This is a genomic window from Lederbergia lenta NBRC 16444, assembly GCF_001591545.1.
Classification (GTDB): domain Bacteria; phylum Bacillota; class Bacilli; order Bacillales; family Bacillaceae_C; genus Lederbergia; species Lederbergia lenta.
On record NZ_BCVC01000003.1, the window covers coordinates 57,672 to 173,014 of the forward strand.

Here is a 115,343-nt window from a genome sequence, read left to right on the forward strand (position 1 = left end):
TATACTTATTTCGCTCATAAAATTGCAGCGTTATTTCTTTAGCTATTTTTATAATGAAACTTTCCATTTGTTGAATTGTTTCCATTTCCAAAAGTTGTGATATGTAAACTAGGTATATCTTCATTTGTTCAGCGCTACAGATTCGGATCATTGCATTGAATAGCTGGATTACATATGACTTTGTTGTATAAATTTCCATCCTTAATTCAACTAATTGTTTGAAAAATTCCATCAATTCTTTGTTTGCATCATCCCAACGACCAGACTTTACAAGTAGACAAAATCTTTGCTCATCATAGTTTAGAACGATTTGATTATCATCGGCTGAGTAGGTTATATCTGCTTTTCTAATAATCGTGCCTTCTCCTAAATAAAATCGATGCTGTAAACATTCAAGTGCTTCTTTATATAATTTTTTGATATGGATCCACTTTCCAGATTCACTGATCGCAATCGTTGTATCGAGTTGGTAATATTTAAAGAATGTCTCCCGAATAGTCTCAATTTGTAAATGAATATTTTCTTCATTACTATCTTCGATAACAATCAAAACATAATCTTCGACCGTGCAACTAAGAATAATATGTTCAAATAGCTGTTCCGATATATTTTTAATCGCAAACATATGCTCAAAATCGAAGTTTCCTTCTAGCTGAATAAGGAGAAGTTTAACCCTAGAGTCTTTCATTTCCAATCGAAAAATCTTTTCATAATACTCTAGATCATAGCTTCCATACATATCACGTGTGACAAACTCTTTCAGAAGTTGCTCTTTTGCATAAGGCAGCACGTGATCAAGTCTATCTTTCATCTCTGAAATAAATTGTCTATTATTCTTTTTAAGTGCAATTTCTTCCATCATCTCTTTCAAAGCGTTTATGATCATTTGCTCATTACAAGGCTTAAGTAGATAATGCTTCACGCCGTACTGCATTGCCTGTTTTGCATAATCAAACTCACCAAATCCTGATAGCATGATAAACTGAATATCAGGATATATTGCGTATGTCTTTTCAACTAGTTCAAGACCATTCATGCCAGGCATTTTTATATCAGAAATGACAATGTCAGGCTGTTGCTCTTCAATGATTCGAAACGCTTCGAGGCCATTTTTTGCAGTTCCAATCAAACTCGCACCTATTTTTTCCCACTGAATAAAACTTGAAATACCATCCAAAATAATTCGCTCATCATCAACTAGCAACACGCTGTACATGTCATCCCTCCCTATAAGGCAGTGTAATGAATATTTTTGTTCCTTGATCAAGTTCACTTTCAATGTGGATGCCATATTGATCACCAAAAGAAAGCTTAACCCGTTCGTCAATGTTAGTTAACCCGATTCCTTGACCACGTGTTTTGACTACTCCTTTTTTCACCTTTTCAAGCAAATCAAGATCCATTCCTGGTCCATTATCTTCCACGACAAGCATAAAATAGTTTGACTTTTTGATTGAACGAATATGAATGCTACACGGCTCCATCATCATTTCTAACCCATAATGGATCGCATTTTCAACGAGTGGCTGCAACGTCAATTTGGGGATTTGGGCATGATAAAGACTTTGATCCACATCATTCTGGAATTCCAGTCTTTCTTCAAAGCGGTATGATTGAATCGTAATATAATTTGCAATGATTTGAAGCTCCTCATTAACCGTTATTAATGGTTGCTTAAGATTAATCGAATTCCGGAGCAAAAAGCCGAGTGACTCGACCATCTTAGATATCTGTTGTTGACCACTGCTTTTGGCAAGCCAATTAATGGACTCAAGTGTATTGTATAAAAAGTGTGGATTAATTTGAGCTTGTAGCGCCTTGAACTCTGTCTCCTTGATCGTAATTTGCTTTGCGTAATTTTCATAAATCAACTCATCAATTTGATCGATCATCATGATAAAACTTTTATGCAATTTTCCTACCTCATCATTATGAACATTTGACATTTGCATGGACTCTTTTTTTGCTTCCTTAAAATTTCCCTTTTGTACATGTTGCATGCTTGCGGCCAAGCTTTCCAGAGGTAAAGTGATATTACGGGCAAACCGAATACCGAAAAAGGAAACAACCAGAAACATGAGGATAAAAAACATCCATAAAAATGTTTTGAGCATATTTGTTTTTTCAAAGATTTGATTAAATGGAATGGCATTTAAATAGGTCCAATTCGAATAATTAGATTGCATATGAACGATAAAATATTTTCTCTTATCTATCGTTTCAATACGGTAACCCGATTTTGAATGAACAGGCATGGTTAATCGTCGAAATGTATCATTTAATTCCCTCGGATACATTATGTCGTTTTCACCATTCGTAATAACGAAGTGCCCATCAAGTGCCTTTGAACCTTCCATTAACCCCCTAACAAGCTTATCTAAGTTCACTCTAATTATTACTGTCCCTAATGAATCGAAACTTAAATCCTCATACCTTCTAATTTCTCGCGCAGAAACAAGAGACAGGTGATCTCCTAACTGATTTAACCAAATATTACTTCCTGCTGCTTCTTTTGATTGGTTAATAATCATTGCCTGAACTTTTTCTGGTATGTTTACTGGGTTCGTCCCTACACTGTATTGCTCACCATTTGTTGCAACTACGTGTACAGATAGAATAAACCCTTGCGTTTTGATATAATCTAACATTTTATCAATCATTTCTGTTCGAATGCGATATTTTTCATATTCTGTACTTTCCTGTTCAATCGTAGTTAAAAAATGTTGAATAAGTGGGTCGGAGGAAATTGCGAATGACATATCCTCAATATTCTTCAACTCATTCTCAATACTATTAGATGATGTACTCAACACTTGCGAAGATTTACTATAAATTTGCTCATCATAGATACGAAGGACATATTGCAAACCAGCTAGTGCAAATGTAAATGAAATTACCATAATGATTGAAACCAAAATAAATAACTTTTTTTTGATTGTTTGATTATTATACGAGTCTTTTAATCTAGCAAGAGCACTTCTCATGCGCACAAAACTCCAATAAAATTAATTGTTATCGCTTACATCCAATTTAAATAATAAAGTTCTATCTACCTTTTTATCAGAATAAAGAAAAGCGGCTTGGCCAGTGCAATCTCCCAAATCCGCTAACTAACTTTGCTTTCTTCCTCCATATTTCAACAGAAGACATTTAAACTAATCCAAAGCGACCATATCAAGAGGCTGATGGAAGTAAAATTCGAACTATTGTTCCTTCTCCTACTTTGCTGGAAAACTTGATAGTGCCATTATAGTCTTCGATTATTTTATAGCTGATCATTAATCCAAGACCAGTACCGGTCTCTTTATCCGAATAAAAAGGCTCTCTGACATGTTCTAATTTTTCATTAGCAATGCCAATTCCTTCATCTTTTACTTCAATCACTATTAGACCATCTGACATTGCTTTTGTGTTAACATGAATATTTCCACCACTCGGCATTGCTTCAATTGCATTTTTAATCAGGTTAATCACTACTTGTTTCATTTGTTTCCGCTCACAGTTCACAAACTGTAACTCCTCAGTGAACTGTGTAATAATATCTACATTATGTAATAGCGCCTCAGGTCGCATAAATGAGATAATTTCTTTAATCACATCGTTTATATTTTCTTTAACTAGTTTTACTTCCTTTGATGGTTTAGCAAGCACTAAAAATTCATTCATAATGGACTCTATTCTATCAATTTCGGACATGATGATATCATTGTATTTATGCTCTGTTTCTTCTGAAAGTAGTTGAACAAATCCTTTCACAGAAGTAATTGGGTTTCTAATTTCATGTGCAATACCGGCCGCCAATTGCCCTATTAGCCCTAAATTATCCAGCTGTCTAACTTGCTTTTTTTGTTCCTTCAGCTCTGTAATATCTCTAGATATACTGACATGTCTAGTAACGCTTCCGTCCTCATTCACAATCGGTCTAACCTCTGATTCAACCCACCGTGGCTCCCCTGTCACAATATCTTTTATTTCAAATTCCACTTTTTTTGGTATCCTGCTATGACTATAGAAAAAGTTAAGAAGCTTTTTTTTATCCCTAACTTGTAATTTCTCAAGTATACTATAGGGCTCCTTATAATATGAATCTAAACTAATTCCCAGTTGTTGCTCGATAGATGGACTTATATATAGTACATCTCCATTCTCGATATCGTAAAGGCAAATCACTTCGTTAATATTATTAGTAATATCAAGAAATAATTTGTCCCCTTCTTCTAATAGTTTGTTTTGCATTTCAACTAACATTCTTTCTTCCTGGAGTTCCTTCATACTTCTTGTAATAACTGAAAAATAAATAACTCCTGAATCATCGTAAATTGGGGACACTGTAAGAACTATAGGGATAACAATACCATCCTTCTTAATTTGATGATGGACTGTTCTTTCTCCTTGCAACACTCTATTTTTAAAATGAATAAATGCACTTTCCGTTTGATATATAATAGAATAAATTTTATTTCTTTTCCCCTTCGCATTCCATCCGAAGGTCTTCTCAAAAGCTTTATTAGTCAATATTATATTTCCGTCTATGTCAATAATAAGCGCGGGATCATCCGTGTGATCAAAAAAAGCACTTCGCCACGCATTGGCAGAGTCCCTATCAATTTTACTTTCATTATCTTTTTCTATTAGCAGAGCAATTCCCCGAATCTCTCCTTGCTCAGACCGCTCAGCTGATTGCCAATATAGCGTACAGTATGTCCCATCTCCACACATAAAACGACTAGTAAACGGGGTAAAAGATTCGTACTGTTGTAAGTGAAATAAACTTGCCGTTATTTTATGTTTGTCCTCATCATGAACGATATCTAGAATCGAGTTGTCTACTATATTAAAATAGGTAGATTGTAGAATAGTCAGTAACGATGGATTTATATATTTTATTATTCCCTCTTCATCCAATATGATAAATGCATTATTTGTCTTACTGACAAACCACTCCATTGATTCGTCCGTTAATACAGGCTCTGTTTCTAGGTGACTCACCGAACAATCCTCCTTCTTATATTAAAAGATAATAGAAAATAGGTTCACTCACACTTTAACTTTTGACTTATAATTGTAATCTTAGTAATCGTTATGATATATGATAGCAGAATTTAACAGTTTTACATACATATTTTTAGAAAAATTATTATTTTCTATTTATATATTTTATAGTGAACCTATTTAGATTTATATGCGATATATAGCATATTATGTCTATTACATTATTCTACATAACATAATTTTTTACTCTCCTCGATACAAAAATAAATAGGAGGCCATATTTTTCGTCGAATTGGATTTCTCGATTTAAAACACGGCTTCCTTTACTTGTAATAAACAATAAGTTTAATTGAATACTTCTATACCTGTTCTTTGTAAAAGCTCCGACACCGTTACAAATGTATATCCTTCCTTTTTCAGTGCTGGTAAAATATCTTGCAGTGCTTCTACGGTTTGAGAACGATCTCCACCTGCATCATGGAATAATACAATATCTCCAGGCCTGGCTCCTGATAGTACCTTTGAAACAATTTTATTTACCCCTGGTCTTTTCCAGTCTTGTGTATCTTGATGCCATGACCACATAATGACTCTAAATCCCTGTTGAACTGCAGTGTTAACAATTCTTTCATTATATTCACCTCCAATTGGTCGGTAAAATAAGGGATATGCACCAGTGATATTGTAGATTACTTCATCTGTTTTCCTTAACTCCTCTTCCAATTTATCCTGATTTGAATAAGAGTGTGTATATGTATGATTGGCTATTTCATGTCCTTCAATTTTTTCTCTGCTAATAAGGTGAGGAAATTTTTTCGCATGCTCACCAATGACGAAAAATGTTGCTTTCGCATTATATTTTGCAAGCACATCTAAAATTTGTGGAGTATAAACTGAATGTGGCCCATCATCAAAAGTAAGAGCAATCACTTTCTCCTCCGCTTTAATATCCCAAATAACATCCCCTGTTTTTTCAAAGTAAGCTCGACCATGTTCCTCCGCACCGGAATAACTTCCAGTGACAAAAAATAGAATGAAGATTATACCTATATTACATACTAACAGTTTCATCCTTCATTCCTCCTTCCCTATCCTCCTAATTATTGTGTGTTGATGCCCCTTGGATTATACCGAACGAGCATGAAGAATATGACGCTCAATAATCTCCAGAAAAATGGCAACATTCTTTTAATAGGAATGCCGCCCACTCGTTTTTTATTTTATTCTTTCTTTTCTTTTTGCTTTTCGTTTGCCATAAATAGAGCGAAAGGTTGATTAGCACCTGTCATTAATTTATACACATAAGAAGATGTTAAGCGATAGCCATTTTCTACTTTTTCAGCAAGATAGGTCATTCTTTCAAAAAGGATAGAACGAATATGATCGATTTGTCTTACTACTTTTTCCATCAATGCCTCGTTTACAGGTTTATTACTAGTTAATCTATTTTACTGGGGAACAGCGCAACATATTATGCAGCGGGCCATAGCAGCAAAGAACTTAAAAGAAGGGCAAAAAGGCTTATTAATTGCTGCATTTTTAAAACTACTTGGTCCTGTTTTTCTAATATTACCTGGAATTATTGCTTTCAACCTATTAGGCGATAAGCTAAACCCAATTAACGCTTATTCAGCATTCGTTAATCATGTGTTACCAACACCATTGGTAGGTTTCTTGGCAGCAGTATTATTTGGTGCTATATTATCTTCCTTTAACTCAGGATTAAACTCAACGGTTACATTATTAATGTTGAATGTTTATAAACCTTATATGAAACCGAATATGAAAGATCCTATATTAATTCGTCACGGAAAAGTATTTGGTACGATCATTGCTTTATTCTCTATGTTAATGGCATCTTTAATCGATTTAATGCCACAAGGTTTTTTTCAATATCTTCAAATGGTAAATGGTTTTTATAATGTACCGATCTTTACTATTTTGATAGTCGGTTATTCAACAAAACGTGTTCAAGCTATCGCAGCAAAAGTTTCTTTAGGTGTATTCATTACAGTGTATGCGATTACTCAATTATTCTGGGATACCGGCCTCCATTACTTACATATTTTAGCGATATTATTTGTAGTATGCATTATTCTTATATTAGTAATTGGTAAGATTAAACCATGTGATACCGACTTTGTTCTTGAAGATAAGAAAGCGGTTGAATTAACACCTTGGAAACTACTTTATCCAGTTGGTTTCGCGGCAATCGCTCTAATGATTATCGTTTATAGCATTTTCTCAAGCGCTGGAATTGCCAATTAATCTTCATACATACTAGGAATTTGTCCATCTATTGGGCGAATTTCTTGTTTTTATTCATTCCTTTTCCAACCATCCGCAAATGTCCCAAACATAAACAAATGTCCTGCATAAAATGTCTATAGTTCAAAAAACATTTAATGTAAGGGTGTGTTCATGTTGCGGGCTACCGATCAAAAAATAGGAAAGGTTGATCCTTCTAAACCTGATACTATTCCAAAATTTGTCGATGAATTACCTATTCCTATTACTGCAAAACCGAAAACATTTAGAAAAAATGAACCTTACTATGAGATTGACATGAGGCAAGCGATGCATCAGTTTCATAAGTTTTTCCCACCAACAAAAATATGGGGTTATAATGGCGTGTATCCCGGGCCAACGCTTGATATGCAAAAGGACCAAACAATTCATGTGAAATGGATAAATAATCTTCCAAAGCAAAATCTTTTGCCAATAGATCGAACCCTTCACGGTTCGGCGGATTCTCCAGACTCGCGAACTGTCGTCCATGTCCATGGGGCGCATGTCGCTTCTGATAGTGACGGTTATCCAGAGTCATGGTTTACGAAAAACTTTGCCCAAACGGGTCCCACTTTTACTCGGAAAGTGTATGAATATACAAACCATCAAATGGGAGCAACACTTTGGTATCATGACCACGCGATGGGAATTACAAGATTGAATGTATACACAGGGCTCGCTGGCTTTTACCTTATTCGCGATCCTATAGAAAAGAAATTAAAACTACCAAGCGGAAAATACGAAATCCCTTTAATGATACAAGATAAATCCTTTCAAGCTGATGGATCTCTCTTCTACCCAGAAAATACAGCCCCGCCGAATGAAGAAGTCAATCCTTCTGTTGTCCCTGCTTTCAACGGAAATACGATTCTTGTAAACGGAAAAATATGGCCACATCTAAAAGTAGAGCCAAGGAAATATCGCTTTAGAATATTAAATGCATCTAACACAAATGCATATACATTAAAACTTGGGAATAACCAAAGCTTTTATCTCATCGGAACAGATGGTGGACTTGTACCTGAACCAGTTGAACTCGAATCACTACCTTTAGAACCCGCGGAAAGAGCAGATATCATCATTGATTTTTCTAAATGGAATGGCAAACAATTTGTACTGCAAAATACGAATGAGGAAGGCAACTTAGGTGTCATCATGCAATTTAAAGTAATGTTACCTCTTTCGCAAAGAGATACAAGTCAAATTCCAGAATTATTAATTCCAAGTCAACCTTTAGATGAACATATGGCTGAAAAAACAAGGCTATTAACTTTAGGTGCTATTACCGATGAATACGATCGACCGATGCTCCTTTTGGATAACCGAATGTGGCATGATCCAGTAACGGAAAAACCAATGCTCAATAGTATTGAAATATGGAAATTTATCAATTTAACGCCATTTCCCCACCCCATTCATATACATCTGATCGAGTTCAAAATTCTCCATCGAAGACCATTTGACCTCGATATTTTCCTAGAAACAGGGGCAATTGAGTACACTGGTCCCGCGATAGAACCTGAGAAGCATGAACGGGGTTGGAAGGATACGGTAAAGGTGGACACAGGCACAGTTACAAGCGTGATCATGCAATTTACAAATCATGTAGGAGACTATGTGTGGCACTGCCATATTTTAGAGCATGAAGATTATGATATGATGAGACCGTTTCAAGTTGTAAAGGATCCCGAGTAATACAAAACCCCGCCTGGAGATAGATTTCGGCGGGGTGTATGATAGTTAGTTGACACTAATGTGCTAAAATTCACTTTATACTAAAATAAGATCCAGCTATGCGAGAGTCAAATCACTCTATACGAGAATGGATCCAGCTATGCGAGAATCAAATCACTCTATATGAGAATAGGATTGCTCATAGAAGAACTGAGTTAATTTAACCAACCCACTTCCCGAATAGTTCATTTCTTCTTTATTTCGTCCATTAAGTAATTTACAAACACTTCATCCCTTACAAGCCAGGCTGTATCATTTCTTTTTAAGTGACCTTCTGCCTCATCAAAGCTTGTAAAGGTCAGATCCATTTTTGTTTTATTTTTATCAATTGCCCACTCATACTCGTTTACGGGATAAATCAGGAAAATTGATTCCTTTTTATTTTTATAGAGCGAACCGAACGAGGAACGTTTCACATTATAATGATTTCGTTTGGCATCCTCACGCAATGGTTCTACATGAAAGGTCTCTACTACAAACTTTTTATATGCCTCCTCATTCATTGAACACCCTGAAGCTTTTGCATGTCCTCCTCCACCGAAATGCCCTGCAACTTCAGACACATCCACATGATCATGGATCGTTCGAAAACCTACACGTTTACCCCCTATATTTAAAATTGCAATATAATCTAGATGAGGATATTCTTTACCAAGCTCATTTCCTAGCTCTGAGTGATATGATTCTGCATAAACGACACCGGCTAAGTATTCACCTACTTGCGTCTGAACAACTTCCCGCCTTTTACGCCGGATATAACGTTCTTTTTTATTTTCTTCCATATCTAAAATCTTCATTTCAAACTCATCAAATCCAAAATGTTCGCTTGTTTGCAGTCGATTTATCATTTTCTCTTCAAATTCTTCGATTGAAATTAAGAAAAAGAGTGCATTAAGTCGTTGTGCTTGCTGATTGTCATTTTTCTCCCATTCCCAAGTATCATACTGTCTAACAAGTTCAACAAATTCTGCTATGGCTTCTGAATCTTCCATTAGTTGATGCGAAACAAGATACTCATACAACAAAGAAGTAGCGGAAGTGAACTTTCCTTCGTCATCTGTAACTACGACATGCCCCCACGCATAATCATTAAAAGATAATGCTGTTTTATGGTGATCAAGTAGCTGTACCTTTCCACCAGCTTTATAAAATGCGTCAAGTTTCTTTTCATTTTCCTCATTTACAGATAAATCTGTAATAAATAAAAATGTATCTTGATTCTCATTTTCAAAAAACCACTCGACTTCACGGTCAAGACTAGAAACAGAATTATAGCGGACCTTTACGTGCTTACCGAAAGCAAGCTTAGCTAAAATCCCGCAACCAACACCATCCAAATCATTATGCGATAACAGTTTATACATGTGCTTCACCTCAAGATATAGTATTGTTTTACAGAAAAATAATATTAGGCGTAATTTTAGTTAACTATGTTTTAATCGCATAAGGGATTTCTCCCTATATCCACTCTATATCCAACTTGATTGAAATTTAGATATTCTTATTTTCCCCATTAAGTTTAACAATGATCCTCTTACTGAAAAAGAGCGAAAAACCCCATCTACTAAAAAGATAGGGTTTTCGCTCAAGCATCGAAAGAAGATCTACTTTGCGCTATCCATTTTTAAAAGATTTTGTTTTATTTTCCTTTAAGCGCTTGATCGTTTACAAAAAAACGAATTTCATCATTACTTTCTACATTATTATAGGAATAATTATCCCTCTGACTAGGAAAAGGTGTGTAATCAAATTGAAAATATTCTTCTACTCCATCTTCAGTCGTTTTTTTCTGCTTGTAAATATTCATGAAAAGTTCTTTTTTCTTTTCTTGTTTTAATCTTCCATATGGGAAGTTGGAGTCATAGGCATATAACCGAATTAGATTCGGATCAAATTCATCATACTCCATTTTATAAATATTTACTGCGTGCCCGCCTGATTCTTTGTGCAATGACGCATAAACAGTTTGCCCATTTGCTAATGATTCCTCTACTTGATCTAGTATCGACAACTTTGAAGATTGATACGGCTTCGTCTTATAATTTATAAATTCATTCGCATAGATCCATTGTGTTTCTAACATTTTAATAAGAGTACTGTCTGGATCTGAAAGAGAACTAGGATCAATTACTATATCATCTATATATTTGTCTGCCCCAATGTGAGCAATTTTTTCATCAGTGAAACGATAGGCATACAAGTTTCCATTTTTCAAAAAAGGATATTGTTCCAATTGGGGCTCTAAATCATATGATAAAGATTTATAGCCCGACTGTAATATGAGTTCTCGTAGCCAAGATTTTAATGTTTCTGGCTTATAAGATAACTCTCGTTCAATATCTTCGTGATTAAAGACCCGCTCGATTACCCGAACAATTCCAGCACAAATTCCACCATCACCAAGTGGTGTCAACATATTTCCGAACTTAAAAGCATGTTGATTGGCAAGGAAACCTGTATCAATCACTTTAGCAGAATATACCTCTTCCTGGTTAAATTCATCATCGAATATCCAAGGAATCGAATATTTCTTCACATATTCCGGTGTCCCCATAACTGTTCCGTAGTCAAGGAGTGCACGAGCAAGCAAATTCCCATCTGTATTTTTTAGTGGCTGGAATATTTTATCCAACAAGGCATAAACTCCATCTAAAAAAGCGGCTGAAATCGGACCGATTTTCCCAATTGATAGCTCAGTAATGCCATAATCTTCATCCTCATAAGTATCCTCAACAAACTGATCACTATCACGCCAAGCACGTTTAAAGATAAACACCTTATGGTCAAACCCAGCAAATGCACGGCTAAATTGAAATCCTGAAACGCGAAAATAATAATATTTCTCAATTCGTTCATACGTATCCGGATCAAGTATATAAACAGGAAAAGAGTCATTAATGGTGGCAAAAATAGCATCATCTTTCATATGTTGTTTTTTGATCTCGACAAAGTCTTCTTTGTTAAAATCAAAATAAAAGGCTTTTAACCTTTCCTTGTTTTTCACCCCTTCGGCTAAGGTCAATTCGACTTCTCCTTTGTAATTAAAGAATTGTACAGCATCCCGGACAGGCTGATAGATGGAATTAAGGTCCGGATGCTCATAGGGTTCAATAAATGTATGATACTTTGCATTTAAATCATTCGTATGAATCTCAACATTTAATTCATCATTTTCGATGCTGAATTCATCTATCGTCTTTTTATCCAATGGCTTTGTTGGATCTAAACCTTCTTTAATTTTGGCTAAGTCACTAATTCCATCTCCGGCTGTTGAAAATTTCTTCGGGTCTGTCTTGTATGTATGAATCGCGTCCCAATCGGAAATTCCATTACCTGATGTATCTCTGACATATGGATTTAACCCAGCTTCCACCTTTTCTCGGATCAGCATTTTATCATTACCAATTTGTTCGTCACCGTGTAATTCAACTGTTGTATTGGTTGAAATTGTCGGATCTGTTGGCAAAGCTTTTAAATATTTTCCGAGTTTATAATCTTGATATTGTTGATATCCCCAAATTCCCGAGATAATTAGTAAGGTACAAGTAGCAAATATAGCGAATAATACAATAATAAATTTACCAAGCTTTCGTAGAAACTTCTTCATCTAAACCCCTCCCATACGACAAAAAACTAGAAAGGCAAATGAATACCTTTCCTTCAATTAATCATCGTACAGTATACGCTATCAATAATCGTATTTGGACAATTTCAAATAAATTAGTCTGAAAGAATGATATATTCTAAGCCCACGCTAGTTAATTAATAGGCACAAAGTTATATTAGAATCTGCCACATTTCGTTGGTACCACGATAAAGCACATCATTCTCCCAAGCTAACCGTGTTACCTTTAACTTAAATGTCCTCGACTAAAATCATTGCGTTCTGTGGCGCAATTTGGACCTCGTTAAACGGGCAATGCTACTTTTTCATACAAAGAAACCCCATAAGATGACGTATCATCTTATGGGGTAAATTAATTAGTCTTCTTCTATTTCTTTACGATTTTTCTTAAATAGTTTTGAGAGTATCTCGTAAACAATTGGTACAACAATTAGTGTTAATAATGTTGAACTGATTAAACCACCAATTACTGTAATACCAAGACCTTTGGAGATTAAGCCGCCACCACCGCCTGATCCAATTGCTAACGGAACTAATGCACCAATCGTTGCGATAGCCGTCATTAAGATTGGACGTAAACGTGTTACACCTGCTTCAAGAACTGCTTCACGCATACCTAAACCTTCACGCTCCATACGGATAATACGATCTACGAGTACAATGGCGTTTGTCACAACGATACCGATTAACATTAATAGACCCATCATGACAGATACAGAGATCGTTTCACCGGCAATTAATAAACCAACAAATGAACCAATCACCGCAAATGGTAACGAGAATAGGATCGCAAATGGCGCGACACCTTCACGGAATGTGACAACAAGGATGAAATACACAATTGCGATTGCTGCAAGCATCGCCACACCCAGTTGTGTAAATGTTTCCGTCATATCTGCAGCTACTCCAGCAACGCCGATTGTAACACCTTTAGGTAAATCTAATTTATCAATAGCTTTATCTACTTCAGATGTTGCTTTGGAAATATCATCACCAATGATTGTTCCAGAAACTGTTGCGTAGTATTCACCTTGACTACGAGCAAGCGTATTTAGCGTTGTACCTTTCTCAACTGCAACAAGCTCTGATAGTTTCATTGTTGCACCAGTTGCTGTCGGTACTTCTGTGGCTAATATATCATCAATTGATTTTGGTTGTGTAGCTTGTTCTTGCTGAACGATTACCTCTATTGAGTTACCGTCTTTTTCAACTGTAGTTAAAACGTCTTTTGTTGTTGTTGGGCTTAACATCATGACGATTTGCCCTGTTGTTAATCCATACTGTAGTAATTCATCTTGTTCTACTTTGAACGTGTACTCAACATAAGCATCCTCTGCGCTTGAAGAAACCTTTTCTAAACCGTCATTTTCTTTCATCACATCTTCTACCATTTTTACAGTTTCATTTAGTTTATCTAAATCTTCACTGTAGAATGAGTAGCTGATTTCATTTGTAGACATTGACATAGAAGTGAAGTCCTGGCTCTTCCATTCACCTGATTGATCAATATTAAACACATAATCTTCAATTTCCTCACGAGCTTCTGGGAAATCATCCATTTCTGGGTCAAAGATTAGGTACATTAAAGCACCGCCTGCTCCGCCACCCATCATTGCTGACATCTCATCGCCATTCTCCGTTACGGATAATTGAACGATATCAATATCATTACGCTTTAATAATTTTTCTTCTACTACTTCAATATTTGCTAATGTATCTTCCTTTAGCTCGCCTGCTTCAGGCGTGTAGGTCAAGTACATTACTTTTTCTTCTTCACTGCCCATAAAGCTGAAACCAATTAATGGTGTTAACGCCACACTTCCCGCTAATAACACAATGGAAATGATGGAAGTAATCCATTTATGATTCAGTGACCATTTAAGAATCCCTTTATACCAGTTAGCTAGTTTACCAGCCTCTTTATGATTACTTTCTGTCTTTTCACTATATAACTTTTTCCTAAATAAGAAGTGAGATAATGCTGGAACAATTGTAATTGCAACAATTAACGAAGCACCAAGCGCAAACGTCATTGTTAATGCGAACGGCATGAACAGCTCGCCGACCATTCCTCCCACGAAAATAAGTGGTGCAAATACCGCAACTGTTACTAATGTAGATGACATGATTGGTTTGAACATTTCAATCGTCGCTTCACGTACAAGTGCACGACCTGTTAATTTCTCTTCTTTCAAATGTAAACGCCGATATATGTTTTCCACTACTACGATGGAGTCATCGATTACACGACCGATTGCAACTGTAATCGCACCAAGCGTCATAATATTTAACGTAATATCCAACCAGTTTAGTAGCAATAATGCCATGAATATTGAAACTGGAATAGATATAATCGATATAATTGTAGATTTGAAATCACGTAAGAATAGTAGAATGATTAGTACTGCAATTAAACCACCAAATAACGCTTTTTCAATCATTGTGGAAATCGAATCTTCAATAGGTTCACCTTGGTCAAGTGATACATCAATTACAAGACCATCTATCTTTTTCTCTTCATCTTTAATTAAATCTTTCACTTTGTTTACAACATCAACCGTATTCGCTTGTTGCCCCTTAATAATTTGAATAGCAATCGCATCTTTACCATTTGTACGTGAAACCGATTCTACTTTACCAACTACTTTAATTGTAGCGATATCACTAAGCTTCACAAATGGTGATGGATTTTCTGCAGATGGTGTGACAGGTATAAGCATTTCCTTTAATTCATTTGCTGTCATGAATTTACCATCTACTGATACAGCTTCTTCCCCTTCTTCAAACTCGTAAAGACCTAATGAAACAGCTAGATCACTTGCTTGAATCATTTCTTTTACTGTATCTTCCGTTATGTCTAGTTCAGCCATTTTTTCTTTGTTATAAGTAAGCTGCACTTCTTCAATATGCTGACCTGCTATCGTTGCAGATGCAACGCCATCGATTTTCTCAATTTTTGGAAGTAATATTTCCTCTACTGTTGAGGTTAGTTCAACAATATCTTCTTTTTGACTACTTACACTTAATGCAACAACTGGCATCATATTCATGCTAATCGCTGTAATTGACGGCTTTTGCGCTTCTTCTGGTAAATTTACCGCATCTAACGCAGATTGCAATGCGCGCTTCGCCTCGTCCATATCTATACCGTAGTCGTATTCCACTTGAATACTCGCCATGTTAGAATAGGAATTTGAATAAACGGATTTCACGTCTTCAAGGTTTTCCGCAGCTTTCTCTAATGGCATGGACACATCTTCCATCACTTGCTCAGGAGTTGCTCCTGGATATACTCCCGTTACCATTAAGAAAGGGATTGAAATATCTGGGATCGTCTCCGTTTTCATTCGTGTACCTGAGTAAATACCAGATACAACAATAATAACTGTAAGCAGCCATACTGCTAATTTATTCTTCAGAACAAAGTTGACTAAACCTTTCACTTACTACACCTGCCTCTATTTGACTTTTTAAGCTCATTTCCTCATAATAATGACTAATTAGTCAATTGTCAATGAAAGAACATAGGAGCGATAAAATAAAATGATAAAAAAACAATTAATTATGGATAAAGCACTAGAACTTTTTGCACAGCGAGGCTTTGAATCGACCTCAGTTCAACAGATAACAGAGCATTGCGGAATTTCTAAAGGTGCTTTTTACTTATCATTTAAATCAAAGGATGAATTGATTTTAGCATTGATTGATCATTTTATGATGCAATTCACCACCAATATTGACTACAAGGTCAAAAATACAAAAGATAATGAAAAACTTCTGTATGAATTTTTTTATACGATATTTCATTCTTTTCATCAGCATTCTGATTTTGCCAAAATACTTATTAAAGAGCAAGCACAATCATTTAACGAAGAATTCATTTTAAAAATGCGTTATTATGACAGATTAATGGAAAAAGTAATTTTATCGATGATTGAAAGATTATATGGTGAAGAGATCAAACAGATAAAATATGATCTAATCTATTGCATCAAAGGCTTTATGAAGACTTATTCAGAGTTATTTCTTTTCTATAACTTACCGCTAGATGTGGATTTATTATCACAATCGCTCGTGGAAAAAACCAATTTACTAGCAAAACACATTACTATTCCCTTTATTTCAAGCGAGCTTGTTGAACTGTTTCAGCAACCGATAAATGAAGATTTAAAAAAAGAACAAATCATCGAAACAATGGAACAAAAAATAAAAGAAATGGAAGAGCCAATTGAAAAAGAGTCGCTAATTTTGCTAAAGCAAGAGCTACTTGAACCGACTTTAAATCCCGCTATTATAAAAGGATTACTTGAAAATATTAGCAGTCATCCTCATTGTAAGTGGATCTCTTATTCACTTCGTAACTATTTTGAGTTTTAAAAGTGACTTGAACATTTTAGCAATGCCAGATGTATTCAAAATTACATTCTTTTTTAGCTTAACGCGATAACAAAGAAAACTAAACCGGCTAGGGTTTGATGTTGTACTACGTCTTAAGGTGTACTCATTTTTCACTTTCTAATAAATGGAATGTAAATGTCTAAATATAAAATAATGAAAAGGGACTGGCTAAAACGTCTAAGTTTTCGCCCAGTCCCTTTTCATTTAAGTGTTTTATCGCTTGTTCATTGCACATCGTTTGGTAGCATCTCTCCATTTTTCATTTGAATATTTATTGTAGTTATTAGACATTCTAAAATTAACTGGAGGGAGGAAATATGAGCACTTACGCAAAATCCGAATTATCATTATTAAGTGAGTTATTTTTGGCCATTTTATTAACAGCTTGCTACGGGATTTTTTGTTTTAAATCATTTCAACCATTTCCGTGGCTTTCCTTTATTGGCGCTCCAATTGGTCTTGCCATCATTATTGCTTGTTGGAAAATGAAAAGTCCTCAATGGACCTTTTTTATCGTAGGCTTATTATTAAACACTGTTATTTGGTCTATTGTTTTTAATTGGTCTTCCATTTTTTAAATAACTTTATCTCAACTAATATAAACTAGCCTGCAATCATAACTTCTGTTGATTACAAGCTGGTTTATGTGTTTATCGTTTATTTACACTAAATAAATATAAGTTCATTATCTTTAATACTTCCCTTGGAAATATATACATTTACCTCTTCTGAGATAGCCATTCAGCAACAACTTTAGCTTCTTCCGGTGAGATAACCCCTGCTGGCATACTATTTTTCCCATTATTAATAATATCTTCGATTTCAGTTTGTGAATACTTTGAACCCACTTTATTTAGGGCAGGTCCCGCCCCGCCTTCTAAATTCTCCCCGTGACAAGTAATACAGCTAGTATTTATGATCTCTTCAGCATTGCTAGCAGTCGTTACCTCTCCACCTTCACCCTCTGGTTCAGAAGACTGCGTTCCTTCATAAAAAAACAGTAAAAAAACTAAACATCCTGCAAGGGCAATATTAACCAAAGTAGTGATCCATACTTTTCTCATCCCGTAACCTCCAAAAAAACCTTTCATTTTAATCGATTTACATATTTTTTTATTATGTCGTTTCTATACTTTGTGAGTGGACCGTCAACATTTGATTAGATTAGCTAATAGAAATATTTGGTATGTTATATTTGTTTTTTCTCTTTGCGTTCAGTTTGTTTTTCTTCTAATTCAAATTCTCCTGTTACATCATCTACTACCTCTTTGGTAGAATTTTTGAATTCCTTTAACGTTTGGCCGACAGCCCTTCCTAATTGAGGAAGCTTAGCAGGACCGAAAATAATTAAAGCAATGATTAGGATTAATATTAATCCAGGCACACCTACATTTGGCATCTTTTTCCCTCCTATTGGAACGTATATAAATGTTAGTTTTAACAAATAATCCTCGTTTTAGTAATAATTCTTTTATTCCAACTGAAATTACAGATTAGCCACTTTATTTCCGGTTAAAGGACCAACTGGAAATTAAAATACTAATTTCAAATAAAGTGATTAAAGGGATAATAATTAAGAAATCAGAAATAAAATCTGGCGGCGTAATTAATACCCCTATTACTACTAAAATAAAATATGAAATTTTCCTCATTTTCCTTAATGATTTTGGTGTTACTATTCCGAGCTTTGTTAGAAATAAGATGACAACTGGCATTTCAAATATAAGACCAACTGGGATGATTAGATTAAACATAAATGTAAAGTACTGGTTCATCCCATATGTTTCCGTGGCATTAATCGATTGATTGATTTTGGACATAAAATCTAACATTAATGGAAATAAGATAAAATAGCTGAAAGCTACTCCAGCAAGAAATAAGAAAAAAGAAATAGGTATATATCTAAAAGTTCCTTTCGCTTCTGTCTCCGACAACCCTGGTTTTACAAATAACCACACTTGATGCAACGCTATGGGTAATGTCAATAGTATGGCAATGACCATAGCACACTTAACATATATTAATAATCCATCTGTAAAACCAAACACATTCCAATCTACATTAACAGCGGTCGGTTGTAATTTTATTAAGTTTAATAATTTGGATGCAACACCAAACCCTATACATAGAGATAAAATAAATGTCATTACTATAATAATTAGCCGTTTCCTTAACTCAGTTAAATGCTCGACAAGCGTGTATTCTTCCATGTTTCTAGCCCACCCATTTATCGCGTGTTTTCAGTGTTACTAGAATTGCCAGAGTTAAGAGTTATTAATCAAGAATCGCTCATTTATCCTTATTTTGTTCCCAGTTAATCACTATATGGAATTGGCGCAAGTAATCACCCAATAAAGTCCTTAAGAAAACATACCAATATATACCTTCAACTATAGCGAAAACGTTTATTTTAATAGAAATCAGGACAGGCTTAAGGTATTAGTTGTTAATCTTCTTATTCTTAACTTACATTAGGAGGTTTTTTCGTGTCAGATAAAGAGAGCAGAGAAGTCGGTACTAAAAGTACTAGACGAAACTTTTTAAAAAACTCTGGATTAACAGTCGGGGGCCTTGTGCTTGGTGGAGCAGTTGGGAGCCTGTTTAGGCAGAACCCTGAAAGTGGAAAGAAAACAGAACAAACCACCCAAGCTCCAACTGCTAACCCCAATTTAGCGTTGATGTTTTTTTATCCTGGAGAATATCAAACAGCCATGGCGGCTGTTGAACGTATTTTTCCAAAGGACGAGCTTGGTCCAGGCGCACAGGAACTTAATGCAGCTATTTATATTGATCATCAACTTGCTAGCCAATGGGGCGTAAATGCAAAAGATTATATGTTAGGTCCCTTTCATGAGCCGGAGCCAACACAAGGTGAGCAGATCCGTATTTTACGTAAAGATTTGTTCAGATTAGGTTTAAAAGGATTAGATGATTATAGTAATAAACATTATAAAAAAACCTTCATTGACTTAGAAGGATCAGAACAAGACGAAGTATTAGTTGCGTTTGAGAAAGGTGAAGCAGATTCGCTTTCTGGAGTATCTACAGCCGACTTTTTCAGATTGCTAAGAAACTTAACCATTGAAGGGGTTTATGCAGATCCAATGTACGGTGGAAATAAGGAGATGCAAGGATGGAAAATGCGAAGTTTCCCTGGTAATAAAATGAGTTTTACAAAAGAAATTCAAAGCAAAGAATTTATACAATTAGAACCAAGCAGCCTTCACGATCATATGGGGCATTCATAATAAAAGTAAGGAGTGTCAATCATGGCTAAAAAACTTCCTAAAGTACCCGTGGTTATCGTCGGAATGGGTTGGGCTGGGGGAATCATTGCCTCAGAATTAACAAAAGCGGGGATCAAAGTACTTGGACTGGAACGCGGGAAAGAGAGAAAAATGAGCGATTATTTAATGGTACATGATGAACTTCGTTTCCAACAGCGAACAGAGTTAATGCAAGACCTTTCCAAAGAAACCATTACATCACGTAATAATGGAAAAATAAGAGCTCTCCCTATGCGCCATTACGGAACATTTATCGTAGGCGATGGTTTAGGTGGCGCTGGGAGTCACTGGAATGGACAAACTTATCGTTTCCTTCCTTATGATTTTGAAATCAAATCAAAGACCATTGACAGATATGGTGCAAAAAAAATAAAAGCTGGCTATACACTGCAAGATTGGGGCATTACATATGACGAGCTCGAACCATATTATGACACTTTTGAAAAGATGGCTGGAATTTCCGGTGAAACAGTTGAGTTATATGGTCCTCGCTCAAACCCATATCCAACAGGACCAATGGTAAAAACGCCCGTTCTCGAAGAATTTGAAAAGGCAACGAAAAAACTTGGCTATAAACCATATATACTGCCTTCTGCGAATCTCTCTGAGAATTACACAAATCCAGATGGTATTTCACGTTCGGCATGTCAATACTGTGCCTACTGTGAAAACTTCGGCTGTGAATATGGAGCAAAAGCTGACCCAGTTGTAACCGTTCTTCCTGTTGCACAACAAACAGGTAACCTTGAGCTTCGTACACACGCAAATGTGACACGTATTTTAAATGATGGAAATAAAGCAACGGGAGTCATGTATGTAAATACATTTTCCGGCGAGGAGTTTGAACAGCCTGCTGACGTGGTGGTCATAGCGAGTTATGTATTTAATAATGTAAGGCTTTTACTTAACTCAAAACTTGGACAACCTTATGATCCCAAAACAGGGACAGGAGTAATCGGAAAGAATTATTGTTATCAAGTAAGCTCAGGTTATTCCACGTTATTTTATAATGATCGAGAGTTTAACATATATGGTGGTGCAGGAGCATTAGGGATTGAGATTCCTGAATTCGCAGGTGATAATTTTGATCATACAAATGAAAACTTTCTTCACGGGGCAGGTATTCGTACGACCCAATATGGAGCGCGACCTATTGCTACTAACAATGCGCCAATTGGAACACCTACATGGGGACCAGAATTTAAGAAACAAACAATAAAATATGCAAATAGTGTACTTCAAGTAAAATCACAAGGCGCAAGTTTGCCTCATGAACAAAACTATCTTGATCTAGATCCTACCTATAAAGATGTATATGGGATGCCTTTATTACGTATGACATATGATTATACTGAACAAGATCGCGAATTAGTAAAATTCATGTCTAATGTAACAAAGTCAATAGCAAAAGAAATGAATCCAGATCATATTGATACAGTCGGTGAACAAGGACCTTTTAACGTGAACACGGATACGAACACACATAACACGGGTGGCGTCATGATGGGCATTGATCCGCAGACATCCGCAGTCAATTCTTATATGCAAATGTGGGATGCTGAAAATGTATTTGTCGCTGGTGCTTCGGCATTTCCTCATAATAGCTCTTTTAACCCAACTGGTACATTAGGTGCCCTTTCATATAGAGCTTCTGAAGGAATTGTAAAATACCTTAAGCAAGGCGGTTCTCTTGTTTAAATTAGCTTTTCACTTTGCTCGTAAAGTGTGAAATACCTGCTTCCAGAATATGGACAGGTATTTTTTATTGTTCCAAGAAATTTCTTTGGGGGTAACAAAAAATTCCAGAGCCGTTTAAGAGTAAGTAATCATTTATGGTGCATATTAACATTAATAAGCTAATGGGGGGATATTATGAGAGCAAAAGGGAAAATCCTTATCTTGTCCGCTTTACTTTCAGTCAGCTTTTTATCTGCATGTAACACAGATAATAACAAATTTAATGAGCAAGAAGAAATAGATTATCGTCCGGTTCGATATGATAATAATACAGACCTAAATGATGATAACCAAGTGAAGAAACCTTATATCCATGATGAGAATCCTGACGAAACAAATGAGGGGATGCAAAAGGGATATGATCTTGAATTTAATAAAAACAGAGGGGCAGAGTGAATACCCCTTAAACCGTTATCCCTGTTAACCGATGAGCAGCAAAATTTTGAAATTAGATGACAGCCTAGAATTACCGTATTGGAAACAAAAAGCGAGACTCTCGGCTTGTGAAAGTCTCGCTTTTACTTACTTGAATCCAATGTGCAATGCCCGCTAACCCTGCTTTTATGTAATTTTAGCTTCCGCAAGTTCAATCAATCTTTTTATGCTTTAAAATAAATATCTAACGGTAGCCATACAAACTATTCCAACAATAACAGTTACTGATAAACTTTTTGTCCACAAAGCTATCATAAGTGTTGGGATAATAGCGGCTAACACCTTCCAATCAATGGAAAATAATGATTCACCATCCATGATAATACTGTCAACAATAAGTGCTGTAAAAATACAGATAGGTATAAATAAAAGCCATTTAGTTACTATTACTGGAAGTTTCAAGTTTCTTACAACTATAAATGGAATAATTCTTGGAATAAACGTAACAACAGCACATCCTAAAATAATAATTAAAATGGTTAAATCAATACTCATTTATCTTTCATCACCCCAATCGTTGCAACAATGATCGTTGATATAATAATTGCTATATATGACGGAACAAATATACACAGGATGAGCATCGCTATCACTACGTATAAAATTAATGATAAATATAACTTCAGTTTACTTTTTTCAATATTTTCTAATTGCAACACAAGTAATGCCAAAAACATAGCCGTTAAAGCAAAATCCAATCCCAATACCTCTGGATTAGAAATCCACTTCCCAAATATAGCCCCAATACTACAGGATAAAATCCAAAATAGATAAGCTGTTAAATTTAACCCATTCATCCATGCAGCATTCATTTTTTCTCCTTTTATCATTTTAGTAACGGCAACACCAAAGGATTCATCAGTAACAAGCGTTCCAATACCAATATTTTTTATTAGAGAATACTTTGTAAAGTAAGGAGCTAATGTCATACTTAATAAAAAGTGCCGTACATTCACAATAAAAGTTGTGAATATAATGACCGAAATAGGACTCCCTGCCACGATCAACGCACAAATAATAAACTGTGAAGCGCCAGCGTACACTAATACTGATAATAATGTAACTTCTAATATACTCAAATTAGAAGAAGCTCCAACAATCCCTGCAGCTATTCCAATACTTATGTAACCTATTAAGGTTGGAATACAGTCTCTTACACCTTGAGAAAAGGTAGGAAGATTTTCATCATTATTCATTTCCTTCGAAAATTCATTCATCGTTCTCCCACCTAATTATATGTTATATTGGATATTTGTATGTTATAGTGGTTTTAATAAAGAGTCAAGGAGATTATTTATGGAATCTATTCAAGAGGTTATATCCAGTAATCTTGTCAAAATAAGAAAAAAACGAGGATTGAGTTTAGATAAAGTAGCGAGATTAAGTGGAGTAAGTAAAGCAATGTTAGCTCAAATTGAAAATGGAAAGTCAAATCCGACTGTTACAACTCTCTGGAAAATTGCAAACGGGCTGCAAGTATCCTTTTCTACATTTTTGAAGGAGTCTGAAAAAACACCCATTGAAAAAATAAACATTAATTTGTTAACACCAGTTATTGATGATGATAGAAATTATCTTGTATATTCTCTCTATCCATATCACCCAGATAAGAAATTTGAAATTTTCACCGTAGACCTAAAGCCTGGATTTAGTCATACATCCGAAAAGCATTTAGGGGAAGAGTATGTGCTCATGCAACGTGGAAAACTTACAATCGATATACAGGGTGAAAAATTTTCATTAACTACTAATGATACGATTAAATTTACTTCTAATATAGAACATAGTTATATAAACCACTCAGAGGAAATGGTTAGATTCTATATACTTATCTTTTATCCCGAATAATTCCTTTAGTTCTAGTACTAGAGCTAATGCGTTCATTATCACAACCACTCTTTATTACTGTTTAGATTAGCTCGCTGCGCCAACAAACTTATTTTAGACTACATACAGCGAGACCCTCAACTATAGGAGAGTCTCGCTCTGTTTGCTTACTCGTATTCCAATCCCCATTGCTTACGCAGTGTATCCAATGTTTCCATGATATCTTGAGTCTCATCTAATGGCATAATCCGACTCTCTTTATCTTCTGCCCTTAAACAGCTCATCGCTTCTTCGGCCTCAAAAATATATCCATTCATTGTACGGTCGTCCTTAAACTCTATCGCCTCCGAGCCGGAACGATACAATTTGGTAGACTCTCCAAACAGGAAATTCGGCAAATGAATATAGCCTTCTGTTCCATATATGAACGCATCATTAGATAGATTTAAACGCACGCTTGCATTCAACATAGCCGTTCTCCCATTCTCGTATTCAAAAAGTGCCGAGAATTGCTCATCCACACCAGTTTGTCCGATATGTGCGCTACTTTTGATACTGGTAGGTTGTTGTCCGAAAATCATGGACGCAAAGGAAACTGGGTAAATGCCTGCATCCAGCAATGCCCCACCGCCAAGTTTCTTATCAAGCAAGCGACTTTCCGGCGCCCATCCAATATCAAAACCGAAATTAGCAGTCAGCATTTTTATTTCTCCGATTTTCCCTTCCGCAATCCACTTTCTCGTTTGAACAATCGCAGGCAAATATCGTGTCCACATCGCTTCCATCAGAAAAGTATCGTTTTCTCTGGCGACTTGAATAAGTTCTTCCGCCTCCTGTGCATTCATTGTAAACGGCTTTTCACATAATACTGCCTTGCCTGCCTTTAAGCATTGTAGTACACCTTCTTTATGCATTGGATGTAGTGTCCCAATGTAAACGATCTCAATTTCATCGTCTTTAACAAACTCCTCATAGCTATTATAAGTACGCGGAATATTGAATTCGCTTGCAAATTTCTCTGCCTTTCCTTGTGTTCTTGACGCAACTGCCACAAGTTCTGCCTGATCAGACTGTACTAAATCAGATGCAAACTTGCTTGATATATTACCTGGCCCCATAATTCCCCATTTAATCTTTTCCATGTCACATTCCCCCTCTAAATTTCATTACCCATTCTAATTATAACGAACTATCTAAATATATGTTCGTATTAAACACTTTTTTGCAAAGTATAATTGCAGTATCTAAATATCTCGGTTTACTTAAGATAAGAATAAAGCTCCTTTACCTAGCATATCTATCCGTTTAAATTATTAGATCGTTATTTTCCTAGACCCCAAAAGTAACTTTGCTAATGACCGAAATTCCGCTAAACTTAAATCACTTAAACTAGTACATGGATACGCTTGATCTCTATACGGGAGGGGACCTTTAGGTGAAAATCCACATAATTGGCGGCTCAGGCACTGGCAAAAGTACCTTAGCCAAATATATCAGTGAAAAGGAAAATATAAAATGGATTGATACAGATAATTATCTTTGGAAAGATGATTCGTTCACGGTAAATAATCCAATTGAAATACGCGAAAAACTATATCAAAGTGACATGGCATCTTGCAGTAGTTATGTCGCTTCTGGGTCCATTTTTTCATGGTGTCCTAAAGGTTTTAGCGACCGTGACCTTTTAGTGTTTCTTTCTCTTGATGAAGAAATTCGCATGAACAGATTACGCAACAGAGAAACTGAACGGAATGGCTTTAATGAAATGTGGGGGGATGAAAACGGAAGGTATACCAATGACTTTTTAGAATGGTGTAAAACCTATTTAACAGAAAAAAATGCAAGCATGGCCGGTACTTATGCGGAACAGACTTATCAAATCACATTATCAAAAAGTCCTGTTTTAAAGCTTGACAGCTCTCGGCCTACCGAAGAACTCTATGCTGAAATATTAAGTTGGTTCGTTCAATAATTCAATTGCAAAATATCGTAATGAAAGGGCCTATTAACTAGTAGCCTTAAAAGTCCTGACAGCCAGTATTTTGGCTACAACGGCCAGTAATTTGCTCGCGACAGACAGTAAGTTTACTTCCATGGACAGTAGCCCTTTCATGACGGCCAGTAAATAGCTATTAACCGCTAGTAAATGCTAGTAAATAAAAAAAAGACATCCTGACGTTATCTTAGGGTCATAATGCTTTAGTATATAAAAGTAAAAGGACTACACATATAAAAAAAGGCTCTGTTAAACAATAATGTTGATATTTGAAACATAAAAATAGACCATCATTTTTGATGGTCTTCTTCAACGAAAGCACCCGTTATTTGAAAATAAGTGGCACAGCTTTATGATTTTCGAGCTGTTACAATTGGTTGATGAAAACCTGTTTTTTCTGGCATATGCCACTCCACTTCAGTAAATCCACCAAACTTAAGGAGTGAATCCACTTCGGCACGAAGCAATGCTCTGTAGGTCGTAGAGAAGCTCTTCATTTCCCACTTCCCATTCATATCTTGTAGGATGAATTGGAGAAGCTGGTACATTTTTAAATCATCGATCCAATTCCAAACTTGAAACGTTATTCTCTTTCCCTCATCAAAAACATTTGGTTGGGTAACACGCGGTTTTACGGTGATGAGTTTGTCATAATCCCGCAGTGTTAAAATCAATACCCCATTTTGTCTTAATTTAGAGGACAAGTTCTGAAATGCCAATGATAGATCTTCATCAGTCAACAGATGCGGTAGTGCATTATCCGCTGATAACACCACATCGAACACACCACCTACGTCTTTTTGTAAAGACCGCAAGTCAGCAACATTGAAGTTAATTGAGACGTTTCGTAAATTAGCTTCACGGCTAGCTCGTAATATAGATGAGTTACTAATATCTGTCCCTGTAACAACATACCCACGCTTTGCTAAGCCAATGGCTTGCGTACCTATGCCGCAGGAGCAGTCCAAAACAGCGATTTTTGTTTCTGTTACATTCCCCAAAATGCCGCTAATGATGTGATCAAGAATTGAACCCTGTTGATCAATAGCATAATCCCAGTTCGAATAAATAAGATGATATTCTTCTGCAAGGTCGTTATAGAAATTCGCCATCGAATCTGTCATATCTCACCCTCCTATTTATTATATCTGGTTGTATTTAAATAATACTCTTATTAAACTATACTGCAACGTTAGTTTAATAAGAAAATCAACATTCATCTTTAACGAAGCCTATCAAAAAAACCTGCTAATTTTATATTTTCTCCTTCGCGTAATCGTTTGTTTTCTTTGGTTTTTCGTTTACGCTCTTCATATAAGTGTCTCATTTGCTCTTCTCGGTTAAAATTAGCCATTCCTGACCCTTTCTTTTGCTTACGTTCTAGTTGTCTCTGTATACGCTCAAAGCGCTCAAAGATGGCGTTTCTACCCTTAATGGTATTATATATTTCTTGGAATCTTTTCAAGTTCTGTTCATTGGCTTCCATCATATCTTCTCTGCCATATTCTTTAGCTCTTCAATCATTTTAGTTGTTGATTCTATAAGAAGCTCATATTTTTTTATATCAAAAGTTGTCATACCTTCTCGATGTGTTCTTTTGTAAGACTATTTAAATCATTGCAAGTAGGTTGTAGTTCGTTAATTAAAATTTAAAGGATCTGGATATATTTAGAATAATCTTGAGCACTTCCCTCCGAAAATTTCCTCCCACCAAGTAATTTTAGTTTTACGATATTTTTTTAGGCTTTGTTTAAATTCTATGTTCCCAATTTTCGTGAAGTTTATAACAAAGGGATTTGTCGAACGACTATAATTCAATACCATACTTCGCGTTTAATACTCTAACACCCCACCTATCTTTTTCCCATTCTTCACGGGTATCCGTTTGATTGAACTATCTTAATAACCTTTATTTTTTTAAATAATTATGTAAATAAAAAAGGATAATCAGTCCCGATAAGAGACTAACTATCCTCAATAATTTAACCTGAAGAAAACGAACATAAATATTCTCCTGCTTTCATTCACAAGAAGGCGTTATACAAATAAAAATGACTATCGGCTAGAACACTTTTGGATACAATTTTACCATGGCATCAGAAATTGTATCCGCCATTTCCCTTGCTTCCTTCTCAATTTTATCGTATGTTTCAATATCCTTCTGATAATCCATATTAATCATAAAAACAGCTTCTTGCTTCGTTAAATCCAGGTGTTTGTAAAACATATCTCTAACAACATTTTCAGGTAAAAATGGATTCACACTACTCAAAAACTCAGCAATCTGATCAGCATTGGTATACCACTTTTGTTCTGCAGTCATCGCCGCTTGCTTATCACCTGCTAAAGTTGCTTTTACAAGATCTGCCGCAAGTAATAGATGTTCCTTAATCAAATTAGCATAAGTTTTAGCAGCAAAGTCACCATATAATTTGCGAATCATATTTCCCATGTCTGTAGCATTTTGCAGAAGACGAGTAATAACAAAGTCTACGTCCGGTAAGTTAAAAGTCAAACTAATGATTGCCATCCTCGTCCATGCAACATGTTCTTCCCAAAGACTTCGCATATCATTTCTATAATCAACCTCTTCTTGACTAATACAATGATTTGGTTGTCTTTGTTGATATATTGTCTGCGGAACCGGTATGGCAATACGCTGCCCGATACTTAGATAGTATGGATTTACTCCATAATTCTCTGCAAAAATTGCCTCAACCGTTGTATTGTATTTATATGCTAAGAGCCAGTAATTATCCCCTGGTTGGATCGTGTGAGCATAAAAACGTTTCAATTTTCTCTCACTCCTAATTAACTTACGGTTATTAAAATTGCTGAATTTAATTGATATTATCTTTATAAGGTATTAATTATGGATGAGGTGTGTGAATGTCTATAAGAATTATTGAGGGAATAACTACTTTAATTATCTGTGGTTCTTTAATAACGCAAGAATAGTGGGCTCTTTAAAGCAAATTGATTCCGGAAGTAAGTATTTGTACAGCCAAACTCAAGCTATCCTGCCATCATTTCAGAGAAACTTCCCAGCCTAACTATTCAAAATAGGCCAGGGAAGCATTTTTCCATTATACTTCTTATTTTATGTCTTTATTTCTCCTCTATAGCCATGTGCAATTTTCCATATAATTTAACATACAACAGAGGAGAGTTGCGTTTTCACTCATTTATTTAGTGATTCAATAATATCCTGTAAACTCATATCCGCCATAGAGCTCAACTTTAAATGATAATTTTCAAATGGCAGCGATTCTGTGACTGGGTTTGGTATAACAACAGTAGGAATCTTTGCTTCTAGTGCTGCAATTAACCCATTTAGGGAATCTTCGAAAACGACTGCCTCATGTGGCTCTATCCCCAGCACTTCAATGGTTTTCAAGAAAAGATCCGGTGCTGGTTTGACGCGATCCACGTCATCCTTTGTAATTAAATGGTCAAAATAAGAAATCAAATTTAAATTGGTCAAATGAGTTGTCACCCATTCTCTAGTTGAACTCGTTGCCAAGGCAATTGTTAGTCCTGCCTCACGTGCATCTGCAAGATATTCAACCACCCCTTCACGAGCTTTTGCTTCTTTTACAAATTCGGTATGTAATATGCCTGCACTACTGCGGATATTATCCGCATCTAGATGTTCCGCAATTTCCTTTTCTAAGTATTCAAACAGCCAAGTATCATTAGAGCCGACACATTTTACAAACTCTTCAAGTGGTAGGTCAAATTCAAACTGTTTTTTTAAAACTTCTTTATATGAATCATACCACGCCGTCTCAGTGTCCAAGATTAACCCATCAAAATCAAAAATAACTGCTTTAATCATTTTTACCTCCCGGAAAGAATTTGTCTATTTAAAGTTTTCTCTATCAATTCCCAAGCTTCATAACAGCTTGGCCCTGTAATGAAAGGTTCGAATCCGTAGTTCAAATACATATTGATCGCTTGATAACTCGTCGTTTGCGATGTAAGATAGGCTTTTGAATGATGTTGAGCCAAAATATTCATAGCTGCGCTAAGTAATGGCTTTGAAAGTTTCTTGCCTTGATATTCAGGAACGACACCTACCCAATGTATTCTACCTGATATTTCGCCATCACCATTTAAGTCACCATACCATGCTGTTGTTGTAGCGATCGCTTCTCCATGTTCGTTTTCAATGAATAGACAACGTATGGACATCTCATCAATATATGCTCCAAATTCTTTGTTAAAGCGTTCTAATGCAGCTTTTTCATTTTCAAATTCATCTACTTTTGTTTCAATTCTAGCCCAATTATGCTCGTCACCTTTTTCAAACAACCTAATTCGAAAACCAGTTGGAAGCGAATATTGAGGAATATTCAATAGATCTTTTCTAATCATTTTTAACGGAATTCTTTTCATTAAATCAGCTCCTGATAATTATCTTCCGTGATGGTAGTGTTTCATTCAATAGTTTCACTATACCAAAGAACGGAGCGTTTTCCTTTTATATTAAATTATATCAAGTATATTATTGAAGGGAAATTGAATGAGTGCTAATATAAAAAATTTTGATCCTTTTTTTATTTTCACCTTATAATTGGTAGGCTTAAGTTTAAACTTAACCACTATTCGTAATCTGTAACAACAGCATATTTTTGAAAGTATGCTCCAAACTAATAGGTTTCACACGCTGGATTCCATTTCGTAACTGGAGGTTCTTTTATGAATGTTATCATAAATAAAATAAAAAAAATAACTCACAAACAAATGTTATTTTATATTATATTAACGCTTTGTTTTGCCATCTCCATTGTATTTGTTCATCACAATTACTCATTTTATGATCGTCCCATAGCTGAAGTGATCAAAACGAATGTGGAAGATACAAATCAAGTAACTGATATGTATCGTAATAAAGATCGTCTATCCACTCAGCATATAGTAGCCAAATTGAAAAATGGTGAAGAAAAAGGACAGCTTATTCATTTAACTAATGAGTATTCCTCGTCCGGAGCGTATGATCATGAATTTGTAGTTGGAAATGAATTATTTGTTTCGATAGATAAAAACTCAGACAAAAAGACAATGTTAACTGGAGACATACACGATGTAAAACGAGATAAATATCTATTAATGATTGCTTGGATTTTTATTTTCACCCTACTTATCGTGGGGAAAAGGCAAGGTCTGTTTTCCATTATAAGTCTGGCAGTCAATGCCGCTTTGTTATCATATGCATTGGACGTGTATATAAATAACGCTGGCATGAGTTTATTATGGATCTGTAGTATAAGTGCAATTTTATTTACTGTCATTTCTTTGTTACTCATTAACGGTTTTAATGAAAAGACTTATGCAGCTATTGGTGCGACCTTATTAGGAACTTTTATTTCTCTATTGATTGCTTATCTAGTTATATGGGGAACTTCCGGAAATGGACTCCGATATGAAGAACTACAATTTATAACCCGTCCCTATCGAGATGTATTTATAGCAGGATTATTCCTTGGGTCTTTGGGAGGCGTAATGGATGTTGCCATCACCATGTCTTCTTCCATCTTTGCGCTGTACGAGAAGGACAACAATATATCAATAAAAGCACTTAAAACATCAGGTATGGATATTGGAAAAGATATTATGGGTACCATGACGAATATTTTATTTTTTGTATACATAAGCGGAACTATTCCAATGCTTGTTTTATATTTAAAAAACGCTTCTGCTTTGTCGTTTACCCTTTCCATGAACCTTTCACTAGAATTAGCTCGAGCCTTAGCTGGTGGTATTGGAATTGTGTTAACTATTCCGATAGGCTTATATGTTTCTATTTTTTTTATTAATCGAAAGAGGGCAAGATAATGAATGTTTCAGTGTGTCTGGCAGCCATTTTATTTATATTAATGGTACTTATTGGCGGTAAAAAAGGAGCACGGTCTTTTTTTGCTTTATTTCTAAACTTTGGTGTACTACTTATTACCATCATTATAATGACCATTCCTAATACTAATCCGATTATCTTAACCTTGATTGCATGTACAGTAATTAGTTGTATTAACTTGTTTTATATTAATGATATAAACAGTAAAACAAAAACAGCATTTATTTCTACTATGATAACCATTGTCATCCTTCTCTTTTTTATTGTTATCACGACAAACAAAGCAATGATCCAGGGATTCGGCGAAGAAGAAGTCGAGGAAATCGGCATGTTTTCTCTTTATATCGGAGTAGACTTTGTTAAAATTGGTGCCGCTGTAATTATTATGAGTGCAATTGGCTCAATTGCAGATGTAGCTATTTCAATCTCTTCTTCCATGCGCGAAGTATTTAATCATCATCCACTTATTAGTAGAAAGGATTTATTCTCATTCGGATTAAGTATTGGCAGAGATATACTAGGAACGGATACCAATACGTTATTCTTTGCCTTCTTTGGAGGCTATTTGGGATTGCTTATATGGTTTAAAGATTTATCCTATTCATTTGGAGAAATTATAAATTCTAAAGTATTTAGCGCAGAAATGATCAATATACTCTGTGCTGGTATTGGAGTAGCCTTAATTATTCCAATTACCGCTTGGATTAACGCTTATTTTTTAGTAAAAATAAGAGATAAATAACAGCATGAGTTGTGTCAAAAGTCACCCTATGCAGAGGGTAGATTGAGACTTACAGTAAAGACCCTTTGTAAAAGCCACAGTTAAGTTGTTTTACAAAGGGCCATTTTGTTCAGTTACAACAGGCGTTTATCTGTTTGAAATACTCGTTCTTAGAAAAAATTAATACGAAACATCCTTATGATGTGAAAAAAGTGGCTATTGGCGACATAGAAGGTGTTCAGAGACATACATCTAGGCGTAAAAAACGCCGGAGAATGAGGAAATAATTGCTAAGCAGGCGGGCAAGAATAACATAATAAATGTATTTATTATGGGTTCCATATCAGTTACATCGGTATAAGGATTATGTACAAGAGTTTCTTCCTTAGTTATAAAATGGGCAGGCATTGACACTAAACTGCACTCTACATTCAGCCAATATACCTTGCTCCTCTCATTTTAACTCACTTTTACACAACGTGGAATATTTATCCATTATATCTATACATGCACATGTTATATGTTTTATTCCGTTTTCATCAAATCCCTGTGAGTTTACACATTCAATTAATCTCTGATAGCTTATTCGCAGTTTTGGCGATATGTTCATAGGCATTCTTGAGTTCTTCAATGGACGCCGAATTTTCACCCATTTTAGCTGTAACTTGTTCTACCTTTTCTACCATTACCGTGACTGAATTTAGAATTTGATTTAATTGATTTGAGATATCTTCTGCGGCATTTTTACTTGTATCTGCCATCTTGCGAATTTCGTCGGCAACGACTGAGAAACCACGTCCATGATCTCCTGCTCTCGCTGCTTCAATACTGGCATTTAAACCTAGCAAGTTTGATTGGGTTGCTATTGCTTTTACGATAGAAGCCATTGATTGAATTTGTTCTACATTTTCTTTGACAGTCGTGGATTCTTCTTTTAGTTGTTCTATATCTTTAACAGCCATTTGTGATCCATTATGTACTTCATTTGTACTTGCTGTCATTTCTTCCACTAAAGCGATAAATTCAGACGTACTATTTTGTAAAACATGTTCTCGATTCGTTATATCATTGGCAATTTTAACGACAGCCTTCACACGCCCATCACTGCCAACTACTGGCGTGTACATTGCATCAAGCCACAGGACAGTACCATCTTTCGTAACTCTTTCTACTTTTTCATGAAAAGCTTTGTTATTACGTAAATTTCTCCAAAAGGCCACATACTCCTGACTTTGTGAGAATGTAGGCAAGCATAATTGTTGATGATGCATCGATGTTAATTCTTCTAACTCGTATCCAATAACCTTGGAAAAATTACTATTCACCCATAAAATTTTCCCGTCAGTGTCAAATGTAATCATTGCTAATGATTGTTCAATGGCACTAAACATGATTGTCGAATCTAAAACTTCTCGCCCAATAGTCATAATTTGTTTCCTACTCCTTTTTAGATCTTTAAATAAGACTTTGTTGCCAGGAATATATACCTGATCATGTGCGATTATATTACACATGAACGGTAGATCTAAAGTATGGAGCCTCGCCTAGTACCTACACGTTATTATAGAGTTTCCTTTTTCCAGTTATTACTCCTTACTTTGCTCTGTATTGATTGGAAGAATAATTCGAATCGTAGTACCCTTGCCCAGAGTACTTTTCACTTGAATGGAGCCATTATGAAGCTGCACCAATTGTTTGGTAATGGCCATTCCTAGGCCGGTTCCGCTCCCTGTCTCGCTCGTGTTGGTGCCGCGATAATAACGTTGAAACAGCTTATCAAGCGTTTCACTACTCATTCCCATCCCATTATCTTCAATCTTAATGATGGCTAGATGTTGTTCGATTAAAGAAATGGATACCGTGATCACGGTACCAGATGGATTATACTTAATCGCATTTGCCACCAGATTATCGATAATCCGTTGAAACCATTTTGGATCAATGAATGCGAATATAGTTTCACGAAAAGGTTGGAAGATAAATTCCATCTCATTATTGGCGGGGTCATTAATAAAATGGATAATCGTCCGACGTATAAATTCATTGAGATCCATTTTTTCTATTGCAATAGGCAATGCTTGATTTCTTAAACGATATGTTAAAGTCAAGTCCTCAAGTAATTCCATCATATAGGAAGATTTTTCGGAAATAACTTTTGCAAACTCTCTTGTTTCCTTTTCATTCCATGAATAGTTTTCAGACTCCAGCATTTGTGAATATCCTGCAACAGAAGAAAGCGGCGTTTTTAAATCATGAGAAATTCCACTAATCCACTCTTCCCTTGTTTGAGTCATTTTCACCCGCTCAGATTCGTTTTTCTTTAGAGTTTCTGTCAATTGAATAAGGGTTCTAATGAAATCCTTGTATAATCGGTATTTCTTTTTCAACTTCCCCTTTTTATTTAGCAAGACGCTATGTTGATGGAGATCGGTTGGCTGTTCATATACACCTTTCCCTAGATTGTTAATCCACTTCATCATCATAATCAATGGCACTCCGAATTTACGGGCATACCAAAACGTCCCTAATAAGAGTAAAAGGAATAACAATATAAAAGTGATAAAGAGACTATGACTGATTGTTTTATTCAGGCCTTCTTCTATATTAAAGGGTGAATTAGCTTGTGTCCCTATAACAATTGATTGTTTCGTCTCCTGATCAAAGTAAGCAGCAGTTGAAGGATGCTCGTCTCGTGACAATGTGACTAGATCTTGAATCGAGTAACTATTTGGCCGTTCCTTCGCACCATATTCATCTATTACCTGTCCTGTTGGATCGATCAACTGAATCCAACCGTTTTCTTCTTTGACTTTCCGAAGGGTTACGTCGGAAAGGTTAAGTTGCTGATTTTCCCAATCCACCTTTGACTTCATCTCATTTAATATTTCTTTCCCAGCATTTCTTTTACCAAATAACAGGAAATGCGTTTGTGCATACTCTCCATCTAATTTCCAATAAGAGTATTCGTCAGAAGTTTCCAAGATCATTGGGATGAGATCACTCTTGTCTAAATGTTTAGGTACTTGTTCGGTAGTATTATAAGAACCAACCACATCACCCTTCTCCGTTAAAACAAGCAATTGGCCATTTTGATTCTTCGCTATTTTTTTTAGTTTTTCATCGAATGTAACCTCATCTTCTTTAATTGAAACTTTGGATGTAAAAAATAAGGTATCTGCTTTGGATAAATCTTTCGTTACTTCGGAATCCATGGTGGAAAATCCAATAATGGCCCAGATAGTCATTAAAATAAGAGATAACAAAATAAAGGCCAGGACTATTTGAATGAAAAATTGTACAATAAATCGTTTATGAATGTTCACGTTGGTCTCCAGCAGGTACAAATTTATATCCAAGACCTCTCACTGTAACAATGCGAGATGGCTTGCTTGGATTTTCCTCGATTTTTTCACGAAGTTTTCTTATATGAACCATTACAGTATTATCCTCACCTAGAAATTCCTCACCCCATACCTGTTCATAAAGCTGACTTTTGCTGAATAACTGATTTGGATGTTTACAAAAGAAAATGAATAGTTGATATACTTGAGCAGGTAAATCCACGCTTTTTTTATTTACCATCACTTCTCCTGAAATAGTATTTACATAGATATTTCCATATTGATAATTAGTATGAGAAGGAGGTGCTACTGTATTTCTACGTAAATGGGCTTTAATCCTAGCAACAACTTCCAATGGATTGAAAGGTTTTGTAATATAATCATCTGCTCCTAACGCAAAACCCGAGAGCTTATCCAAATCAGTAGATCTTGCCGTTAAAAAGAAAATGGGAGCATCAGTCGTTTCCCTTATATAAGGACAAATATCAAAGCCGCTACGATTGGGAAGCATTACATCCAATAAGATTAAGTCATATCGTTTTGTTTTACATAAGGCAAGTCCATCCTCTGCTGTACATGCTGTATCAATATATTTAAAAGCTTCTCTTCTTAAAATGGTCGTTAACATGTGCAAAATGGCTTTTTCATCATCTACAATTAATATCTGTGCTTCTTGCATACGGATCACCTATTCTATTTCATTCATTTATTATCATATCATCCATTATTCAAAAGTGTTTAAAAATTAAGGAGAAATTAAGGTGGAGTTTCCATTGGCTTAAGGTATGCATCTTATAATGATCTCAGCTAGGAAACACTAGAAGGGAGTAACAACGTATGTATAATATTAGTAAAAGGGAATTTTATAGTTTGTTTAAAGGGATAAAGTCGATTTTTATTATTGCAATTTTATTATTAACCGCCTATTATTCAGCCAAGTTTTCAAATGTATTAATGGGTGTGATTGAATTTACACCGGAGGAAGCTAAACATATTCATACGCTTGGTCTTTTGACTTTACTCTTTTTATTTGGGCAACTATTTATTACCGGGCTATCCCATGATTGTATGAACAGAGAAACACATGAACGAACAATGCGATTTCTAGTAACCAGGACATCAAGATCCTCCATTTTATATGGAAAGTTTTTCGGTATTGCCCTCTTTTGGTTTGTTTGTGTGGCAATCTCATTCCTGATTGTCAGCATCTTTGCCAAACAGTTTGATCTATTTATTTTTTCTCAAATAATGAGCTTATTAATATACCAAATTGCCTTGACCGTTTTGCTATCAGTCCTCATCCCGAAACCCGGAATTACCATGTTTCTTGGGACCATCATTGGTCTTGCCTTTCCGATTTTCGGGTTATGGGTTTCCTTTACACCAAATGCATGGGTAAGCTGGATAAAGTTTATTGCACCTTTTTATTATTTAGAACGGGATGATTTTACATACTTAGTGATATTAATATTTGCAGGTTTGATGCTTTTTACTGCCCATCTAATATTCAAGAGGAGAGAATGCTAATGATCGCCATTGAAACGAAACAGCTAAAGAAATCATACGGGGCGGCTCAGGTCGTACAAGGAATTGATTTGACTGTAAAAAAAGGGGAAGTATTTGGTTTTCTTGGTCGGAATGGTGCTGGAAAGTCTACCTTTATCAATATGCTGACCGGTATTATTCAACCAAGCTCTGGTACATACTCGCTTTTAGGAGTAACGGGACCAAATGATCAAGTAAAGAAGAGAGTCGGCGTAATGCCTGATTATTCCACATTCTATGGTTCGTTAACCGCAATGGATCACTTAAAGTTCCTATCTGCTCTTTCAGAAAACCCCATAGGAAAACACGGTTGTTTAGAAGTCTTACGATTGGTCGGCTTAGCGGAACAGGCACAGTTAAAAACAGCTAAATTTTCATTCGGCATGAAGAAGAAGCTTGGGATTGCACAAGCGATCATCCACGACCCGGAATTAGTTTTTCTCGATGAACCAACTTCTGGATTGGATGCAGAATCCGTCATTCAAATTCAAAAACTGATCTTGAATTTGAAAAAACAAGGGAAAACGATCTTTATGACATCCCATAATTTAGATGAAGTAGAGAGAATTTGTACGCGAATCGCCATTATGAAAGATGGTAAGATAGTCAAAATCGGCACAATAGATGAACTAAGATCCTTCTATCGATCAACACTCACAGTAAAATTTAAGCATTCTGCAATCCCTAAAGCCGAGCAGTTGACACTGAACCAATGGCTTCATTCTGTAGGGTCAGATTTAGATATGAAAGAGTCGTATGTAACCATTACACTTGATCACGAGAAAAAAATTGCTGAAATCATACGAGCTTTTAACCAGTATAAAATCGATGTCTATCGTGTTGATGTAGACGAACCATCACTTGAAGAAATATTTTTAGAGGAATAATCGAAGGGAGAGAAATATAGGTGATGATTTTTTGAACACACCCCAGAAACGTTTATCAAAGGACGCAATTAAAGTTTGGCTCATCAGTGACACAATTGGCAATATCATCGGTATCCTCATCCTAAGTATTTTATTTTACCTTGATTATCGCTTTTCGTGGAAAACCTGGATTGGGTGGATACTGATAGTAATTACAACATTTTCTTTGTTAGGCGGAATTTGGTCATTGATCCACCCATTTTTACTTTATAAAAATTGGCGTTATGATGTAGACGAGGAATTCCTGCAACTGAAATCAGGCGCAATGAATGAAACGCATCAACTTATCCCGATGACAAAAATTCAATCAGTCGCAACCGAACAAGGGCCAATTCTTAGAAAATATGAACTCTGCTCCGTTTCGATTGAAACAATGGGGTCTTCCCACACCATACCTGCCCTACCTAAAGAGGTGGCAGTTGAGTTGAGGAATCAAATTGCGCAATACGCAAAATTGAAGGAAGTGGAATAATGAAGAAGATGAAACGTTATTCTCCACTTGTTATGCTTTTTGATTTAGGCAAATTATTAAGAAATTCCTTTTTCTTTGTATTTTTTTTATATGTGGTGAAGGCCGATTCGGATTCTTCCTTCATCAAATACGGCAAGATAGTTTTCCTGCTCGCAGTTGGGTTTACCCTATTTTCAATCGTTTATAAATGGCTCACCCACAAATACGAACTTGATAATAAGGCTTTTCATCTTTATAAAGGACTACTTATAAAATCTGAACGAACGATTCCACTTTCTAAAATTCAAAACATTCAACGTCACACTTCGTTATTTCATCGTATGGTTAAAATGACTTCTATTCAATTTGAAACTGTGATGACAGATGAAAATGCGAAGATAAAGTTTGAAGTAATCTCTCAAGCAGAGGCTGATTGGATGGAAGTATATCTTAAAAATAAGGAGCCAGTTGCAGATTATCAAATGTATGAATTTGATAATCCGGAGACTGAACGGCAAAATTCCAATCGAATGATTCATTTTCATGCAACGAAAAAGGATATTTTAAAAGCGTCCTTTTCATCTTTAAGTTTTTTAGTTCTAATACCTTTAATTAGTTCATTTTATTATAAAATAGATGAAATTTTTCATGTAGAAGATACTGCTGAGGGATTCTTCGATAAGCTGATAAGCTCATGGTGGATTGTAACAATTATTGTTATCGTACTCGTTATTGCTTCTGCCACCTTTGGAATCGTGAGAACCTATTTAAAGTATGGGAAATCTGAAATATCTTCAGATTCGAATCACATTTATATTACTAGAGGTGTCATCAATGAAACAGCCTTCTCCATTTCAAAAGATAGAGTCCAGGCGATTGAAATGGAACAATCCTGGATGAAAAGATTACTCGGGCTTGTTAAAGTGAAGCTGACCAGTGCAGGCAGCTTAAGTTATGGGGAAGATACCCTTGAAGTTAACACACTCTATCCTTTTCTACCGGTTAACAAGGCAAATGAGATCGTTTCAGAAATTTTGCCATCATATATGATTACACAGGACATGATCCGTCTCCCCGAAAGGTCCTTTTGGTTGCGTCTATTATGGCCAAGCTGGCTTTGGGCTCTCGCAACTGGCGCTTTATATTATTTAGAGCCAATAATTGGGAATGTGGAACAATCTTGGATGATCCTATCAGCAGTCCTTTTGATTTGTATTTTAATATCAAGATTATTAGATTTTTCACATTCTAGTTACAGAATAAATGATCAATTTATCCAGTTTAAAAAAGGGGTATTTACTACCTCTTTATTCGTCTCAAAACGAGAAAAGATAATTGAAGTAAAGGTCAGGCGAAACATTATTCAAAAAGTTCTCGGTCTCGCGTCCATCGAGACAATCAACAGGGGAAAGCCAGTGCAACATTCAGGCTTGGACGACGTACCGTTAGAATTTGCACATTCATTTTTGAATTGGTATGTGAAACGAAAGAATGAAATCAAAGTTGAATAAGATGGAAAATAGGGATAAAAAAGCTTCTTTAAGAAAGTTCCAGTGAGTTTTTCATATTAATTTTCATCATACAAAAACAGATTATCTCACCTTAAATGAAGTAACTTGTAAATACTAATCTTAATATAATAGAGTATAAAAACAGTGATGGAGCTATCCCCTGTTAAATATGCCGATAGAGCAAATCTTTCTTGGTAGCTTATTTTAAAATCATCTGTTAAATAAGCTACCAACATTACACTTATTCATACTAATCTGTTTTGCTGATAAACCTACTATTTTTTTAAAAGATACGATCTTTCCTATTTTTAGAAATTAATGAATATCATGCTTTTTGAAGCTACCGCCCTTAACTTCCGCTACGTCATATACCGTCACAAAGGCATTCTCATCAATTTCGCGAATGATTTCTTTCATTTTGCTATCTTCTAAACGGTTAATGACGCAAGTGATTTCTTTGAATTGTTCATTTGAATAACCGCCTTGAACTACTTTAAATGTGGCTCCTCGACCTAAACGATCACGAATTGTTTCTATCATTAATTCAGGTTGATTTGTCATAATTTTAAAGGTTTTAGAGCCACTTAAACCTTCTTCCACTATGTGAATGACTTTAGAGGCAATAAAGTAAGCAATCGCTGATAATATAGCTCCTTGAAGACCGAAAACTGTTGAGACAACAATAAAGACAAACATGTTTAAGAATAAGATAAGGTCACTTGTTCCAAATGGCAGTTTTCGAGAAAGTAGTACGGCTAACATATCAATCCCATCTAAAGCACCGCCATTTCTTAATGCTAACCCCATACCAAAACCGATGATAATACCACCAACAACGGTTACTAACAATGTATCAGCTTGGACAATAGTTGGTACATGCCTCATCACGATAGTTCCCACTGCCAGGGAAGCTATTCCGATAACTGAATAAATAGCAAAGCCCTTACCTATTTGTTTATATCCTAAAAATATGAATGGGATATTCAGCACCGCTATAAGAAGTCCCAACGGTAATCCAATTAATTGAGAGCCCACAATACTCAGACCTGTCACGCCACCATCTGATACATTGTTTGGGATTAATACAGATTCTAGTCCGTATGCTGTGATAAATCCTCCGATAATAACCAAGATTGCTTGGACAACCATTCTCAGCATATTGGTTTTTTGTTTAGCAATTGTGCTCATTTTATTTTCCTCTTTTCAAACTTTTTTCAAGTATTTAAATTATATTTTACCATTGTAGCACCTGCAAGTTTAATTATTTTAGTGTTTAACTTTTTAGCAAAGATTAAAATAATCTTAAGGAACGAAGATCATAGTACTGTATGTATGTCTGATCAGTCTATTCTTCCCTTAATTATTGTGGACATATTCAAATAACTATACAAAGAAGAAGAGATAATGCCAGTAATAGATTGATTCGCAAGAAGGATCATCTATAAAACAAACGAAGCGCGCGTTTAATCCCCAAATAAAAGATAGTTCAAATCAACTACTTGAAATCTTACAAAAGTGTAAGTGAATTTGTAAGGTAAAACGATGGGTCTTACTAATTATCTATTATAGAATAAGTCAGGATAAGGAGAGTGGCACATGGAAAAAGGTATCACGAACAGTCGAATTGATGCGCTTGATTATATTCGGGGCTTTGCATTATTGGGAATTATTTTAGTTAATATTCTTGCATTACTCCACACTAAAATACCAGAACCAAATACAATTGATGCAAGCTATCAACGATTTTTGTATTTATTTGTAGAGGGTCGCTTTTACACCATCTTTTCATTTTTATTTGGCGTAGGATTTTATATCTTTATTACGCGAGCTAATGCAAAAGGAAAGAATGGGTTTATTCTACTTTTACGCAGGCTCATTGTATTATTAGCTTTCGGAATTATACATTCAATGTTTCAGCCAGGAGAAGCATTAATGATTTATGCCATTTACGGACTTATTACATTACCATTTTATAGAGTAAATAATCATATTAATTTAACACTAAGCATCATTTTCATTGTTATATTTGGTGTAATGGGATTAAAAGCAGCTTTAACTCTCCCTCTCATATTATTGGGGATTGCTTGTGGGCAGTATAGAGTGTTTGAAAATCTTTCACAAAAAACGAAACAAATTGCCATATTTACAGCTCTTATGTCCTTACTAAGTGGGATAGGTTTATATATTCAATACCACAATATACCTGATCTACCATTTCAAAATATGATTATCGTAGATGAAGGCGGCTTAATCGATCAAGCAAGTATCTTTTTGAAATTAGGTATAACAGTCGGACCAATTATCTCTGCTTTTTACATCGGTTTGTTACTATTACTTTTACAAACAAGATTAGTACAGATACTGTTAGCGCCTCTTAAATATTATGGACGAATGGCATTAACAAATTATCTTGGACAAACAGCCTTTATTTTGCTCGCGGGAAATCTATTTCATTTCACAGCAAACCTTTCGTATATACAAACGCTATACTTATGTATAGTAATCTATGTAATTCAAATTATTTGCAGTTTAGTATGGTTACAACTATTTAAAATGGGACCATTTGAGTGGGTATGGAGGATTTTAACCTATTGGAAAGTCATACCTTTAAAAAATAAGGTAAATAATGTCTAATTAACATCACATACAATGGAACAAAACAAGATATTCTTCTGTTAGAGGGCGCTTACTTTGCTAAGGAAGCGCCCTATTTTTAATTTAATAACGGTCTGCATAGGAAGATTAAAATGATAGAAGGAAGAATCAATCCTTTCATGCTTGCTCAACACGTTTCGTCTGAGCAAAATATCCTTTTTCAAACTTCCTTCTAACTCTTTGCCAATTTCTCATGGTCATCTGCCTGTGGAGGTTCCTCCATCCATCCGTGTTTAATCATAATATTAGCTCCATCTTCTGCATAAAGTGAAATCTCCGGAATTAAAGAAGCATATTTTAGTCCTATATCCCTTCTCGGACTTGCAGCCATTGCCATTCCGTAATTTCCAATACCTGCTGCTATCATTGCTGATACATGAAACATCACTAACTTATCTGAGAAAACATTTGATGTGCTATCTGTCACAGCAGAATCCCAACTCATTGGGGCAGGTATATCATTCCTTGTCAAAGTCTTACTAAACAACTCAATATGTTTTTGAGCAATTTTTTTCCCTCTTAATAAAAACTGCTTCACTTCTTCATTTTTGGCAGTCTGGGCAAATCCCATCATTAGAACTTTCCCAATCGAATTAGTTTGAACATTTATAAATAAATGAGTAATTTCCACAGAGGTAAGAGCCCTTTTGTCTCCAAAAAAACCTGCCAAAAACTGTTGTTTTTCCACAAAATCGACTTTATCTGGAATAGATATATATGGTGGTCTTATATACGTACCTTGTTTTAACATTAATTCCCTCGTTCTATCCTGCAAGTTTACTCCTTCTTTTAACACATTTTTATGAAAAGTAACTATGTCAGATCGAGTCACCAACCCCAATGCTGCACCACTTGCCGCCATTGCAAGAATGGACATTTGCCGTAAATACATTAGAACAAAAGTATCTGAAAAAAGTCTAGAGGCTTGATGATGTACATCTTCATCTGAAAAGCCAACAGGTATTGGAAAATTTTCCTTTTTAAACATCTCACTCATCACTGAAATATTACTTTTTGCCACATTTAATGTAGATTCGATAATAGGACGTACTTCTTCATCTTCTACCTTTTCCAAGAAATATGTATTAACACAGACTGCTAGTGTATCATTGATAAATTGTGCCCATAAACTAGACATTTCCGCAGCCGTTAATCGTATATTGGTTTTATCCTCCATTTAAACAACCTCCTATTCAACACATCATAGAGTAATATGCCCTTTACTGGAAAATGTATGAGGAACAAGTTTCACTAAAGCCAAAAAAATTCAATAAGCGATAAGATTACAGGGATCTGAATTGACAAATCAATAAATATTATTTATGATTAATTCATACAGTTGAATAATCCTCCTAAAGGGGAGTAGCTTTAATAACAAAGTCGTCATTACGGAGTTTAATACTCTCGGCTTTGTTAGCAACATAATGTTGTTAGCGAGACCTTTACCTATTGGTAAAGGTCTGTATATACGTAAAAACCTTTACCATATCCAAATGGTAAAGGTTTTTTTATTGGTCAATAACGAGGCAGCACTGTAAAAAAATGGAGGTGATTTGATACCATGAAAAAGGGAAAGGTATCCATGTCTGAGTTAATAAAAAAAACAAAGAAGAGCTTCTTAATGATAAGGCCTTGATGGAAAAAATCGAAAAACGTATGGATGAAAAACATTTGCAATTAAATAAATAATACAGGAGGTTGTTTATGCTACTGAGAAAATATATGTCTCTTTTAGGAATAGGTTCCGCGCAAATAGATCTTGCTTTACCGAAGGAATCATATACGGCTGGCGAAATTATTAAGGGCTTTTTCGTTATCAAAGGCGGGACCATTGATCAAAAGGCTAAACGTATTGAGTGTGATTTGGTCATGACTGAACGATCTACAGGATTAGAAAAAATAGTTGCTACAACCACCATTTTATCATCAAAAATAATCCAATCAGAAAAAGAGTATAAAATATCATTTACATTTAAAATACCCGATACTATTCAAGTTTCTACAGAAGATATATCTTATCATTTTAAAACAAGGCTTTCTTTTAATGAAGGGACAGCAAGCAAAGATCTGGACATTATTCACATAATTTAGATGTCATATATTTCAATTAGAAGATGCATCTGAAAGTGAATTTTAAATAAAAGTAAATAAAATAGAATGAAAATTTTATAAAGGAGGTGAAGGATCTAGTGGTTGAAACAACGAATGAATTGCTTATTGAGCTAGAAAAATGCGAGAAGTGGGAACAAGAACAAAGTGATTTATGGTTTTGGGATAAAATCGGTCGTCTTCCATTTAGACTTTTAGACAAGGTTACACCTGCCTTTATACACAATAAAATTGGCATCATTCTTGATGAGTTAGGTCAATACATTCAATCTGGGGGCAGATATTTAAGCTCTGTATCATCATTGAGTTCCTATTATCCTCATAAAAATGTGCAAAGTTTGGACGATTTGAATACTATCACCATCGCTGAAATGGATCATGCTGTTAGCAAACTTACGAATAACCGAAGGCGAATGGCCACCATTCAAGGTGCAAGCACAGGCTTCGGGGGAATTCTAACCTTATCTATCGATATCCCATTGCTCCTTGGCATTCAATTAAAAACACTTCAAGACATCGCGATTTGTTACGGATTTGACCCGAATGATAAAAAGGAAAGAATGTATATCGTGAAAATTTTACAGTTCGTTTCATCAGATATTGTCGGCAAGCAAGCGATATTACAACAATTATCCCTTATAGACTCTCTGGAAGCAGAGAAGAATAGAGAAATTATTTCTGAACTTCAAGGGTGGCGAGAAGTTGTATTTACATACCGGGATCAAGTCGGATGGAAAAAGCTCTTTCAAATGATTCCAATTGCTGGCTTGGTTTTCGGGGCCTTTGTTAATCGTTCCATGGTTAGCGATTTATCTGAAGCTGGGATGATGCTTTATCGCAAAAGGAGAATTAAAGAACGTTTATAAAGTTCAAGATTCTATACGTCTCCTTCTTCCACATTCGGCTCGATTGTGGAAGAACGGAACCAGCATTTAAAATATTGAATTTACACCATAGTAACTTAACATTGCTTTAAAATAACGTTGGGGTAAATATCTCTGGAACTGATATTTCACAGTAATTAAAATGGATTCTTTCTATTGAATCATTTTCATCTATTTCATTTCACCATTCTAAATTAATGGCATTTCAATTGCGAACATATATTTACGATTTCATTTTTTCACGAGATTAATAATTATAGCAACCAAAAGTGCTAGAACAAATAGGATTATAAACATATAGATAAGTGCGTGATATAAGAAGGCCTCCCATCCTATTGAAAGCGACGTTCTGACTAACCAAAAAATACCTAAATTCAATAAAAAGACAATCGCTAATGTATAAAAACAGGAATCCTTTTTTTATTTTTCACATGATCACTCTACCATTATGCTTTTTATTCGTTAATATAAATTCCATGTTTGTATCCTAGCAAATTATTACATTACATATATTACAAATTGGTTATAATATAATAACCTTGCTCAATCCTCCCCATTTTCAGACAAATATATTTCTATCATAAAAATTGATTTAAACAGATCTATCTTGCCTACTTCCTACCGTTCGCAAATAATAACTTAGACAAACGACCTTAAGTTAATAACAATCCCAATTGTAAAGAACTTTAGAAAAATCTCGTTTCTTTAAATCTTCTAATGCAATAAAGAAATTGGCTACTCCTGAGTCCCCCCACATAATGTCCAATTTTTGTTCTGTATCAATTTGTAATAAAAGTGTATCAAATGTGGGGTAATCCCCATAGGTTCTTGGATCTTCTTGTGTAAAAAAGGGATATCCACCTAGTTTAGAACCTTGTTCGTTTGTTAGTTCATCATACGCTTCCATCATCTCATCGTATAACTCGTAATCTTCATCGGTTGCATCTTCCAATATCTTATCGATCTGAGTTATAACATTAAAACGATAATCCTGCCTCGACACAATTTCGTTGGAGTAATCAAAAGACAATGCGCATTCCTTCTCTACTGGAAAGTAGTTCTCATCATCAAAATCAGGCATAACTGTCAGCCACTTCGACTCATCGGATTCAATATTTTCATGGAAGACAACTCGGAAAGTATCTTGATTTGTCATATCATCAAAATCCAGGCCATACACGTCATCACCTGCTACAAAAAACTGTAAAATGCCTTCCGTTGGGTAGCCAGGGATAGATACTTTTATCTCACTAAAATTAATTTGCGCAAGTAAACGAAGCGCTTCTCCACTTTTAGAAGTTGGATAAGCATCCGCTTTTAACCAATATGGCTGCCCACCAAACTTACTTTCCAATGGTGTTGTACGCTTAATTTCTCCATTAATATTAATACTTGGTATTTTCGTCTCTGCTAAAGCTTCAGCATATGGTTGTAATTGTTTCGGTAATTTCATTTCTCCACTCTCCTAATGACTTTAATTTTATCTTTCTCGTCTCACATTGTTCAACCAAAAATCAAACTAAATATACGCTCGTACGCATCGTAAATTTTATCTGCCTCTTCATCTCGGTATTGATAAACAAACAAGTCTAGTTCATAAAGATCTATAAAAATATTTATGAGTTCTTTCGGAAATGCTTCCCACGAATATATTTCCTCATAAATATTATCTAGTTCATGATAGATTTTCTCGAATTGTTGTTCATCAAATCCTTTGCCATTTTGAAGTTTTTTGAAAAAGTTACCATCTTCTTTTATGTACTCACACAATCTAGCAATCACTCTTGCTTTCTCGGGTTCCATTTCTCCTTTTTCTATCGTACATCCTCGTATAAGTGTTTTTATATTCTCGGCCGCTTCCTTAATACGAGCTGATTCAACATCAGCATATATTAAAGAAAAATTGTACAGATCACCATAAAGTTCACTCAAAGCAAGGATGGCTTTTTTCGGTATACTATTACGACTCTTCCATTCATCTGCGCAAATGCTAAGTGCCTCAACTACATTTTCATATTCCTTTTCATGTAAGCCATTTCCCATTCGCAACTCAACAAGTAAATTTATTTCTGACTGTTCAAAGGCATCTATTAGCTCTTTGTCTCCCACAATCTCACTCTCCTCTAAAAAGGCGTGACATGACCCTATATCATGTTTAGATATAGTTCTGCATTTTAATTTAATTGATATCCATTTTTTCTGTAAAAGTGCACAGTATATAGATAAATAATACTATCTATATATACTTTTTATCTTTAAACCGTTTGATCCATATAATCTATATATCCCATTTCCCATTATCAATTACCATCAGTTCTTTTGCAAAAACAATAAATCAAAAAAGATGTAATATTCACGAAGCGAACTCCCTTTCAGGTTTCTCTCATTAGAATTATTACATCTAACGTTTCATCGTTATAGTACAATATTGCACGTTTACTATATTTCCGTTTATAACTAAAACAGTAAAAAGGCAAATAGCAAAGTTAAAAATGTTAGAGAAAAAAGTACTGTAAAGCAGCGTTTTAGCAGTAAGAACTTGAAGCGAAAACCAACTATTGCCCCTATTCCTGTCGTTAAGGAAAGCAGCACCAGCGTTATTCCACTTTGCACTTCTATATTAATTATTATGTTTATTAACACAAAGCCCCATGCAGTTATTACTGCATCTCGATGATCTGTATAAAGTGGTATTAGTAATAATCCTAACAAAGAACTGCATATGCTAGCTGGCAAGTTTTGCACAAAAAATATGGAATTAATCGTTAGTAATCCAAAGCCCGTAATTAAAATAAGGCCCACTCCGTTTTGACTATATCGCTTCCACCCTTGTAAAAAAAATGCAAATAAAACTACAGTTAATAAACCAAATAACCATTCAGTAAACCATTCTGCACCATACCATAGCTCCGACCAATTAATTAGTAGAACATTCCCTAAAACAGCCGCAGCATATAAGAGAAATTTCTTCATATCAGCATCCTTCTTTCTTTTAAAAGGCTATACCTTAATTCAATTGAATTACATAAAGGTTTGGAGAAAAAAATATAGCTTAATAAATATAATACTATGACTCTAGTAATTACCATACAAACAGTTCCAGTTAAATCACCTTTCCTACCTTCCTGTTTTCACATGATCCGCTATCAAACAAAATAAAGGTTAAAAGTGAAACGAAATGTAACTTTGAACTGTCAGCAATAATTTAGGTTTATCGCTTGATTTCTCTCATTTTTCGTAGCTAGTAAGGGCGAGGAATATATACATGTATGCAGCTTATTTTAAAGGACGTGCCAATAAATGAATATTCATGAGACCGTCTAATATATATTATAGGAGCTAATTAGTAAATTAAAGGGTAGGTGAGCACATGGATGGGAAATCTCCAAGAAACAAAAAGCCTGGTGATCAAAACTTAAAACAACAACAATTAGATCAGTATCGTGTAAGTAATATAGGTAAGCCAATGACGACACAGGAAGGGAAAAAAAAGTCTCAGGACCAAGACCAATTAAAGGCTGGTGTACGCGGTCCAACACTGCGGCAGGATTATGAGTTCTTAGAAAAAATGTCTCATTTTAACCATGAAGAGATACCAGAGAGAGTGGTTCACGCAAGAGGTTACAGTGCCCACGGAGAGTTTGAATGCTATCAATCCATGAAACATGTGACTAAAGCCGGATTTTTACAGGAACCGGGTAAAAAAACGCCATTAACTGTCCGTTTTTCTACTGTACAAGGAGCCAAAGGATCTTACGATACGGCACGGGATTTACGTTGTAAAGGCGTTAAGCTTTATACAGAAGAAGGAAATGTCGATCTGACAACGATTGCAATGCCTGTATTAATTAATCAAGACGCAATGAAGTTTCCGGATGCAATGCATGCGTATCAATCTAAGCAAGATGACGATATTCCCACAGCTTCCGGTGCACACGACACGTTTTGGGATTATGTGGCTAATAACCATGAGGCGCTTCATATGGTACTGTGGATTATGTCTGATCGAGGCATTCTAAGAAGTTACCGAATGATGGAATCTTGGTCCATTAATACGTACCTATTTATTAATGATCAAGAGAAAGCAACCTTTGTAAGGTATGTTTGGAAGCCTGTCCTTGGTGTCCATTCCCTGCTTCAGGATGAGGCGCTGAAAATCGGTGGACTCGATCCCGACTTTCACAGAAGAGATCTCAGGGAGGCCATTGATAAAGGTGCTTTTCCTGAATATGAGCTAGGCGTCCAGTTGATTTCGATGGAAGATGAATTTAAATACGAATTCGATGTTCTTGATCCCGCAAAATTTTGGCCAGAAGAGCTCGTCCCTGTTCAAATTATTGGCAAGTTGACATTAAACAGAAATATTGATAATTACTTTACGGAGTCTGAACAAGTCGCATTTAATCCTGCAAATGTCGTTCCGGGTATTGATTTTTCCAATGATCCCGTTTTACAGGGAAGGTTAATGGCATATAGAGATACACAACAGCATCGACTTGGCAGCGCCAATTATGTTGAATTGCCAATTAACAGACCTCTCTGCCCATTTCATAATAATCAGCGCCGTGGCTATATGAGAGAACGAATCGATGTTGATCAGGTAAACTATCATGAAAATTCACTAGCGAATAATACGCCTTACACCACACCTCCAGAAGAAGGTGGCTATAAATATTATCCGAAAAAAGTAGAAGGACATGTCATACGAGCACGGAGTAAATCATTCGAAGATTTCTTTTCACAACCGAGGATATTTTGGCTTAGTCTAACTCCAATCGAAAAACAGCATACTATTGAAGGACTTAGCTATCAACTCGGAAAGGTAAAAAGCAAATCAGTCCGCCAACAAAACGTCAATTTGTTAGTTAATGTGGATAAGGAATTGGCTAACATCATTGCTGACAATATCGGTGTCGATCGACCAAGTGGATCCAATGTTTCGGTTTCTACACGTTATCCATCTCTTAGTCAGGCTAGCACACCTAGCTATGCATTCACCCAAAAAGTCGGTGTACTAATTGCCAATGGATTTAACGGTAATGAGGTAAAAAACACCCTTAACTTATTAAAGCAATATGGCGTTTTTGTTGTCATTATCAGTAATAAACTTGGGAATGTCACAGGAGATGATGGCACAAGAATTAAAGTTGACGAAACTTTCATTACAACAAGTCCCTACCTGGTTGACTCTCTTTATATTGTTGGAGGAGATCGTAAAAATGATGAGAAATTCTCTCCTGATATTATGAAATACTTTAGAGTTGCATATGAACATTATAAACCAATTGGCGTTGCCACAACTGGGCGGTCATATGTCCAAACATTAGAATCAAATAACTTAGCCGGAGTCGTTTTTGCTGCGAATAATTCAGATTTCGGAAAAGACTTTGTCACTGCGATTGCTCAGCAGCGCTTTTGGGATAGAAAATAATAATATTTTTACATCATTACGAGGTAGATATTATGCTAGGTCCGACAATGCCTATCACCATCCTATCGCTCAGAATTGGGCCCAACAAAATTTAGAGGTTTTTAGAAGTATGTTGCCCCTGCCAATTCAACAGGAATCAGTACCAATAAGATTAGGCCTAGTGGGGCTTCCTGCGGCATGCACTTCCTTGGTAATAATCTTTCTGAAGAACAATTATTTCAGGTTGGGTACGCCTAGGAAAACAATAGATTGATTTAAAGAGGAGATAATCATAAAAGTATGTATTCCCTTAGACAGAATGGGTGGAAAGAGCATCGATTTACACGCTCTATTCTCTTAAGAATATTGCAAAGTAGAAGTTTATTCGTCAGCAACATTCATTGAGAACTTTTAAAGTGATGATTTTTTTAGAAGCCTAAGATTAATAATGTATCATTACTATAATTCTGTATAAAAACAGCTAGGGAAATAACGTTTGTTATTTCCCTAAAATTAATTTACATTCGATTCCAAAAACGCTGCTGAGCAATTGCAGTGACAAACTCTTTGCCAAAGTCAGCATTATTCGTAGCAAAAACGACTCCTTCTAAATTATTCGTCTCTACTTTTTTAATATGAGGTTCCCCTGTTGTTGCGATACCTATTGGCTTAAGGTGTTTATAGGCCAATTGAATGAACTCCATAATCTCTTGATTAAATTTAGTTGGATTACTAGCATTGCCTCCCACAATATAAAGAGAATCATACAAGACTGGTGATGTTGTTAAAAAGGTCTTATCGACTTTCATTTTTGTACCATCAGCTCCAGTAACCATTCCAAGTTTTTCACTTATTATTTCGATAAACACCCCATTTTCCTTCAGTTCCTTCATGACATCTTCTACCTCTTCATCGTTAAATCCATTACCAATTAACACACCCACTTTTTGTGTAATAGCTACATGCGGTGTATTCAACTGGCTAAGGGCTGGGGAACTTTTTGTTACTGAGACATGATTGCCTTTTGGAGGTTCTACACCAATATTGTCTGCAATGATAGAAGCCATTTCCTGATCAACATTCGCCCACATCTCTACATTTTGCTGTTTAACCGATTCACTTTGTGCAGATCCAATATGAAAACTAAATGTGTCGATTAGATCTTGTTTCTCCGCAGAAGATAAGCTGTTCCAAAAAAGTCTGGCCTGTGAAAAGTAATCATTGAACGAATCACTAGGGACTTCTCTCGTGATGTCCCCCTCCACTTTTCCTGGATAATTTTCGTATCCACCTTCTTCTGGCGAGGTCTCCGCAGGTGTATTTTCAGCTAATGAATTTTTGTGGTAATTTACGTAACCAACATCACTCTCATGTTTTAGATAACTACCTTGCAAGTTATTATTCTGTTCGACAATCGGTTTATTAACTGGTATCTCTTCAAAGTTGGCTGAATGATGTCGATGTAATTCTGTATCCCTATATGCAAATGACCTGCCTTGTAAAACAGGATCATTACTAAAGTCAATTCCTGGAACTAAGTTGGAAGGATCAAATGCTGATTGTTCTTCCTCTGCAAAGTAATTATCAACGAGTCGATTCAATGACAATTTACCGATGTATTGAACAGGAATTACTTCTTCTGGCCAAAGTTTTGTATCATCTAAAATGACGAAATCATATTTAAACTCATCGTCTTCCTCAATTAACTGCACACCAAGCTCATATTCGGGATAAATTCCTTTTTCAATTGCCTCAATGAGATCATTACGATGAAAGTCTGGATCAACGCCACCGACTATATTTGCTTCATCCAGTAATAAGGAGTGTACACCAAGTTTTGGTTCCCATTTAAATCTGACAAAAGTGGATTTCCCCTGCTCATTAATGAATCGAAATGTATTTATTGGCCAACCTGCCATCATCCGCCAGCTTCTTGGACGACCACGTAACGACATCAGCCACATCACCATATGGGCTGATTCCTGATTATTCACCACATAATCCCAAAAACGCTCATGTGCAACAGTAGCTTGTGGTGTATCTGTAACTGGATTGGGTTTCGCTGCATGCGTTACATCCATAAATTTCATTGCATCCGAAAGGACAAAGACGGGAAATTGGAGTGATAACATATCATAATTGCCCTCTTGCGTATAAAACTTAACCGCAAAGCCGCGAATATCTTGAGCAGTATCCTTTGAGCCTTTATTTCCGATAAAATTGGAAAAACGACAGAACACGGGTGTTTTCCGTCCCGCCTCACTAAGAAAATCCGCACAAGTAAGAGCTTTCATGGATTTATAAGCTTCAAATTCTCCATAAACTCCGAATCCCCTGGCATGGACTACTTTTTCTGGTATTCGCTCACGGTTAAAATGAGATTGCTTTTTGTAAAAATGAAAATCTTGAAATAATAATGGGCCGCGATTTCCTGCTCTTAAGGAAGTACGGTCATTTGAAACCTTTACACCATTTTCATCTGTCATTTTCTTTTCTGATTCGGAGTTGGTTTGATGAGATTGTTCGAGTTGTTCCTCTTTGTTATTGCCTTCAAAAAGCTTTTTTCCCTTTTCCTTATCCATTTTCATCATCCTTTTCTATAAAATTGACTTTACTATCAGTAGTTTTCTTATTGTTCGTAAACCCTTATTCGTGTAGTAGCATTTAAAATACTTATGTAAACACTATGCTTTTTTACATTTAGTAGTGTTTTCATCGTTTTTATATAAAAGATTATTGAATGAAAGAGGATTCTGTACTTCATGTAAATAGGCTTTTCGTTTATTATCCTCGGAACCCAATTTCTCGCGGTCCATTAGAATATCTATTCTTTTTATATACCCCATGCTCTAAGGATGACTTACCCCAACTTGCAATAATTAAAACCAATAGCTCGATCACTCTTTAATAGCTGACCCTATGGAACGCCTAATGATTGTACTAAATATGCTTATACGTTTTATTAGAGAAATAGATGGGTATAATCAAATAATATATTACTGACTCTTAGCGACCCTTTCTTGTTGTACATGTATTCCAATATGTTACGAGAAAATGAAAGGTTGCTTGAATATATTTCTTTCTAGTACAGAGAAGGAGTGAATAGGATGCAACAAGGTCAATTTGAAAAGATTAAAAATGGTAAAGGTTTTATTGCAGCACTGGATCAAAGTGGTGGCAGTACACCAAAAGCGTTGGCTGCTTACGGGGTGTCAGAAAATGCTTATTCCAACGAGGATGAGATGTTCAATTTAGTGCACGATATGCGAACCAGGATTATCACTTCGCCTGCTTTTAATGCAGATAAAATTTTAGGTGCTATTCTTTTTGAGGAAACGATGGATCGTAAAATCGACGGTATGTACACAGCCGACTATCTGGCTGAAATGAAAGGGATTGTACCTTTTTTAAAAGTGGACAAGGGGCTTGCCGAGGAATCCAATGGCGTTCAGCTAATGAAACCAATCAACGACCTAGACGAAACATTGAATCGTGCAATAGAACGTCATATTTTTGGTACAAAAATGCGCTCGGTTATTAAAGAGGCTAATCTAGAAGGCATCAAAGCCGTTGTTGAACAGCAATTTGAACTTGGCAAAAGGATTATAGCTGCAGGACTAGTGCCAATTATTGAACCTGAAGTTGATATCAATAGCTCCGAAAAAGAAAAATGTGAAGAACTATTAAAAACAGAACTTTTAAACCATCTTAATAACTTGCAGGAAAATGAGAATGTGATGTTGAAATTAACCATCCCTACCTCGACAAACATATACAAAGAGCTGATCGACCATCCAAGGGTTGTTCGTGTTGTCGCACTTTCTGGTGGATATTCAACAGATGTCGCGAACGAAAAGCTTAAAGCGAATGACGGTTTAATTGCTAGCTTTTCCAGGGCTTTGAGTCAGGATTTAAATGTCAACCAAACGGATGCCGAATTTAATGAAGCGCTCGCAAAAGCAGTTGACTCTATTTACGAGGCTTCTGTGTAAAGATTCTCAGATTTACCGTTCATTTATAGACTACTAAAAAAAGTATGACTTAATGTTCTAGCCAGCTAAAAGCTGGAACTCATTAAGTCATACTTTTTCCTCTTATTGATTAAATCTAAATCAACTTCCCCTTCGTAACGCTCTTGCCTTTAAACTCTTAACGAGCCACGGAATCCTCTGGCACCATAATAAGAATCCGCGCCATTATGATACACGAATACATGGCCAAAGCGATAATCGCAAAAGAGCGCACCACCGAGTTCCCTTATATCAGATGGTGTTTGCACCCAACTTGATGTTTTCTTATCGAAGTCTCCGTGTTCTTGTAATGCACGATACTGTTCTTCTGTTAAAATTTCAATACCCATCGCAGTTGCCATATCCATAGCGGTATTTTCAGGTTTATGTTTTTTTCTTGATTCTAGCGCTTTACGATCGTAACAAACACTTCTACGACCTTTTGGACTTTCTACTGAACAATCATAAAATATGTATTCATCCTTCTTTGTATCATAACCAACAATATCCGGTTCACCACCAGTTACTTCCATTTCATTGAGCGACCATAGTTTTTCAGTATTAGCTTCAAGCTTTGCTTGGACTTTATCCCACTCAAGTTCATGATGGCGGTTCATGTTTTTCTCAAAACGCTCTTTCAATACACTGAATAATTCTTCACGTTGTTCTTGTGATAATTTCTTTTCATTGCTGACATCCATATTTGCTTCCTCCTTATTGCTCCAACTCTTAATAGTTTATATTACTATTCCCCTCTATGACTAAAAAATCAAATTTACTTTCCCTTGTACATATAAAAAATCGCATTTTACGATTGTCCACCTTACATTATTTTGCCCCTGCATTTAATAAAATTTCCTTCATCTCTTTAAATCCTCTCTCCTGTGCATGTGTTAATGGAGTGACATTATTATTATCCGGAATATTGACATCCGCACCATATTCTATAAGTAACTGAATAGTCTGCTGTTGTTTTTTGCTTCCATCTCCTAAAATAACGGCTTCTAGAAGAGCTGTCCATCCGAGATCATTTATATGATTCACATCGATATCCGTATTTGTCAAAAGTTCATTGACTACATCAACATACCCGTGTTCTGATGCAGGAATTAATGCAGTCCCCCCATATCGATTTGTGATCGTAGGGTCTGCACCTGCTTGAATTGTTAGTTTTAAGATTTCTAAATAACCCTCCGCTCCAGCATAAAGGAAGGGATTGTTTAACATATCATCTTGGATATCTACATCCGCACCTGCTTCAATCAATACCTTTGCAGTTGAAACATCATTGTTATAAGTCGCAATCATAGTAGCAGTTCGTTGCTTTGAGTCTTGTGCATTGATATCTGCTCCATCCTTAACCAGCTTACTAACGACATCTGTATCTTCACGTTCAACCGCTTGAATCAGCCCTTCATCCAACCCTTCACTCATCACTTCTCTCTCCTTTTCTGGTTGAATCAGTTCGTCACTTGTATTTGAATAACAGCCTTGGAGAAGTATCAAAGAACCAATCAATATCGCTGTCCACTTCTTCAAATAGAAACACCTCGATTTGTAACACTATATCTATTCTATATTAATAGACTTCTCATTTGGAATTTCTTCTTAATCTTAAGTTAATGATACTTAGAACGCTTTTCGCTGGTAAATGATTATTGTCGCTCCCCATGATATAGCATAGAGTATCACGATAACAACTGCCGCTCCAGTATATAAAGCTGGGATAGATAAACTAACGATAAAATTAGTAATTTCTGTTAAATGTTCGGCTAAAAACAACACAGTAGGCGGTACTACACCTGCTAAAAGAATAAAGCTAATAAGTACGACCGTTGTAATATAGCCCGGTTTAAAAATATAAAATAACGGAAAAGTAAACGCAGCAAACAATAAAAATAAGCCAGTGCCTATCGCGATATCTGTAATAGTAAATGACTTATTAAAAACAAATAAGGCCAGACTTGTTACCACAATCGCTAAAACCATATAAACGATCGCACCCAGATAGCGTGATGCTATTATTTCCTTACGTGTGTAAGGCAAGGAATTTAATAAAATATTAGTCTCTGCTTTTTCATCGTAAGCATAAGTGTTAAAGGGAATAAAAATACTGGCAACGAGAAAAATCAAAGCCGGATGTGAGCCCATCAAGATAAAGAATAAGATAAAAGGAAGAAAGATTAATAACTGCCTTTTCTGTAGTATGACATCACGTCTGATTAAATTAAACATAGTGTGTACCGCCTTTCAAGTAATACATAATATCTTCCAGAGAGGCACGTTCAATGACAACCGTGTCTCCGAAAACATTTTCCACTGATTGAATATTATCTGTTAAAGCTTCAAATCCTGTTGATGCACGATGAATATGAATGAAAGCCTTTTCCGTATCTCTATCAAGAAGGTCCATCCCCCCTTTAACGAGCGCATAGTTCTCGGCAACATCGTGAATGGATTGATTAAATACTATTCTCCCTCCCTGGATGAAAGCTATATAATCTGCGATACGATCTAAATCAGTTGTTATATGCGTAGAGAAGAAGATCGTACGATTACCATCAAGCATTAATTCCTGTAAGAGAACTAACAGCTCCCGTCTAAAAATAGGATCCAGGCCTGCTGTTGGCTCATCCATTATGATCAGTTCTGCATGATGAGATAGTGCTATCGCCAATGATGCCTTCATTTGCATCCCTTTTGAGAAAGTTTTTATCGCTTTATTCATCGGTAATTCGAATTGTTCTACATATTGATAAAATAATTTATCATCCCAGTGTTTGTAAGCTGGTGCAACGATACGTTTGATGTCCTTTAAATTCAGCCCTTCAAAAAACACATTGCCATCATATACAAACCCAATCCGCTCCTTGATCTCCTTCTCATGCGTCTCATAATCCAATCCGAAAAGCTTCACCTCCCCAGCATCCGGTTTTAATAGATTCATTATTATTTTTATCGTTGTCGACTTACCAGCTCCATTCGCTCCAATGAATCCCGTTACAAATCCTTGCTTTACTTGTAGATTAATATTTTCAACAGAAAAATCTTTGAATTGCTTCGTTACATTTTTTAATTCAACTACATTTTCCATCCTTATCACTCCTCATATAAAATTTTCAATAATTGCTGTATCTCATCAAGTGACAGACCGATCTCTCTGCTATTCGTTATAACAGCACTCAACTGCTCTTCAATGACCTTCAGTTTCTTCTCTCTTATAACATCTAAATTTTGCTCAGCAACAAAAGATCCCTTCCCTACAATGGAATAAATAAAGCCTGCCTTCTCCAATTCCTCATAGGCCCGTTTCGTCGTTATAACACTTATATGTAAATCCTTCGCAAGATTACGCATGGAAGGTATCGCTGTCCCCTCCTGCAATTCTCCTGCTAAAATGGACGATTTAATTTGATTCGTAATTTGCTCATAAATCGGCTCCTTTGAACTGTTAGAAATAATAATTTGCATGCCAATCCCTCTTCTTTATTTTTTTGTAAACATACCTGAAATAATGTCCTGTATTGCTTGCATCAGCATAGCAATAACATGAATGGTCATGAACATATTGAAAAAAGGAAAGGAGTAAGGGGTGATCCATTCTGTAAAGGGCTTCGAGTCCAAAACCCATCTTCCCGTCCTAGCAAATAAGTTATCACTATCGTTTATATTTGGCTCCAGGAAAGTACCATCAATAGTTATAAAGATCAATTGAACAATTAAAAATATCCCGACCGTGATCATCCAACGTTTTACACGATTATTTTGTTGTATTTTTTCCGTGCCTGTCATTTGAACCCCACTCCCCTGCTCTTCATAATTTTGGGTATTCACTATATGAAAATCTTATTTATGTAATCACTCGTTCTAAATATAGTGTATATATACTATATACACATTATATACATGCGCAGACATATCTCGCAAGCTTTTTTGCAATATAATTTTCAAATCCAGATTCGGCATTTGAGCGATCACTTTCAACTCTCGGAGGTGTTTTAAAAGTTAGACGTTAAAAAACACGAGTATTAACTGAATTATATCCAGTTAACACTCGTGTTCATGTATACATATATGTTTTACCGATACCTTGATTCTGTACATATAAAGCCAAAAGGCGTGATCATTAGATAGCGATTCTTCCTTGGCTACAATTTTTGCAGAAACCCTATTAACTATTTTTCTTTTCTGCTGAGATCATTAAAAACATAGGTCTTCGATACTCATCTTCCATTTCAGGACTACTTTTCAATATTTCATCAGAAGGAATGGATTCCTTAACTGTTCTTATAATAAAACCGGCCTCCATTAAGTCATTTATATATGTAGAAAACGTACGATGATATTTTGTCACATTCTCATTTAAGAACATTGTTTCACGCATTCCTTCTATTTGATAGTGGTCAACCGGCCAATGCAGTCGTTTTCCTTCTTCATCATAATACCAATCTTGTTCGTTTCGAGAAGTAAAGATAGGATGTTCAACTGAGAAAACAAAACTTCCTCCAGGCTTTAAACAAGCATAAACTTTTTCACAGCTTGATTTAAACGACTGGATATAGTGAAAAGCCAGTGAACTGATGACCACATCAAATTGCGAATTCGGAAAATCGATGTCTTCAATCGGCACGTTTAAATATGAAATGAAGGGATCACTTGTCATTTTACGAGCTTTTTCAAGCATTTTTTCAGATATATCAACACCTGTTACTGAACTTGCTTGTTGATCGCGAGCATATCGGCAATGCCAACCAAAACCGCAACCAAGATCAAGTACATCCTTATCATGCAGATTGGGTATCATCTCTTTTAATATATGCCATTCTCCCGCTCCTTCAAGTCCTTTAACTGATCGTGGCATTTGATCATATGCTGAAAAGAATTGTGGATCATCATATTTATTTTGTTTCATTGTCCATACATCCCCTATTATTAAGATAGCCTCCCAAAAATTATCATCACACACTTCTCTTTAAGGAAGGCTACACGTCTTCAAATTTTTATAAATTATATTTGTGCTATCATCATGCATTTGCTTAAAACCCAGCGCCCGTTTGCGGAATATTGATATACGTTAAGGTGACGATATTGAACCTCCCCTTATACATAATGACATTTTTATTAACGATTTCGATTTTCAACTTGATTTATCCAGTTCAGGTCTGCTTCTAAATGCAATAACATACCTGTGATTAATAAATATCTACTTTCGTCACCTTGAAGTAATAACTCCATTTTCAACTTAGTTAATTCCATTACTTCTTTTAATACGATTGCTTTTTGTTGTTCAAGCATTTCCTTTTCTTGTTCAAAGTAAATTTTACGTGCACAACTCCATTTAAAGAAAAAGTCCTCTTTTGTTGTATGGTAGGGCACGGGCTCTAGCAACCATTTTCCCAACTCATTTTTTCCTTTTGGCATTAACTCGAACAATTTCCTTTCCTGATCGTCTGATCCTGGAGATGAGACAAGCTGGTCACGTATTAAGCGATCGAGTGTGGTATAAATCTGACCAGGATTAATTTTACCTTTAATGCCAAGGAGCGAATCCAATTCTAATTTCAATTCGTATCCATGATGTTTTTGCCGGAATAATAACGTCAAAATTCCATATTTTACTGACACCTTATCAACCTTCTTTAAGTGATGATTGGATATCCATTTTACTTACGGTTTTACTGGAAATCCAGGCTGCACAGAGGCTTAGAAAAACTCCGGCAATCATAGCTAGTATAATATTACTAAAAGGTAATTGGAAAGATATAAACCCTTCCATCAGCTTAGATTTACTTGTTACATATATTAAAATGACGCCTGTTGCAATACCGCCGATTACTCCCGAAATTCCAATAAGCATGCCTTCAGCAAGTATCATATTTCTTACCTGTTGTTTAGTAAAACCGAGTGCTCGCATCGTTCCAATCTCGAACCTTCGTTCATAAGTGTTCATCAAAAGCGTATTAGCTGTACCAATACTAGCTAACCCGATGATCATAAACAACATAACTGAGATAAGCCCATTCATACTAGAAATGGCTGAAGTAGTTGAATCAATTTCATCTTCTACTGTTTGGATCTTTGAAAGGTGACTACCAAAATCAAACCATATTTGATCACGAATTGAATCGCTCGCACCACTGTTAACAGTTAGCAACAAATCAATGCTATTTGTCCAACCAAATTCATTTTTAAGATTGGAAGCATCCATAAACGCGACATATCCAGAATAATGCGATGTTTTAACAACGCCAATAACTTCAACATACTGTTCACCATTCGGGGTATTCATTCGTATGCTTTGCCCAATATTCCCATCCCACTCTTTAAAGGCTCGATCTCCAAGCAACACAGAAGATGTCTGTTTTAACTTTTTGTACAAATCCTTCTCATGCGGATCTGCAAATAAGGAAGGACCTTTTTCACTAACTGAAAGAACGGAAAATTGCCTTCTTTCTCCATTCATTGTTTCCCATGTAATCGGTGTTGCTTCGGATATTTTATCAACAGTTGTAACAGCATCATAGGAAAGGATTTGTGCTATATCTTCTGCAGACCATGGTGTCTCTGATGTAACTCTCATATCCCCACCATACGTATTTCTTATTTCCTTTTCAAACCCTTTAGGAGCTGACTCTACCATTGCACCGAGTAACAATATAACCGATACACCAACGGCAAGAATAGCAGCTGTATTTGCATTACGATTTATTTGCCGGAAGAGACTTTTTGTAGCCATGATCCCAGAATAATGAAATAAAGATTTCAAGATAGGCTTAATTAATTTGTTTAAACCCATCAATAGTAAAGGAAACAAAAGAATGACAGCCACTATAACAGCTGCATAAGCAACTGGGTGATCTATAAATACAAAGCAAAGAATCCCAATTCCGACAAGTACTCTAAGGATGTACTTGTTGGATGATGTCTTCGTATTTTCCTCTTTTAATGTCAATAAAATAGACGTCTTACCCGCACTGTAAATTGGAAAAATTGAAAATACTACCGGAAAAATTAATCCAATAATAATAGACATCATCATTGGCTGCTTCCAGTTTAATGTGTAGACTACATCAAATTCGAATACACTAAGAATCGCCTGCATAAATAGATCTCCAAACCAAATACCTAGCGGAATGCCAATAGCTGTGCCGATTAATGCTAAAAGCATCATTTCAATAAGCACGAACTTAGAAACAGAACCTTGTGTATATCCTAAGCTTTTCATAATTGCGAATTCTTTTTTCCTTTCTATAACGCTTGTATATATCATATTAAAAACAATAAACCCGCTGATAAACATCGATAACCCTGCAATTAAATAAAAGAAGGTATAAAGACCACCTATATCGTTGCTCTGAAGGTCATCTGCGACAACGGGTTCTATATATGCATTAGAACCATGGAACTTTTGTTGAAATGAGTGAAAGAGGTCCTCGCCATCACCCTTTGTTTGAAAACGCATATAAGAAATCTCATCATTTTTTCCCGTCCACTCCCTTAACATATCAAGTGGCGCCATAATACGAAAACTAGTTGATTCGGCACGTTCCCAATTGCTAGGACTTGCAAGCAGTTGCGTATACTCAACAATAGCAGAAACTTTTGCTTCTCCCATATTAGTAAACCGAACTGTATCTCCTACCCCTTTGCCTAAAAGGGTTGCTACAACTTTTGGTAATACGATTCCTTCATTGTCTAAGCGACCTTCAATAACTGGTAATTCTAGTAAGGGGCTATTTTGGTCATTTACACCTGTAATTCGGACAGACCTTTCATTCAAAGAGTGATCGCCTTCAAGCTCAAAGAAGGCTTGCTTATCAAGGGCAAGCAATGTATTTGTTACAGTAGGATCTTTTTGAATAGCTGAAATCATCTCTTCTGGGTAGGTATGTTCGTCACTTAAAACCCAATAATCGGCATTTGCTACATACATCTGTTCATAATAATCAAAAACATCATTTGTAGTTTTATCAGCTATTAGCATAGAAGTTACAAAAGACACCCCTAGTATAATAGCAAGCAGTGTAAAGAAAAATCTCTTTTTGTTATGTGTTATATTACGCCATGAAATTCGCCAAATATTTAGCATAGTCACTATCCTTCCTAGATATAACTTGGTCTATAACCCCATCTCTAAAAAGTATGATACGATCTGCAAAACCAGCTGCAAAAATATCATGTGTGACCATCACAATGGTTTGCTTGTTTTCACGATGAAATTTCAAAAATAAACTAAGAATTTCTTCTGCCTTAGCTCTATCTAAATTCCCTGTTGGTTCATCAGCTAACAATACAGTCGGATTATTAACAAGCGCCCTAGCTATTGCTACGCGTTGTTGCTGACCACCACTTAGAAGATTGGCACGTTTTTGATTAAGCCCCTTTAATCCTACAGAACAAATTAATTCCTGAACCATTTTACTATTTTCATTCGTTAATTTGCCGTCAGCATGGAGAGGGAATGCTATATTTTCCTCTACAGTTAGTGTAGGAAGCAATTGATAATTTTGAAAAACAAAGCCTAGTTTTTTTCTCCGAAATATTGTTCTTTCTTTTTCCTTCATTTTATTTATACATTCATTATTAATTTGTATGTTTCCACTTGTAGGGACATCAAGCCCTCCTAACAATTGAAGTAAGGTACTTTTTCCAGAACCACTTGGTCCCATTATAGCCACGAATTCTCCTTCCTCAATGTTCAAATCGATACCTTTCAACACTTGAGTTCTTTCCTGTCCCTGTGAAAATTCTTTTGTTAGATCGCTAACTTTAATCATCTGACTAATCCCTCCTGTTCTGACCTGCTCTCATTATATACTAAGTATATAATTGGTAAAAGTATAATTTTTAATTAATATTGAAATCGTGCATTATTTCTTCATATAAAAAAATAATACCTATAAAAACTATATACTTAGTATGTAGTTTTTATAGATATTATTTTTTTTGAACTAAAAACAAGAAATCACTTTATACTAATACGTTTTCCACGGTAGAATGCCTCCATTTCAGTTGACATAAAACCAACTTCGGATAATTTCTTTCATGCAGAAAGCCGTTTGATTCTCCTCATTTTTAGGTCTCCCAATATGTTAAACTCCAAGGTTTTTCTAGTGTTTAAAGTTTATTATTATTCAACAATTAACCTGTAATGTTAGTTGGACAACAAAAAAGAGTTGCCATCACAACTCTGTCTACTTATAAAACTTTCATTCTCCTTTCATTTTCTTGTCAATCTTGTCGGTATACGGAAGAATTAAAATCATAAAAACGGGCAATATACTCCATATAAAGAATTTCCAATTTGATGTTATTAAAGAAAGCACTAAGAAGAAAGCGAGTATAATAATTGAAGCATAGATAGAACGCTTTTGATATTTATTCACTGGGCATATCCCTTTCTAAACAATTAAAATATTTCGTGTTCATTTTAACACACATTTTTCATCCATACATAAACGTGAACAATATCATTTATATTACAAACATTAAACCCCGCCCTGAAATTAGGACAGGGTTATACATAAAGTTAATTTTGTATTATTTGAATAAGGTTTCCGCATGTATCGTCGAAGACAGCGATTTTGATATTATCCATTTCTGTCGGCTCCATAGTAAACTTTACGCCTTGTTTCAATAACCTATCGTACTCTTTGCGAACATCCTCCACACCAAACATTGTTACAGGAATACCTTCTTCAAATAGCTTCTTTTGATACTCTTTGGCTATTGGATGATTATTTGGTTCGAGCAAAAGCTCAGTACCTTCTTGCTCCTCAGGTGAAACAAGCGTAATCCACCTAAATTCTCCGGTGGGAACATCATGCTTTTTTACAAATCCCAGTGTTTCTGAGTAAAACTTTAGTGCCTTGTCTTGATCTTCTACAAATATACTAGTGACAACAATTTTCATACTATTCTTCCTCCTATGTTTCAATTTGGACAAAAGAAACCAACCCACACCTTCATGAGAAGTCTTGTTCTAAATTTTATCATAACATTTTAATTAGTATCTCGAAATAAGACTTCCATAATCCCTTTTACTACTAAAATTCGTTTAAAGAAATTAATCGTGATGGATTCTGCTCTTATGAATGAGTAGACATTTTAATACTATGATCTTCCACAACATACCAATTATGGAATAAAGACCAATCCTAATAGGTATATTTTAAATCCAGTGATAGTCTTATTATAATAGATTTTATGTATTTAAATAGTAAAGACTAATATGCGGAAAGTGTTTTTTAAACAAGAGAATTAAAGTTAATGCGTTACTGTTGGAGATCGAAGAATGGATGGAGAAAATATTGGAGAAAAGAAATAGGACTGAATTCGTAATGAATCCAGCCGCATTTTGATTGGTTTTTTATTGAATAATCTTAGTACAAGGAGTTCCGACCGATGCCTGAAGACAGTTATCCTTTAACCTTCAGCAGCTTCTGCATCTGCCTTAGTTTTTTCAAAAGCACCAAATGGATGCATAGGCGGTGCATAAATCGTATAAAGCTTTAATGGGGTATTACCTGTATTCGTTACATTATGCCATGTACCAGAAGGCACTATAAAAGCAGAGTTATCTGATGCATGCCTTATAAAGCTTAAATGATTTTTACTTTCTCCCATTTGAACAAGCCCTTGTCCCTCCACAATATATGAAAATTGATCGGCATTAGGATGAGCCTCCAACCCTATATTATCCCCAACGTCAATACTCATCAAAGTAACTTGGAGGTAATTTCCGGTCCATATAACCGTGCGATAAGCGTTGTTTTTCCTAGCAGCTTGATTGATGTCGACTACAAAGGGTTCTCCCCCATGGTCATTTAATATAGGACCGGTATTCCTCTGAGTGTTGGGATACGGATAAAATTGATTTGTATAACCTGCTGTATTCGACATATTCCAATAACCGGGCCCCCACATATTCTCACAGTTACGCATTGGTATATAATTATAGTAAGGGTTTGGATAATGATACATATAAGAAGTGTTATTCATTGTAATATTCCTCCAAAGATATATGATTATAAACTCATCATATGTCTCATGTGCTTGGAAGGTCATTGCTAATTCTATCTATTAATGACCAATTCATTATCGACATTCCGTTATCTGGCCCATTTGCTGCATTTAAAGTATCCAACTATCAGCATAGTAGTACCAAACTTTATCATTAATTAACAACTTGGTTCTCTGCTATGTGCTGTTTTAAAATAAGTTTAATCAAATTAAACATCAGATGCTTACATAAAGTTATGATAGAGAGCGTAGTTCTCCCTCTTCTTCCTTGCTACCGAAACATAGTCGCAGAGTCCTAATTGATTTTCCTTCCACAAAAGGCCATTTTCTTAAATAACACTTAATTCGGGAATTAGATATGTATGTTAAAGTATAAAGAGGATTATGAAATAAATAAGTGAAAATAACGACTTAGGAAAAGGGGATTGAAAATGGATGTAAGATACCCGATTGGAAAATTACAAGTTCCTAAAGAAGTAACATTAGAAAATATTCAACATTGGCTAAAAGAAATCGAAACGTATACGATTAGATTAAGAGAAACTGTTGAGACATTAAATGATGAGGAATTATTCAGAACATATCGTAATGGTAGCTGGACAGTTCGTCAACTTGTTCATCACATTGCAGATTCTCAGTTGAATATGTATCAACGTTTGAAACTGGCTTTAACAGATGAGAATCCAACAGTACCAGATTTTGATCAAGATAAGTGGGCTATTCAACCGGATACAAAACTCCCTATTGAAAGTTCTATTAAAATGCTAGAAGGTATAAATGAGCGCATCGTATCTTTAGGATATAGTTTAACTAAAGAACAATTAGACCGGGCTTTTACTCACCAGAAAAACGGTAAAATAACAGTTGCAACAAAAGTTGCAAAATTAGCTTGGCACGAAGAGCATCACTTAGCTCATATAAAAATTGCTTTATCAAAATAATACTATATATTGAAAATGGCTTATCGAAGTTCGATAAGCCATTTCTTAAAAAGCAAGGAATAATTACAGTTTTTTCAATCAACTAAAGAGCACCATTACTGAGCAAGAAGTAAATTGTATAGCCCTTTATTCTATGATTCTCTACGAGTTCAGTCTTTATAATAAATAATAGTTCACCTTCATTGAGCCTACATATATATTTTTAGTGGTTTCACCTAAATTTGAGTTATTCATAAAAGAATTTGACATTAATATCCTGATTATAATCACCAAAATCTTTACCAAAAAGATTTACTCCCCCTGGATGAATAGTAGTATCAGGTGAAGAAATTTTAAAACTAATTGCCCCTTTTTTATCCTTTAATAATTCTTCAAGAGTTAAATTATTTACTTTGACTCCATCTAAAAAGGTTCCATTATTATCAACTTTTATTGTTTTTAAAATTCCATATTCTGTTCCTAACTCCCACCATTTTGGAGTGAGTTTTCCCTTTCGATCCCCGAAATCACCAGGGCTTGTCCACGTTGTTAAGAGAATATCATCTAAGTAGAATTCAATATCAGATTTAAAATTGTTGTTATACCCAGCGTATTCAGAGCATAATTCACAAGATATTTCAACAGATTTTATATTATTAAAATTTATATCGTAAATAGGTAAATTATAGGAAATATAGCCTGATGTGAACCATAATAAACTTATTTTTTCACGTTCAGGAAAATAAAAAAGATTTGGATTATCCACATAACCTAATATCTTTTCATTTGAGGTAATACCACAGGGAGCCGAGATTTTAAAATCATAATATGAGCCAATTGGAATATTTTTCTCAATAAATTTTCTGCTGGTTTTTTCTTTATTGCTATTAAAAATTAGAACAACTTCCTCTTTGTTTAATTGGCAAATCTTTAGTCTACCCCTAATTCCCTTTTCAGAAATCGAAGTAATAATGCCGACATTTTCTAAAATATTAACATGTTTTGTAACAACTGCAGAAGATAAATCTAATAAACCACTGAGTTCACTAATCGATCTGTTTTTATCTAGTAATAAATTAATTATTTGTAGTCGTGTTTTTGAAGCTAAAGCTTGAAAAAAATCTAAATGAGAATCATTTACTTTAAGATAATAATCTGAATGAGGTGCCATATTTTGCCCTTTCTTTTGATGCTTTCCCTCATTATAGCATGTAGAAAAATAATTGACTTACAGAAAATATATGTTATATTAAGTTTGTTAATTTAACTAAAAAGTTAACTTAAGGAACAAAAAGTTAATGAAAGGGGATTATTATGGAAAAGCTACAGTATCCTAATCCGCAAAAAATTAGGAAGAAGTGGATGGATCTAAATGGGAAATGGTTATTCAAATTAGATAAAGTTGAGAGCGCGAACATAGCTGAGCCGATTAAAAAGGAGGATTTTAATTTAGAAATTACAGTGCCATACAGTTATATGTTTAAAAAGTCTGGTATAGATATGGAGGAATATTTCCCTGTAGTTTGGTATTATCGAGAATTTCAATTAAATAAACAAGAAAATAAAAGTTATATTTTAAACTTTGAAGCTATTGATTATAGATGTGATATTTGGATTAATAATGTATTCGTATACACACATGAAGGGGGGCATGTACCTTTTGAGGTTGATGTAACTAATCAAGTAAGTAAAAATAATAAGATAACAATTAGAGTGGAAGATAATAATGATACAAATCAACCAATAGGAAAACAAAGTTGGAAAGAGGAAAACTTTTTATGTTGGTATACTCGTACAATCGGAATATGGCAGAATGTTTGGTTAGAAGAAACAGGAAATACTTACATCACTAACTTTACGATGAAACCTAATATTCACGCATCAGAACTAATGATAGATGCAACAATCAACAATAATAAAAACGCTTTTATAGAAGCGAAAGTGTCCTATAATGGTCAATTTATTACTAGAATGACTAGTTCATTTAAAAATAGACGAGCTAAATTTTCAATAGATGTTAGTAGTAATTCCCCTAATTTCAGACTATTTTATTGGCATCCAACTGATCCTAATTTATATGATATTGAACTTAATATTATGGACGAGAATGATGTATTAGAAGATTCAATAGAGAGTTATTTTGGGATGAGAGGAATTGAGGCCCATGAAGAAAAAATTTATATCAATGATCAAGCATTCTATCAAAAACTTATATTAAATCAAGGATACTATCCGGATGCTGGTTTAACAGGAACGACAGATGAATTTTTAGATGATTTAGCGAAAATTAAGGAAATGGGCTTCAATGGCGTGAGAATACACCAAAAAATAGAAAGTCATAAGTTATTATATTTATGTGATAAATTAGGACTTTGTGTATGGGCAGAAATGCCAAGTATATTTGAGTTTAGTCGTATGTCAAACGAAAGTATGTTCAAAGAGATTCATCCATTTGTTGATAAACACATAAATCACCCTTCCGTTATTACATATGTTGTGATGAATGAGTCATGGGGAGTTAATGAAATTTCTCATAATGAAGAAGAACAAAATTTTGTTAATGCATTGTACTACACAGTTAAATCATTAGATAGTACACGTTTAGTTATTGGAAATGATGGTTGGGAACATACATTGACAGACGTATGTACAATTCATGATTACAATACGGATGAGAGTACGTTTGCAGCTTCTTATGAAAATAAAGAAAGGGCTTTAAAAGAAAGTCCATCATTAACAAGTGGTAGAAAAACATACTGTAAAGGCTATGAAAATCAACGAAAACCTTTCATTATTAGTGAATATGGTGGCTTAGCCTATCAGGAAGATAATTCAAAAACTTCTTGGGGATATGGTGAGCGTATTCAATCGAAAGATGATGTGTTACTAAAAATAGAGAATCTAACAAAAGCGGTTATGAAAATAGAGTATTGTAGTGGATTTTGTTATACACAGTTAACAGATGTTGAACAAGAAGTGAATGGATTATTAGATCACAATCATGATTATAAATTTGATCCTAAAGAAATTAAAGCCATTCTGGAATCTGATCGTCAATATGGGTTCATTTTCAAATGATAAGGGGAGAATCAAATGCAAGGTTTAGCAACTAGTGGCGAGGAAAATAAGATAGATGTAAGTAATGAAAAAATAAATATGAAAGAATACTTTGCATACTTTTCATATGGTTTCGGTCAATGTTTTAGTTTTGGTTTGGTAGGAACGTTCATTTTATTCTTTTATACGGATATTTTAGGTATTTCAGCCGTAGCAGCAAGTATAATTTTCTTAGTTGCCAGAATTTGGGATGCAGTCATTGATCCTATCGTAGCTGGATTTATGGATACAAGGAGAACCAAACACGGAAAATTTAGAGGGTATATGAAATTTACCCCAATATTAATTGTTGTTTCTACTATATTTTGTTTTTTCTCTCCTGATATAAGTGTAACAGGGAAAGTTATCTATGCAGGAGCTACTTATATTCTTTGGGGAACGATTTATGCATTTTCTGATATTCCGTTTTGGTCTCTTTCTACAGTGATTTCTAAAAATGGTCAAGATCGTACAAAGTTATTAACAGTAGCTAATTTAGGTGTGTATGGCGGAATAGGTATGGTGGGATTTTTAGTTCCAATATTGATAGCGACTTTCAATAAAAACTATACCCCATCTGTAAGTTATTTGATAACAGTTGGTATCATCATGGTTGCAGCATATATCTTAATGTTCATTGGCTATAAATATACGAAAGAACGAGTTGTACCAGAGCATAATGAAAAAGTTACATTCAAAGATGTTATAGAATCAGCTAAAGTAAATAAGTACATGTTTAAGATTTTACTTGTATTTTTCTTAAATATTTTTATGAATATTGTACAAGGAATCATACTTTATTTCTTTACCTATAATTTGAATGCTCCTCAATTAATGAGTGTTTTCGGAATAATCGGTACATTAAGTGCAGTAGGATTTTTATTTATTCCACTTCTAACAAAATATTTTAAGAAGAGAAATATTTTAAGAACATTGTTAGGAATGGATATCATAATACGTCTTATTTTCTTCTTAGTAGGTTACGAGAGTATCGTATTAGTTATAACATTTTTAGCCATAACTCAATTGTTATATTCAGCTACAGGACCAATTATTTCTGCTATGCTATCAGAAACAGTTGAATATAGTGAAGTGAAAACAGGAAAAAGAACGGAAGCAATTGTATTTGGTGGACAAACATTTGCTGGAAAATTATCTGTTGCTTTAGCAGGGGCTTTCACAGGGCTTATCTTAACCTTAATAGGTTATCAGGCCAATGTTGAACAAACTGAATTTACTTTATCAGGATTATTTATCGTAGTATCTATTCTACCAGCTTTAGGTTCATTATTAAGATTATTAGTGTTATCAAAATATGATTATACAGAAGTTGAATTTAATGAATGCTTACGAATTATTCAAGAAAGAAAATCAAAAGAAGTATAGAAACTATGAAAATTACTAATAGGATTTGGTTTTATTCAGCAAAATGAGATGAATTTACTCTACAAGTCAAAAATACATTGCACCTCCATATTTCACGTTAAATTAAATGAATCCGTTTTGAATATAGATTGGTCAAAACGGATTTGTTCTATGGGAATGATTGTAACAGATATTGAAATCCACCTATTCACTAGATAAGATGAACATTTTAACTGACCAATCTAAATTAGATATAATTATCCCATTAAATGTTTCCAATTGGACTCCTGCAACTCCCCTTTGGAATCCCTTTAAGATTAATGATGTTTTTCACATTCGTAATTGCATTTCCTTGATAAACTTGTTTCAACATTTTTTCTATCATTTCGCTTTCTTGTTTTCTTAATTGTTGTCTCATAAGCAATTTATGAAGCAATGGAAGAAAGCCGATCATATCCATCTAATATTTTATCTTCTAAGCCCACTTCCCCACCAGCATAAAAGCAGAGTTTGTTTCTATCCCTTACCGCTTTTTATTATTTCAACTTTCTTTTGTAGGTTTAGACTGTGCTGTTCTCCCGTAGGTCCAGAGACAAGAACCGATTTTACTCCTAGTTTATACAGGTCCCTTTATGGCTTATTGTCCCTTGAATATTCAAAGATTCATCTTTAAAAATGCTGTTGTGGGTAGCAGTGTGTCTTCATTTCTCATTTTTTACTGTAGTAAAAGTGCAGCGACACATTGCAAAAGTAATGACGCTAATATAATATTTATTACTCGAAAATGCTTGATATATGTTTTTTGGAATAACCCACCGAACAATATCCAAGTTAGAGTAGCAAGCGAACCTATTGCAGCAATGATCATTTCAAAAAATAAAAGCAGACCCAGTGATGAATAATATGGCATAACATATCCTGTTAAGGAGGTAATCCCAAATAAAAATATTTTTACATTAACAATTTGCAGAACAAAACCAATCCAAAAAGAGGGCTGTTTCCCGGCTGTTTTATTGTCAGGTCTACTAATAGCAACCTGATATGCAAGCCACATTATATAAATAGCTCCTGCATATGTAAGGACCGTCATTATTGGATTTATTAAGTTTTCTAATCCAAAAATAATTAGGGCACATAATCCTTGCACAAAAAAGTAACCGGTAAAGATCCCGAAGAATAATGATTTCCCTTTTTTCCATCCATAATTCGTCATGGTATTTAATGCTAGAATATTACCTGGTCCAGGTGTAAAGGCATTTATTAGTACGTATATTACAAAAGAATATAATACTTGAACTCCCATATAAAAATTCACTCTCCAACTTGTAGCTATCATCATTCATATTATAAGGGAGTTTCCTACATATTGGATAATACCAAAACAACATAGCTTGGTATAACTTTTAGTTATATCAAGCTGACTATTAAGTCTTTTATAATTCCTGTGCAACTCTTTTTAAGGCATCCATATAAATTTCGCCAAGTTTCGTTAATATGACATCGCTATGCTTTATTATTCCTACGCGTATGACTTCATCTGCATTAAGAGGAACAGCAATAATATCGTCTCCATGAAGATATTTAGGAAAAACTCCAGAAGAAATGGTGTAACCGTCGAGACCAATCATGAAATTAACAATAGTTGCTCTGTCACTTACTTTAATACTTTTTTTTACACTTCGTGTACTTAAAATTTCTTCTGATAAGTAAAAAGAATTGTATTCTCCTTGCTCAAAAGAAAGGCATGGATAGTCATCTAATTCATCTAAATTAATATACTCTTTGTCGGATAATGGATGTCTTTTACTAATAAACACATGAGGTTGTGCAGTAAATAGTTCTGAAAAGATTATATTTCTTTCTTTTAAAAGTTTTAATAATATGGATTCATTATCACTACTTAAATAGATAATCCCTAACTCGCTTCGTAAATTCTTTACATCTTCAATTATTTCATAAGTTTTAGATTCACGAAGTGTAAACTCATAATTCTCAGCTCCAAACTCTTTTACAAGTTCCACAAAAGCATTGGCCGCAAAAGTATAATGCTGGGTTGAAATAGAAAAATGTTGCTTAGCTGGTTTTTCACTTATATATTTTTCTTCAAGCATGTTGAACTGCTGTAATACCTGTCTCGCATAACCTAGAAACTCGGATCCTTCATTAGAAATAGTAACTCCTCTATTCGTTCTAATGAATAGAGTGATTTTAACTTCCTTTTCTAATTCCTTAATTGCATTCGATAATCTTGGCTGGGAGATGAATAGACTTTTTGCTGCCTCATTCATTGATCCCTTGCTTGCTACTTCCAATACATATTTTAATTGTTGTAAAGTCAAACCAAACACCACCCTTTCAAAACTTATAATAAATTGCTCTATAAATGAAAAGCTGAATCTCTCTATAACTACACCTTTTAGCAATTATTTCTCCACTTTTTCTCTCAAGACACACACCCATCTATCATCTAAGCCCACTCCACTAAAGGTTTGTGTCAACTATAGCAACATCAGTAGGTCTTGTTCTATTAAATGGTCCGATCGTTGAACACTTATTAAACACCACTCCTACACTTTCTCCTTACTTTAAGTACATTCCTTTACAATATCTATGATTCCATTTCTATTTTACTTTATATTTTAAATAGCCATAAGCCACCTAGGCTATTTCCTCTTATCCCATCACTCTCTTTCCTCTCTCTCGTGTTCTCTCAAACCGTATAGAAAACAAAGGGATGAGAAATAACTGTACCTTATCGTAGCAGGTATTGCAGGGATATTGGACACAACATAAAGACTAGATCACCATTGAACCCAGCCTCGAATTTTGATTGATCTTTGATTGAATACCTATTGTTCTGCCACTGCTCTTCCCTCTTCTTTTCCGTTTGGATACCAACTATTCAGCAATTGGAACAGACTTTTTAATGGGATGAATTCTAGTGTCTATAAATCGGTTCATGTTTAGAAAAAAACAGTGCAAGCATTTCTACTCACACTGCTGAAAACAGGCTACTCCTTATTCTAAATCATCACCATTTGAGGAAATAACTTTTTTATACCAGTAAAAGCTTTTCTTTTTACTTCTTTTTAATGTGCCATTTCCTTCGTTATCTCGGTCGACGTAAATAAACCCATAGCGTTTTTCCATCTCTCCAGATCCCGCGCTTACTAAATCAATAGGTGCCCATGTTGTATATCCTAATAAGTCTACTCCATCAACAGTAACTGCATCTCTCATTGCTTTTATATGTTCCCTTAAATAATCAATTCTATAATCATCTTCCACATAACCATGTTCATCCACTACATCTTTTGCCCCTAGGCCATTCTCTACAATAAATAATGGTTTTTCATAACGATCATAGACGTGATTTAAAGTGATTCTCAGGCCTAAAGGATCAATCGGCCATCCCCACTGACTATATTCTAAATAAGGATTTTTTGCAGATGCAAATAAATTACCTTCTGCTGTTTCTCCTTCACCATCATCTGTTCTAACGCAGCGGCTATTATAATAAGATAGTGAAATAAAATCTACCGTGTATTTCGCAAGGAGCTCTTCATCTCCCTCGGCCATTATTGGCATTGTTCCTTTACGTTCCATCTCTTTTAGGGCATAGTTTGGGTATTTTCCTCTGGACTGTACATCGACAAAGAAATAATTTTCTCGATCCATTTTTGTCGCTTCCCAAACGTCACTCGGGTTACTACTATAAGGATATACACTCCCCGCCGCAAACATACAACCGATTAAATTATTCTTATCAACTTCACGGGCAATTTTAGTTGCCTTCGCACTTGCAACAAGTTCGTGATGAGCTGCTTGATACTTAACTTTCTCCTCATTTTCTCCTTCTTCAAAACAAAGTCCTGCTCCCATAAATGGAGCATGTAAAATCATATTTATTTCATTAAATGTTAGCCAATATCTAACTAAACCTTTATATCTATTAAAAATAACCCTGCATAACTTTTCATAGAAATCAATCATTTTACGGTTACGCCAACCACCATATTCTTTAATTAAATGCATTGGACAATCAAAATGGGTAATCGTAACCAGCGGTTCTATTCCATGTTTATGGCATTCCTTAAATAAATCTTCATAAAATTGTAATCCCGCTTCGTTCGGTTCCTCTTCATCTCCCATTGGAAAAATTCTACTCCAAGCAATACTCATTCGATAAACCTTAAAGCCCATTTCAGCAAATAATTGAATGTCTTCTTTAAAATGATGGTACATATTAATAGCTTCTTTTGAAGGATAATAGTAATCTTCGTCAAAGTCATACATCTTTAATTTTCCAGTAATCACTAATGATCGATCTTTTCCTGTAGGGCATACATCAACATTAGCAAGCCCTCTACCATCTTTATTATATCCACCTTCACACTGATTTGCTGCGGTAGCTCCACCCCATAAAAATCCATCTCTAAATTTCAAATCCTCTTCCTCCTTCGCAATCTTTATCCATAAAACACGCTTAATTTGAGCTATTATTTCAATGATCTTAAATAAGGATCATTTTAGGCCGCCGCGATTTAGAAAATAACCGTTATTAAATTTGTTCCCCTGTCTACATTGCTTTCTTTCGTTTCCGCAACTTCTAGAAATTCTGCTGTGTTTGTAACAACTACTGGGGTAACGATGCTATAACCAGCCTTTTCGATTTTTTCCATGTTAAAGTCTAGCAACTTTTGACCCTTTTTTACTTTATCACCTTGTTTTACATGGGCTGTAAATCCTTTCCCCTCTAATTGAACGGTGTCTAATCCAACATGAATGAGAATTTCCACTCCATTTACCGAAGTGATTCCTACAGCATGTAAACTTGGAAATAATGTGGTTATTTCTCCATCTACTGGAGCAACAACCACCCCTTCTACTGGTATGATCGCAGCTCCATTACCTAATACACCTGAAGCAAAAGCAGCATCTGTCACATCACTTAAGGGAATTGCTTCTCCTTTTATTGGGCTTCCAATGTTTTCTTTTGCTAGTCTATTATTCTTCTCCTCATTCATATCTACTGCTTGGATTTCATTCATTTCTTCAGAAACAACTGCTTTCTCTTTGTAGAAAAGCATCGTTAGTACAAAAGCTACTGTCATTGAAATGATCATTCCCAATACAGCTATAACTAAATTCCCCATCGCTCCATCTGGTTCAATCATTGCCGGTAATTCAAAGATTCCCATTCCACCAAGTATAAATTTTCTTAGGTTAAAGTATCCATAGAATGCACCACCAATTCCACCAGAAATACAACTAATAATAAATGGTTTTTTTAAAGGCAATAACACACTATAAATTGCCGGTTCAGTTACCCCAAATATACTTGTTATAAAATTAGGTAAAGTCATTTCTTTTACTTTCTTATCCTTTGTTTTGAAAAATAACGCTAATATAACGCCTGCTGTTGCAAATGTACATGCAAAGAATGGCATCATGATATTGTCGTATCCTAATGTTTGTACGTTATTTATATATACAGGTATAAATCCCCAATGCATTCCAAAGATAACAAGTATCTGCCATGTAAGTCCTACAACCGCCCCTGCAATTAGTGGACTAAGGTCTCTTACAGATAGTACAAATTCTGAAATTGCCGTTGATCCAAATGTTGCAAGAGGGCCAATTAATAGAAAAGCAATAGGTAGTGCCACTAGTAGAGTAAGCATGGGAACAAAGAAAAATTTAAATAAGTCAGGAATAATTTTGTTAAATATTTTTTCGCACTTTGATGCAAAATAAACAACTAAAATCACTGGTATAACTGTTCCAGTATAATCCATCGTTATTATAGGAATGCCAAAGAAGTCAATATAAATGGGCGTTTCAAACATGGTCCCTTGAAATAAAGTATACATTGCGTCTTTACCAACGGAGATTGCACTATTTTGAATTCCCGGATAGCACATAATTGCTCCTACTATTACCCCTAACAAAGGTTTTTTAAGACCAAACCTTTTTGCTGCTGTATAGCCTAGCAGTAAAGGTAAAAACGTGAACATAGCATCTCCTATAGCTTCAAGTACCATGGCTCCCCCTGAACTTTCGCTATAGAATCCTAGAGTAGTAAACAGGACATTAAAACCTTTAATCATTCCACAGGCAGCAAGAAATCCTAATATAGGCTGGAATATCCCTGAAATAACATCAATAGCTTTATCTAGCAGCTTTTCTGGTTTCTGTTTATCTTCTTGATCAGCTTCATGCTGATCCATATCAATCAATGAGTTAATATCATCATAAACCTGTGGAACATGGTTCCCGATAACAACTTGATACTGTCCGCCACTTTTCATGACCGTTACAACTTCATCCATATTTTTTAGTACGTCATCATTTGCTTTATTTTCATCTTTTAATTTAAATCTCAACCGAGTCACACAATGTGTTAAGCTATTAATATTTTCTTTTCCACCTATGTTCTCGATAATTTTTTTTGCTAATTCGTTATATTTCCCCATTTTCTTACCTCCAATTTTTTTAGAAATATTGAAGGTTTGGCCAACTTAATGTTACCATCCAGCTAAATGTTAATGTTTGCAGCTACCATTATTTTTACTAGTTATTTGCATCTTGAACTACCCTTGCCACATGAATCGTCAAATAAATTATCTCATTAGAGGTTAATTCATATTCGTATTTCTGATGAATGAACGTGTGAATTTTCATAACGCATTCAAATGCTTCCCTATATTTACTTTTTATAATCTCAAGTAGGTCTTCATCAGGTGCGTCATTATAGATACTATCTGTCAATAATCTGGTAGCAAAAAACCTTAAATGAGTGATAAAGCGAAAAGTAGAAACCGACTCTTCTTTAATTTCAATACTGAAATGAATTCTGACGATTGTCGAAATTTCTTGGATTAATTCCGTAATTCCTTGTACAACCGGTCGTTCCTGATCTAATTGGGCATTTACGATATGAAAAGCAATAAATCCCGCTTCATCATCAGGTAAACGAATCAGCGTCTTTTTTTCTATAAGGTCCAACGCTTTCATCCCAATATCAAATTCATCCCTATAGATCCTTTTAATTTCCCAAAGCAGAGCGTTCTTTACTTTGATCCCTTCTTTAATCCTTTGAATTGCGGTGTGTATATGATCACTCAACGAAATATAAATACTTTCATTCAATCTTTTACCTAGTCTGTTTTGTGCATATTCAATAATTTCATCTGATAATTTCATATGCTCTATCGGGATGTTATTCAGTAATTCCTGTAATTTGCTAGATACTTCCCTATTCGTAATACTGAAAATCTTATTTATTTTACTTTCATCAATCGCATCACCTTTTGATTTTTGATAGCCAATACCTTTTCCCATAACGATTATTTCTTCTCCGAATTTATCTACTGTAATTACGACATTATTATTTAACAGTCTCTTAATTACCACATATATTCCTCACTTTAAGGATATTTTTAAATTTATTTTTATGTTTTAATTAAATGAATTAGCGCATTCTTCCAACAAACAGAAAAAAGCCCATCCATTAAAATGCATAGAAGTCCCTTGAGTCTTCTTTGCACGTAATGAATAGGCTTAGCTTGTATTTAAACAATTACTACCCAATTCCAACTTACATAATAGCCTAATTCAAAAAAACTGTCAACGCTTTCTGATTTTCCAAATAAAACCTTTCCCATATAAAGCAACATATTTATTTTACAATAGCGGTATCAATAGGCTCCACAACCCATCTTACATAAGGTGAACTTGCTAAGTCCCACCCCCATCGTTCCTGTCACACCACCTTTTGCGAGTACTTAAAGAAGGAGAATGGATGGTTTTTAAGTTAATAGAAAGGTTCTTTTATTCGAGCATAGCAATAATTTTTTATAAAAAGTTTAATCATTTCCGTAAATCCTTATTCAACTAAAGCACCAGTTCGTAAAATAAGTTTAACCAGATTTTACTGGTTGACCTTTTTTTATATGGTTTTATTATAACCGTAGTCGGGATAGAACGTCGCACCAGCGGGACTAGATCTCGTTAGCTAAACTGTTCACCCCCTTACTTGTATAAGCATGTTTAAGGCTGGTTGGGACATTGTGATCCCGTTTAACAAGCGAACCTATGACATTACAAGAAGCCTTAGGGGATACCGACTAATTTAATATTTTAAGAAAAGATACTGTATGAATCCAGTTATTGGTCTGGATATTTCAAAAGGGGAAAGTCAAATTCAAGCCTTTTTAGATAAAGCTGAACCTTATCGTAAGGGCTTTAGTATAAGGATTAGGCAATTTCAATTTACTAGAATTCCTTCATGAAGTTGAAAAAACGGCTAATAGCAACCAACCTACGTTCGTATTGGAATCAACTGCTCACAATCATTATCCAGTTATTTAATTTATGGAGGAGCAAAAGTATGTTTATATTATTTTTAATCCTCTTATCTCACATCGTGCCAAAAGTTCAAGCCTGCGTAAAGTTAAAACAGATGCAGTAGATGCCTACCACCTTTGTGTGCTGTTTTATAAAGAAAAGTTGGAACCTTATAAAAAGCGCGATAGTCAACTTTTAAACCTTCGCAACCTTACTAGACAACAAGAAAGTATTGTAGATATATCAGCAAAAACTAAAATACAGTTACACTCCTTGTTAGATCAGGTAATCCCTGAATATAGAGGTGTTAACCATTCAGTGACTCACTGAGTGGTTTAGTGTTATTTATATTCTAAAAGTTTGTAACCGAACTATTCCAGATATTGGTCCGTTTGCGGAATAACCTTATCAAAATCGATTCTTCCTATGCACTGCGAAGTTCAATTTTTATAAAGGAGTTTGATCATTTTCCACCTGTGTTATTCCACAAACGCCCCCGCTTGTTGAAGTTTAATGGTATGAAACAATCTAACAGAATGAAAGCTTTTCAAAATCGGTAATCTTAGTAAAATGTGGCCTTTTAAATAAAGTTTAATCAAAAACATCTCGAAAACCACATTTTGCTTTAAATAAAAAAAGTTTGATCAAATTTTTTTGAAGTTCCTGCTACAACAGTATGTTTATTTACAAAAAAACTTTGTATTTATGATCCCTTTATAATCTTCATAATAAAACCTTGATTATTGTCATCCTTTACAAAAAGGCTAAATCCATAATGAGACCCTATCCCCAATATTAGCGTCCACAAAAACAAACTTATGGACATTAAATATAATGTTTTTTGCTTACTACCACCAAAAGCGATGGATAGTAAAGCCGATAAATGGCTTCCTACAATTATGGGCCCTAAAAATAATAAACCGGGAAGACCAAAGTTATTCCAGATTGATCTTGCTCTGCTATAACGTTTAGATTCATGATTTTTTAGGTCCTTATTCTTCAATAACCATTTCCTAAATAGATCAACGAATTTTATGAGTATCACAATTGTTAATAAATTCCCGAAAAAGGAAAGGAACAATACTGGGATTGTTGGAAGGCCACCCACTATTGCAATAGGTATAATGGCGATAATTTCAAAAAAAGGAGTCGCTGCCAAAACAAAAATTATCATATATGTCCAGAGCAATTTACCGCCTCCATGTAAACCCAGAATTATCTCTTTGATAGATTTCCATAGCCTCTATTAAAAACTCTTGCTCCTTTTCTGTGAAAGGATTAGGGAATGAAAAGGATTCTGAGGATGGCAGTTTTTCTGCAATTAAATCCAAGTTCCCTTTCGTGGTTCCATTCATAAGCTCCATCAGTGATTCAATTGTTTGTTGCGATTCCTTGGAAGATGGTATAGCTTCGATAAACGTTAAATGTTTGATATCAGATAAAACTTTAGTCCACTTTTTATCTAAAGCAATTTCCTCGGATTTATTTATACTAAATAATTCATCAGTCATATCTTTAGAAAAATGATCTTCAAACCATTTCTTTGTATCTTCTTCAAACATTAATTTTTGTAGCATCGCACAAAATATGTTGATATTGATGGTTTCCTCATCTTCTATTGTTTCAATAAGATGGTCTAAATCAGATAAAACATTAATGATTTCAAGTTTTTTTGTCTCAAATATCTGTTTTTGATCGTTTAATGACTTTAATATTTCTGCTCCCTTAGCAGCGTTATTTTGAAGCTTGTTTTTAATATCTTTTAGGGAAAAATTGAGAAACTGCAAGGATTTAATTTTTTGAAGCATAGCCAAATCCTTTTTTGAATAAAGTCTATGCCCCCCCTCTGTATAATCACTTGGTTTTAGCAAGTCTATGCTATCATAATATCGAAGCGTTCTAATGCTGACACCAGACTTTTGCATAAATTCCCCGATGGTAAATATATCTTTATCCGACATTTCTTCCTCACCTCTTGTTTTTATTTACTTATTGGTCCTACTTTTATACCTTAAAATAACGTATAACAGGGTAAGAAAACTTTTTTCCCTTTAGAGCATAAATTGCAGCAATTAATATCAATATTGTTTCAAGGGTAAGAAGACCATAAGTAAAAACAGGTCCCATATTCATTAAATTTAAGATCAAAAGAATAGGGAAAAAAGTAAAGTGAAGATTCATCCCCTCTTTTGCATGATCTGCAAAATATTTATTTCTTTTCTTAGTCCCTAAGTATACCAACATGGGTAAAATAAAAGTAAGCAATAACGAGAATAAGTGGATTAAACTTGCCAATCCTCTATTTAACAAACTCTCTCTTTTCATAATATCAACCTCCTCTATCATAAATTATTTTGTTGTTACTTTTTTATTGGGTAACTAAATTGATTATAAAAGGTGACGCTGCTGGAGATTCAAGCAAAGAATTTAATTTAATATATACAATCATTTTATGTGGAAATTGATGAATTTCAGTTTGAATAAAGATGTCGTTGCCAAAAACCAAAAAGCCCCATTTTGAATAAGGATTAATCAAAATGGAGTTAACTTTTATAGCTAATATTTCTCGCCATTGTTTTATCGAATTCTTCTCCCGTTCCAATGCCCCATTGAATACCTTTTCGTCCCAATATTCACGTTGAATTTCAAATTTCTCTAACACTCGTTCATCCATTAGCTTATCTTTCATTTTGATAGTACGAGAACTTCAATTGCCTCATTTCCTTTATTAACGCGGTTACTAGGAAATCCGTTGTCATTACAATAGACTCTCCTGTCTTTGTATGTACCTGTAACTTAGTTCTTCCCTCCCACCCCCCCTCTATCCCTTATCTCCCAAGGCTTCACCCCCTCTTTCACGCCTTATGGCAATGGAACTTAGTTCTTCCCCAAATCACTCGATTTCCCCCTCTTTTCTCCACTCTGGGTTGTATAGAATATTCTGCCATTGTAACTAAGTCTTTCCCCAGAATTGGGGAGTATAAAAAGAATGAACCAGATGAAAGACTGGAGAAACTGACGAAATGATATTGATAAAACACAAAAAAGACGGCTGAAAATCCTTCGGATTGATACAGTTGGGATGGTAACATTATAGAGGAAAGACAATGGATAAAAGATGATGAAACCCTTATTGGACAAGGACTGGGAGTATACTGGGCAAAAGAAAAAGACTGGACCCACTATTGGATCCAGTCCGAATTTTTATTGATCTGGGATTGAACATCCCTATTGAAAGATGATTGAAAAACCATCATAATACATAATGCTTCGATCATTTTTCTCTCTGTACTTTTCCCGCCTCGGAAACCAACTTAGTTACAGCAAGGAAGAACAAAGTTACGTTGGGAACAAGGGAGTTACAGGGACATACTTTGGCTCTTTGAGTCTTAGGACGTTTAATACCTAGTTCCTCTGCAATTAAAATCGTTTCTTCTTGTGGTAATAGAGGAAACTGTTCACGAATATCAGTAATACCATTTGAAAATCCAGTCAAATGAAAGTAGCTTCGTTCCAAGTCTGATAAAAACTCATGCTATCTACCCGTTTTTATACCTTTTAATTTCATTGATCGACCTAGTGAGGAAACATCTTGAACTTTTAGCCATAGCTGATAATCTGCCCCACTGCAGTTCCTCTACCTTCTTTAATCCACTTTTCGACTTTAGATGTTCTTTTCCTTTTAGACATAAAAACACCCCTTCAGACAATTATATCCAAAGAGGTTAAACGGTGTAACTTTTTTATAAACGGTTAAACTTTATTTCTAAGCAACATAAAATCCACATCAAAACCAATCCACTCACTCCACCGTGACACTTTTCGCTAAATTCCTCGGTTTATCGACATCACATCCGCGATGTAAGGATGCGTAGTATGCGATGAGTTGGAGTGGGATTACAGAGATAAGAGGTGTTAATAATTGATTTACTTTTGGTAAAAGGAATCTGTCTTCTTCTGTTTCCAGTCCTTTCATCGAGATGATGCATGTGTTGGCGCCTCGAGCAGCCACTTCTTTTACGTTACCACGAATGCTCCAGTTGACGTTTTCCTGTGTAGCTAGGGCAATGACAGGCGTTCCGTCTTCGATCAAGGCGATTGTTCCATGTTTCAGCTCTCCGCCAGCAAATCCCTCTGCTTGGATGTATGATATTTCTTTTAGCTTTAATGCTCCCTCCAAGCAGACAAAATAGTCTAAAGAACGTCCGATAAAGAAACAGTTACGTGTAAATGGTAGGAATTCACTTGCCATTTTCTCAAACTCTTCCTTCGTGTCACAGAGCACTTCCATTGCGTTGGCAATGATACCGAGCTCATGAACGAGATCCAATGCGAGATTCATTCCTCGTGATTTTGCTGTTACATTTGCAAGAATCGCTAAGACTGCAATCTGCGCCGTATATGCTTTTGTTGATGCTACTGCAATTTCTGGTCCAGCATGCAGGAGCATCGTATAATCAGCTTCACGTGAAAGAGTCGATCCGGGAACATTCGTGATCGTGAGCGCTCTATGCTCCATTTCTTTAATCCGAACAAGGACCGCTCTGCTGTCAGCAGTTTCCCCACTTTGCGATAGAAAAATAAACAATGGTTTTGCTGAAAGAAGTGGCATATTGTAGCTAAACTCACTTGCTACGTGTACTTCTACAGGAATTTCGGCCATATTTTCAATGAATTGCTTGCCTACAAGTCCGGCATGATAGCTCGTTCCGCATGCAACAATATATATACGGTCTGCTTCCTTCATCGATTTTACAATATCATCAACAACCACAAGCTCATCTTTTTCATTTTGGTAAGCTTGGATGATTTTACGGATAACAAGGGGCTGTTCATCAATTTCCTTGAGCATATAGTGAGGATATGTTCCTTTTTCAATATCCTCTGCATCGATTTCTGCTTTATATGGTGCACGAGTCACGTTTTCACCTTGAAGATTTTTGATTGTAACATTGTTCTTTTTTAAGATAACCATTTCTTTATCCATCAACTCAATGAACGTATCCGTTACTTGAATCATCGCCATCGCATCACTAGCGACCACATTAAACCCATCTCCAACACCAACAAGCAAAGGGCTTTTATTTTTCGCAATGAAAATAATATCAGGTGCTTCTACATCTATTAGGGCAATGGCATAGGAACCTTTTAATAGATTTATAGTTTTATGAAAGGCATCTTCCGTTTCTAATCCCTCTTCTGAAAACTTAGCAATTAATTGAACAATGATCTCGGAATCCGTATCACTTTGAAATGGTACGTCTTGCAAATAATCGCTCATTAGCAATGTATAGTTTTCAATGACTCCATTATGAACCAAAGTAAAACGGCCTGACGTACTCTGATGTGGATGCGCATTGATATAGCTTGGTACACCATGGGTTGCCCAGCGTGTATGTCCGATTCCAGCCTGTGCAAAAATTTCTCCGTCTACGGCACTTCTTAAATCAGCAATCCGTCCTTTTTCTTTAAAAATATGGACACCCTTTTCATTACTCACTGCAATACCCGCAGAATCATACCCTCTATATTCAAGCTTTTCCAAGCCTTTTAATAAAATTTCCTTTGCATCCATCTCTCCAATATAACCTGTAATACCGCACATAGTTTGTTCCTCCCTAATAAGGAGGCAAGCAAGCACGGGGGCATACTTGCCCCCTCATCTCTGTTTTTTATGTGCACATTCCCTTTCCTTTGTCCACCGAGTCACCTCTGATGATTTAAGAAAGAGATTTCAGCTGTGTAGCACAGCTGGGAGGCATCCGCCGAACGTTCGATAAACCTCCACCTCGTCTACTAATCTAAGGAAGGCAACTAAACAGGGATAGCAAACATAGGATGAGTTGCGTTGTAATGAGTTTCACCACAAAGCCAATCGACTTACGTTCTTTAGGCCCTACGCCTTAGCCGGACATTTTCATCGTCTGACTTTCCCATATGGAATTCCTCTTTAGATTAGTGCTGGCGCTTTTATTTTTAAAACAACTATGCTCCTTTCGCTTCTGTAATAAAAAGTGAGACAAAAAATATCATACTATACATGTTTTTCTTTAGTCAATAACGATTAAGTATTATTGAATATGTTTTTCTAAATAAACATGACCCATCACAATGATAAACAGAGTGATTCCTTATATTATGCTTAGATGAATGATGTGTTGCTAATAGCTTTCACTGGACACCGATAACACTTTGTATATGTTAGCGAATTCCAAAAAAGCATCTCCTGAACAATTCAGTCGGAGATGCTTTGGTTTATATACTTATGCCTCGTTTTCGGCGTTGAAAGAACGTTGTCCTAGTTCTTTTTCATAGATGTATAATGCGTTCTTGTCTTCACCAATTCGTTTCAAATATTCGATATGTGTATCAAAGGAAGATTCTTCTTCCACTTGTTCGTCTAAGAACCATTGCAAAAATGAAATCGTTGCATGTTCTTTTTCTTCCCAAGCTAAATCAGTCAATGCGTAGATATCTTTGGTTACCCCTTTTTCTTGTTGCAATGCCGATTCAAAAGTATCCAAAATGGAATCAAAATTTATTTTCGGCGCAGTCACTCCAGTGAATTCTGCATGAACTCCGCGGTCATTTAAGTATTGATATATTTTCATACCATGGAAACGCTCTTCAGCCGCCTGTTGGAGATAAAAGTGCGCAAATCCTCCATAGTTATTATATTCGCAATAAGCAGCCATCGCCATATAAGATTGTGCAGCATCGAATTCATTATTCATCTGTTGATTTAATGCATTTGCAATACGTGAACTAAACATGTAATCCTCTCCTTTTCATTGATTTCTTTGTCTCTTCATCTTACATGAATGAAGTCGAATAGGCACGTATGAAGTCATATACATGGCATCCTTAAAGCATTCCTTCTACCCCAATTTATGGGAATCACACTCTACCATGAAATTCTCTCACCATACTTTTCTAACATTGATTTATTATGCTCGTCTCCGCCTTCGATATTTGCACTAAGAAATATCGGTGGATGTAGTCCGCTTTCCGTCATCGTGACGATCACTTCAGCAAATATCGCATGGATAATTGTAGCCCCAACCACCGTTGATGTCGGGGAAAATGGCACAGCTACTTTTTCATGCGTTAGAATTGCATCGCCAATGACGGAATGGTTATCAATAACAAAATCAACAACTTCATGTAGAAGTTTCCCCGATGCATGACGGGATGGCTGACTATTCGAATATTCGACGGATGTAATCCCGATTACACATGCTCCTTTTTTCCTTGCGTAAATGGCTGCATCAATAGGCACTGGATTTCTTCCTGAAGTCGAAATAATAATCATGATATCTTTTTCTTGAATATCTTCATCCTTCAAAAAGGACAAGGCATAATCACTCTCTCTTTCTAGTTCTGAAGAAAGTAATGCATTATCATGAAGCATTAATGGTTCATGAAAAATAGGGTTGATAGGAACTAAACCACCTGCTCGATAAAAAGCCTCTTCCGCTAAAATATGAGAATGTCCACACCCAAAAAGTTGAACCACTCCACCATTTTGAATAGCCTTTCCTATTACTCTAGCTACTTTATTCATTCCCTCCTTTTCTTTTTCCATTACGATATTTAACCGCTCAGTGATCTTTTCAAAATAGGTATCTATCATTGATATTGTATCCCCTTTCCCCATTAATATTTCTCAAAAAAAGACCGGAGAATCCGGTCTTTTTGAATTTATTCAGCATAATTAGAGAAGTTACTAGACATTTGAACTACTTCAACTTCAATTCTGGCTCCAACTCTGCCTCAAAGATTCGCGGCCAAGGAAGTTTTACGTGCACACTTTCAAGTGATTCGATGGTTTTATAGAAATCTTTATTTCCTCTTGATCCGATATAGATCTTTTTCCCATTAAAATTTTGATACCAATTTTCCGTTTCACTTGTTAATTTTTCTACCACGAAATCATTCACTGGGTCATATTTATCGCCTAAATCCCACTCACTAGCACCTATGTCTGCAATAAAATCTCGCGCAGCCGGATGAACGATATTTTTATATCCTTGATCTTTGGCAAATCTGTGTAGTAAAAATTCATAATGTGACTTTGCCGCTTGTTCATATACAGGAACACCGAAACCAGATGTTTGCTCGATAAAAGCAAAGCGTGAAGCAGCATGACCGACTGTTATTCCTAGTGCATTACCAGCAGTATTCCACCCACTATAGGAAAGTAGTTTTGTTATATCAACCCTGTCAGCAAGTTCCGTAACAAATGTTTCATCCGCTTTATTTACAATGAGGACATCTCCTATCGCAACTTGCTTACCGTCTAAAGTTAGTTCACCTATTCTTTTTACAAAGTTATCGATATCTTGACTTCTAGCCTCCTCATGTTTAGATGGAGTATTTAATAAAAGGTGAATATCAACATTCTTTTCATCCTCTCCTATGACCCCACCTGATGCGATAATGTGCTTTCGAACGTTATAATCGAATGTAGTATCTTCAAATGGAGCAATCCATTCTTTTCCGTTGATTCCTCCGTATTCAATAAAGAAAGATGGTGAGCTACCGAAAAGTTGATTGACAAAACGGGAAACTAACACTACATCAACTTCATCTGCTCCAGGAAACACAGCTACTTTCTCTTCTACATCAAGCTCATTCACTTTTTCAAGTAGCAACTCTCTTTCTGCTCGATGTAGGCCATAGGGAGCAGCATCATCCTGAGATAATATTAAATAGTCAATATATCCTTGATCTGCCCAGTCTATCATTCGTTTATTAATCGTATGATTTCTTTCCCGCGCATTTTTATAATCCTCTAACACCGAATGAGGAATAATAGACTCTAATTCAACTAGTCTTTCCTTCCCCGGCATACCTAAGTTTATAACTTTATCGTATAAAATAGCCCACTCGCTAATCAATGTATAGTATTTTGAATACTCTTCATTAATGGCCGTAACAGCTAATCTTTGAATCGTATCATATACATATACTGGTTTATCAGGATACATGGCTTTCAATTTCTTAATAACTTGAATATCTGCAGTAGCCTCCTCTAACGACTTAGTTCCTGTTCTAGAAGCAACCAATCCTCCGTAAGCTAGCATACTGGTGGAAATGACAAACCCATCCGCATTTTTACCATTATCTAATAACCATTGACTTATCTTTTCACCATCACCGGAATTAGTAAACTGTCCTATCATTTCCTTTGGTGGAACAATTACGCCAATCCCAGCCGCTTCCCCTACTTGTTGCGGAAAGTAGATATTAGCTGGTCGATCGTCTAGAGGAACCATTAGGATGGTAGATACTGGTTTCTTTTTCTTAGCTGCCTCTACTTTTCCTACCCAACTTCCTACTAAAAGGACGGTTAAACTTACGAAAAAAGTCTTTCTCCACAGTTTCATTCAAGCTCCTCCCTAACAATAGATTTGAAGTCATAGTCATTATTCTGCTGCTTATAACATTACTCCATTTTCTATTAAATAACTTTTGAGCCTATCAATGTCTAAATCTCTAGGGGCCACTCCATCCTTTATCGACAAAGCTGCCGCAGTTCCTGCCGCTTGCCCTGTCGCCATACAACTTGGTGTTAATCTCGTTGTCGCCAATGCTTCATGGGTCGTCGAGATGCACCTTCCACCCATTAGTAAGTTATCAATCACTTTAGGCACGAGACATCGATATGGAATACCATAGCTTCCATCACCCTCAATGTCATTCGCCTGCACACCTTTACCAGTTGGATCATGAATATCAATTGGATAGCCACTTAACGCAATTGTATCCTCATACTTCTTTCCATTCACTGCATCATCCAAAGTTAGTGCATATAGACCTTCTATTCGCCGTGTTTCTCTAATACCAATTTGTGATCCTACTGCGGAGATCGATGCTTTTTCGAAACCAGGAATTTTCGTCTGTAGAAATTCAGCTATCATTAACATCTGTTTTCTTCCCTCTTTCTCTCCCTCCGAAAGGTCAAACACATTCGTTCCATCCAAACCTTGGACCCTAGTACAATTGACCAATACTTCGTCATCCTCAGGTCCAGCAAAAAATAAAACTTGGTCCCGGTTAATGGGAATACCCGATTCATTCCATTCTTTATAAAATCCTTGCACACCAGTTAGTGGCAACTCATCTAATTCAGCTATAGGTGTCTTCCGATAAAAATTACCTGGATTGGATTTCATCTCTTCCTTAATTCTTTGTAAGTTGACGCCTCTCATTCTAAACTTCATCGTCATTGGTTGTGTTTGATGATCGCTGTCTCTTCCTTGCAAACAAGGTGCCCCTGATAAATACGCTACATCAGCATCACCGGATGTATCTACAAATTGTTTAGCAGAAACACGGATTGGTCCCGACTTTGTTGTAAGGTTAACCGATGTGATTTTATTTCCATCTACCTCCACCTTATCTACGAAACTATGAACCAATACATCCGCTCCTGCCTCTTCTAGCATATCGAGCGCTACCATCTTATATTTCTCAGGATGATATGGTGTCACTGTATACGTAAATCCAACCGTATCTCGTAAATGCCCTGGCGAACCATCAATGGCCATCAATCGATCCACAACTTCTTGCGCAATCCCTTTAATAACATGATTTCCAGAGTTCGTGTGAAAAGTCATCCAAGGATAAACAAGCGCAACCGTCGACATCCCACCTAAAAATCCGTATCGCTCTACAAGTAATGTCTTAGCACCGGCTCTTCCTGAGGCGATAGCTGCATTAATGCCAGCTGGCCCACCACCGACAACGACCACATCATATTGAAGATCTCTTTTCAAAATAAACACTTCCTTTTTAATTTTTTTCTCTACTAATGTATGTTCAAATTGCTGCCAAATTAGGAACTAGAAGTTCGAGGCGCGAAGGTTTTGAGGATCTGACTTGCACAGGATATGCTGACTTCTGTGTTACTCATAGGACGTGAGCGAACTTAACAGAAGATCCTACCTATAGCTGCGAGAACCGGAAAATCCAAGCAACGAAGAAATTCGCCGTTCATCATTTGGTGACTATTTGCACATCCTCTACTAGAGCTTACTTTCCTCCCGTCATCGCCACCCCCTCGATAAACTGCTTTTGCGCAAAGAAAAACACAATCAATAATGGAACTGTTGCCATGACAGAAGCGCTCATTAATAATTCCCATCTCGTTCCTACTTCATCTGTAAATAATGCTAATGCAACTGGTAGTGTCATAAGTTCCTTAGAGTTGATGTAAATAAGCGGCTCATAGAATTCATTCCAGCTCGTTAAAAATGTAAAAATGGTCAATGTAGCTACCGCCGGTTTTGCTAGAGGGAGCATGATATTCCAATAAATGCGGAAATAAGAGCATCCATCCAATTTCGCGGCTTCCTCTAATTCCTTTGGTACTAGTAAGAAAAATTGCCTCATTACAAATACACCAAACACACCTGCTGGACCTAAAATCGGAATGACAATTAACGGTATATGTGTATTAATAAGCCCCAAATCTCTCATGAACAAAAATAATGGTATGGTTATTACTTCCACCGGAATCATCATTGTGCTTAATAAACAAAGAAACATAAAGGAGCTTCCACGAAATTGTAGCTTTGCAAACGCATATCCCGCAAGAGAACCTAAGAATATTGTTCCAATTGTTACTAAAACAGCAATATAGATACTATTAAAGTAAAACAGATGAAATGGAGTGGATCTTAACACCTCCACATAGTTTTCCCATCTAAATGGACTAGGAATGAATTGAAAGCTAAAGATTTTCGTTGAATCCTTAAAGGAAGTGTTAATCATCCATATAAAAGGTACGATCATAATAAGTGATACGGCGGTTAAAATACTATAAAACGAGATTCGTGAAAGCATGCCGTCTGTCAATTTATTGTTCATGGAAAACCCACCTTTTTCTGGCCCACCATTGGATCAGAGTGAAAATTAAAATAATTACAAACAGGATAATAGCGATTGCAGATGCATAGCCAAATTCAAATAGCTTGAACGCATTTTCCCAAATATAGTAAACCAATACTTTTGTGTGATTTCCTGGCCCACCATTCGTCATTACATATATTTGTCCGAAAACCTTCATAGATCCAATGACAGTTAATATGATTGTTAAAAATACTGTTGGCGTAATCATCGGCATCGTAATATGCCAGAACCGTCTCCATTTATTCGCCCCATCTAAATAAGAAGCCTCATACAGACTTTTATCGACCTGCTGTAGCGCCGCCAAAAACAAAATCATATTTAAACCCACATTTTTAAGCGCACTGACAAAAATGACTGCTCCCATTGCGAGCCGTGGATTGTATAACCATGCAGGTCCTTCCATGCCAATTGCACCTAAAATCTGATTAATAAATCCTTCATCTGTTCCAAACATATACTTCCAAATAATTGACCAGACGACAATAGAAGTCATCACGGGTATAAAAATCGCTGTTCGAAAAATCCCCATCCCTGGTAGATTTCTTTGTAATAACATTGCCAACCAAAGAGCTAGAATGATATTAATGGGGACAAGACCCGCTGAGAAAAGAAATGTATTTTTCAAAACGATAAAAAACTCTGGATCCTTTATTAATTGTTGGTAATTTGCTGTTCCTATAAAATTCGGATCACCAAGTAACTGCCAGTCTGTCAAACTCATATAAATGGAATACACCAATGGAAATAGCATGACGAGTATGAACCCTACCATCATCGGACTGACAAAAAGATACCCATAAAAGGATTCGCTTCCTATAAACTTTCGCCTTTTTTTCACATTAACCTTTAACGGAAGAGGTCTATCTGCATTCACTTTAGCTTCCAACCATACCGCCTCCTCTACAACTTATCCAATTCATTTTTAAAAGAAGCAACTGCTCTTTCGATACTTTCTTCTGTCTGACCAATCACGACTGCTCCCAACATTACTGCATTCACACCAGCTGTATGTAGAGGGGCAACATCTGAAGGCAAAAGCAGACGTTGAGATGGGATCATGACAGGAACATCTGTGTTTTGTACGATATAGCGATAGGCAAGGATATCCTTAAAAGTCAATGGACTCCCATATTCATTCGCTTGAATAATCGAGGCTTCCATTGCTGTTATACCAAGGTCATGTATATTTCCTAGAGACTCTATCGAATAATCACTGGTAATCGCAAAAGTTTTCTCATATTTATTTAATTCCAACATCCAAGTTGGCATATGATGGGCATAAATGGAAAAATAATTAAATCCTAACTCTGTTAGCTTTTTTAATTCATTTGCTTTAATAGCCTCAAAAGAACCGCCTGGAACAACGCCTAATGGCCCTGAAAACTGTTCGCGAATGTCGCGAAATGACTCTACATATGCTTCTGTAGAAGCAAAACTATTTCCCGAAGCCCAATGTTCAACGTTCACATGCATTTTAATCGCATCGGCTCCAGCTCGCATGGCAGCATAAGCCAATGCAGGATCATTTCTTGGAATACTCACGATCAAGGACATTTTATTTTTTTCTAATATTTTTTCTAAAGAAACACTCAACATCCATCACCTCTAATTAAAGAGAGACGATTATATTCATAACCGTCCCCCATCTAAGTTACTTCATTAACGGCGTAATTTTTTCTTCCATCTCTTTCAGAATTTCTTCCGGTTCTTTTAGTTCACCAAATAATTCATCGAAACCAAATTGGACTGCATTATCAATCTTCTGCCAATTTTTATGTCCAGCTTGTAAACGGGCATTATCCATTTCGTCTAATACCGCTTTTTGTATACTTTCTTTTGGCGGGTTATTTGGTTGATTAATAAATTCATCAGATCCTAGCACGGACTCACGTGGCGGTACAAAATAAGTCGATGTAGCAGTTATTCCTTCTTGGCTAGTAAAGAATTTTAACAGCTCTTTCGCTTCCTCTGGATGCTTCGATCCTTTAAAGATCGAATATCCCGCTTGCCCTAACATAGGATATCTACCTTCCGTTCCCTCTGGCAATGGGGCAATATCAAAGGTGAAATCACCAATTTCGCGCGCACGAGAAACATAGCTATATACATCGAAAAACATGCCGATTTTTCCTGATTCAAAACTTACTTGCTCCCCAGCCTTAGGATGAGATTTGTCCGCGAACATCATTCGATCAAGCATTTTTAACGACTCTACACCTTGAGGACTATTCCATGTAAATTCCGTTTGCTCTTCATTGAATAAATCTCCACCATTCCCCCATGTATGAGATAAGAGTGCTATCCAAGTATTCCAGTCACGGAAGAAATTCGCTCCATATACCCCCTGTGCTGATATTGCCTTTGCAGATTTTTCAAACTGCTCCCAATTCCAAGTCCCATCCGCCAAATGCTCGTTAGGTGTTTTCTCCCCAGCATTCACGAATAAATCTTCGTTATAAAATAGCACCATTGGTGGTGTTGAAAATGGAATGCCATATAAATGACTATCCCTTTCAAATAACTCTAGTGTCGATGGAAAGAAATCATCCATATCATATTCCTTGTCATCCTTAAAGGATGTGACGTCTTCCAAAATGTCATTATCCATAAACTGCGGAACCATCCTCTCAGCTACCCAACCTACATCGGGCAACTCTTTTCCAGCAGCTAAAACGGTGATTTTTTGCTGATAGTCTGGAAATGGAACAGTTTCCATTTTCACTTTAATATTCGGATGTTCTACATTAAACTTTTTGATAAGGTCGTTATATACCTCTTGGTGAGCTTCATTCCCCCACATCATAAAAGTCAATTCCACTTCCTTATCTTTTTTAGAAGTCTCTTTTTTATCTCCTTCACTGCTCCCTGCATCTTTACTGCATGCAGTCGTAAATATCAATAACATAATTGCGAGCATCATTAGCCACCGCTTTTTCATATATGAACCCCTCCCCTTTGTACAAATTGTATAATGATAACGCTTTCTAAAATATCCTCTAGACAGAAGAAAAGGTTCGTAAATCATATATTTAAAGAACTTTAGGTTAAATTACGAAATTGAATCGGTGTCTTACCAACCTTTTGTTTAAAAATAGTCATAAAATGCTTAGGACTTTTATAACCTGACAAATTAGCAACCTCGTACACTTTTAACTGTGTATCCCGTAGTAATTCTTTGGCACGTTTTAAGCGCTGTTCTTTCATATATTCAGTAAAAGACTGATCAAGCTCTGACTTAAATAATTGTCCAATATATTGTGGATGTAAATCTACATAATCTGCAAGATGATGTAAAGTAATTTCCTTACTTAAGTTCTCCTGAATATATTGAATTATTTTCTGAAAATGCTTTGATGTATCTATACTTTCTACTTCTGTCGGCTTGAATATTTTCGAAATAACCTCTGATAATTCGGTCCGATTTACTGGTTTAAGCAAATATTCTGAGATGCCCTGCCTCATTGCTGATCTTGCATATTCAAAATCACTATAGCCACTTAAAATAATAATCGGAATATCCTTGGATACTTGTCTCACCTTCGCAGTGAAAGCTAGTCCGTCCATTCCTCCCATACGGATATCTGTAATAATCAGATGGGGCAATTGCTGTCTAATATGGAGTAATCCTTCCTCTCCACTCTTCGCTTCGGTTACTTGAAACCCACCGAGAACATCTTCCAAAAGTACCTTTAGCCCTTGTCTAATAATCATCTCATCTTCTACAACTAAAACTTCTTTCAACATGACTCTTCCCCCTGTCGGTTAATAGGAAATCTCAAAATAACAGTGAATCCTTCCCCTTCTTCACTATTAAGCTCCATGCCATATGACTCACCATACAGAAACTTTATTCTTTCATTAATATTTACTAATGCTATGCCATGATGGTTTTCAGTACCGGTAATATTTCTCACATATAAGGATTGTTTGAGCTTAGCCAATCTTTCCTTACTCATCCCTTTTCCATTGTCAAAAACGATTACATGTATCTCTTGACCAACCTCTTTCACTCGCAGATAGATTTTCCCTGCTTGTCCTGATAGACCGTGTATGATTGCATTTTCAATCAATGGTTGTAAAGTTACTTTTGGCAGCTGAACATGAAGCAGATCTGGTTCGATATCCTCTTGATATTGGAGATTGTCCCCCATTCGCATTTGTTGAATCACCACGTAAGAACGAATAAACATAAGCTCATCCTGCAAGGAAACAATTTTTGCTGAATGGTCAATCGTATAGCGAAGTAATTTTCCTAAAGAAGTTACCATATCAGATACATCCAAATTTCCCTTCGTAATCGCAAGCATATTAATAGATTCCAATGTATTATAAAGAAAGTGGGGATTCATTTGACTTTGGAGCGCTCTTATTTCCGCATCCATCTCTCGCAACCCTGTCTCATATACCTCTGTTACGAGTCTTTCAATATCATCTACCATATAATTAAAACCTTGGCTTAACTGACCTATTTCATCATGCTGATGATTCACTACTCGTTTCGACAAATTGCCTTTTTGCACTTCAGCCATTGCATTCTGAAGTCTATAAATAGAACGAACCAATGGCTTTGATAAAATAAATCCTAAGATGAAAGAAACGAAGATTCCGCACAGAACTACTAGTAAAAGCAATACTCGTAGTTGGTTCACTTCACTTAAAATAGTATCAAATGGTGTAAGCATGATAACCTTTGCCCCAGAGTAATCAGACTGATTCTGGACCATCATATATGACTGACCATCCATATCTGTTTTTAGATACTGATAATCTTGCTTATTTTCTAATTGTGGAATAGCAAAGCGGAGTAACTGCGCTTGGTCCTTTTTCGGATAAATAAGCTTATTCCGTTCGTCTAAAATATAAATATTATTCTCCGTACTAATAAATTCTTCAAACAACTCCTGCTTTAAATCCAACTTAATTATGCCCAAATGCCTATTTGTTGATGGTTCTCGAATCAATCGCGCAACTGAAAATACCTCTGTATCTTTATTTAAATAATAATCTGGAGTATGGAGAGGTAACAGCACCCATTCACCATCCGCTTTTCTAATCTGTGAAAGCCAACTATTACTTATATTTATCATCTTCAGCCATACAGTATTCGAGTCTAAATTAGTAAAAATCGTTCCATCATTAGCCATAATATGAATACCTTTAATTTCATTCCTTGAATGAATAAGACTAGATATATACCTCCACATTTCGATCCGCTCATTTGCTGGTGGAAAGGATGCTGTAGCAATCGGCGTTTCATGTTCTTTTAAAATATTCAATATATTCTGATCATACAAAGGAGACAAAGATATAATCTGCATCTCTTTTAAATATCGATCAAAGTTATGTTGAATCTGCTCCACTAGCTGAACTTGATAATCTTTCGCTTCCCTCTGACTAGCTGTCGCAAAATGATAGTATGTAATCCCACCGAGGATGAGTGCAGTCAAAACAATAAGCAAAGAAAAAACGAGAATTAACTTAAAGCGGTATGGTAGAGATAAAAGCTTAGAATATAAGGTTTGTAAGTTCATAGCGTTTCCTTTCCGATTTTACTTTTATTGTTTAGCACTATTTTATCATCCAGAATATTCAAAGGGGAGTGATGATCATTCATCCCTAATAAACTAACATGAGAATTCCAGATACAAAGAAAGACAGCCCTATCCTTTGGTTAGTAAGATTTTCAATATATCACTAACATATGGAAGAGCTGTCTAAATATTGTTTCGTTACGAGAAAAGAAATTTAGATTCGTTTTATCACCTGCGAATTTCCGCAAATAATCTTTTCAAATCTATCGCAATACATGCAAATAGCGATGATGAAGTGTAATCATGCGTTCATATTCCGTTCATCTAGCAAGAGTATTCTTTAGTTATCAACAAATAACGGAGGCGCAAAGATGAACATTGCTTGGAAAGAAATTAAAAAGAATAAAGCACGGTTTATGATTTTAGGATCAATCATTTTTCTAGTCAGCTTTTTAACGTTTATCATATCTGGATTATCGAATGGTTTATCCCAAGATAATGCAGCTTTCATAAAAGATTTACCAAAAGGACATTTTTATATGAATGCAGATGCGAATGAAACATATAACATCTCAAAAATAGATGAACAATTAGCGGACAACATTTTAACCGATGATCATGACGCCGCAGCACTTTCGATTCAAATGGGCTTTATGAATGATTCGGAAGATAAACAACATAGCGTTGCTTTCGTGACTTCAACTGAATCAAAGTTGTTTGAATCAGTTCAAAAAGGTGAGGTCGTATTAGATCGATCATTGGAGGAAGACGGAATAAAGATTGGCGACATATTAACGAATAATCAATTTAGCGGCGAATTTAAAGTAAAGGGCTTCGTTGACCAAAAGAAATATAGCCATGCCCCTGTCGCATATATCAATATGGAAAACTACAAAGAAATTTACCGTGTGAATGAAATGCAATTAATTTTCATACCAGGACAAGAAGATGCAAAAGACTTTTCTGGATTACAAGCTTTTTCAAATAAAGAGTTTCTCAATACAATTCCGAGTTATAGTGCAGAACAGATGTCACTTAATATGATTATTTGGTTTTTAGTTGTCATAAGTGGAATGTTATTTGCAATATTCTTCTACATGATGAATGTTCAAAAAATAGGGTTATACGGAATCTTAAAAGCGATTGGTGTCAAAACCATCTCATTGTTCTATATGATGTGGAATCAAATGCTGTTCATCACCGTAATCGCATTAGGGCTATCAGTTGCATTAAGTCAAGGTTTTGCGAAGATCGCACCTTCAGGAATGCCTTTTAGTTTAACTGTCGAAACCAGTATTCAATTGTCTTGCATATTCCTAGTTATTGGGTTTATCGGAGCGACGCTTTCAGGCATTCAAATTAAAAAAGTCGAACCATTACAAGCTATTCAACAAGGAGAGGCTTAATATGACTATTTTCACAATTGATGATGTTAAAAAAACATTTAGAAATGGCGAAGTGGAAGAGCAAGTATTAAAAGGCATCAATCTTTCCCTTCAAGAAGGAGAAATAACAGCGTTAGTTGGTGCCTCAGGGTCTGGTAAAAGTACGATCTTAACAATAGCAGCAGGTCTGCAACAAGCTTCGACGGGACAAGTACTATTCAAAGGGAAAAACTTAACTGAAATGAGTCAGGAACAAATCAGGGCAATAAGAGCAAGCGAGTTCGGCTTTGTCTTTCAATCCTCTCATCTAGTACCATTTCTTACAGTACAGGAACAACTGTTGCTTATGCTTAACGTTTCGGAAACGAAGATGAATAAACAACAACAAAAGGAGGAAGTCGAAAAGATCCTCCAATTGGTGGACATGCATCACCGAAGAGATGCATATCCGGCTTCATTATCAGGAGGAGAAAAACAGAGGGTGGCCATTGCAAGAGCGATCATTCACAAACCTAAAATGTTATTTGCGGATGAGCCCACTGCGAGTCTAGACTCGGAAAGGTCGAGAGATGTGATGACGTTAATCCGAGATTTAACTAAAACCTTGAACATTACCACTTTAATGGTAACCCATGATGAAGAGATGCTTCCATATGCTGATCGCATCATCACAATGAAAGATGGATTAGTAATATAAAGGCAAAGTGACGATCAGCGGAAGCTTTGACCGCCATAACTACATCTGTTTTACCAAGGTTGTTCCAAAGCTTGCTTTCGGAACAACCTTTTTTTAATATCTAAAACGCAAATCCTTTCACATATACCTTTCTTATTTTATAAAAAAATACATGTTATGTTTTAAGTGTTCTATTGAATCACTCAAACAATTACAGCATCAAAACGTCATAAAGTAAAACTCTAACCAATGGGGTTTTACCATCCGTTAATCGCGACAAACATTAAATATACTTTGAGTCGGATATCCCTATGGTTGAAGTCCGTTTTCTACCATCTGTACGGACACCTCGACATTTATTCGCACCACACTATTGGTAGCCGAAAATACAGTATAGCATGGATATATATACGCTAATTTCTTTGGGACATGTAAGAAAACAGCTTATACAAAGCCATGAATTCCTGAATATTCTATATTACTAATCTACATTGGAGGGAGGTTGTGAGATTGAATAGGAGAAGATATAAAAAAGGGTTGCGCTTTTGCATCCTGCCAGGCTATAACTGGTGTGGACCTGGCTGTAGCGGCCCGGGTGCTCCAATCAATGAAGTGGATGCCGCTTGTCGTGCACATGATGAATGTTATCGTCGATCTGGAAACTATTGCGAATGTGACCGAGCATTTCTTCGCCGTCTCCGCCCAATGATCACCTCTCATACAAGAATGGGAAGACACGCACGCTTACTTCATCAATACATGAAATTTCAAACATTAGGTAATTGTGGATTTCGAAGAGATTAAGCAATTTATTAGTTGAAAAGGTTTGAAACCCTTCATTTCAAGAAGCTGAAACATTACTTTGTGTCTCCACACACACCTATACAATATTTTTCTAAGTCTATGATTTCTCCTATAATTTTGTTGAATCTTGTCGATAAACTTTATGTGTATATTTTTACAATAAAAGGAGATTCATATGAAATCAAAAAGCATAGCGAGAAAATTATCCATGTTGATCATAGGCTTATTTTTAGTGTTGTTCGCAATTTATTCAATTGTCACTAGTGTCATTTTACACGGAAAAAGTGTAGATGATGCTGAAAATCTTGCAAATGAACATGCCAAATTAAACGCAGCCAAAGTGAAAGAGCGATTTGAAGAAACAAATGAAACATTACAGACTTCAAAGCATGTGTTTGAATCTTTACGTAATGAAGGGAAGATGACAGCCCAATCCGTGCTGACATTTGTACAAAATAATCTTGAAGAAAACAAACATATTACCGGTATGGCTGTTGTATTGGAAAAAGACTCTATCCCAGTAGAATCTAATATCGATAAAAATTTAATAGATACTCAGAAGCGATTTATTCCTTATTTGCATAAAGAAGGGGAAAAGGTTGTTGTCTCGGGTGTAACCGGGTATAGCGGAGATGAAGCAGAAGATTGGTTCACCATTCCAGAAAAGGAAAATCGGGCCGTACTAACAGAACCATATGAATATGTGGTGGGAGAAGATACAATTTACATGTCAACCTTATCTATTCCATTACATTCCAAAGATGGCCAGTTCATCGGTGTGATGACGGCTGATTTTTCCATCGACTTTGTAAATGAATTGGTAAAAGAAAACGCACCTGAGAGTGGGTATGCTGGCTTTATCACTAATAAAGGGGTCGTCGTCGCAAACTCGGTCAATGACAAACTGATTGGAACGAATATGGAAGATACAGTGGACTGGAAGAACATTAAAAAGGAATTAGACAACAATCAAGTTTCTAACTTCTATATTGATTCAAAGCAGTTACAAGAAAAGGCGTTCAACTCTATTGCACCAGTGCATGTTGAGGGAATTGATGAAGTATGGTCATTACAAACGGTCGTGCCAAAATCGTTTATTCTAACAACTTTCAATAAAATTTTAATCGTTACAATTATATCGGCGATTGCCATGATTATTCTTATGTCTGCGGTCTCCTATTGGTTTATTCATAAGCAGTTGAATCCTTTACTTTTCTTAAAAAAGGCAATTGAAACAGCAGCTGCCGGTGACTTGACAACGAAAGTGGATAACAAACACATCCGCAATGATGAAATCGGGGCCGTGACCGTTGCATTCAACCAAATGCTCGAACAAACAAATGATGTGATGAATACTGTTATGCGATCTTCCAAGCAATTAAATCAATCGTCAAATGAGGTATATGGCATTTTTGAAGAAATATCTGCCTCAAGTGAAGAAGTCGCCATTGCTGTCGATGAAATTGCCCAAGGTGCAACTCATCAATCAGAGGATACAGAAAATACAAACGATCAAATGATTCAACTATCAACGCAAATAGATGCCCTGTCCACTTTATCCAAAGGGATTAGCCAACTATCGAATGCGACAAGCGAATCAACAAAGCAAGGAATGCAACAAGTAAGCCAGCTACGTAATAATAATGAATCGACTAATATTTTGAATGAGAATATACAAAAGCAAATTCAATTGCTCTCATCCAAAATTAGCGCGATTGATAGTATCACCACGTCGATTCAAAACATTACTAGTCAAACCAATTTACTCGCTCTTAATGCTAGCATTGAAGCGGCACGAGCAGGCGAACATGGCAAAGGGTTTGCAGTAGTGGCGGATGAGGTGAAAAAACTCGCAGCTCAATCAAGTCACGAAACCGATGTGATTCAAGCAACGGTACAAGAGATATTACAAGAGTCCCAAGAAACAGTGTCTATTATCGAAAAAAACATGGAATTAATGGAACTGAATAATCAATCCGTTTCTGATACAGAAACATCATTCAAGCATCAAGCAGGACTTGCTAGCCAACTTGGTAATTCCATCAGTGAACTATCAGCCAAACTCGCAGACATGATAAACTCAAAAGAAGAAGCCATCTTGTCCATTCAAAATATATCCGCCATATCAGAAGAAACAGCTGCTTCTGCCGAGCAAGTAAGCGCATCGGCAGCTGAGCAACAAAATGAAATGGCACGCGCCACTTCATCCACAGAGCAAATGAAAAATATAGCAGGCGAACTTCAAGAAGTCGTGAACCGCTTTACCATTGAATAATTTTTCTGTGAATGTAGTGACGGGTTTCAGATATAAGCAAAAAATAAGGTATAGGGAATAGAAATCCCTATACCCTTTTTTGTTGATTTAATTATTACGCAAGAAGAAAACGATTTGCTATCTTATATTTATATTCATTGCGCTTTTGAGCACACCGCTGTATTATTCATCTTTCCTTTTCTAATCCATCTGCCTTACTTTAAAGCGTTAAGTGCGACTTCTGAAACCTTTGCAATCAACGCATCGTCATATTCGGCATTCTCCGTATCATGGCGTGACATAATCGCAATGACAATTGGTTCTCTATTTTCCGGAAAAACAACGGCAATGTCATTTCTCGTTCCATAACTTCCTGCTCCACTCTTATCGCCGACCTCCCAATTTTCAGGTGAACCTGCGCGAATTAGTGTATCTCCTGTAGCATTTCCTCGCAGCCAATCCGTGAATAATTCACGCTTATCATCCGAAAGAATGTCGCCAACTACGAATGCCTCGAGACTGGTAGCAAGAGCTTTCGGTGTACTAGTGTCACGGGGATCCCCCGGGGTGAAAGCATTCAATTCTGGTTCGTATCGATCCGCTTGGGTAATGTCATCACCGATTTGCCGTAAAGCTTGTTCAAATGCTTTAGGACCTCCCAGCTCTTTAAACAAAAGATTCCCTGCTGTGTTGTCGCTGTACCGAACCGCAGCCTCACCTATGTCCCTCAGTGTCATTCCAGTACCCACATGTTTATCGGTAACCGGCGAATAGGAAACCAAATCATCCTCGGTGTAAGGAATGACTTCTTTAAGCTCTTCCATCGTGTTTTGCTTCAGTACGATGGCCGCTGCCAAAGCCTTATATGTAGATGTAAAGGCGAAACGCTCCTCTGGTCGATATTCGATAGTCTGATTTGAGCCCGTATCCATTGCATAGACACCGAGCCGTGCGTCAAAGTCGTTCTCGAGTTGGGCAAACTTTTTATCTGTATTTGCTATTTGCTCCCCTTCGTTCTTCTCATTTGATGAGGCATCCGTTGAACTTCCTCTATCCAGGCAAGCCGTCAGTGTAACCACCGTAAGTAGCAATATATATAGTGTGAATTTATGTGTTTTTATCAAATTAATAACCTCCTTCTACTTTAGCAAACCAAAAATAATTAAATTTGCATCGTATCTTCCTCAATTATAACTATTACATAGTCTTAATTGTTAAATCCAAATACGACAGTCATCATATCCTCGTTCAAACACTTAATAACGGAAGTCGCAGCCCCTTATTGATTGATCGGTAGCTGATCCAATGACTTCCAAACAGCAGCCCCCTTTTCATTTTCTGTGATCATTCCAAGCTCATTCATTCTATTTAAGACAACAGCCTGTCTGTTAAAGGCTTCTTCAGGATGTTTGATGGGTGAAAAATATTCAGGCGCTTTAGGTAAAGATGCGAGCATGGCCGCTTCGCTCAAAGTAATGGTTTCTTTTCCTAAATCATTGGCTTGTAATGTTTTTCCTAAATAAAAATTAGCTGCCTCTTCAATCCCATACTTCCCGTGTCCAAAGTAAATCGTATTTAAATACATTTCTAATATCTCTTCTTTTGTGTATATACGATCTAAGTGAATCGCAATAAGCAGCTCTTTAAATTTACGATTGATCGACTTTTCTTGAGTTAAAAATTGATTTTTTGCTAATTGCATCGTGATCGTACTTCCACCTTGGGCAAAAGATTTAGTTTTGATATCAACCCAAAACGCCCTAACCATTGAAATAGGATCGACCCCAACATGATCATAGAATCGATGATCCTCAATACCAACAAAAGCTTTCGGCAAATACGCAGGCATCTGTTCTATTGAAACAAACCCTGATTCATTTCTTATTTCCTCCAATTTTACTAATTGCTCGCCGTCTGTTAGCTTCTCAGCTGCGATTACAGTAAATAGGCATAGAGCAAATATCACTAAAGCAGGATAAATAAGCCACTTCATTAAATTCATATTTCTTCTTTTCTTCTGTTTCTGCTCGCGACTTTCTGATTTTTCACTTACATTATCTAATGTATAACTTGCATTCATAGGAGATCTCTCCTTTATATTTCATTGTATATCTTCAGTATAAATGAGGATTCTCCCTGCTTCTATTGATCTTCCTTTCAGTAATCTTACATCTTTGTCATGTAACGATTAGGCTTACGTACCTATGTTGCCAATATCAAATTAAATTACAAATCCGTATTCAAGAAAAACTCCTAAAGGAAAATTACTTTTCCTTTAGAAGTTTCTTTACATCTAGAAAGATATTGAGTTTCAAAAACTAAACCTAAAAGAGTAGCATTACTCTGTCCCTACGTCCCCATTCTCTGTATTTCCTTCTACGCCTGCAGGATCTTCCATATTTATATCACTATTTGCGGGATCTTCTGGCGGATTTATCTCTTGACCACCACTACATGCAGCAACAATGGACATAGCAAACACCGGAACTAATAGTTTCCAATAACGTCTCATTTTCATCTCTGTTCCCTCCTAACTATTTTTTTAAAATAATTACAGAGGTTCCCACTCCCTTCTTTCGTAACAATGTCATTATATACAGCCAGTTTTGAAAAAATATTGATTATCTCATACTTAACCTGCTTTTAAATGAACTGTTAGATTTAGTTAATAAAAGAAATGAAGGTTTAATGAACTATGTTTTTAACGCTAACAGATAGATCCTTATTAACAAGAAATCTTTCATTTGCGTGAATCAACATCCCCGTTCAAAAACCAGTGCAGTGAAGATAGAATTATATCAGATCAAAAAATGGCTTTTACTACCTCTTATAATTTCTTTCAATCAAGAGAAAAATATCTTTAAACATTTATGAGACAGGAGGTAATTATTATCGATATCCAGCGTGCACAAGAAATTATGAATGCAACCAATAAGATCAACGTCCATTATCGTGGAATACCAGTGTATCTTCAAGAAGTACATACAAATACTAAAACAGCGACGATTTTACCCCTTGATGAGCTTAATAATGAACAAGTGGTAGATTTAGATGGCTTATTTGAAACTGGACCTTGAAAAATAATGGAGGGATTAGAATGAATAAACAAAGAGCTGAAGAAATCGCTCAAGCACCTAATTTAAAACATGTCACTTATAATGGGAAACAAGTCTATATTCAACATGTCAATGAACAAAGCAATACAGCACGTATTTATCCATTGGATGATCCAACAAACGAATTTGAAGTGCAGCTTACTAATCTTTTTGAGAAATAGATGAATTTTATTCTTGAAGGGGTACCTCACGTACAAAAAGGCTTCTCATAAATTCGGACGATTTATGAGAAGCCTCAAGCACTTTTATTATTCTATTGTTACTCTAATTTTCACATCAAAGAGTGAAACATCAATGAATCCCTGATTCGTTCATTCGGGAAAATCTCCCATTCTATTTTCCTTAAAACATTTGAAAAGCTAAGTAACTGGGTTAATTAGTTTAAATGTAACAACTGTCCAACCTTTGTAACCCCTTTGTTTAGCCAATGCTTCATTTTATCTACAAAGGAAGTTTCATTCTTAGTTTCAGGTTCATCCTCTAAATGAGGTGTTATTTCAGGTGTTGTTTCAGGTAGCGTTCTAGCATCAGTTGCTTGTTCGAAAGAATAGGCTAAGTCTAATAGAGATTGTTCACTGTATGCCGTTCCCAGGAAAGAGACTCCAACAGGCAATTTTTCTTTCGTTTCGCCAGCAGGAACAGTAATTTCCGGAAGTCCTGTAGCAGATGCTACATAACTCGCAGCATAAGTGTCATAAGCGTCACATACATATGTGGGATCTTCTTTATCAAACCTTGGAGATGCTGGACATGACATGGTTGGGAAAACAATGGCGTCCAAATTTTCCTCTTCCATGATTGCTTGCACTTCATTACGTACTTTTGGAATATCTTTTGTTACAATATCATTGTATTCTGGAGTATCTTTAAACCCTGCCTTTTCCAAATTCACCTTTAGGCCATCCAAACCAGCTGGATTTACTGGCGTTGCTGAGTTTAAAACCTCAGGAGATTCACTGATTTTGATAATTTCTTCTAGTGTTTTTGGCTGACCTTCTGGGAACTGTTTAAGATACTCTTCCAATTCCGTCTTAAAATTCGCTTCATTAATTGGTCCAATAACTGGTGTCCAGAGATATTTCGTCGTTTCAGAGAAAGACACTGGAATAACCTCTGTGCCCATTTCCTTCATTTTTTCTAAAGCGTCATTCGTGATTTTATCTACCTCAGCATTGTCTCCAAAAAAGTCAACAGCTACTCCGACCCTAGCATGTTGCAAAGCAGTATTGTCTAAGGATTTACTATAGTCTTCAGCAATATGCCCCTTTGCAGGTAATGTTGCGTCGTCTTGCTCATCAACGCCAGCCATAAAACTCAATGCAATCGCTACATCTTCTACAGATCTAGCCATTGGACCAGGCGTATCAAAATTTGATGAGGACGGAACGACACCACCACGACTGATTAAACCAAGCGTTGGTCTTATACCGACTAGACCAGTCACATGAGAAGGACCTCTAACAGACCCAGATGTATCCGTACCTAATCCAAATACACCAAAATTCGCTGTGACCGCTGCAGCAGTTCCACTACTAGAACCAGAAGCATCTCTATTAAGGTTATAAGGGTTTAAAGTTAAACCACCTAAAGAGCTGTATCCTAACCGCCCATAAGATGCTGCGAACTCTGACATATTTGCTTTTCCAATGACAATGGCTCCTGCATCCTTAAGCCTCTGGATGGTAAAAGCATCTTCTTTCGGATAAGCATCCTTTAATGCAACAGAGCCTGCTGTTGTTGGCATTTCTTTTACATCAAAATTATCTTTAACAACGATTGGAATACCATGAAGCACACTTCTTGGACCTTTACTTTGTCTTTCTTCATCTAATTGCTTTGCAATCTCTACAGCTTGCTCATTCAAGTTAATGATTGAATTAATCGCTGGGCCTTGCTTGTCATATGCTTCTATACGCTCTAGATAATACTTAACCAACTGCTCAGAGGTGGTTTGATTGTTATTTAAAGCATCGGATATTTCACCGATACTCTTTTCAAATGGATCAAATTCGGTTTCTTTTGCAGAAACACTTTCCAGTGGCAGCATAACTATTAATACAGTAAATGCCATGAGGATTCTAAGTTGATTTAATTTTTTAAACAAGGTGTTTCCTCCTTCATCTTAATACATCAATCTTTGCTATAAAACTATTTTTACTACAGGTTTAAAAGTAACGAAAAAATGTGTCAGTTAATCTAACAATCTTTTTGATAGAAACCATACTTTTTACAGCTTAAATTTCTGGATAACTTCTTCTAATTCTACTGACATCCTGGCTAGCTCTTGAGAAACGGCCGAGACCTCATCCATGGATGCGCTCATCTCTTCAGAAGATGCTGCGACACTTTGTGAATGCTCGTTCACTTCTAAACTAGTTTTAGAAACCCCCTCTATATGGGAAACAACTTCTGCTATATGATTTTTCATGTTATCCATTGCCGTGCTGACCTCAGATATTCTTGTTGTGACGGCGAGAACGGAATCCTTTATCTCTCCGAAGGCCTTTCCGCTTTCATTAACAAGTTTTATTCCTTCTTTAGCTGAGTCCGCTCCTTGATTTACGAGACTCATTGAAACTTCAATTCCATCTTTAATATCATAAATGATCTCATTTATCTGCGAGGCTGAATCGCTGGATTGCTCTGCAAGTTTTCTTACTTCATCTGCTACTACCGCAAATCCCTTTCCATGTTCGCCAGCTCTTGCAGCTTCAATGGCAGCATTCAAAGCTAATAAATTCGTTTGTTCAGAAATGGACTGTATCATCAAACTGATTTGGCTAATTTCATTCGATTTCTCATTTAATATGCTAATTTTCTCAGCAGAAGAGCCTACTTTTTGGTCAATTTCATCCATTTGACTTACTGTTTGTTTAACAACATCACTACCCTGTTTAGCTGTTTCCGCTGAATATTGGATAGAATTGCTTACATTGTTCATGCTATCTGTCACATCATCCACATGCTTAAACACTTCATTAATAATACCTACTGCATTCTTCATCGCGGCATTCTGTTCATCTGTTCCAGAAGCAACACCTTGGATGGTCTCAGATATCTGATTAGAAGCTTGTTGATTCTCGATTGAAGATGCAGCAAGTTCCTCAGATGTAGCGGATAATTGTTGAGATTCTGTCGAAATCTTTTTGAGTGTTTCTTTTAAACTATTGGACATGAGATTGAAATTCTTGCCCATATCTCCGATTTCATCATTCACTTTAACGGTGATTTGTTGGGTTAAATCACCATTTGACATAGCTAAAGATAAATCGCTAATCTCTTTAATTCGCTGCGTTATACGTAAGCTCATAAAAATAGAAACCACTACAGCAATAACAGCAATAACCCCAGCTATAATGAAAATCATGTTGCGTATGGATTTTGCCGTACTTAACATTTCACTCTTCTCAATGACCGTAATATACTTCCAGCCATCAATGTTTGAAGCAACTGTATTAAGTACATAGTCTTTGCCATCAAGCTTGGCTTCAAACAAGCCATCTTTCCTTAAATCATTTAACGCTGGAACGTTCAGTTGGGAAATTGGTTGAAAATTCAATTCAGGGTTCTTTGGATTTGCAAGGATTGTCCCATCTTCTTGCGCTAGAATGACATAACCATTTTTACCTATATTAATATCTTTGATAATCTCCGTTAAACCTTCAAGACTAACGTCTAGGCCTAACACACCGATTTGTTTTCCGTTCTTTTCAATCGAAACGACATTACTAACTATAATTCCATCTATACCGGTTGCTTCATAGGCACTTGTTAATTTCACTTCCCCTGGTTTTTCCATAGCTGTTGTATACCACGGACGGTCTGTAGGGGTGAAGCCAGCTGGCACAGGCCCCTCGGGATATTGGACATAACCGCCATCTGGTGTACCCAAATAAATATAAGCTGCATTAGGATGGCTGCTGCTAAACTGTGAAAATACATCAAATATCGCTTTTTCTTTCTTCCCATTTTTTGAAGGGGTCATATCAATGGAGTCTTCTCCCTTAACATCTTTATAGGAAGTAATACTTGAATCAGCATTGACAACAGAACGATCGTTAGCCAATAAATTAACATTTTCCCTAATCGTTTCAAAGTACATAGAAATGCCATTGTCCACCTGTGTAATTTCTTTTTTGCTAGAATTAATAAAATCTTTCTCTGTTTTATTGGAAACTGTGTTATTAACTAAAATTCCAATAAAGATGATCGGCACTAACGACAGTAATAAAGAATAAACCAATAGCTTTGCTTTAAATGAAATTCCTTTAATCTTCAATTCGACACACCTTATCTATATGAAATATGTAAAAGCTATCTATTACCCCATAGCCTTTAGATTGTTGACTTCAAAAACATATCCTTCCTTTCCAGCTTTATCTTCCTGCCAAATATTGCACTAAAAAAAGCTATTCCATTTACCTTAGAATAGCCAAAGGATTTTAATATCTATTAATCCACAAATTTGGCAACCAGGTTATCATTGTTTAGATTGCAGGACTGTTGACCCGATCCCAAACCTTAGACTCTAGGCTTTGCGTCCTACCCTTTCGGAGTAGTTTGCCTTTAACTTCCATATCGAATGGTTCAAATTACCCTATTTATAATCGCATGGAATCATATAAATTTCAACAATTTTCTACAAAAATCGATAAAATGAAGGACTTATGATTTACTTAACTTGAGGGGTGATGATACAAAAGCACTAGCATCCAGCTAAATGAAAGGCCATAGACAACGACTATAGACGACGTTGAGTATGGCCTGAGAACATAAAATATCATTACAGTTCAAAGGGGTTATTTATAAAAGAGACTTTTTTACTGTGGAGGTTAGCGATGATAAATATAAGATTATGCAAATATCTCAATAGAGAGTATACGAATTAATTTTGAATAAATATATTCGGAATAAAGTGCTCATCAAAAATGTTTACAAGCTTTCACATCATAGTCAGAAAAAAACATACAACATAAAAAAACACCTATAAGTATCCTAATTGGATATTTACAGATGTTTATAAGATAAATATGCATATAATTTCCTATTTGAGGGCAAGAACTCTCGATTTAAATGTTCCTGGGTCTACTTTCCTGATAGCAATATCTCTTTTTCTTCTTGCAGTAAATATTCAATATCTAAAAGATATTGTAAAACCCTGTCTCGTTCTCTTCTTCCATACTGGAATAAATATGGTACGCTTGGAAAAAGAGAAATCAAAACCCCAATTAACGTTATAGCGATCAATAGTAATAGTACAGATAGAGTTAATAAACCATCAAAGTCAATTGCTATTGAATTGCTGTTAAATAAAGTACCTATTAAAAAGGCGAGAGGGACCCAAAAAACCCCCTTAAAAACTTGGCCCACTAACTGCATCATTTTTTGAGCACGTTCTTCTTCCTTTATATTAAGGTCTTCAATTTCTTTACGTAATCTACTAATCTTTTCAGCGTTATTCAAACCTAGCTCTTTAATACCCTTCTCTATTTTCTTTATATGTTTCTTATTATTGTATTTTTTTTGAAATTTAGACGCAACCACTAAGCTAATAACAGTAAGTAGACCCCCTAAAGGTATACCTACAAACCATAGGTATTTATGAATGATTGATGCCATTGGTGTAGCGATTATAATTAATACTCCTAATAAACAGGTGGCAAATAATCTCCTTTGTTTCGCTCCTAATGAAAATTCTTCTTTATATTCCTTTTTGATTAAATCCCTTACTTCGTAATACATATAGCTTAGCATTTCTCTCCACCTTTAATCGCTTGTCTATCTAATATTTAATATTCAAAATTATAATCATGTCCTTTTCTTCAGAGTGTTGTCTAATAAGAAAGTATGCTCATCTTAGCTTTCTACTTATTTAAAAATTGTCTCCTTTATCACCCGAAACACATGAATCGGTTGTCTTTTCAACATGTCTAAAGGTAGTTGTTCCAAAATATTTTCATCATGCATTACATGAATTTCGTCTTGCTCCCGATCAATAACTACAAAATAATAACCAATTTGATATGCTTGAATTTTACTGGCATGATCAACAATTTTATCGTCAAGGGCTGTTTTTACATTCGTTGTTAATCTCCTAAGCATTCGCCACAGTTTTACTTCTTCTCCGTATTTCATAAATAACTCTGGCAAATCTTTAGCATGTGATAGAACATTGAATGTCGTCATGATAAATGTTTGAATACCATAACCAACAGGGCGAATCGCCTGTTTTAATGTTTGCCAATGATGAATATGAAAACGTACTTGAGTTTCCGAATTCAAATTTTCGATAATCTCCACGCGAGAAATTTCTCCGTAAAACTGTATACCATTTTCCGCTCCACTCACCTTTGCAACATTTTGTGTGATGTACAGAGCTAGATATTTGGATTTTTGCCATTCACCCTTCAGTATGCTTGCTTGAATTTCATAATAACCATTTTGCTTATACTCATAATAGCATTGATATCGTTGACTGAGCCGATTATCACAACATCTTCTATTTAGATTCCCAATGTGAGATGGAGCCTTGCGGAAAAATACCCTCTTGCTGTAATTCTTCAGACCTTGGAATTGTCCACATACCGGTTTGTTTGGTCGTGTTGAAGCGATTGCGAACGAGATACCCGCAATTTGTTGACAGCGTTCTACGTTATCCGCGAGATAGGCAAATTCATTGTCAATAATAAATTGTGTATCAGTTCTTGGATAGGCGACAAGTTTCTTCTCATTGAGTCCCTGTACAAGCTTTAGTACATTTGCAGGGCTATAAACCTCCAAATTTACGACAGCTTGTAGCGTCGATAGGACATGTAACTTTGGAGATTTAGCACGCTTCTCTTTCTTTGTTACAGACTTTACAAATCCCTCATTTTGATCCTTGATGTAATATTGTTGCAAAAGTTGCTGGACTACATCTTTTTATCGCTTTTAATCTAGCTGTTCCTTTATACGTACCATTTTTAGCAGTGAAATTCGCCTCGATTTCTTTTTGCCGTTGATAAATGAGATATACCGTTGGAGATTGAACCCGTCCAATCGAAAGCCTTTCATTAAACCCTTTTTGCTGCAATAGCAGGGTGTAAAGTCGGCTTCCGTTCACCCCAACAGGCCAGTTGCTAACTTGCCGTGTTTTTGCTTCATAATAAAGTAAAAGATCTTTTTTATTATTCCGAAGGTTATTGAATCCTTCACGCACTTCATCAACTTCTAATGAGTTGGTCGCCTGTCATTTAATTAACGGAATAGAAAATATTCGATCCTTCACGATCACAATCGCAGCAGTTCAAAATCGTTGAAACGGCAGGATCATTGAAGAATTGCTTTATAAAGTTGAACTGAACCTTCTTATCGAAGGACACCTTATACTCATACCTATGGTCAGGATTGGCTAAGACCTTATCGATATATTCAATTTTCCAACTAGCAGCCTTCAATTATAAACTATTAAGTGTACAATGTTAATGTGATTGCCGAACATTTAAAAGTATCGCGTGGAACTGTTTATATGTATTTGAATATGTCATCTGAAGAGGCACAGAAATACTTGGCAAATCCCCAAAAGTAACGGATTGTCGCATGGTTTGATCCACCACTTCAATATGTATACGTGAAAAACTATATAGTGCGAATAACTTTAGGGATGTAGTGCATGACTTGAAGCAATCAAGGATTGAGGAATTATCTCATGAACAAAAACGTGAAGGACTTACAAAATCATTTTCGGCAGCTACGGTTATCAGAAACAACGAACTAGCTCCCGCAGTTCCTTCATGAAGCTAAAAAAGAATCATGGACGTACTTGTAATTTTTGGAATCCATCACATTATTTAAGCTAGGAAAACGCGAGTCAAAAGGTATAGAACGTCGCATTAAATGGGCATATTTTCCTTAAGTAAAACATTACAAGAATATCAAGTAGAGAAGCAAACAGCACTTACATCTCGTCAACTCACACAGTTACAAGAGTTTAGCTGGTTAGAGCAGCAGTACAACTTAATCTTATTAGGACCGGAAGATCTAGCCATAGGGCTAGGATTGGGAGCTATTCATAAAGAATTACAAGTGTATTTTGTGACGATCGGAGAATTAATTCAGCTATTGAAAACCCAAGAATTAGCGCATAAATCGCAGGTGCAAATGAAGCGACTCCAAGCGTCTGATTTAGTAATTAATGATTATTGATGTATAAGGAGATGGATCAGCGTGAAGTGAAGCAAATCTATTCTTCCAACACATCAATCATCTATACGAACGAAGTTCGATTATTTTAACGTAGAATAAGAGCGCAAAACGGTGTACTGAATTGATGGGAGATCAAGTAATTATGACATCCATTCTGGACTGGCTGTTACATCGTGTGGACGTGATTCACATGAATAGTGATTGCTATCGAATGAAAATTAGGCAACTTATATTTTAAACAAAAGTGTTTATTTCAAACGATCAAAAACTTTTCGATTTAACTCGATGGTTACATTAACTTTACTTAGGAGTGGAAAAATGAGAGATATTTCGATATTAATTGCTGAAGATGACGAGGAAATTGCTGATCTAATCGCCATCCTTTTAGAAAAGGAAGGTTATCATGTTATTAAAGTAACGGACGGACAAGAGGCTGTTCGTGCCGTAGAGACTCAATTATTTGATTTATTGGTTTTGGATATTATGATGCCAAAAATGAATGGACATGAAGTAACCCGCCTCATTCGCGAACAGTATAATATGCCAATCATATTTTTGAGTGCAAAAACATCGGATTTCGATAAAGTACAGGGATTGGTAATTGGGGCAGATGACTATATGACTAAACCATTCACTCCAATAGAATTGGTTGCTCGTGTAAATGCTCAGCTCCGACGTTTTATGAAACTAAATCAATATCAACCAGATACAGAAAATAAAACATGTTTGGAATATGGTGGATTAGTTATTTCTCCTGATCAGCATACAGTTACTCTATTTGGTGAAAGCATTGAGCTAACGTCGAAAGAGTTTGATATTTTATATTTATTAGCAAGTCATCCAAAGAAAGTTTTCAGCATGGAAAATATTTTTCAGCAGGTGTGGGGTGAAGCACACTTTGGAAGTGGTAATACCGTTATGGTTCATATACGTAAGATTAGGAAAAAGCTTGAAGTAGATAAACAAAAAGACAAATGGATTAAAA

At 35.7% G+C, this 115,343-nt stretch carries 101 protein-coding genes, 3 pseudogenes and 1 riboswitch (2 of these 105 cut by a window edge); of the genes and pseudogenes, 33 read left to right on the forward strand and 71 right to left on the reverse strand.

From position 1 onward, the window contains the following. The 5 genes from BLE01S_RS12465 to BLE01S_RS12485 form a co-directional block, all read right to left on the reverse strand. Positions 1 to 1,216: the 5' portion of a response regulator transcription factor gene (locus BLE01S_RS12465; protein WP_066142473.1), read on the reverse strand. 362 nt of this gene lie to the left of the window's left edge; the window shows 1,216 of its 1,578 coding nt (coding positions 1-1,216); it begins with the start codon at positions 1,214 to 1,216; its stop codon lies beyond the left edge, outside the window. 1 nt (position 1,217) lies between these two features. Then, a complete protein-coding gene (locus BLE01S_RS12470; protein ID WP_066142474.1) occupies positions 1,218 to 2,984 on the reverse strand; it encodes a sensor histidine kinase in 1,767 nt (588 codons plus the stop codon). 190 nt (positions 2,985 to 3,174) lie between these two features. Further along, the gene (locus BLE01S_RS12475; protein WP_066142477.1) at positions 3,175 to 4,989 is read right to left on the reverse strand and encodes a PAS domain-containing sensor histidine kinase; all 1,815 of its coding nucleotides are present in this window, start codon (positions 4,987 to 4,989) and stop codon (positions 3,175 to 3,177) included. A 348-nt stretch (positions 4,990 to 5,337) separates the two neighbouring features. Continuing rightward, the gene (locus BLE01S_RS12480) at positions 5,338 to 6,063 is read right to left on the reverse strand and encodes a polysaccharide deacetylase family protein (protein ID WP_066142481.1); all 726 of its coding nucleotides are present in this window, start codon (positions 6,061 to 6,063) and stop codon (positions 5,338 to 5,340) included. Between the two features lie 149 nt (positions 6,064 to 6,212). Then, the gene (locus BLE01S_RS12485) at positions 6,213 to 6,401 is read right to left on the reverse strand and encodes a hypothetical protein (RefSeq protein ID WP_066142484.1); all 189 of its coding nucleotides are present in this window, start codon (positions 6,399 to 6,401) and stop codon (positions 6,213 to 6,215) included. Between BLE01S_RS12485 and BLE01S_RS12490 the strand changes: the two genes are divergently transcribed. Together BLE01S_RS12490 and BLE01S_RS12495 are read left to right on the forward strand one after the other, a co-directional pair. Next, entirely contained in the window at positions 6,400 to 7,260 is an 861-nt protein-coding gene (locus BLE01S_RS12490; protein ID WP_274379917.1) for a sodium:solute symporter family transporter, read from the forward strand. The genes BLE01S_RS12485 and BLE01S_RS12490 overlap by 2 nt on opposite strands. A 153-nt stretch (positions 7,261 to 7,413) precedes the next feature. After that, entirely contained in the window at positions 7,414 to 8,976 is a 1,563-nt protein-coding gene (locus BLE01S_RS12495) for a multicopper oxidase family protein (RefSeq protein ID WP_111703391.1), read from the forward strand. Between the two features lie 224 nt (positions 8,977 to 9,200). Here BLE01S_RS12495 and BLE01S_RS12500 read toward each other — a convergent pair whose 3' ends face one another. From BLE01S_RS12500 to BLE01S_RS12510, 3 genes are all read right to left on the reverse strand, one after another. Continuing rightward, positions 9,201 to 10,379, reverse strand: coding sequence for a DHH family phosphoesterase (locus BLE01S_RS12500; RefSeq protein WP_066142486.1), 1,179 nt, complete (start codon positions 10,377 to 10,379; stop codon positions 9,201 to 9,203). Positions 10,380 to 10,654: 275 nt separating this feature from the next. Beyond that, on the reverse strand, positions 10,655 to 12,622 hold the full coding sequence (locus tag BLE01S_RS12505; protein ID WP_066142488.1) for a hypothetical protein: 1,968 nt from the start codon (positions 12,620 to 12,622) through the stop codon (positions 10,655 to 10,657). A 374-nt stretch (positions 12,623 to 12,996) separates the two neighbouring features. Then, positions 12,997 to 16,083 (reverse strand): efflux RND transporter permease subunit, encoded by a 3,087-nt coding sequence (locus BLE01S_RS12510; RefSeq protein WP_066142490.1) that lies wholly within the window; start codon positions 16,081 to 16,083, stop codon positions 12,997 to 12,999. 100 nt (positions 16,084 to 16,183) lie between these two features. On the opposite strand from BLE01S_RS12510, the gene BLE01S_RS12515 reads away from it, so the two are divergent. Further along, the gene (locus tag BLE01S_RS12515; RefSeq protein ID WP_066142492.1) at positions 16,184 to 17,017 is read left to right on the forward strand and encodes a TetR/AcrR family transcriptional regulator; all 834 of its coding nucleotides are present in this window, start codon (positions 16,184 to 16,186) and stop codon (positions 17,015 to 17,017) included. A gap of 338 nt (positions 17,018 to 17,355) precedes the next feature. After that, the gene (locus BLE01S_RS12520) at positions 17,356 to 17,616 is read left to right on the forward strand and encodes a hypothetical protein (protein ID WP_066142494.1); all 261 of its coding nucleotides are present in this window, start codon (positions 17,356 to 17,358) and stop codon (positions 17,614 to 17,616) included. A 141-nt stretch (positions 17,617 to 17,757) separates the two neighbouring features. Here BLE01S_RS12520 and BLE01S_RS12525 read toward each other — a convergent pair whose 3' ends face one another. The 3 genes from BLE01S_RS12525 to tatC all read right to left on the reverse strand — a co-directional run bounded on the left by BLE01S_RS12525 (position 17,758) and on the right by tatC (position 19,248). Continuing rightward, the gene (locus tag BLE01S_RS12525; RefSeq protein ID WP_066142496.1) at positions 17,758 to 18,102 is read right to left on the reverse strand and encodes a c-type cytochrome; all 345 of its coding nucleotides are present in this window, start codon (positions 18,100 to 18,102) and stop codon (positions 17,758 to 17,760) included. A gap of 125 nt (positions 18,103 to 18,227) precedes the next feature. Further along, the gene (gene tatA, locus BLE01S_RS12530) at positions 18,228 to 18,437 is read right to left on the reverse strand and encodes a twin-arginine translocase TatA/TatE family subunit (protein ID WP_066142499.1); all 210 of its coding nucleotides are present in this window, start codon (positions 18,435 to 18,437) and stop codon (positions 18,228 to 18,230) included. 103 nt (positions 18,438 to 18,540) lie between these two features. After that, positions 18,541 to 19,248, reverse strand: a complete 708-nt coding sequence (tatC, locus tag BLE01S_RS12535) for a twin-arginine translocase subunit TatC (protein ID WP_066142503.1) — start codon at positions 19,246 to 19,248, stop codon at positions 18,541 to 18,543. Between the two features lie 276 nt (positions 19,249 to 19,524). On the opposite strand from tatC, the gene BLE01S_RS12540 reads away from it, so the two are divergent. The 3 genes from BLE01S_RS12540 to BLE01S_RS12550 all read left to right on the forward strand — a co-directional run bounded on the left by BLE01S_RS12540 (position 19,525) and on the right by BLE01S_RS12550 (position 22,458). Next, entirely contained in the window at positions 19,525 to 20,286 is a 762-nt protein-coding gene (locus BLE01S_RS12540; RefSeq protein ID WP_066142507.1) for a gluconate 2-dehydrogenase subunit 3 family protein, read from the forward strand. A gap of 21 nt (positions 20,287 to 20,307) precedes the next feature. Then, complete coding sequence (locus BLE01S_RS12545) at positions 20,308 to 22,023, forward strand: GMC family oxidoreductase (protein ID WP_066142512.1); 1,716 nt, start codon at positions 20,308 to 20,310, stop codon at positions 22,021 to 22,023. A 174-nt stretch (positions 22,024 to 22,197) separates the two neighbouring features. Then, entirely contained in the window at positions 22,198 to 22,458 is a 261-nt protein-coding gene (locus BLE01S_RS12550; RefSeq protein WP_066142516.1) for a hypothetical protein, read from the forward strand. Positions 22,459 to 22,668: 210 nt separating this feature from the next. Here the strand turns inward: BLE01S_RS12550 and BLE01S_RS12555 are convergent, their stop codons facing one another. Then, on the reverse strand, positions 22,669 to 22,992 hold the full coding sequence (locus BLE01S_RS12555) for an AzlD domain-containing protein (RefSeq protein WP_066142520.1): 324 nt from the start codon (positions 22,990 to 22,992) through the stop codon (positions 22,669 to 22,671). Continuing rightward, a complete protein-coding gene (locus BLE01S_RS12560) occupies positions 22,989 to 23,714 on the reverse strand; it encodes an AzlC family ABC transporter permease (RefSeq protein ID WP_066142522.1) in 726 nt (241 codons plus the stop codon). The genes BLE01S_RS12555 and BLE01S_RS12560 overlap by 4 nt, the downstream gene beginning before the upstream one ends. 79 nt (positions 23,715 to 23,793) lie before the next feature. On the opposite strand from BLE01S_RS12560, the gene BLE01S_RS12565 reads away from it, so the two are divergent. Continuing rightward, positions 23,794 to 24,345, forward strand: coding sequence for a helix-turn-helix domain-containing protein (locus tag BLE01S_RS12565; protein ID WP_066142525.1), 552 nt, complete (start codon positions 23,794 to 23,796; stop codon positions 24,343 to 24,345). A gap of 146 nt (positions 24,346 to 24,491) precedes the next feature. Here the strand turns inward: BLE01S_RS12565 and BLE01S_RS12570 are convergent, their stop codons facing one another. Next, on the reverse strand, positions 24,492 to 25,466 hold the full coding sequence (locus BLE01S_RS12570; protein WP_066142527.1) for a Gfo/Idh/MocA family protein: 975 nt from the start codon (positions 25,464 to 25,466) through the stop codon (positions 24,492 to 24,494). A 293-nt stretch (positions 25,467 to 25,759) separates the two neighbouring features. On the opposite strand from BLE01S_RS12570, the gene BLE01S_RS12575 reads away from it, so the two are divergent. Next, on the forward strand, positions 25,760 to 26,296 hold the full coding sequence (locus BLE01S_RS12575) for an AAA family ATPase (protein WP_066142530.1): 537 nt from the start codon (positions 25,760 to 25,762) through the stop codon (positions 26,294 to 26,296). Positions 26,297 to 26,670: 374 nt separating this feature from the next. Here the strand turns inward: BLE01S_RS12575 and BLE01S_RS12580 are convergent, their stop codons facing one another. The 5 genes from BLE01S_RS12580 to BLE01S_RS12600 all read right to left on the reverse strand — a co-directional run bounded on the left by BLE01S_RS12580 (position 26,671) and on the right by BLE01S_RS12600 (position 30,718). Then, positions 26,671 to 27,444 (reverse strand): class I SAM-dependent DNA methyltransferase, encoded by a 774-nt coding sequence (locus BLE01S_RS12580; protein ID WP_066142533.1) that lies wholly within the window; start codon positions 27,442 to 27,444, stop codon positions 26,671 to 26,673. 98 nt (positions 27,445 to 27,542) lie between these two features. Next, entirely contained in the window at positions 27,543 to 27,809 is a 267-nt protein-coding gene (locus BLE01S_RS21045; RefSeq protein ID WP_197713566.1) for a hypothetical protein, read from the reverse strand. Positions 27,810 to 28,382: 573 nt separating this feature from the next. After that, positions 28,383 to 29,114, reverse strand: a complete 732-nt coding sequence (locus BLE01S_RS12590) for a LysM peptidoglycan-binding domain-containing protein (RefSeq protein WP_082788726.1) — start codon at positions 29,112 to 29,114, stop codon at positions 28,383 to 28,385. 387 nt (positions 29,115 to 29,501) lie between these two features. Beyond that, positions 29,502 to 30,155 carry an HAD family hydrolase gene (locus BLE01S_RS12595; RefSeq protein ID WP_174521730.1) on the reverse strand — a complete coding sequence of 218 codons (654 nt, stop codon included), beginning with the start codon at positions 30,153 to 30,155 and terminating at the stop codon, positions 29,502 to 29,504. Positions 30,156 to 30,160: 5 nt separating this feature from the next. Further along, on the reverse strand, positions 30,161 to 30,718 hold the full coding sequence (locus BLE01S_RS12600; RefSeq protein WP_066142547.1) for a GNAT family N-acetyltransferase: 558 nt from the start codon (positions 30,716 to 30,718) through the stop codon (positions 30,161 to 30,163). Positions 30,719 to 31,021: 303 nt separating this feature from the next. Here BLE01S_RS12600 and BLE01S_RS12605 point away from each other — a divergent pair, with 303 nt between their 5' ends. Both BLE01S_RS12605 and BLE01S_RS12610 read left to right on the forward strand, forming a co-directional pair. Then, positions 31,022 to 32,158 carry a YibE/F family protein gene (locus tag BLE01S_RS12605; RefSeq protein ID WP_066142550.1) on the forward strand — a complete coding sequence of 379 codons (1,137 nt, stop codon included), beginning with the start codon at positions 31,022 to 31,024 and terminating at the stop codon, positions 32,156 to 32,158. After that, positions 32,158 to 32,919, forward strand: coding sequence for a YibE/F family protein (locus BLE01S_RS12610; RefSeq protein ID WP_066142553.1), 762 nt, complete (start codon positions 32,158 to 32,160; stop codon positions 32,917 to 32,919). The genes BLE01S_RS12605 and BLE01S_RS12610 overlap by 1 nt, the downstream gene beginning before the upstream one ends. A 542-nt stretch (positions 32,920 to 33,461) precedes the next feature. Here the strand turns inward: BLE01S_RS12610 and BLE01S_RS12615 are convergent. From BLE01S_RS12615 to BLE01S_RS12625, 3 genes are all read right to left on the reverse strand, one after another. Beyond that, positions 33,462 to 34,325 (reverse strand): methyl-accepting chemotaxis protein, encoded by an 864-nt coding sequence (locus tag BLE01S_RS12615; protein WP_066142556.1) that lies wholly within the window; start codon positions 34,323 to 34,325, stop codon positions 33,462 to 33,464. A gap of 159 nt (positions 34,326 to 34,484) precedes the next feature. Continuing rightward, positions 34,485 to 36,221, reverse strand: a complete 1,737-nt coding sequence (locus tag BLE01S_RS12620; RefSeq protein WP_066142559.1) for a sensor histidine kinase — start codon at positions 36,219 to 36,221, stop codon at positions 34,485 to 34,487. Next, the gene (locus BLE01S_RS12625; RefSeq protein WP_066142562.1) at positions 36,208 to 36,918 is read right to left on the reverse strand and encodes a response regulator transcription factor; all 711 of its coding nucleotides are present in this window, start codon (positions 36,916 to 36,918) and stop codon (positions 36,208 to 36,210) included. The genes BLE01S_RS12620 and BLE01S_RS12625 overlap by 14 nt, the downstream gene beginning before the upstream one ends. A gap of 158 nt (positions 36,919 to 37,076) precedes the next feature. On the opposite strand from BLE01S_RS12625, the gene BLE01S_RS12630 reads away from it, so the two are divergent. From BLE01S_RS12630 to BLE01S_RS12645, 4 genes are read left to right on the forward strand one after another with little or no spacing between them, the layout of a single operon-like run. Then, positions 37,077 to 37,766 (forward strand): ABC transporter permease, encoded by a 690-nt coding sequence (locus BLE01S_RS12630; protein WP_066142565.1) that lies wholly within the window; start codon positions 37,077 to 37,079, stop codon positions 37,764 to 37,766. After that, positions 37,766 to 38,671 (forward strand): ABC transporter ATP-binding protein, encoded by a 906-nt coding sequence (locus tag BLE01S_RS12635; RefSeq protein ID WP_082788727.1) that lies wholly within the window; start codon positions 37,766 to 37,768, stop codon positions 38,669 to 38,671. Before BLE01S_RS12630 ends, BLE01S_RS12635 begins: the two co-directional genes overlap by 1 nt. A 31-nt stretch (positions 38,672 to 38,702) precedes the next feature. Further along, positions 38,703 to 39,182, forward strand: a complete 480-nt coding sequence (locus BLE01S_RS12640; RefSeq protein WP_066142570.1) for a PH domain-containing protein — start codon at positions 38,703 to 38,705, stop codon at positions 39,180 to 39,182. Beyond that, the gene (locus BLE01S_RS12645; RefSeq protein WP_066142574.1) at positions 39,182 to 40,672 is read left to right on the forward strand and encodes a PH domain-containing protein; all 1,491 of its coding nucleotides are present in this window, start codon (positions 39,182 to 39,184) and stop codon (positions 40,670 to 40,672) included. Before BLE01S_RS12640 ends, BLE01S_RS12645 begins: the two co-directional genes overlap by 1 nt. Positions 40,673 to 40,987: 315 nt before the next feature. Here the strand turns inward: BLE01S_RS12645 and BLE01S_RS12650 are convergent, their stop codons facing one another. Beyond that, the gene (locus BLE01S_RS12650) at positions 40,988 to 41,860 is read right to left on the reverse strand and encodes a YitT family protein (protein WP_066142577.1); all 873 of its coding nucleotides are present in this window, start codon (positions 41,858 to 41,860) and stop codon (positions 40,988 to 40,990) included. Between the two features lie 408 nt (positions 41,861 to 42,268). Here BLE01S_RS12650 and BLE01S_RS12655 point away from each other — a divergent pair, with 408 nt between their 5' ends. After that, positions 42,269 to 43,306 (forward strand): DUF418 domain-containing protein, encoded by a 1,038-nt coding sequence (locus tag BLE01S_RS12655; RefSeq protein WP_066142580.1) that lies wholly within the window; start codon positions 42,269 to 42,271, stop codon positions 43,304 to 43,306. A 193-nt stretch (positions 43,307 to 43,499) separates the two neighbouring features. Here BLE01S_RS12655 and BLE01S_RS12660 read toward each other — a convergent pair whose 3' ends face one another. Next, on the reverse strand, positions 43,500 to 44,504 hold the full coding sequence (locus BLE01S_RS12660) for a DUF3231 family protein (RefSeq protein ID WP_066142583.1): 1,005 nt from the start codon (positions 44,502 to 44,504) through the stop codon (positions 43,500 to 43,502). Positions 44,505 to 44,959: 455 nt separating this feature from the next. On the opposite strand from BLE01S_RS12660, the gene BLE01S_RS21405 reads away from it, so the two are divergent. From BLE01S_RS21405 to BLE01S_RS12670, 3 genes are all read left to right on the forward strand, one after another. Beyond that, positions 44,960 to 45,016, forward strand: a complete 57-nt coding sequence (locus BLE01S_RS21405) for a hypothetical protein (protein WP_476703236.1) — start codon at positions 44,960 to 44,962, stop codon at positions 45,014 to 45,016. A gap of 15 nt (positions 45,017 to 45,031) precedes the next feature. After that, the gene (locus BLE01S_RS12665; RefSeq protein WP_066142585.1) at positions 45,032 to 45,418 is read left to right on the forward strand and encodes a sporulation protein; all 387 of its coding nucleotides are present in this window, start codon (positions 45,032 to 45,034) and stop codon (positions 45,416 to 45,418) included. 98 nt (positions 45,419 to 45,516) lie between these two features. Next, complete coding sequence (locus BLE01S_RS12670) at positions 45,517 to 46,302, forward strand: EcsC family protein (protein WP_066142589.1); 786 nt, start codon at positions 45,517 to 45,519, stop codon at positions 46,300 to 46,302. Positions 46,303 to 46,978: 676 nt separating this feature from the next. On the opposite strand, the gene BLE01S_RS12675 is transcribed toward BLE01S_RS12670, so the two are convergent. The 3 genes from BLE01S_RS12675 to BLE01S_RS12685 form a co-directional block, all read right to left on the reverse strand. Then, positions 46,979 to 47,773: a YwqG family protein gene (locus BLE01S_RS12675; RefSeq protein WP_066142592.1), complete on the reverse strand. Its 795-nt coding sequence runs from the start codon at positions 47,771 to 47,773 to the stop codon at positions 46,979 to 46,981. Between the two features lie 50 nt (positions 47,774 to 47,823). Next, positions 47,824 to 48,429, reverse strand: coding sequence for a hypothetical protein (locus tag BLE01S_RS12680; protein ID WP_066142595.1), 606 nt, complete (start codon positions 48,427 to 48,429; stop codon positions 47,824 to 47,826). A gap of 348 nt (positions 48,430 to 48,777) precedes the next feature. Beyond that, positions 48,778 to 49,293, reverse strand: coding sequence for a hypothetical protein (locus BLE01S_RS12685; protein ID WP_066142597.1), 516 nt, complete (start codon positions 49,291 to 49,293; stop codon positions 48,778 to 48,780). 397 nt (positions 49,294 to 49,690) lie between these two features. On the opposite strand from BLE01S_RS12685, the gene BLE01S_RS12690 reads away from it, so the two are divergent. Further along, complete coding sequence (locus tag BLE01S_RS12690; RefSeq protein ID WP_066142600.1) at positions 49,691 to 51,751, forward strand: catalase; 2,061 nt, start codon at positions 49,691 to 49,693, stop codon at positions 51,749 to 51,751. 497 nt (positions 51,752 to 52,248) lie between these two features. Here BLE01S_RS12690 and BLE01S_RS12695 read toward each other — a convergent pair whose 3' ends face one another. After that, entirely contained in the window at positions 52,249 to 54,312 is a 2,064-nt protein-coding gene (locus BLE01S_RS12695) for a catalase (protein WP_066142602.1), read from the reverse strand. Positions 54,313 to 54,837: 525 nt separating this feature from the next. Between BLE01S_RS12695 and BLE01S_RS12700 the strand changes: the two genes are divergently transcribed. Continuing rightward, positions 54,838 to 55,722: a fructose bisphosphate aldolase gene (locus BLE01S_RS12700; RefSeq protein ID WP_066142605.1), complete on the forward strand. Its 885-nt coding sequence runs from the start codon at positions 54,838 to 54,840 to the stop codon at positions 55,720 to 55,722. Between the two features lie 149 nt (positions 55,723 to 55,871). Here the strand turns inward: BLE01S_RS12700 and BLE01S_RS12705 are convergent, their stop codons facing one another. From BLE01S_RS12705 to BLE01S_RS12760, 12 genes are all read right to left on the reverse strand, one after another. Then, the gene (locus tag BLE01S_RS12705) at positions 55,872 to 56,441 is read right to left on the reverse strand and encodes a DUF4256 domain-containing protein (RefSeq protein WP_066142607.1); all 570 of its coding nucleotides are present in this window, start codon (positions 56,439 to 56,441) and stop codon (positions 55,872 to 55,874) included. 127 nt (positions 56,442 to 56,568) lie between these two features. Then, the gene (locus tag BLE01S_RS12710; RefSeq protein WP_411825142.1) at positions 56,569 to 57,279 is read right to left on the reverse strand and encodes an ankyrin repeat domain-containing protein; all 711 of its coding nucleotides are present in this window, start codon (positions 57,277 to 57,279) and stop codon (positions 56,569 to 56,571) included. A 90-nt stretch (positions 57,280 to 57,369) separates the two neighbouring features. Further along, positions 57,370 to 57,975, reverse strand: a complete 606-nt coding sequence (locus BLE01S_RS12715) for an ABC-2 transporter permease (protein WP_066142609.1) — start codon at positions 57,973 to 57,975, stop codon at positions 57,370 to 57,372. Further along, positions 57,968 to 58,834, reverse strand: coding sequence for an ABC transporter ATP-binding protein (locus BLE01S_RS12720; protein ID WP_066142611.1), 867 nt, complete (start codon positions 58,832 to 58,834; stop codon positions 57,968 to 57,970). Before BLE01S_RS12720 ends, BLE01S_RS12715 begins: the two co-directional genes overlap by 8 nt. A 5-nt stretch (positions 58,835 to 58,839) precedes the next feature. Then, complete coding sequence (locus BLE01S_RS12725; protein ID WP_066142613.1) at positions 58,840 to 59,211, reverse strand: GntR family transcriptional regulator; 372 nt, start codon at positions 59,209 to 59,211, stop codon at positions 58,840 to 58,842. Positions 59,212 to 59,226: 15 nt separating this feature from the next. Then, positions 59,227 to 59,532, reverse strand: coding sequence for a YfzA family protein (locus BLE01S_RS12730; RefSeq protein ID WP_066142615.1), 306 nt, complete (start codon positions 59,530 to 59,532; stop codon positions 59,227 to 59,229). Positions 59,533 to 59,911: 379 nt separating this feature from the next. Beyond that, the gene (locus tag BLE01S_RS12735) at positions 59,912 to 60,652 is read right to left on the reverse strand and encodes a class I SAM-dependent methyltransferase (RefSeq protein WP_066142617.1); all 741 of its coding nucleotides are present in this window, start codon (positions 60,650 to 60,652) and stop codon (positions 59,912 to 59,914) included. 209 nt (positions 60,653 to 60,861) lie between these two features. Then, positions 60,862 to 61,365 (reverse strand): PadR family transcriptional regulator, encoded by a 504-nt coding sequence (locus tag BLE01S_RS12740; protein WP_066142619.1) that lies wholly within the window; start codon positions 61,363 to 61,365, stop codon positions 60,862 to 60,864. Between the two features lie 4 nt (positions 61,366 to 61,369). Continuing rightward, positions 61,370 to 63,829, reverse strand: coding sequence for an ABC transporter permease (locus BLE01S_RS12745; protein WP_066142622.1), 2,460 nt, complete (start codon positions 63,827 to 63,829; stop codon positions 61,370 to 61,372). Then, entirely contained in the window at positions 63,798 to 64,517 is a 720-nt protein-coding gene (locus tag BLE01S_RS12750; protein WP_066142625.1) for an ABC transporter ATP-binding protein, read from the reverse strand. Before BLE01S_RS12750 ends, BLE01S_RS12745 begins: the two co-directional genes overlap by 32 nt. A 752-nt stretch (positions 64,518 to 65,269) precedes the next feature. Further along, entirely contained in the window at positions 65,270 to 65,653 is a 384-nt protein-coding gene (locus tag BLE01S_RS12755; RefSeq protein ID WP_066142629.1) for a VOC family protein, read from the reverse strand. 512 nt (positions 65,654 to 66,165) lie between these two features. Continuing rightward, on the reverse strand, positions 66,166 to 66,741 hold the full coding sequence (locus BLE01S_RS12760) for a cupin domain-containing protein (protein WP_066142632.1): 576 nt from the start codon (positions 66,739 to 66,741) through the stop codon (positions 66,166 to 66,168). Positions 66,742 to 67,193: 452 nt separating this feature from the next. On the opposite strand from BLE01S_RS12760, the gene BLE01S_RS12765 reads away from it, so the two are divergent. After that, positions 67,194 to 67,703, forward strand: coding sequence for a YfiT family bacillithiol transferase (locus tag BLE01S_RS12765; protein WP_066142636.1), 510 nt, complete (start codon positions 67,194 to 67,196; stop codon positions 67,701 to 67,703). A gap of 226 nt (positions 67,704 to 67,929) precedes the next feature. Here BLE01S_RS12765 and BLE01S_RS12770 read toward each other — a convergent pair whose 3' ends face one another. Then, positions 67,930 to 68,853, reverse strand: coding sequence for an ArsR/SmtB family transcription factor (locus BLE01S_RS12770; RefSeq protein WP_066142639.1), 924 nt, complete (start codon positions 68,851 to 68,853; stop codon positions 67,930 to 67,932). A gap of 143 nt (positions 68,854 to 68,996) precedes the next feature. Between BLE01S_RS12770 and BLE01S_RS12775 the strand changes: the two genes are divergently transcribed. After that, positions 68,997 to 70,760, forward strand: coding sequence for a glycoside hydrolase family 2 protein (locus BLE01S_RS12775; protein WP_066142642.1), 1,764 nt, complete (start codon positions 68,997 to 68,999; stop codon positions 70,758 to 70,760). Between the two features lie 15 nt (positions 70,761 to 70,775). Further along, on the forward strand, positions 70,776 to 72,164 hold the full coding sequence (locus BLE01S_RS12780; RefSeq protein ID WP_066142645.1) for an MFS transporter: 1,389 nt from the start codon (positions 70,776 to 70,778) through the stop codon (positions 72,162 to 72,164). A gap of 244 nt (positions 72,165 to 72,408) precedes the next feature. Here BLE01S_RS12780 and BLE01S_RS21175 read toward each other — a convergent pair whose 3' ends face one another. The 6 genes from BLE01S_RS21175 to licT all read right to left on the reverse strand — a co-directional run bounded on the left by BLE01S_RS21175 (position 72,409) and on the right by licT (position 79,559). After that, positions 72,409 to 72,603: a hypothetical protein gene (locus BLE01S_RS21175; RefSeq protein ID WP_066142648.1), complete on the reverse strand. Its 195-nt coding sequence runs from the start codon at positions 72,601 to 72,603 to the stop codon at positions 72,409 to 72,411. A 255-nt stretch (positions 72,604 to 72,858) separates the two neighbouring features. Then, positions 72,859 to 73,446 (reverse strand): LysE family transporter, encoded by a 588-nt coding sequence (locus tag BLE01S_RS12790; RefSeq protein ID WP_066142650.1) that lies wholly within the window; start codon positions 73,444 to 73,446, stop codon positions 72,859 to 72,861. A gap of 130 nt (positions 73,447 to 73,576) precedes the next feature. Then, the gene (locus BLE01S_RS12795; RefSeq protein ID WP_066143403.1) at positions 73,577 to 74,482 is read right to left on the reverse strand and encodes a LysR family transcriptional regulator; all 906 of its coding nucleotides are present in this window, start codon (positions 74,480 to 74,482) and stop codon (positions 73,577 to 73,579) included. A gap of 679 nt (positions 74,483 to 75,161) precedes the next feature. Beyond that, entirely contained in the window at positions 75,162 to 76,589 is a 1,428-nt protein-coding gene (locus BLE01S_RS12800) for a 6-phospho-beta-glucosidase (RefSeq protein ID WP_066142652.1), read from the reverse strand. A 98-nt stretch (positions 76,590 to 76,687) separates the two neighbouring features. Continuing rightward, the gene (locus tag BLE01S_RS12805; RefSeq protein ID WP_066142654.1) at positions 76,688 to 78,619 is read right to left on the reverse strand and encodes a beta-glucoside-specific PTS transporter subunit IIABC; all 1,932 of its coding nucleotides are present in this window, start codon (positions 78,617 to 78,619) and stop codon (positions 76,688 to 76,690) included. 97 nt (positions 78,620 to 78,716) lie between these two features. Beyond that, positions 78,717 to 79,559 carry a BglG family transcription antiterminator LicT gene (licT, locus tag BLE01S_RS12810; RefSeq protein WP_066142658.1) on the reverse strand — a complete coding sequence of 281 codons (843 nt, stop codon included), beginning with the start codon at positions 79,557 to 79,559 and terminating at the stop codon, positions 78,717 to 78,719. A 743-nt stretch (positions 79,560 to 80,302) separates the two neighbouring features. Here licT and BLE01S_RS12815 point away from each other — a divergent pair. After that, positions 80,303 to 80,801, forward strand: a pseudogene (locus tag BLE01S_RS12815) (IS110 family transposase); the annotation flags it as partial. 394 nt (positions 80,802 to 81,195) lie between these two features. Here the strand turns inward: BLE01S_RS12815 and BLE01S_RS12820 are convergent. From BLE01S_RS12820 to BLE01S_RS12895, 16 genes and pseudogenes are all read right to left on the reverse strand, one after another. Then, positions 81,196 to 81,681 (reverse strand): small multi-drug export protein, encoded by a 486-nt coding sequence (locus tag BLE01S_RS12820; RefSeq protein WP_066142663.1) that lies wholly within the window; start codon positions 81,679 to 81,681, stop codon positions 81,196 to 81,198. Position 81,682: 1 nt separating this feature from the next. Further along, complete coding sequence (locus BLE01S_RS12825; RefSeq protein WP_066142666.1) at positions 81,683 to 82,453, reverse strand: MerR family transcriptional regulator; 771 nt, start codon at positions 82,451 to 82,453, stop codon at positions 81,683 to 81,685. A gap of 43 nt (positions 82,454 to 82,496) precedes the next feature. Further along, the gene (locus BLE01S_RS12830) at positions 82,497 to 82,817 is read right to left on the reverse strand and encodes a magnetosome magnetite crystal formation protein family (protein ID WP_066142669.1); all 321 of its coding nucleotides are present in this window, start codon (positions 82,815 to 82,817) and stop codon (positions 82,497 to 82,499) included. 43 nt (positions 82,818 to 82,860) lie between these two features. Then, positions 82,861 to 83,166 carry a hypothetical protein gene (locus BLE01S_RS21180; RefSeq protein ID WP_231955886.1) on the reverse strand — a complete coding sequence of 102 codons (306 nt, stop codon included), beginning with the start codon at positions 83,164 to 83,166 and terminating at the stop codon, positions 82,861 to 82,863. 717 nt (positions 83,167 to 83,883) lie between these two features. Beyond that, positions 83,884 to 84,182, reverse strand: a pseudogene (locus BLE01S_RS21410) (heteromeric transposase endonuclease subunit TnsA); the annotation flags it as partial. A gap of 112 nt (positions 84,183 to 84,294) precedes the next feature. Then, positions 84,295 to 86,097 (reverse strand): glutamine--fructose-6-phosphate transaminase (isomerizing), encoded by a 1,803-nt coding sequence (glmS, locus tag BLE01S_RS12845; RefSeq protein WP_066142673.1) that lies wholly within the window; start codon positions 86,095 to 86,097, stop codon positions 84,295 to 84,297. A 658-nt stretch (positions 86,098 to 86,755) separates the two neighbouring features. Next, positions 86,756 to 87,265: a ferritin gene (locus tag BLE01S_RS12850; protein WP_066142675.1), complete on the reverse strand. Its 510-nt coding sequence runs from the start codon at positions 87,263 to 87,265 to the stop codon at positions 86,756 to 86,758. A 131-nt stretch (positions 87,266 to 87,396) separates the two neighbouring features. After that, complete coding sequence (locus BLE01S_RS12855) at positions 87,397 to 88,125, reverse strand: SIS domain-containing protein (RefSeq protein ID WP_066142678.1); 729 nt, start codon at positions 88,123 to 88,125, stop codon at positions 87,397 to 87,399. 106 nt (positions 88,126 to 88,231) lie between these two features. After that, positions 88,232 to 89,881: a DUF4127 family protein gene (locus BLE01S_RS12860; RefSeq protein ID WP_066142682.1), complete on the reverse strand. Its 1,650-nt coding sequence runs from the start codon at positions 89,879 to 89,881 to the stop codon at positions 88,232 to 88,234. Between the two features lie 51 nt (positions 89,882 to 89,932). Next, on the reverse strand, positions 89,933 to 91,273 hold the full coding sequence (locus tag BLE01S_RS12865) for an FAD-dependent oxidoreductase (protein ID WP_066142684.1): 1,341 nt from the start codon (positions 91,271 to 91,273) through the stop codon (positions 89,933 to 89,935). Positions 91,274 to 91,529: 256 nt separating this feature from the next. Continuing rightward, complete coding sequence (locus BLE01S_RS12870) at positions 91,530 to 92,366, reverse strand: carbohydrate ABC transporter permease (protein ID WP_066142687.1); 837 nt, start codon at positions 92,364 to 92,366, stop codon at positions 91,530 to 91,532. Next, positions 92,356 to 93,294 carry a carbohydrate ABC transporter permease gene (locus BLE01S_RS12875; protein WP_066142690.1) on the reverse strand — a complete coding sequence of 313 codons (939 nt, stop codon included), beginning with the start codon at positions 93,292 to 93,294 and terminating at the stop codon, positions 92,356 to 92,358. Before BLE01S_RS12875 ends, BLE01S_RS12870 begins: the two co-directional genes overlap by 11 nt. 14 nt (positions 93,295 to 93,308) lie before the next feature. Continuing rightward, positions 93,309 to 94,004, reverse strand: coding sequence for a hypothetical protein (locus tag BLE01S_RS12880; protein ID WP_066142693.1), 696 nt, complete (start codon positions 94,002 to 94,004; stop codon positions 93,309 to 93,311). A 55-nt stretch (positions 94,005 to 94,059) separates the two neighbouring features. After that, the gene (locus tag BLE01S_RS12885; RefSeq protein ID WP_066142696.1) at positions 94,060 to 95,346 is read right to left on the reverse strand and encodes an ABC transporter substrate-binding protein; all 1,287 of its coding nucleotides are present in this window, start codon (positions 95,344 to 95,346) and stop codon (positions 94,060 to 94,062) included. 101 nt (positions 95,347 to 95,447) lie between these two features. Continuing rightward, on the reverse strand, positions 95,448 to 96,152 hold the full coding sequence (locus BLE01S_RS12890) for a response regulator transcription factor (RefSeq protein ID WP_066142699.1): 705 nt from the start codon (positions 96,150 to 96,152) through the stop codon (positions 95,448 to 95,450). Next, a complete protein-coding gene (locus BLE01S_RS12895; protein WP_066142701.1) occupies positions 96,146 to 97,939 on the reverse strand; it encodes a sensor histidine kinase in 1,794 nt (597 codons plus the stop codon). Before BLE01S_RS12895 ends, BLE01S_RS12890 begins: the two co-directional genes overlap by 7 nt. 371 nt (positions 97,940 to 98,310) lie before the next feature. Here BLE01S_RS12895 and BLE01S_RS12900 point away from each other — a divergent pair, with 371 nt between their 5' ends. The 4 genes from BLE01S_RS12900 to BLE01S_RS12910 all read left to right on the forward strand — a co-directional run bounded on the left by BLE01S_RS12900 (position 98,311) and on the right by BLE01S_RS12910 (position 103,079). Next, the gene (locus BLE01S_RS12900; protein ID WP_066142704.1) at positions 98,311 to 99,345 is read left to right on the forward strand and encodes an ABC transporter permease; all 1,035 of its coding nucleotides are present in this window, start codon (positions 98,311 to 98,313) and stop codon (positions 99,343 to 99,345) included. Between the two features lies 1 nt (position 99,346). Then, positions 99,347 to 100,021 (forward strand): ABC transporter ATP-binding protein, encoded by a 675-nt coding sequence (locus tag BLE01S_RS12905; RefSeq protein WP_066142706.1) that lies wholly within the window; start codon positions 99,347 to 99,349, stop codon positions 100,019 to 100,021. Positions 100,022 to 100,504: 483 nt separating this feature from the next. Beyond that, positions 100,505 to 100,804 (forward strand): phospholipase, encoded by a 300-nt coding sequence (locus BLE01S_RS20495; protein WP_411825143.1) that lies wholly within the window; start codon positions 100,505 to 100,507, stop codon positions 100,802 to 100,804. A gap of 175 nt (positions 100,805 to 100,979) precedes the next feature. Beyond that, positions 100,980 to 103,079 carry a methyl-accepting chemotaxis protein gene (locus BLE01S_RS12910; RefSeq protein WP_066142708.1) on the forward strand — a complete coding sequence of 700 codons (2,100 nt, stop codon included), beginning with the start codon at positions 100,980 to 100,982 and terminating at the stop codon, positions 103,077 to 103,079. A 194-nt stretch (positions 103,080 to 103,273) separates the two neighbouring features. Here BLE01S_RS12910 and bla read toward each other — a convergent pair whose 3' ends face one another. The 3 genes from bla to BLE01S_RS12925 form a co-directional block, all read right to left on the reverse strand. After that, positions 103,274 to 104,188 carry a class A beta-lactamase gene (gene bla / locus BLE01S_RS12915; RefSeq protein ID WP_111703387.1) on the reverse strand — a complete coding sequence of 305 codons (915 nt, stop codon included), beginning with the start codon at positions 104,186 to 104,188 and terminating at the stop codon, positions 103,274 to 103,276. A 149-nt stretch (positions 104,189 to 104,337) separates the two neighbouring features. Further along, positions 104,338 to 105,138, reverse strand: coding sequence for a transglycosylase domain-containing protein (locus BLE01S_RS12920; protein WP_066142717.1), 801 nt, complete (start codon positions 105,136 to 105,138; stop codon positions 104,338 to 104,340). A 258-nt stretch (positions 105,139 to 105,396) separates the two neighbouring features. After that, a complete protein-coding gene (locus tag BLE01S_RS12925; RefSeq protein WP_066142720.1) occupies positions 105,397 to 105,576 on the reverse strand; it encodes a hypothetical protein in 180 nt (59 codons plus the stop codon). 352 nt (positions 105,577 to 105,928) lie between these two features. Between BLE01S_RS12925 and BLE01S_RS12930 the strand changes: the two genes are divergently transcribed. Together BLE01S_RS12930 and BLE01S_RS12935 are read left to right on the forward strand one after the other, a co-directional pair. Beyond that, on the forward strand, positions 105,929 to 106,135 hold the full coding sequence (locus BLE01S_RS12930) for an H-type small acid-soluble spore protein (RefSeq protein WP_285865834.1): 207 nt from the start codon (positions 105,929 to 105,931) through the stop codon (positions 106,133 to 106,135). 20 nt (positions 106,136 to 106,155) lie between these two features. Next, positions 106,156 to 106,335, forward strand: coding sequence for an H-type small acid-soluble spore protein (locus BLE01S_RS12935; RefSeq protein WP_066142721.1), 180 nt, complete (start codon positions 106,156 to 106,158; stop codon positions 106,333 to 106,335). Positions 106,336 to 106,550: 215 nt separating this feature from the next. Here the strand turns inward: BLE01S_RS12935 and BLE01S_RS12940 are convergent, their stop codons facing one another. The 5 genes from BLE01S_RS12940 to BLE01S_RS21315 form a co-directional block, all read right to left on the reverse strand. Further along, positions 106,551 to 108,278, reverse strand: a complete 1,728-nt coding sequence (locus BLE01S_RS12940; protein WP_111703385.1) for an amidase family protein — start codon at positions 108,276 to 108,278, stop codon at positions 106,551 to 106,553. A gap of 123 nt (positions 108,279 to 108,401) precedes the next feature. Continuing rightward, entirely contained in the window at positions 108,402 to 110,453 is a 2,052-nt protein-coding gene (locus BLE01S_RS12945) for a methyl-accepting chemotaxis protein (RefSeq protein ID WP_066142724.1), read from the reverse strand. Between the two features lie 185 nt (positions 110,454 to 110,638). Further along, positions 110,639 to 110,749, reverse strand: a riboswitch (cyclic di-GMP riboswitch). A gap of 510 nt (positions 110,750 to 111,259) precedes the next feature. Then, positions 111,260 to 111,928 carry a hypothetical protein gene (locus BLE01S_RS12950; protein ID WP_066142727.1) on the reverse strand — a complete coding sequence of 223 codons (669 nt, stop codon included), beginning with the start codon at positions 111,926 to 111,928 and terminating at the stop codon, positions 111,260 to 111,262. Between the two features lie 114 nt (positions 111,929 to 112,042). Beyond that, positions 112,043 to 113,074, reverse strand: a complete 1,032-nt coding sequence (locus BLE01S_RS12955; RefSeq protein WP_066142730.1) for a DUF8743 domain-containing protein — start codon at positions 113,072 to 113,074, stop codon at positions 112,043 to 112,045. Continuing rightward, complete coding sequence (locus BLE01S_RS21315; RefSeq protein WP_066142733.1) at positions 113,043 to 113,372, reverse strand: DNA topoisomerase; 330 nt, start codon at positions 113,370 to 113,372, stop codon at positions 113,043 to 113,045. Before BLE01S_RS21315 ends, BLE01S_RS12955 begins: the two co-directional genes overlap by 32 nt. Before the next feature lie 489 nt (positions 113,373 to 113,861). Here BLE01S_RS21315 and BLE01S_RS21485 point away from each other — a divergent pair. Together BLE01S_RS21485 and BLE01S_RS12970 are read left to right on the forward strand one after the other, a co-directional pair. Continuing rightward, positions 113,862 to 114,596: pseudogene (locus tag BLE01S_RS21485) on the forward strand (ATP-binding protein). Positions 114,597 to 114,676: 80 nt separating this feature from the next. Further along, a protein-coding gene (locus BLE01S_RS12970) for a response regulator transcription factor (protein WP_066142735.1) crosses the window boundary here: on the forward strand, positions 114,677 to 115,343 show its 5' portion. Its footprint extends 35 nt past the window's final position; 667 of the gene's 702 nt are visible here — the first part of the coding sequence; the start codon lies at positions 114,677 to 114,679; its stop codon lies beyond the right edge, outside the window.

Bases quoted from the DNA above. Each gene is read 5' to 3' on its own strand.
- BLE01S_RS12470 (WP_066142474.1), bottom strand. From the start codon at position 2,984: ATGAGAAGTGCTCTTGCTAGATTAAAAGACTCGTATAATAATCAAACA.
- BLE01S_RS12480 (WP_066142481.1), bottom strand. From the start codon at position 6,063: ATGAAACTGTTAGTATGTAATATAGGTATAATCTTCATTCTATTTTTT.
- BLE01S_RS12485 (WP_066142484.1), bottom strand. From the start codon at position 6,401: ATGGAAAAAGTAGTAAGACAAATCGATCATATTCGTTCTATCCTTTTT.
- BLE01S_RS12495 (WP_111703391.1), top strand. From the start codon at position 7,414: ATGTTGCGGGCTACCGATCAAAAAATAGGAAAGGTTGATCCTTCTAAA.
- BLE01S_RS12500 (WP_066142486.1), bottom strand. From the start codon at position 10,379: ATGTATAAACTGTTATCGCATAATGATTTGGATGGTGTTGGTTGCGGG.
- BLE01S_RS12505 (WP_066142488.1), bottom strand. From the start codon at position 12,622: ATGAAGAAGTTTCTACGAAAGCTTGGTAAATTTATTATTGTATTATTC.
- BLE01S_RS12515 (WP_066142492.1), top strand. From the start codon at position 16,184: ATGATAAAAAAACAATTAATTATGGATAAAGCACTAGAACTTTTTGCA.
- BLE01S_RS12520 (WP_066142494.1), top strand. From the start codon at position 17,356: ATGAGCACTTACGCAAAATCCGAATTATCATTATTAAGTGAGTTATTT.
- BLE01S_RS12525 (WP_066142496.1), bottom strand. From the start codon at position 18,102: ATGAGAAAAGTATGGATCACTACTTTGGTTAATATTGCCCTTGCAGGA.
- tatA (WP_066142499.1), bottom strand. From the start codon at position 18,437: ATGCCAAATGTAGGTGTGCCTGGATTAATATTAATCCTAATCATTGCT.
- tatC (WP_066142503.1), bottom strand. From the start codon at position 19,248: ATGGAAGAATACACGCTTGTCGAGCATTTAACTGAGTTAAGGAAACGG.
- BLE01S_RS12545 (WP_066142512.1), top strand. From the start codon at position 20,308: ATGGCTAAAAAACTTCCTAAAGTACCCGTGGTTATCGTCGGAATGGGT.
- BLE01S_RS12550 (WP_066142516.1), top strand. From the start codon at position 22,198: ATGAGAGCAAAAGGGAAAATCCTTATCTTGTCCGCTTTACTTTCAGTC.
- BLE01S_RS12555 (WP_066142520.1), bottom strand. From the start codon at position 22,992: ATGAGTATTGATTTAACCATTTTAATTATTATTTTAGGATGTGCTGTT.
- BLE01S_RS12560 (WP_066142522.1), bottom strand. From the start codon at position 23,714: ATGAATGAATTTTCGAAGGAAATGAATAATGATGAAAATCTTCCTACC.
- BLE01S_RS12565 (WP_066142525.1), top strand. From the start codon at position 23,794: ATGGAATCTATTCAAGAGGTTATATCCAGTAATCTTGTCAAAATAAGA.
- BLE01S_RS12570 (WP_066142527.1), bottom strand. From the start codon at position 25,466: ATGGAAAAGATTAAATGGGGAATTATGGGGCCAGGTAATATATCAAGC.
- BLE01S_RS12580 (WP_066142533.1), bottom strand. From the start codon at position 27,444: ATGACAGATTCGATGGCGAATTTCTATAACGACCTTGCAGAAGAATAT.
- BLE01S_RS21045 (WP_197713566.1), bottom strand. From the start codon at position 27,809: ATGATGGAAGCCAATGAACAGAACTTGAAAAGATTCCAAGAAATATAT.
- BLE01S_RS12600 (WP_066142547.1), bottom strand. From the start codon at position 30,718: ATGAAAAGAATTCCGTTAAAAATGATTAGAAAAGATCTATTGAATATT.
- BLE01S_RS12605 (WP_066142550.1), top strand. From the start codon at position 31,022: ATGAATGTTATCATAAATAAAATAAAAAAAATAACTCACAAACAAATG.
- BLE01S_RS12610 (WP_066142553.1), top strand. From the start codon at position 32,158: ATGAATGTTTCAGTGTGTCTGGCAGCCATTTTATTTATATTAATGGTA.
- BLE01S_RS12615 (WP_066142556.1), bottom strand. From the start codon at position 34,325: ATGACTATTGGGCGAGAAGTTTTAGATTCGACAATCATGTTTAGTGCC.
- BLE01S_RS12625 (WP_066142562.1), bottom strand. From the start codon at position 36,918: ATGCAAGAAGCACAGATATTAATTGTAGATGATGAAAAAGCCATTTTG.
- BLE01S_RS12630 (WP_066142565.1), top strand. From the start codon at position 37,077: ATGTATAATATTAGTAAAAGGGAATTTTATAGTTTGTTTAAAGGGATA.
- BLE01S_RS12635 (WP_082788727.1), top strand. From the start codon at position 37,766: ATGATCGCCATTGAAACGAAACAGCTAAAGAAATCATACGGGGCGGCT.
- BLE01S_RS12645 (WP_066142574.1), top strand. From the start codon at position 39,182: ATGAAGAAGATGAAACGTTATTCTCCACTTGTTATGCTTTTTGATTTA.
- BLE01S_RS12650 (WP_066142577.1), bottom strand. From the start codon at position 41,860: ATGAGCACAATTGCTAAACAAAAAACCAATATGCTGAGAATGGTTGTC.
- BLE01S_RS12655 (WP_066142580.1), top strand. From the start codon at position 42,269: ATGGAAAAAGGTATCACGAACAGTCGAATTGATGCGCTTGATTATATT.
- BLE01S_RS12660 (WP_066142583.1), bottom strand. From the start codon at position 44,504: ATGGAGGATAAAACCAATATACGATTAACGGCTGCGGAAATGTCTAGT.
- BLE01S_RS12665 (WP_066142585.1), top strand. From the start codon at position 45,032: ATGCTACTGAGAAAATATATGTCTCTTTTAGGAATAGGTTCCGCGCAA.
- BLE01S_RS12675 (WP_066142592.1), bottom strand. From the start codon at position 47,773: ATGAAATTACCGAAACAATTACAACCATATGCTGAAGCTTTAGCAGAG.
- BLE01S_RS12685 (WP_066142597.1), bottom strand. From the start codon at position 49,293: ATGAAGAAATTTCTCTTATATGCTGCGGCTGTTTTAGGGAATGTTCTA.
- BLE01S_RS12690 (WP_066142600.1), top strand. From the start codon at position 49,691: ATGGATGGGAAATCTCCAAGAAACAAAAAGCCTGGTGATCAAAACTTA.
- BLE01S_RS12695 (WP_066142602.1), bottom strand. From the start codon at position 54,312: ATGGATAAGGAAAAGGGAAAAAAGCTTTTTGAAGGCAATAACAAAGAG.
- BLE01S_RS12700 (WP_066142605.1), top strand. From the start codon at position 54,838: ATGCAACAAGGTCAATTTGAAAAGATTAAAAATGGTAAAGGTTTTATT.
- BLE01S_RS12705 (WP_066142607.1), bottom strand. From the start codon at position 56,441: ATGGATGTCAGCAATGAAAAGAAATTATCACAAGAACAACGTGAAGAA.
- BLE01S_RS12715 (WP_066142609.1), bottom strand. From the start codon at position 57,975: ATGTTTAATTTAATCAGACGTGATGTCATACTACAGAAAAGGCAGTTA.
- BLE01S_RS12720 (WP_066142611.1), bottom strand. From the start codon at position 58,834: ATGGAAAATGTAGTTGAATTAAAAAATGTAACGAAGCAATTCAAAGAT.
- BLE01S_RS12725 (WP_066142613.1), bottom strand. From the start codon at position 59,211: ATGCAAATTATTATTTCTAACAGTTCAAAGGAGCCGATTTATGAGCAA.
- BLE01S_RS12730 (WP_066142615.1), bottom strand. From the start codon at position 59,532: ATGACAGGCACGGAAAAAATACAACAAAATAATCGTGTAAAACGTTGG.
- BLE01S_RS12735 (WP_066142617.1), bottom strand. From the start codon at position 60,652: ATGAAACAAAATAAATATGATGATCCACAATTCTTTTCAGCATATGAT.
- BLE01S_RS12745 (WP_066142622.1), bottom strand. From the start codon at position 63,829: ATGCTAAATATTTGGCGAATTTCATGGCGTAATATAACACATAACAAA.
- BLE01S_RS12750 (WP_066142625.1), bottom strand. From the start codon at position 64,517: ATGATTAAAGTTAGCGATCTAACAAAAGAATTTTCACAGGGACAGGAA.
- BLE01S_RS12755 (WP_066142629.1), bottom strand. From the start codon at position 65,653: ATGAAAATTGTTGTCACTAGTATATTTGTAGAAGATCAAGACAAGGCA.
- BLE01S_RS12760 (WP_066142632.1), bottom strand. From the start codon at position 66,741: ATGAATAACACTTCTTATATGTATCATTATCCAAACCCTTACTATAAT.
- BLE01S_RS12765 (WP_066142636.1), top strand. From the start codon at position 67,194: ATGGATGTAAGATACCCGATTGGAAAATTACAAGTTCCTAAAGAAGTA.
- BLE01S_RS12770 (WP_066142639.1), bottom strand. From the start codon at position 68,853: ATGGCACCTCATTCAGATTATTATCTTAAAGTAAATGATTCTCATTTA.
- BLE01S_RS12775 (WP_066142642.1), top strand. From the start codon at position 68,997: ATGGAAAAGCTACAGTATCCTAATCCGCAAAAAATTAGGAAGAAGTGG.
- BLE01S_RS12780 (WP_066142645.1), top strand. From the start codon at position 70,776: ATGCAAGGTTTAGCAACTAGTGGCGAGGAAAATAAGATAGATGTAAGT.
- BLE01S_RS21175 (WP_066142648.1), bottom strand. From the start codon at position 72,603: ATGGATATGATCGGCTTTCTTCCATTGCTTCATAAATTGCTTATGAGA.
- BLE01S_RS12790 (WP_066142650.1), bottom strand. From the start codon at position 73,446: ATGGGAGTTCAAGTATTATATTCTTTTGTAATATACGTACTAATAAAT.
- BLE01S_RS12805 (WP_066142654.1), bottom strand. From the start codon at position 78,619: ATGGGGAAATATAACGAATTAGCAAAAAAAATTATCGAGAACATAGGT.
- BLE01S_RS12825 (WP_066142666.1), bottom strand. From the start codon at position 82,453: ATGTCGGATAAAGATATATTTACCATCGGGGAATTTATGCAAAAGTCT.
- BLE01S_RS12830 (WP_066142669.1), bottom strand. From the start codon at position 82,817: ATGAAAAGAGAGAGTTTGTTAAATAGAGGATTGGCAAGTTTAATCCAC.
- BLE01S_RS21180 (WP_231955886.1), bottom strand. From the start codon at position 83,166: ATGGATGAACGAGTGTTAGAGAAATTTGAAATTCAACGTGAATATTGG.
- glmS (WP_066142673.1), bottom strand. From the start codon at position 86,097: ATGTGCGGTATTACAGGTTATATTGGAGAGATGGATGCAAAGGAAATT.
- BLE01S_RS12850 (WP_066142675.1), bottom strand. From the start codon at position 87,265: ATGTTTAGTTCACGTATTGCAAATGCATTAAATCAACAGATGAATAAT.
- BLE01S_RS12855 (WP_066142678.1), bottom strand. From the start codon at position 88,125: ATGATAGATACCTATTTTGAAAAGATCACTGAGCGGTTAAATATCGTA.
- BLE01S_RS12860 (WP_066142682.1), bottom strand. From the start codon at position 89,881: ATGAAACTGTGGAGAAAGACTTTTTTCGTAAGTTTAACCGTCCTTTTA.
- BLE01S_RS12870 (WP_066142687.1), bottom strand. From the start codon at position 92,366: ATGAACAATAAATTGACAGACGGCATGCTTTCACGAATCTCGTTTTAT.
- BLE01S_RS12880 (WP_066142693.1), bottom strand. From the start codon at position 94,004: ATGTTGAGTGTTTCTTTAGAAAAAATATTAGAAAAAAATAAAATGTCC.
- BLE01S_RS12885 (WP_066142696.1), bottom strand. From the start codon at position 95,346: ATGAAAAAGCGGTGGCTAATGATGCTCGCAATTATGTTATTGATATTT.
- BLE01S_RS12890 (WP_066142699.1), bottom strand. From the start codon at position 96,152: ATGTTGAAAGAAGTTTTAGTTGTAGAAGATGAGATGATTATTAGACAA.
- BLE01S_RS12895 (WP_066142701.1), bottom strand. From the start codon at position 97,939: ATGAACTTACAAACCTTATATTCTAAGCTTTTATCTCTACCATACCGC.
- BLE01S_RS12900 (WP_066142704.1), top strand. From the start codon at position 98,311: ATGAACATTGCTTGGAAAGAAATTAAAAAGAATAAAGCACGGTTTATG.
- BLE01S_RS12905 (WP_066142706.1), top strand. From the start codon at position 99,347: ATGACTATTTTCACAATTGATGATGTTAAAAAAACATTTAGAAATGGC.
- BLE01S_RS12910 (WP_066142708.1), top strand. From the start codon at position 100,980: ATGAAATCAAAAAGCATAGCGAGAAAATTATCCATGTTGATCATAGGC.
- BLE01S_RS12920 (WP_066142717.1), bottom strand. From the start codon at position 105,138: ATGAATGCAAGTTATACATTAGATAATGTAAGTGAAAAATCAGAAAGT.
- BLE01S_RS12925 (WP_066142720.1), bottom strand. From the start codon at position 105,576: ATGAAAATGAGACGTTATTGGAAACTATTAGTTCCGGTGTTTGCTATG.
- BLE01S_RS12930 (WP_285865834.1), top strand. From the start codon at position 105,929: ATGAGACAGGAGGTAATTATTATCGATATCCAGCGTGCACAAGAAATT.
- BLE01S_RS12935 (WP_066142721.1), top strand. From the start codon at position 106,156: ATGAATAAACAAAGAGCTGAAGAAATCGCTCAAGCACCTAATTTAAAA.
- BLE01S_RS12950 (WP_066142727.1), bottom strand. From the start codon at position 111,928: ATGCTAAGCTATATGTATTACGAAGTAAGGGATTTAATCAAAAAGGAA.